The organism is Psychrobacter arcticus 273-4, assembly GCF_000012305.1.
Taxonomy (GTDB): Bacteria; Pseudomonadota; Gammaproteobacteria; order Pseudomonadales; family Moraxellaceae; genus Psychrobacter; species Psychrobacter arcticus.
In genome coordinates this window covers 1,730,143-1,845,485 of sequence record NC_007204.1, presented here as the reverse complement: position 1 = coordinate 1,845,485, position 115,343 = coordinate 1,730,143, and the positions used below count along the sequence as shown (strand labels likewise).

Here is a 115,343-nt window from a genome sequence, read left to right as displayed (position 1 = left end):
GCTCATTAAGTCCTGCTGACAATAACAATGACGCGGTATCACTACTTAGCTTGTTATCAGTGACGATATTACCTCGCTGCGCCGAAATCGTCTTGGCAGATGCCTGTCTATTGACAGAGACAGCGCTACAAGCAGGTAGTATTAATATTGCCATAGCTGATAGCAGTGCCAATATAGCTAAAGGTGTCTTATTTTTATGAGTAGCTGTCGGCGCATTATTGATAGGGTCAGCGAAAATCATAGGTAATTCCAGTGAATAATGGACAGGCACGTATTATTAAATAGCAATTATATTAGAATGAGTGTAGCGGAAGTTTGGTGCTGCGACTATCGCTTTTATAGTGCGCATTTATATTTGACGAAAAAAAGCGTCTTTGGTCTATATTGTTAAGTTCTCAATATAAAAAAAGACGCTAGATTGATGATTATTAAGTATTTTTTAAATACTCTTTTAGCTATTTTTGATGACATATTTTTTATACGCCACCTTGTTTATAAGGATTTTATTTACATATTTGGTTTAATATTTGATGCTGGTAAATCCCAAATGTAAAACTTACCGTCTTCGATTAGCTTGATTTGCTGACGGATAACCGTGTTGTCTGGGACTTTTTGCTCCAAACGACGCAAACGCTCTAGCGCTTTTTCACGGCGATCACTCAATACATCTGATTGTGCCAAACTTTGCTCAGCTTCGGTATAGCCTAAGCTGACCGCTTGATCAAGGTACTTTTGACCTTCCTTAAAACCGCCGCCTTCTGAGAGCATCATGCCATAGATAAAGTTGGCTTCGCCGCTATCCGGTTTGATTTTGATGGCACGGTCAATATACTGCCCACCGCGTACCGTATATTCTGAACCTAAATCTAAGTTACGTCCCATACCATTTAACTTAGCTGCACGTAATAGCACATCGTAAGAAGCATTAAGCGATTTGGCATAAGGTTCAATCCAGTCGGTTAATACTTTAATTTTTTCGCGAGCGTTGTGACGTTGGGTGCGGTTAGGGAAATTTGGTGGATAGTGGCGTGCATTTGGCGACACCTCTTTAATGAAATCATCCAGTAAGCTGACATCCAGTTTGTCGGTGCCAAGACCTTTTTGCTGTGCTATTAAGATGGTAGGTACAAAGCTGATGTCTGAAAGGTGCACTTGCGGCGTTGGAATGTTTGGTAGTTGACCACTACGTAAATCGATACCCGTTGCAACCATTGGTCCACGCTCATAAACTCGCGTTGTCCCTGTAAGCTCAGTATTTTGGTTGGCTTGTGCTACTTGATTTTGGGTAGTATTTTGAGGAGCACGATTGGGCTGTATATTGTTGGTTTGAGTATTAGTAACTTGGGTGCTGCTTTGTTCAGTAGCGTTGATATTTGCTTGAGCACTTGCTTGTGCAGCAGTACTTGTTGCTGCTTCTGCTTGAGCAGTAGTTGCCGCCTGAGTAGCAATGACTGCATTAGGTCTAGCAAGACGAATCACTCGTTTGCTTGAGTCAATCGCGCTTGGTACAGCAGTGTTTGCAGTGGCTGAAGCATCAACTTCGGCAGCATTGACAGGCGCAGATAACATCATGGCGCAAGCTGCAGCTACTGCGGTTAAAGTCGCAAACTTATGCTGCGAGTGGGTCGGTTGACTGATGACTTTCATAAAGATAGTTACCTTATTTAATCGTTGTTTTGTCTATTTAGTCGTTATTGAGAAATTCATTGCTGGATAGCTGCTAGATATCTAAGTCGTATTCATACAGTTAAGGCAAAATCGTACAATTTTTTTATACCCTAGCAAATTAATATCAATGCGAACCATGGTAGGATTGTTAAAAGTTATTACTGAGGCAGTTTTTACAGCAATGTGTTTTTCAAAGTAAATCAATTAAAGATGATAGGCCGTGGCTTTCATGCGGTTTGCCATCCAGCGCATGGTATGGCGTATGGGTGGCGACAATGCAGCGCCGCCATTGGCAAGTGCCAACTCACGATGATGCAATTCCTCGCTATCCATTTGTGCCAATATCTCTTTTGAGCGCTGATCTTGCGGTGGTAATTGTCCAATATGATCTTGTAGATGTTCGCTAACTTGTGCTTCCGTTTCAGCGACAAACCCCAAGCTAAAATCGTTAGAGATGGCACCTGCTACCGCGCCGAGACCAAACGACATACCATACCATAAGGGTGTAAACACACTCGGATGACTACCAAGCTCGCTCAAACGGGTCTCGCACCAGACCAGATGGTCAACTTCTTCTTCAGCCGATTGCTGCATGGCTTGTTTGACATTCTCATCTTTTGCCGTAAATGCTTGCCCATGGTACAACCCTTGCGCGCATACTTCTCCGGTATGATTGATACGCATCAGCCCTGCAACGTGCCGCGATTCTGTGATACTCAGCTCAGGAATCTCATCACTACTCACGGGCAGAGGACGGGTACTCGGATTGGAGTGCGGTACGACCGCTCGCAATGCCTTGTCTACCCCAAGCAGTAATTGATCGATTTTGGATAAGGGACGCAAAGCCATGGTTCACTCCTGATGGCATTATTTATTATGAACGACGTGTTGCTATGAGCTTTTTAAAGCGTTGCAACGGCCACTACTACTTAATCATAGACCTTACTATAGCAAACAATATCAATGGTCGGCATCATAATAATTACGCGCTCGACAATAGACTTATAATGAAAGTTGTTATCAATACTGTTGGTTCAAACCCTTTAATCATGTCTGTTTAGCTGGTCATCATGGGTTTGGATGCTGGTATGTTTGATATGTTTATTCAGCTTTGCATATAAAAATATCCCAAAGGCAATATTGAGCAAGCCTGTGACTAGGAATAATTGCGGTAGTGACATACCTAAGCTATTTAATACAACGATAGAGAAGATAGCGGAGCCAACCATAAAAATGGCGTTAAAGATATTATTGGCACCGACAATGCGAGCACGGTGGCTTTTGGGTGCATACGCCTGCATAGACGCATATAAAGGGACGATATATAAGCCGCCACTAAAGCCCAAAAAGAATAAATCGACAAAAACGCGCCAGCTACCAGGGATATCAAATAATCCGCCAACTCCGATTAATGCCTCGGTATTCATATCAATCGACAATCCTGACAGTGAAAAATACAAGTCGATAGCAAAAATACTTAAACCGGCGATACCATAAGGTAATAAATGTAAGCTGACCTGATTTTTGGTGAGTCTTTTACATAATAATGAGCCAATGGATACCCCAACTGAGAATAAGGTCAGTAAGAAAATTACCACTGATTCATCGCCGTGTAAAAGGACTTTGCTAAATTCAGGCGTTTGGGTTAAAAAGGTGGCGCCATAAAACCAAAACCAGCTATTGCCCAAGATGACAAAGAATAAAAACCGTAACGAATATAAATAGCGTACCGTTGACACACTGGTCGTAAAGATATTCCAATTAATCTTTAAATCAGGCTGCATCGCTGGCATGATAGGTATAGATCGGGCGGAAAAATAACCTAATATCGCGACTACTAGTACCGTCAGACTAATCCAATATAGCGGCTGCGGTATTTGGGTTAGGAGGCCAGCCATAATCATACCGAGTAATATCGCTAGTGATGTACCCATTTGAAACAGACCATTGGCACCGACCAACTCATCTTCTTGCATCGCTTGTGGCAAATAGGCATATTTGATAGGCCCAAAAAAGGTAGATTGTGTACCCATCAAAAACAACGCGACAAATAATAGTGCGTACCACTCAAAGATAAAGCCCACTGCCGCAATCCCCATAATTGACAGCTCAAGCAGCTTAGTAAAGCGAGTCAATTTAGACTTTTCAAACTTGTCAGCGATTTGTCCTGCCAGCGCCGAAAATAGAAAATACGGCAAAATAAATAACATTGCCGCCAAGTTATTTAAAATACTGACCTCAACGCCAAGCTGACTTGCCGCCGTGTAGGTCAGCAGCAATATCAGTGCTTGCTTAAAAATATTGTCGTTAAACGCCCCCAAAAATTGGGTAAAAAACATGGCTCTAAAACGGCGACGCTTAAATAACTGAAACTGATTGGCCATGAAAATTCCTACAAATGGGTCAAGAGAAGTAAAAGTGAAGCAAAACGGATAAGACAGCCATTAATATTGTGATAATTATCAACGCTATCAAAAACTTAACTAAATATGACATAGGTTTTACCAATGTTAAGCCGTATAATAGCAAGGCTTTGGTAAAAATACATACGTCCAATGCAAAAATACATACGTCCAATGCTATGATTTCATAATTAACTAAGTTATGATTTGTAGATTTTAGCCGATTGAATTCTAATAGAGTGAGTAATGGCAAAGGTTTGCCAACGCTGAAATGGTCTGATGCGAGTAATTTTTTATATACTAATTACGTGCTCATGCTTCAATCATACGCTAAACCGTCAGATAAAAAGTAGAGTTGCAAGTTAAAAAATTGCTTTAGTTCATTACAATCGTTGTCATCACTGTATATACCGCCAAGACTTAGTAGTCGTCAGCGTCAGCAACCTTGCACTGCGTGAGGGAATAGGAATGAATATGAAACACCAGCCTTCAACGCCAGCGCACAATTTAGCAATGATGTCGCCTGACACTTCAGACCACCAAAATGACTCAATAAAATCTAGCGCTGCTATTAATACTAATGATACTCCGCGTCTTTATTTTACCCGCACAGCGCTTTTTAGTGCATTGACCACAAGCTTAGTCGGCTTTGGCTGTAGTCTTGCCCCTGCCGCTTTTGCTGCTACTACTGATTTAAATAACAGCGCTACAAACAGCCAAATACTGGTAAAGATTGCTACAGCAGCGTTGCCAAAAACCTCCAAAGCGGCTATTTCTGATGATGCGCAAGCTTCTGATACAAACCAAAATTTAGAGCAGCAAGCCGCAGCGATACAGCAGCAGGGTTATCAGATGATGACGCCTGAAGAGATTGATCGTGAGCTTGCGGCGATGGACAGGCAAAACGCACAATATATGGATAGAATTGGCACTAGTAATAATAGTGGCTTTGCTGCGCCCGTAGCTACTTTAGACGATCGCACGCCGCCGCTTGGGCTGGATGTGGAGTTGGATGCGACCAATCTGCCGACACCAAGCAATTTAGACACATTAGGCATTAATGAAACCGCAGAGATTATGGCGCGTCCTATTACTGTTAGCGATGCTGTCAGTAGCGGTAATGCCAGTGAGATGATTGATAACGACATTTTAGTCAACGTCAATCAAGCAAAAAATACAGAAAATTCGATCAATCCTGATGACTATTTTCCAGGTTATGAAAATGATACTGAGGCGGTTAGCGCAAGTATCGAGCAAGCCAAAACGCCAAGCCCGATGGCGCGTAATAAAGGCAATATCGTCAAGCGTCTCTATAATCGGTTGTTTAATGCAGGCTCACTTGCGCTACCATATGTAGACACCACGATTTATTTGCAACAAGCAGCGGCTGACAGTACCAATAATAAGGCTGCCAAGCCCATACTAATCAAAGCAGATGATGATGTGCAGCCCATTAAGAACATCAAGGCGGCGCTTGATGACACCACCGTGCAATCCGTTGTTGACTTTACAGCAGCACTACCACGCTTACGCCAAACCGCATTAGATGCGGCAAAAGCGGTTGGTTACTATGACGTGACTTTGCGTTTACGCCAGCCTTATACAGACACGATTGATGTCATCATTGAAAAGCTGGGTGAGCCAGTACGCGTCGATAGTCGAATTGTCGATATTCGCGGTGCAGGCAGTGAGCAAAAAGAATTTGCTGCGTTAGAAAAAGATTTGCCACCAAAAGAGGGTGATATTTTTAACCACCGCGTCTATAAAGACAGTAAATCTGCCCTTGAGTCGCTCAGTAATACTTACGGTTACTTTGATCAAGATTGGTTAAATAAATCTGTCGATATTATCTTACCTGACAACACAGCGGATGTTTCGCTGGTTTACAATACCGGCAATCGTTACGAGTTTGATGAAGTGGTGTTTTTTACTTATGATGAAGACTCGGGAACACTGACACGTGACCCTGAAAAACTGCCAGTTGAATTGTCATTGTTAAGACAGTTATTCGACTTTAAGGAGGGCGACCCTTTTTATCGTCCTGCGGTGACCAAATTCAGTAATGATTTATCGGCGACCCGTTATTTTAATACCATCAACGTTGAGTCGATTTTGCCGCCAGATGAGCGCACGCAAAATGCTACCTTAGCCTTTGATAACTCACCAAATGCTGACAATACTATTGAAACGACAGATGACGAAGTGAACAATGCTACTGATGTTAATGCTCGCCAAATAGAGGGTGTTGGCAATGACGGCGAGCTTTATACCAATAGCGGGGAAAAAGTGAATGCTGCCGATATTACTGCTATTGAATTTGAAGCCGATGAAGAGACGCTTGAGAAGCTACAGGCGATTAAGCAAAAAGCAGAACGCTTAAGCCGTCTGCCAAATGATCGTGTATTGGATGAAAAAGGCCAAGATTCAAACAGTATTTTAGGCAAAATAAGTGATGCTATCAGTGACGTTGCACAAAAGATATTCCCTGATGAGAAAAGCATACTGGCGGATGAGAACTTCGTGCCACCGACATTGGTAGGGCGTAAAACACCGCAAGAAGTGTTAGAGAGCAAGAAAGTACCACTGTACGTGTTTGTGGCGGCGAATAAACCGCGCGATGCTCAGGTGGGTATTGGTTATGGTACGGATACGGGTGTCCGTGCAACCGCGAAAATAGATTATAATTTGCTCAATCGTAAAGGCTATCAGGCAGGGCTTGAGACAGAAGTTTCGAGAATTACTAAAAATGTCGGTGTCTATGCTAGCCGGCCATGGAAACACCCTTTGAATGACAAGCTTGAAGCAAGTTTGATTTATGAAGAAGAGGCGATTAATCAAGGTGAAGGCAATTTCGATTTGTCTACCAAAACCCTAAAAGGGTCGCTAGCGCGTAATATCCGCCGTGAAAGTGGTTGGAATCGCAGTTACTCTCTGCGTTACCGTTTAGATGAGTTAGAAACGGGTATTGATGATGAAGCGCAGTTAAACAACCTTCCTATTCGCTTTACGTCCTCAAAGCCTAGACAGCAAGCATTATTACTTGGTTATGGCGTTAGTAAAACAGATGTGGACAGTGCGACTAATCCTACTAGCGGTATCCGCCAATATTATTCGATTGAAGCGGGTGCTGACAAAGCGCTTAGTGATACCAATCTGGCAATCGCTCGCGCTGGCGTCAGCGGTATTTATAGCTTTGGTGCCGATGATAAGCATCAAGTGCTTGGCAGTATCAATACCGGTTATATTTGGGCAGATGACTTTGATGAGGTACCTTATAAACTGCGCTTCTTTGCTGGTGGTGACCAAAGTATCCGTGGTTATGACTACGAAAGCTTATCACCACTAGATAAAGGCTATCTGACTGGTGGGCAAATCCTCGCGGTCGGTAGTGCAGAGTATAACTATGAGTTTAAACCCGGCTTTCGCGGTGCCGTTTTCACTGACATTGGTAATGCTTATGACAAAGATTTTGACACAGATACTAAAGTCGGCGTCGGCGTTGGTATTCGCTGGGCATCGCCCGTTGGCGTGGTGCGCGTCGATGTCGCCGCTGGCGTGACAGAAGAGAGTATTCCAGTCAGGTTACATCTGTTTATTGGCTCTCCTTTATAAAAATAGTATATAAAAAGAGCTGTTGTATTTATTATTCTAGCGATTGCTGGTAATCATTCTTTAACGTAGTTGAGTGCCATGTCGACCAAAAACACCCTGCCTAATAAGCCATTGGATGAAGATCCAGCACAACGAGATGCCCGCGCTGTAAGGCGTTGGTATCCATTATCTTTTGTGCTCAAATTGCTGGTGCTGATTTTTATCGTGCTGGCGATTATGTTTGTCATCTTCCTATATGCGGCGGGTACTGAGTCAGGCACTAAGTTTATTTTAGAAAAAATCAGTGCAGAAACGGGTGTTGAGTTCAAATATGGTAGCGGCAATCTGCGCGATGGTCTGTGGCTCACTGATATCGATATCGTTGCCAATGAAGATCTTGAGATATTGGTAGATAAAGCCTATGTCAAAATAGGCTGGCGTGCAGTTTTTGCTAAAGAAGTGCATTTGCGTGATGCAGACATACAGACCATCGAGATTATCAATAAAAAACCGCCAACGGGCGAGGGATTCGATTATAGGACCTTAAGCTTACCAGTCAATCTGCGTTTTGATTACGCAAAAGTAAAAACCATTGTTTATAAGCAAGTGACCCGAGACCCGATTGTCGTGCATGATGTTGAGGCCCGTGATTTGACTTGGGTTGGCAGTATGGTAACGGTTGGTCGTGGTAGTTTGCAGTATGGCGATATTGTTAAAGTTAGTGCTTTAGAGGGTCATGCTGATTTACAAGGCGACTATCCTTTAGATTTGAGTGCTATTGTAGAGGTCAGTGCTTTAGAAAAAGCCTATATTGATCCCTTAAATATCACCGCAACAGGCACGTTAAAGCGCACCGTTGGTAAGGTCAGTAGCCGCTACAATGATGCTGCGGTTAGTGGTGACTTTGTGGTGCAAGGTTTGGATTATGATGCACCGTTTCAGGCAAAGCTTGAATGGGACGATATTCTGGTTCCTTATGCAGACAATCAAAACATCCTCTTAAAGAGTGGTATCGCGACCGCAGCAGGTGTGATCTCAGAGATACGCCTGCGTATCAATACGGAATTGACCGCAAAAGATATTCCCTCAGGACATTATCAAGGACGCGCCATTTTTGCTAATCGTCAGTTACGTGTCGATCGCTTAGATGCGGATGTTGCCGCTGGCAACTTGATATTGCAAGGTATTTTAGATTGGAAAGGCAGCTTTGATGCAAAGGTAAGAGCGAGCGGCAGTAATTTTGATGTGCGGCGCGTAATTCCTAAACAATATGCAGACTTTAAAGTATATGCGCCACAAAAATTAAACGGTCGATTGTCCGTTCATTATCAGCATAAAAACAATGCGGGTAATATGGAAATGGATGCCGCCTTACGTCAGCATGATGGCGAGCAAGTCAATGCCAATATTGTCCGTGGAAAAACCTCAGCCAAATCTAAACAAGTCGCGCCTTGGTATATCGATGCAAAGTGGCAAAACCTTGTGCGTAAAAATATCCCTAATATCGGTAACATCAATAGCCCTAGTGGGCAAGCAAATGTGATTGTCCACGGCTCACGTTTATCGGTCGATGGTAAAGCCATTATCAACGAGCTCAATGCTGCGCCTAAAGGCAACTATGATGTAAGACTCAGTAAGGCGGGCAATGTTATTGATATTAATCGTCTAAACTATAAAGGAGTAGTGGGCGATTTATCAGGGACAGGTCAGATTCAACTGGCAAATAAAAAACGTCCGCTTACTTGGCAGATTGATGCACGTACCAATGGCTTATTACCCAAAAAATACCGCAGTGGCATACCACTTGAGCGCCTAACAGGGCGTATCAGTGCGCGTGGACGACTGCTGAATATCACTAAAAACCGTGTCAAAGGTCAGCGTCATATTATTAATTTTAATAATACGGATTTGCAGGCGCAGTTGGATGCTACGCAGAAAGGTCGTACTATCGGTATTACCGGCAGTGGCGATGCCAGTGTCGATATTATCGGTGGTAAGCTATCGGTCTTTGATGCGCGTTTTGATGGTCAAGTTGATACCGCTGATGTGCCAAAAGGCCGCCTGTCAATCGATGCCGCTGGTACGCCAAATCTGACTCGTATTCGCAAGTTAAACTATAATGGCGAAGCAGGTGCGGTCAAAGCCAATGGTGTCATTGACCTACGTAACAATATTGGCTGGACGCTAGATGGGCGCTTTGATAAGTTTAATTTGGGTTATTTCTTGCCCAATAATGCTGCCATTATTACTGGTGATTTAAAAACCACTGGTGAGTGGCAAAGTCCGCCAAAGAATAATGCTAAGGCAAAAGGGGTATTGAAAAACTTTGTCGTAAACTTTGATGGGATCCTAGATGCTGAGCAATTGCCAGCAGGTAAACTGACTATTGATGCCAGTGCTAATGAACAGCTCATTCGTATCAAGCGCTTCCGACATGTAGGTGCAGCAGGCAGTATAGACGCTAAAGGCACCGTTGATGTGCGTCAAGGTCTTGCTTGGGATATTGATGCGGTCATGGATCGCTTTAATTTAGGTTACTTTGTTAAAGACATACCGAGTACGATTACCGGCACTATTGATACCAGTGGACGTTGGGGCGATACCCAACAGACGATTAATATCAAACAAGTGAATTTGAGTGGGATGTTAAAAGGTCAACCGCTTAGCGCCAAGGGCAGCTTGACAGCCAAACTACATCTACCAAAAGACTTGGCAAGCTATTTTCAACGTTTGCAGAAGCAAGATGCGCAGGCACAATATAAGCAAGTAAACGCCTTAATCGAAAGCTTAGATGCAAATAATTTGGTACTGCGTTGGGGTGATAATTACATCACCGCCAATGGTAACGCCAAACAGCTACAAGCTAAAATCAATATCACAAATCTTGATCAGCTCTCAGACACGCTTGGTGGTAAAGTCTCGGGCGGTGCTACTTTGTCACAGCCAGCAGGACAAGCATTGCCGACGATCTATGTTGATTTGGTTGGTGAGCGTATCTCGCTGCCAGGCTTTATATTACGTCAAGGTCGTATACGCGGCAAACTGGTTAACTTGGCAAACAGTCCAAGCCAGTTTATTGTCACTGCCGAAGGATTGGAAGCTGCGGGGCAGAGTTTTAAAAACCTTAACGCAGCCTTTAATGGCACTGAACAAGCTCATGTGGTTGATTTCGATCTGGTTAATGAGAAGCTCAATATCTCAGCAAGGCTCAAAGGTGGCTTTAATCGAGATAAGCTCAGCTGGTCAGGCGTCATCGGCAAGGGTCAAGTTAAGTCCAAATACGCAACCTTAAATCAATTGCAGCCGGCGCAACTGATTGTTAATTTGCCTAAGAAACAAGGTAAGAATAGCTCGGACTTAAAAATACAGCTAGCGGCACATTGTTGGCAGACGACTGACCAAATAGGTAAGTTGTGTTTACGTGAAAACCTCATCGCTTCCGCTGCTAGTGGTCAAGTTGATTTGGCGATACAGAAAATAGACACCTCGCTATTTTCGGCGTTTTTACCAAAAGATATCGATTGGCATGGCAAGATTAACGGTAAGGCGATTGTTGGCTGGCAACGTGGTCGTCCACCGACTATTAATACCACCCTATATTCTGACAACGGTAAAATTGGCTTAATTCAAGACGGTGATAGCTTGCCTATCACCTTACCTTATAAGCGTATCTCGCTCATTGCTGTGTCTGTACCGAAGGGTCTAAAAATACGCTCAGATATCAATACGGGTGATGGTGCTCGTGGTTATGCAGAAGTCATTGTTGATCCGTATAAGACGCCCAAACCTATATCAGGTGCGTTGGTGCTCAATGAGCTTAATTTGGCTATTTTCAAACCTTTCTTCCCTGGTATGCGCGTGCTCGAAGGTAATATCACCATGGCAGGCGGTTTGGGTGGCACACTGGATAAGCCACAGTTTTATGGTGATGTAAAATTAGCGGATGGTCGAATGGCGATGCTTAATTTGCCAGTGAATTTGACCAAAGTTAATGCCACTGCCAAAATCCGTGGTACTCAAGCGACTATCGATGGTAAGTACAATAGTGGCACGGGTAAAGGGACGATTGCCGGTACTGTCAATTGGCAACAAAAGCTACAGGCAAAGCTGAGTATCGATGGTAAGGGGTTGATATTAACCCAGCCGCCATTATTAGTAGCGAGTGTCAATCCTGATATCGATATTATCGTTCGTCCAGCCGATCGCTATGTCAATATCACTGGGGCAGTTAGTGTGCCCTCAGCGACTATTCATCCGCCAGAGGCAAGTGAAAATATCATTACTCAGACCGAAGACGCTGTCGTACTTGACCGTCGTCTTATCGGTAATATTGATGAGGTTTTGGCTATCTCGAAACCTTGGTCAATCAATGCTGATATCGGTATCGATTTGGGTAATGACATTAATTTCCGTGGTTTTGGGGCCGTGATTCCTCTAGCAGGTGCCATTCATGTCACTCAAAGTGGTACAGGCATCATGCGTGCAAAAGGGGTGGTACAGGTCTCACGTCGTACCAATATTAATGCTTTTGGTCAAAATCTAGAGCTTAATTATGGTCAAGTGCGCTTTAACGGCGATGTGATGAAACCGAGTTTAAGTATCGAAGCTGTCAAAAATATCAGCGGTAAAACAGTCGGTGTCCGCGTCAAAGGCAATACTGAAAGCCCTAATATTATCGTTTTCAATAATGCGGGGCTTACGCAGCAGCAGGCGATGAATGCCTTGGTCACGGGTCGTATTAATAATCAAAGTGCTACTCAAATCAGTGAGCAAGGCTTTAAATCTCAAGTCACCAATAACTTAGCGGCCGCTGGGCTGAGCTTTGGGCTGAGCGGTACACGTAATTTGACCAATCAAATCGGTCAAGCGTTTGGCTTCCAAAGCTTAACGGTTGATGCTTCAGGCAGCAGCGAAGACACCAATGTCAATGTCACCGGCTATGTGACGCCTGACTTATATATCCGCTATGGTGTGGGCGTCTTTAATGCACAAAATAGCCTGTCTATACGTTATCAGTTGACTCGCCGTATCTATGTAGAGGCAACATCAGCAGCAGAAAATGCCGTGGATGTGGTTTATAGTTGGCAATTCTAAAGATTGTATAGTTGAAATACTTTAAAATCGCTACAGTATTGCTGGTGTAAATTTTTTGCAGCCTCTGTCTGCGTAGGCACAGCAAGCAAGAAAAATTTGCACCAGCAGTACGTGTTGTATCGATATTACTTTTCACCGACTATAGTTAGAGAGCCATCCTCATACTTGCTGTGATTTTGGTTTATTGATTGTTTGGCTGATTAAAAGTAATCATTTGATCAAATAAAAAACGCCTTTATAAAAAGGCGTTTTTTTATGAGCATTAAGAGAATTTATTTGGTTAAAATCAACCGATTGTTACGTGTTAAGCGTAGGCGATATTCTTCGCCTTCATGTTCAATACGTACCTCTTTAGTCAAAGCAAACAGGTGCTGTGATTGCAAAGTAGGCAGACGGTTTTCACGGAAGTTCAAATGACGAGAGATAACAAGACTCATGGTAAATTCCTTTTGATAGCAAAGTGGCAAATATTCAAAGCAATAAATACTAATAGAACATAATTTATTAACGATAATAATTATCATTTAGATTGAGTGATTTTGCAAGCAAATTTATAAAATAAATGACAGCAATTATGTAAATTTATCTAACAGTTTTTATACAAGCAAGCAGATCAATCAATGACATCCGTTAATTTTAGTCGCAAAAAAGGAAAGTAGCATGGCAGTCGAAAAAAGCACCTCTATAAAAAACAATTCAATAAAGACAGTCAATGTAGCCGTTGCCGTTATTCATTATCAAAACCAATATTTGCTAGGATTTAGAGCGGCTTCTCAGCATCAGGGCAACCGCTATGAGTTTGTAGGTGGAAAGATAGATGCTCATGAAACAGCAAAACAAGCGCTGATACGAGAAGTTGCCGAAGAGACAGGCATCAATATTGCTAATAATACGGCGGTGAAACTGGGTCGATTGCATCATGATTATGGCGATAAACAGGTCTGCTTACAGGTTTACCGTATTGAAGTAACCGCACAACAATATGCGCAATATAAAAACCTAAGCTGTGGTCTAGAAGGTCAAAAGCTGACATGGGTAGATAAGGCGAAGCTGCTAGCAGGGCATTATGATTTACCAGCTGCAAACAAGACAATTCTTGTTTGGTTGCAACTACCAGTGCAGATAACCATTACTTATCCTTTGGCACACTTTAACGGTTTTCCCAATCCTAGGGCAGCATGGTCACAGTATCATCATGAGCATATAGCGGCTGATGCCTTGGTTTATATGAGAATAAAAGTAGCAGGGGCAGAAGACAGCATAGAACGGCTACTACAACTACGTTCTGATATTAAAGCGATTGCTCCTGATCACTTACATACTGACAAAGCAGACAACGCTGTCATAAACCGTCAAATTATAGCAGGGCATTTAACACAGACACAGCTTATGCAATGGTCAAGCAGCGTTGCAAAAGAGTCTATGTCGTACTCTGCCTTATCTACAAACTTGCCATTAATAGTCAGTTGTCATGATGCAGATAGTATTAATGCTGCTAATCAACTGGCGTTTTTTCGCTTGCAGCAACAGTTGCCACCCGTTATCGGTATTTTTTTAGCACCTGTCGAGTGCACCCAAACCCATCCTGATACACCGCCGTTAGGTTGGGAGGCGTGGTCAAAGTTAGCAGAATTAGCTGATATGCCAGTTATCGGTTTAGGTGGTCTATCGCCTGTGATGAGTGAGCAAGCCATGTTACATGGAGGAATTGCTGTTGCTGGAATTCGTCAGTTTTTAAAATAGTTTTTGGTACTATTATTACTATCATTACTATCATTTTTACGGTGGTTTTAGGCGCTAAACTGCTATCTGAACACCACTAAACCCAGAGCATAATAGGTCAAATAAACGAATTCTCACAGGCGCAATAGCACAAGATAAGTGATTGATTTGAATGTTCTTTAACGGTTAATAAAAATGTAGTCTTTCGTGGTATATATACAGAATTACTTACAAACCGTTGCGTTTTTCTACATTGCCACACTGTTTTGATCGGGGGTTTGCCATTACTATGAATCATTAATTATCGAAGGGCGCTAAATCAAGCTTTTATAGATTGACTAATTGTTAAGAAGGCTTTTAATGACGACAATTTTAAAAGTCATAACAACTTTAATTTTCATTCATTTTTTATCGTAGAGATGATCGGTGAAAATCATTTTGTAATGTTCTGATAAATAACAATGTTATGAGTAAATTCTTATGAGTAAATAAAGCGCTTCTAATAATCACTGTTAATAAATGGTATCCCTATGCAAACCAATAAGTTGCCGAAGTCAGCATGGTCTGATTCGGAAGCAGCTGGTTCTCAATCGCAGCATACTGACCAGCTACCTAAGTATCAGATGAAACAAGATCAGGCAATATCAGCAGGGAATATTGACCGTGCTAGTAATGATGCCAGTTATATCCATGTAGGTTGTAGTGAAGAATGTTTGGAGAGTCTGGCACAAGATATGTCTCAACAAAACAGCTTTTTTGGCTATAAAAGTGTCAAAAAAACTAATGTAAGCGCAATGCACCCTAATGTAATTGATAGCAATACCTTTAAAAGCAGTACGGTTGAAGTTAATTCTATTAAGACAAGTGTTTTTGAAGAATTTGAGCAATCCACAGTCGAATTAACTCACACTATATCTCCTAAAAACGCAGCAAGCGTTGCAGAGATACCAGAGCGTATATTTATGAATGGTCTTATTAGATATACCGGCATTGCCCTAGCGATTATCATACCGTTAGCTGTGTTCTCTGCTTATGCAGCGACACCGCCTGTTACTCAAGCGGTTGCTAGCAAATACATGACTAACGCAACGACAGAAATGCTCGCGGTTAAACCCAGTAGTATTATCCATAAATCTGCTAGTACACCGACTACGCTAGATAGTGTTGATTTAAAAAAATATGCTGGTACTTGGTATGAGATTGGTCGATTGCCAATGTACTTTCAGCGTAACTGTGCCAGTGATGTGGCCGCTAACTATAGTCGGTGAAAAGTAATATCGATACAACACCTACTGCTGGTGCAAATTTTTCTTGCTTGCTGTGCCTACGCAGACAGAGGCTGCAAAAAATTTACACCAGTAGTACTGTAGCGACTTTAAAGTATTTCAACTATATGTTGAAAAAACAGATGGTTCAGGTCTCAAGGTTGTCAATCAGTGTAAGGCTGAAGATGGCTCAGATATTATTGCTGAAGGTTTAGCAAAACCTGCTCAAGAATTTAAGTTGACGTTGCACAGTAATCAGATGGTGAATCTGATTCCATAAAAGTGCGATAATGGTTTATATAGCTTTTATTTATTATAGCTCTTGTGTTCATCATGGTTTAAGTGGATTTATAATAAGGCAGCATAATAGGCCGCCTTTATCATGCTAACCCGTTTTGTTAGGCAAAATAGATAGGTCTCAGATGCCTTCGGACTCATACAAATTTGTTATCACTAGCAAAATAAGGCGTTTTAAGCTAAAATCTCGCTTATCTACAGACTTTTCTGATAATAACCGATGACAGTAGTCGTCTGTTAGCGTATCCGAGTGAGTGCTTAGACTGTATAAAACCTATTCAATGATATTTCTTCATACTTTACTGATTCTCTAATACTGACCATAAGGATGTTTCTCGTGAGTAATGCTGATACCTTACGCCAATTACATCAAGACCACTTGAGCAACTATAACCATCAAGAGCAACAAGCAATTGAGCTGATGGGGCTATTGAACAAGCTCTACAATGAGCAAGATGTACAAGTGACTTTATTTGGTGATACGCTAGATACCAATTCAGTGGGTCAAATATTGGCGCTGCATCAAAAAGTTGCTTTGCGTGACCAAGGTGCTCGTGCTATTGATATCGCTGATACCTTAGCAATGGTTAAAGTGTTAGCAGATAATAAAGACATCCAAGCGACTCGTGTCGATGTTGGTCAACTGATTGCTAATGACAGTGATATCCAAACGGCATTACAGTCTATTGATAACACCAAAGGCGCTATCAATGGCGCGACGGATGTGGTGCTATACGGTTTTGGTCGTATTGGTCGTATCTTAACGCGTCTGTTATTATCGCAAGTGTCAAGTGCCAAAGGTATGCAGCTAAAAGCCATCGTAGTACGTCCTGCAGCAGCGGGCGACTTAGCGAAGCGTGCTTCATTGCTAGAGCGTGATTCGATTCATGGTAGCTTTGCAGGTGGCGTAATTATTGATAATGAAAACAATGGTTTGATTATCAATGGTCGTTTTGTCCAAGTTATCTATGCCAAAGATCCAAGCGAGATTGATTATACTGCTTATGGTATTAATGATGCGTTGGTCATCGACAATACAGGTATCTGGAAAGATGAAGCGGGTCTTGGCAAGCATCTACAATCGACAGGCGTGAAAAAAGTATTGCTAACTGCACCTGCTGGCGGTGAGATTAAAAACGTTGTATATGGCGTCAACAATGATACCGTTGGTGATGACACTATCGTCAGTGCAGCCAGCTGTACGACCAACGCGATTACCCCAACGTTAAAAGTATTAAATGACGAATACGGTATTGAAAATGGTCATGTTGAGACCATTCACTCATTTACCAACGACCAGAACTTAATTGATAACTATCATAAAGCCGATCGCCGTGGTCGTAGTGCAGTATTGAATATGGTGATTACCAGTACCGGTGCTGCTAAAGCGGTTGGTAAAGCATTGCCAGAGCTTAGCGGTAAATTAACGGGTAATGCCATCCGTGTACCGACGCCAAACGTCAGCTTAGCGATTTTGAACTTGAATCTTAAGACAGCGCCAGCTAGCGCTGATGCATTAAATGAATTCATGCGTAAAATCTCTAATAGCAGTCAGTGGCAAACACAGATTGCTTATACTGATTCTACAGAGGCGGTATCAACGGATTTTGTCGGTGATACGCATGTGGGTATCGTTGATGCGCAAGCGACTATTTTGACTGACAATCATGCCATTGTTTATATTTGGTATGACAATGAAGTAGGCTATAGTACGCAAGTATTACGTTTGGCAACGCAAATGGCAGGTATCAGCTATACGCAGATTCCAGCTTAATACGTCCGTATAGCTGCAATGACTCAGTTATAATGCTTTTATTAAAAAGCGGATCGATATGCATTTGTTATATGAACAAGCGGATATGATTTTAGAGGTAATATCTATAGCACCCGATAGTCCGACTGGTCATCGGGTGCTATTGTCATCGTTAAAGCAATGACATTTAAGTAAAAACCTGAAAGATATTTTAAAGACAAGTATAAGCTCAAGGTAAAACAACCTTGATTGAGCTTATAAACCAGATTGTAAATAAAGGAAGGTAAGATGCGATTTATTGATGAAGCCGTCGTAACGGTAAAAGCAGGTGACGGTGGTAACGGAATCGCCAGTTTTCGCCGAGAAAAATATGTCCCGCGCGGTGGTCCTGATGGTGGTGATGGTGGCAAGGGCGGAGATGTTTATGTCATTGCAGAGGATAACACTAACACCCTAGTTGACTATCGTTATACACGTCGTCACGACGCCATGCGAGCTGAGAATGGTCATAGTAGAAACTGTTCAGGTAAGGGCTCTGATGATCTTTTTTTACCAGTGCCTATTGGTACTACGATAGTTGATACCGAAACAGATGAAGTGTTGGGTGATTTGATTGAAATCGGTCAGACTTTACTGATTGCCAAAGGCGGTGATGGGGGTTTGGGTAATACCCATTTTAAAAGCTCTACCAACCAAGCGCCGCGTAAAGCGACTTCAGGTTTTGAAGGTGAGCTAAAAGTTCTTAAGTTTGAGCTAAAAGTAGTGGCTGATGTTGGCTTAATTGGTTTACCTAATGCAGGTAAATCGACCTTTATCCGCCAAGTCTCTGCTGCTAGACCAAAAGTTGCTGACTATCCATTTACCACATTGGTTCCTAATCTGGGTGTGGTCGATATTGGTCGTCATCGCTCATTTGTTATGGCTGATATTCCAGGTTTGATCGAAGGTGCCTCAGAAGGTGCTGGACTTGGTATTCGCTTTTTAAAGCATGTCGCTCGTACGCGTCGTCTGTTACACTTGGTTGATATCAAGCCTATCGATGGTAGCGACCCAGTAGAAAATGCCCGTATTATCTTAAATGAGCTTGATCGTTTTTCGCCTGAATTGGCCAATTTGCCGCAGATTTTGGTATTAAACAAAATCGATCAGGTGCCTGAAGAAGAGTTAAATGAGCTCTGTACCCATATTGTGGCAGAGCTTGGCTGGACAGGTATCGTTTTCCGTACAGCAACCCTAACAGGTGAAGGCGTTGATGCCATTAAGTACCACTTGATGAATGAGATCGAGCGTGAACGTGAGCGTGAAATAGAAGATCCTATCTTTGCTGAAGCACAAAAAGCACGATTTGAGCGTTTAGAGGCAGAAGTTCGTCTGAATACTGAAGCTCAGCGTGAAGCGTATCGTGCTGCTCGTAAAGCGGCGCGTGAAGGTACGGATTTATCGGATGACGATTTTGATGGCAGCGATGACGATGATGATGGCGTCGAAGTGATTTACGCTCCTTAGTCTGATTTGTCTTTGCACGTATTTTTTTAGATGTATCCCCATGATTAATTTACCATAGCAACAGGAGTTTATATGGCAGTTGGCATAGAGAACACGATAGAAGAAGCAAGGTTTGTTGAGCAAGCTCGTAACTTTGATATTCAGCGCGTTATTGTCAAGATTGGCTCATCGTTATTAACCAATAATGGTCGAGGGCTTGATCGAACTGCCATTTACGAATGGGCAAAGCAGATCGCTAAACTTCATAAGCAAGGCATAGAGGTACTGCTTGTATCTTCAGGTGCCGTTGCTGAAGGTGTAGTGCGTATGAATCTTGAGGAGCGTCCCAAAAAACTGGCGGCATTACAAGCCTGTGCATCTATTGGTCAGATGGGTTTGATTGAAACCTGGTGGTCAGCATTGATTCAACACGGTATTCAAAGCTCACAGCTATTGCTGACACATGATGATTTGTCTAATCGTAGTCGCTATCTTAATACCACTGGCGCGCTTACGCAGCTATTAGAATGGCGCGTGCTGCCAGTCATTAATGAAAACGATACCATTACCATTGATGAAATTAAGTTTGGTGATAACGATACACTAGGTGCAATGGCAGCGGCGATGGTCAATGCCGACTTATACATTATCTTAACTGATCAAGAAGGTGTTTTTACTGACAATCCACGCGACAATCCTAATGCCAAAATGATCCGTCAAGAGCGTGCAATGGCTGATTACTTATTTGATATTGCAGGTGATGGTGGCAAGCTTGGGCGCGGTGGTATGTTGACCAAGATTCGTGCGGGTCGCCTTGCTGCCATGGGTGGCTGTCCGACGGTGATCGTGAGCGGTGCTATCGATGATGTGATCACTCGTGTGGTATCAGGCGAAGCGGTCGGCACCTTGTTGACCACCAACGATCAAGATAAAATTATTGCTCGCAAACAGTGGCTTGCGGCACATTTGCGTATGTCAGGCTCTTTAATTGTCGATGCAGGTGCAGCAAAAGCGGTGGTTGAGCATCAAAAAAGCTTATTGCCAGTTGGTGTGTCTGAAGTGCGTGGAGATTTTGATGAAGGCGATGTGGTTGAAATCGTCCATCAGGATACCGGTGAGCGTATAGCAGTTGGTCAAGTCAATTTCTCCTCTCGAGATGCATGCCGTGTTGCTCGCGAGCGTACTGAGCAGTTCGATAGAATCCTTGGTAATAATGAAGAACGTGTCGTCATGGTACACCGTGATAATTTGGCATTGACGATGTAAAAAAACTTATTATTTATGAATGTTTTGATAATAAGCGCTTTACTATTCTTTCCTTTAACGTAATTTATCCAGTGTTGTATGCGTTGTTGTGACATACAGTGCTGTTTTGGAGATTTGTACATGAGTGCTTCAGACAATAATAATTCGCTTGAAAAAAACTTTGCGCCTTTGAAAAATGATAGATTGCTACGAGCACTTCGTTTTGAGCCGATAGATACCACGCCGGTATGGATGATGCGCCAAGCTGGTCGTTATTTACCAGAATATAAAGCCACCCGTGCTGAAGCAGGTGATTTTATGAGCCTGTGTAAAGATACCGCGCGTGCCACTGAAGTTACCTTGCAGCCATTACGTCGTTATGATTTAGACGCGGCTATTTTATTCAGTGATATTTTAACCATTCCTGATGCGATGGGATTGGGTTTATATTTTGAAGCTGGGGAAGGGCCAAAGTTTAAACATCCTATTCGCCAGCAAGCTGATTTAGATAGATTGCCTGTGCTTGATGTCAATGACTCTCTTGATTATGTCATGCGTGCGGTGACCAGTATTCGTACAGCACTTAATGGACAAGTACCTTTATTTGGTTTTTCTGGTAGTCCTTGGACACTAGCGACTTATATGATTGAAGGTGGTAGCTCAAAAGATTATCGCTATACCAAAGGATTTTTATATAGTAATCCTGAGTTCTTACATCAATTATTGGATAAATTAGCGACGTCTGTGATTGATTATCTCGATGCCCAAGTCGTGGCAGGCGCACAGATACTACAGATATTTGATAGTTGGGGCGGCGCGCTTGGTCATCGTCAGTTTGTTGATTTTTCACATGCGTATAATAAGCGTATTGTTGCTGAGCTAAAGGTACGCCATCCTGAAATACCAGTGGTATTATTTACTAAAGGTGGCGGATTATGGTTGGATATACAAGCCGATAGTGAAGCGGATGCGTTGGGTTTAGACTGGACGATGCCGATTGATCGTGCCCGTCAAGTATTGACTGAAAGTCAGCGTCAGTTAACTAAGCAACATAAAAAACTACACAGTAGTAAAGCTATTCAGGGTAATTTAGACCCAGCAACTTTATACGGTTCACCTGCGACTATCCGTGCCGAAGTCAATGCAATGCTTGATAGTGCTTATGCTAACGGCGAAAAAACCGGCTATGTGGCAAACTTAGGTCATGGTATTACCCAGTGGGTCAATCCTGATAATGCCAAAGTGTTTATCGATGCGGTCCATGATTATAAAATTTAAAAAATACGATTTGAGAGATAGTCTTGGTTATTTGACTGACTCTATATCTCGTATTCATTAAGTAATAACAAAGTAGTAGAAAAGGATGTTTTATGATTTCAGCAGCGATTGTCGGTGGCACAGGTTATACGGGTATTGAGCTAATACGTTTATTATCTGCCCATCCTGAAGTGTCTATTGATTTGCTAACCTCGCGTAGCGAAGCAGGCACTCGCGCTGATGAGATATTCCCAAGTTTACGCGGTATCTCAGATATTGTGTTTAGTGATTTAGGTGATGAGACGCTAGCGACATTGCAACAGTGCGATGTGGTGTTTTTTGCCACACCGCATGGCGTCGCAATGCAGCAAGCAGAAGCGCTTACTGAAGCTGGTGTGAAAGTGATTGATTTGGCAGCAGATTTTCGTTTGCAGTCATTAACGGATTTTGAACACTGGTATCAGCAATCACACGCTTGTCCTGAACTACTAAAAACGGCTGTTTATGGTTTACCTGAGATCAACCGCGACAAAATTGCTAATGCTTTGGTTGTGGGTAATCCCGGTTGCTATCCGACCACGGCTATCTTGGGTTTAAAGCCGATAATTGAAGCGCAAAATAAGCAATCTAAACAACTTATTGAGTCGCGTATTGTCATCGATGCCAAATCTGGCGTTTCTGGTGCTGGTCGCCAAGCAAGTCTCGCACTGAATTATGCTGAAAGCACAGACAATTTTAAGGCATATAGCGTTGAAGGTCATCGCCACTTGCCAGAGATTGAGCAAGGCGTTGCACAGCTATTGGACAGTCAATTTAGTCATCGTGTTCGTTTTCTGCCGCACCTTGTGCCTATGATACGCGGCATGCTGAGCTCTATTCATATGGAGCTCACCGATGCGGGTGCTTTGATGGATTGGCAACAAGTATTTGAACAAAGCTATGCGTCAGAGCAATTTATTGATGTAATGCCAAAAGGGCTGTATCCCGATACCCGTAGTGTACGTGCCAGTAATCGATTGCGTATTGCTGTTCACCAAGACAACGAGCGTGCCGAATTGACCGTGATTGTCGTACAAGACAATTTAGTCAAAGGAGCAGCTGGGCAAGCAGTGCAAAATATGAATGTGATGTTTGGATTTGATGAGTCTCTTGGTTTGAATTTTGCGCCCATCGTTCCTTAACAGATGTTTACTTGTGATTAAATTATCACTACTTATGATACTAGGTATTGATTATAAATTCCGCTATAATAATTTGCCTTTCCTGTTAAGAGATACTGTCTAAATGCGTTTTAAGAGTGTACTACGCTTTTGCTCACCGCCAGCACGCCCATCGTGCCAAGACTCTGTTGCGTATGAATTGGAGCGTAGTCTACATTGTGCACTGCTGCCTTTTGTTACTCAGCGTAGTACCATGAAGCATGACAGCATTGCTCGTTCGCAGCAAGGCACTTCTACACTGGTGTTAGCATTATTTGTGATTGCGATATTGGTGACGGCAGTTGTCGCACTATTATTTGGTCACAAACTTGGTTATCAACGTGGCTATTATTCAATGCAAAATGAAACCAAGCAAGCGATCATTACCAGCAAAGAGTCGCTCCAAGAGCTAAAAGATTTGCGTGTCAGTCATAAAATAGCGACCAATGAGGTTGCAACTGCCAAACAAGAGCTAGAAATAAGTTTGGTAAACTCAAAAGAGTTACGCGAAAATCAGCAAGCTATAATGGTTGAAAATAGACAAGTGGCGCAGCTTAATGACCTCTATGCTGAGATTGTTAGTGAGCAGGGCGGCATGCCTTTACAGATACTAGGTGCAAAGATTGAGCCTTTGCCTGAATATGCCTTTGAATATGGTTTTGATATTGGTATGCTCGCAAGCGATGGTAAAGCCAAACGTTTAAATCCAACGTTGACATTGCTTGATGACGACGATTTTGTAGAAGTGCCATTAGATCCCGTCAGCTATACCATTGAAGGCGTGACGCGTATACGTGGTCGCTTTACAATGCCAGCGGGCTTTAAGCCTTTGCAAATTAAGCTAAATTTAAAAGCTGCTGGTCAAGAAGTAGAGCAGCTGTATGATTGGAAGCTTGGTGCTAAAGTTGATAATATGCCATTATCACTGTTAGATTTGCCAGAGGTCGATGAAAGTCCTATTGAGCCTTAGTTGTCGTAAGTTGTCGTAGCTGATAGCCAGTCATCTAGTAGTATTTCACCTTTTATTTTTAACGATGTTTTTACTCTCTTAAAGATATTTACTCATTAAACCTACCGATTCATCTGTATGCCAATTATGATAAAACAAACGATAGCAGTAGCGGCACCAATCATATCAGATTGGCATTTTCCTCATATGCCCATGCGTCTTGCGCAAGTGGGTGAGCCCGACGGTGAAACGACCCCACAGGCTGATGTATTAGTGGCAGAGCCAGAAGTGGCCAAGCCGCCCATGTATGCGGTAGTGATGTATAATGATAATTACACACCGATGGAATTTGTCGTCTATATTTTACAGTCCGAATTCCGTCACAGTATGGATTCAGCAGTTGAGATTATGTTGACGATTCATAATAGTAGTAAAGGTATTGCTGGTATTTATCCTAAAGATATCGCTGAGACCAAAGCCAAAAAAGTTAACAGTCTTGCTCATCGTGAAGGCTATCCATTATTGACGCAAATCGAGCCGCATCAAGGCGAGTAAAGCCTTACTTTAATATTCGATAGCGCTTATCATCTTAAGTTCAGTATATTTTTATTGTATATCTTTGATTTTATTAATAATATTAAGTATTATGGTATTTTTATAGCAAGTTTACTCAAGTATAAACTTGCTCTGCACCTCTCTTTTTTAAATCGGCTTAAACTTTCTTATACAATTGCTTTTTTCATCATTGCCTGTCTTTATTCTCTCTTTGCATTATTCAAATCTTTTAATTGTCTGTAGCTTTACTACATGAGCGCTATAGTCGGTGAAAAGTAATATCGATACAACACGTATTGCTGGTGCAAATTTTTCTTGCTTGCTGTGCCTACGCAGACAGAGGCTGCAAAAAATTTACACCAGCAATACGGTAGCGACTTTAAAGTATTTCAACTATATTCTTTCTAAATGAACATTATCATTGAAAAATGGTCTAGGGATACTTCGATACATTTTAGTATGCGTTAATAGATTGACTATACTTGAGTATCATGTTGAGATAAAGAGAAGTGAGGATCATACCCAAGCTATGGAAGTCAGTATTTAATCATGCCACTTAATAATACTCATATTGCCCTTGAACAATCCATCTATCGCCCTGATTTACTTACTAACTCATTCATAAAGCTATCAATTATAAAGATAGGTATAACCGTAGGAAGTCGTTATGTTAAGTCGTCATCTTGAAGTTTCTTTGCGTTTAGCAATGACACTTGCGCGCCAAAAATCGCATGAGTATCTCACTGTTGAACATCTCTTACTGGCACTCTTAGAAAATACGCACGCTGCCAACACATTGACGGCCTGTAATGCAAATGTCTCAGCACTACGTACTGAGCTTGAGGCTTATATTAATAAGCACACTCCAACGGTCGATCCTGATACTGAGCAATCGCCGCAGCCGACTCAAAGCTTTGATCGTATCCTGCAACGTGCGATTTTTCATGTGCAATCTATCGGTGGTGGTCGTTTGGTTGAAGGATCGGATATTCTAGTATCGATGTTTTCAGAACATGACACTTATGCTGTTTATTTGCTCAAAAAACAGGGTATCAGTCGTCTTGAGCTGACCCAGTACTTATCACATGGTCATGATAAAGATGAGCCCTCTGAGCCGCGTGCTTCTATGACTGGAGAGCGCCGCAGTAGTGCCTCAGAAAAAACAAGTAAAGATCCATTGGTTGAGTTTGCGACCAATTTAAATCAACGTGCTGCTGAAGGCAAAACGGATCCATTGATTGGGCGTGGTCCTGAAATTGAACGAGCCGCGCAAGTATTGTGTCGCCGCCGCAAAAACAATCCATTATTAGTCGGTGAGCCGGGCGTTGGTAAAACCTCTATTGCTGAAGGGTTGGCGTGGTTAATTATCAATGATAAAGCACCAAAGCCCCTTAATGGTTGCGTGATTTATAGTCTTGATATTGGCTCATTAATTGCTGGTACTAAGTATCGCGGCGATTTTGAGAAACGCATGAAATCGCTCCTTGATGCGCTGAAGAAAAAGCCCAATGCTATCTTGTTTATTGATGAGATTCATATGATTATTGGTGCAGGTTCGTCAATGAGCAGCAATATGGATGTCTCAAACTTGATTAAGCCGGCACTTGCCAATGGCGAGCTGCGTTGTATCGGTTCAACTACTTTTACCGAGTATCGTCAGGTATTTGAAAAAGACCATGCCTTATCGCGTCGCTTCCAAAAAATCGATGTTAAAGAGCCAAGTGTCGATGATACGATCGATATTTTGCGCGGTCTTAAACCGCGTTACGAAGAATTTCATAACGTTGTATATACTGATGAAGCGTTGGTCACCGCTGTACAGTTATCAGCCAAACATATCCACGAGCGTTTTTTACCGGATAAGGCAATTGATGTTATTGATGAAGCGGGTGCTTATAAGCGTTTAGGGGTCGTGGCTGATGCAGATGATATAGAAGCAGAAGAAAACTTCATTGCTGATATAGAGCAAGATTTTGATGCACAAATCGATGCTGATATTGAAGGTCTCGATGGCGAAACCTATAGTGATAACGAAATGCAGGATGAAGCAAACACTGCAAAAGCCAATGATCGTGCAAAATCGTCTGATGATAAAAAAGCGAAAGGCAAACGTGCCCCGATAAAAATTGATGTGGCGGATATTGAAGCGATTGTTGCCAAGCTTGCGCGCATTCCGCCTAAGTCAGTATCAAGTGATGATAAGAGTATTCTCCAGCATCTAGATCGTGATCTTAAGCATTTAGTGTTTGGGCAAGATGAGGCTATTGGAACTTTAGCAGATGCGATTAAGCTGTCTCGTGCCGGTTTAAAAGCACCAGATAAGCCAATTGGTTCATTCATGTTTGCAGGTCCTACAGGGGTTGGTAAGACGGAAGTCTCTCGTCAATTGGCAAATCTATTGGGTGTTGAGCTGGTGCGCTTTGATATGTCAGAGTATATGGAAGCACATACTGCTTCACGTTTGATTGGTGCGCCGCCGGGTTATGTTGGTTATGATCAAGGTGGTCTGTTGACTGAAAAAATCAATCAGCATCCGCATTGCGTATTACTGTTTGATGAGATCGAAAAAGCGCATCCGGATGTCTTTAACTTGTTATTACAAGTGATGGATCACGGTACATTGACGGATAATAACGGTCGGGTTGCTATCTTTAAGCAGGTCATTGTTATTATGACGACCAACGTTGGTGCTGAGAGTATCAGTCGTTCCTCTATGGGCTTTACCCAGCAAGATCATAGCCGTGACAATACGGAATCACTCAAGCGTGTCTTTACTCCAGAATTCCGTAACCGTCTTGATGCCATCATTCAATTTAATCCACTAGATACCTCAGTAGTCGTCTCAGTGGTCGATAAATTCTTGGTTGAGCTACAAGTACAGCTAGATGATAAGCAAGTCACTTTAGAGATTGATGATGATGTGCGTGATTATCTGGCTGCTAAAGGCTATGATCGCTTAATGGGCGCACGTCCAATGCAGCGTCTGATTCAAGATGAAATCAAAAAGCCTTTGGCAAATATGATTTTATTTGGTGATTTGGTGAATGGTGGGGTTGTGCATTTAACCTTGGAGCCTGAAGCATCAGATGGTGATACTGTGAAGCTTGGTAAAGCTGGTGATAAGTCTTTAGATAAAGGATCAGCGGATAGCCTTATTATATTGACAGTCGTTGAGATTCATGAGCCCCGTCCGGATTCTGAGTCGTTGGCCAGTTAGTTTTTTGTCGCACTATTATAAAAGCGGTTACTACTTATAAAAACGGTTGCTACTTATCAAAACGGTTACTGCGGTAGCCGTTTTTTTATTGCTAATATATATAGTCGGTGAAAAGTAATATCGATACAACAGGTACTACTGGTGCAAATTTTTCTTGCTTGCTGTGCCTACGCAGACAGAGGCTGCAAAAAATTTACACCAGCAATACTGTAGCGACTTTAAAGTATTTCAACTATATGACCCCGCAAACTCAATATTTTGTTAATATCGACCTTAGCGCATCCTGATAACAAATAAAAAAGGATTCATCATGGAATTATTTGACGTACAACCCACAAAAACAGCCGTGCAAAAGCAAGCGATTCTCGACAATGTACGCTTGCCAGAAGATTGGAAGCAGGCGTTAGCAGAAGAATTAACCTCTGACAACATGGATAGCCTGCGTGCTTTTTTAAAAGAAGCATATCAGTCAGAGTCAGAGGATGGTATTTATCCCCCAGCACCGCTGATGTTTAATGCGTTTAATTTAACGCCTTTATCACAGGTGAAGGTGGTCATCTTAGGGCAAGACCCTTATCATCGCCCTGGACAGGCAATGGGGTTGTCTTTCTCTGTCCCTAAAGCTATCCCGAAGCCACCATCACTTAACAATTTATTGAAAGAGATGGCGGACGATATTGGTATCAAACCTTCAGCACATGGTGATTTAACGTATTGGGCGCAGCAAGGAGTTTTATTGTTAAATAGCTCTTTGACAGTAAGAGAAGGCGAACCAAACAGTCATCAAAATCAAGGCTGGGAGCAGTTCACTGATGCGGTTATTGATGTTATTAATGAACAAACTGCACATACTGTGTTTATTTTATGGGGCAGTAAAGCTCAGAAAAAAGGCAAGTATATCAATACAGATAAACATCTGATTTTGACGGCAGTACATCCATCACCCTTAGCTGCCAATCGTGGTGGTTTTTTTGGTTCTAAGCCGTTTTCTAAAACCAATGATTATCTGGTGCAATATGGTCAAACGCCTATCGATTGGCAGCTACCACAGTAAATGAGACATTTTCTAAATATTAATTCACAGCCTAACCAGCTAATAGATAGCCCATTTGTAAACCCGTTAATAGGTGAGCAGCTTAAAACAGCTATATTTTGGTCAGTTGAAGATATTAAGTGGATGACAGAGGCGCTAAAGCTTGCCAAACAAGGCGCTGAGCGTGAGGAGGTGCCAGTAGGAGCCGTATTGGTTCATAATCAGCAGATTATTGGTCAAGGTTTTAATGAGCCGATCGGGCGTTGTGATGCGACAGCTCATGCTGAAATAGTTGCCTTAAGAGAGGCTTGTGCGCATTTAAAGAATTATCGTTTGCCACTACAGACAACTTTATATGTCACCTTAGAGCCCTGTACCATGTGTATCGGGGCGCTGATTCATGCTCGAGTGGACAGACTTGTATATTCTACAAATGAACCAAGAGCAGGGATGGTTGGCAGTCAAATGAACTTAGCTGCACAGCCTTTTTATAATCATCATATGCAAGTCGATACAGGTTTATGCCGTGAGCACAGCAGTCAGATGTTAAAGGATTTTTTTCGTGAGCGTAGAAAAGCGGCAAAAGCGAATTGCAAGATGAGCGATTAACAAGATATGATTCTTGCTGCTAGTGATAGGTCGCTTTGTTTGCTATAATATCGCCCTATTTGCTTGTTAATGGAGTTTTTTGCTTGCAAGACTTTGATAAACAAGTAAAAAATGCTTTATTTATGCTTCTATAAGTGGTGCCGACTATTAAAGTGAGTGTTATGACTGTTTCCAACCCTAATACGAACAATAATAGTGAAATGACTTCATTGCGCTATCCGGTTATCTGTATTGATGGGCCAAGTGGTGCAGGTAAAGGTACGGTTACATGGCGCTTATCACAAGTTTTAGGGTATCAGCTGCTTGATTCGGGTGCATTATATCGTATCGTGGGACTTAAAGCGTTTGAAGCTGGACTGATGACTGCGGATGCAAGCCAAGCTATTGATGAGATGGCTGTATTAGCGTTAACGCAAAGCTTAGAGATTGCTTTTGTACCTAACAATGAATCAGGACGTGTTGATATTATTGTGAATAGTGAAGTGGTAGGTGAGCAAGTTCGTAACGAGACGGTTGGCGGTTATGCATCACAGATCGCAGTATTTTCAAAAGTTCGTCAAGCATTGCTGAAACTGCAACAAGATATGGCAACTCGTTCAGGATTGGTCGCTGACGGTCGTGATATGGGTACAGTCGTATTTTCAGACGCTGATGTAAAGGTGTTTTTGACTGCAAGTGCTGAAGCGCGTGCCGAGCGCCGTGTAACACAGCTACTGAATGCTGGTCAAACAGCAGATTTTGAAGCGATTCTAGCGACAATTAAAGCTCGTGATGATCGTGATGAGAATCGTTCGACGGCGCCATCAAAGCCGGCAAAAGATGCGCTACTATTAGACAGCTCTCACTTAGATGCTGATGCGGTTTATGAGCAAGTAAAGCAATATTGTCAGGCTCAAGGCATTTGCTTTAATAGCTAATACAAACAACATAGTAAGTATTAAAAGGTTTCCTATAGGTTTGATTTTAGTATAAAATTACAGTAGTAGACGCCAATAATCTTTAGAGGGTAACGAAAATATACTGTCTGAAGGACATAAATTAAAAAATATAACGCATTTTAATCTAAGACAGTTGTTGCTAGTGAGTTTGCTGAACCATTCGCTTATTAGCAACAAACGTTTTTTTATATGACTGCATAGGATATAAAACCAGTATTCTCGTTTTATACAGTCATAAATTTGATCCGTACTGTGCTGGACAGGATACGGCTATACAAAGGTAGACATAATGGAATCATTTGCTGAACTATTTGAAGCGAGCATCGAAGAAACAGGTCTGGATATTGAGCGTGGCTCGGTTATTACCGGTACTGTTGTCGCCATCGATAACGACTGGATCACTGTTGATACTGGTCTAAAATCTGAAGGTATCGTCGCTCGTGAAGAGTTTTTAAGCGAAGAAGGCGAACTTGAAGTTGAAGTTGGCGATAGTGTCGATGTTGTGGTTGAAGCGGTTGATAACGGTATGGGTCAAACCTTACTGTCACGTGAAAAAGCCAAACGTGTTGAGACTTGGAATTTCCTTGAGAAAATCTCTGACAATGATGAGATCGTAAAAGGTATTATCTCTAGCAAAGTAAAAGGTGGCTTTACCGTAGATATCGGTTCAGTACGCGCGTTCTTGCCAGGTTCTTTAGTAGATGTACGTCCTATCCGTGATACGACGCATCTAGAAGGTAAAGAGTTAGAATTTAAAGTTATCAAACTTGACCAAAAACGTAACAACGTTGTAGTTAGTCGCCGTGCCGTTATGGAAGCTGAAAACTCAGCTGAGCGCGAAGAGCTATTGAACAAGCTTGAAGAAGGTATCGAGATCGAAGGTATCGTTAAGAACCTAACTGATTACGGCGCATTCGTTGATCTTGGTGGTATTGATGGTCTATTGCACATCACTGACATGGCATGGCGCCGTATCAAGCACCCATCTGAGGTGGTTGAAGTTGGTCAAGACCTTAAAGTTAAAGTACTTAAGTTTGACCGTGAGCGCAATCGCGTAAGCTTAGGTCTAAAACAATTGGGTACTGATCCTTGGGATAACGTTGGCGGTACATACCCAGTGGGTAGCGTCGTTAAAGCTCGCGTAACTAACTTGACTGATTATGGTTGTTTTGCTGAAATCTCTGAAGGTATCGAAGGTCTAGTACACGTATCAGAGATGGATCATACCAACAAAAACATCCATCCATCAAAAGTTGTTCAAGTGGGTGATGAAGTTGAAGTAATGATTCTTGATATCGATGAAGAACGTCGTCGCATCAGCTTAGGTATCAAACAGACTCTAGCCAATCCGTGGGATGAGTTTGATAAGAAACATGAGCGCGGTGATAAAATCACTGGTACCATCAAATCAATCACTGACTTCGGTATCTTTATCGGTCTAGATGGCGGTATTGATGGTTTGGTTCACTTGTCAGACATTTCTTGGAATGAAACTGGCGAAGATGCTATCCGTAACTACAACAAAGGTGACACCGTTGAAGCAATGGTATTGTCTGTAGATTCTGAAGCCAACCGTATCAGCCTAGGCGTGAAACAATTAACTTCAGATCCATTTAACGAATACCTAGTCAACAATGACCGCGGTGCTATCGTTAATGGTAAAGTAAAAGAAGTAGACGCTAAAGGTGCTACTATCGAACTTGCTGACGAAGTTGAAGCGTATTTACGTGCCTCTGAGATTCAACGTGACCGCGTTGAAGATGCGACTAAGCATCTAACGGTTGGTGATGATGTTGAAGCTAAAATCATCAGTGTTGATCGTAAAACACGTAACATCAGCTTGTCAATCAAAGCGAAAGACGAAGCTGAAGAGCGTCAAGCGATTAAAGAGCTAAGCAGCACAACCACGACTACTACTGCTGCCGGTTCTGATGCACAACCAAAAACTATTGGTGACTTGATCAAAGAACAAATGCAGTAAGCTATTTACCGCTAATGTTATGATCTTATAAAAGAAAGCGACTCCGGTCGCTTTTTTTTACGGCTAAATTTTGCTATTGACGATCATTGCTGAAGTTTTTTCTTTAATAGAGGAACTCTTGTTTCCAATTTACCTCAATATCCGCTATCATTTGCAACATCGAGTAACGAGATGTAAGCTTAGACCCAAGTCATTATAAACAAACAGATATTTAACCAACAATCGCGTGGTTATTAGCCTGTATTTTGTAATTTCTGTGGTTATTGTTTTAGTTATTTCCATCATCTTATCTATCAATTAACAAGGCAAGCGTGATAATGCAGCAAACAATTAATAAGTCTGAATTCATTAGTAATCTGAGTACGAATTGTGACACGATGACAGATACTGTTGTCGATGACGCAGTACGCGAAATATTAAATTTGATGACCCATACGCTCGCCAATGATGGTCGAGTAGAAGTACGTGGGTTTGGCAGTTTTTGTCTGCATCATCGCCGCGCTCGTATGGGTCGTAACCCTAAAACAGGTGAAAGTGTGCCAGTACCTGCCAAGGCTATTCCGCATTTTAAGCCAGGCAAAGCATTACGTGAAGCCGTCAATGAAAAAGTAGCAGGCGGACAGTAAGCCAATTGAGGTAATATAAGATATTAAATCGTTCTACTACTAAAGTATGAGCCAATTTTTCTTATTTATACCCAATCTTTGAGAACGTAGTATTATTAATCAGCATGGCTTAGTTTTTATCAATTTGTCTGTTCTATTAAAAACCTAAGGAGACGTCTGATGCGTATTTTATTATTAGTATTGCTATTTTTGAGCTTCGCTTATTCACTTGCTTTGGTATTAGCAAACAATACTGAAGTTGGCGTGAATCTGCTGTTTTCACAAGCGCCTACGATGAATTTGGGTTTGCTATTGATACTGTGCCTGATACTCGGTATCGTCATAGGTATATTATTAGCATTGCTGATTTTCCGTGTTTTGCAAAACAAGTGGGAAATATCGCGTCTACAAAAGGCGAATGCCAATTTACAAGAGCAGATAACCCAAGCTAATGTGGTGATTGATCGTCAAGCGAATGCACCCACTGTAGAAGAAGCTGTTTATGGGGCGACAGCGGTCAACGTACAGGATACGACAATGAACAATGCTAATCCCAATGTCAATGTGCATGAAGGGGCAAGTTTGACCAAACAAAAACGCGATTACTGATAACTCATAGGATGCGTTTTTACTGCTCATTCTTAATACTATAATTTGATAAACCAGATATAAAGAGGCACAACAATGAACAACGCAATCAATTCTCCTGTCATCGTTGCATTAGACAATATGACAAAGAATGCCTCTCTTGCGTTAGCTGACCAATTAGATCCGGCGTTATGCCGATTAAAAGTAGGTAAAGAGCTGTATACCCGGTGTGGTCCTGAGATAGTCAAAGCACTACATCAACGCCAATTTGAAGTTTTTTTAGACTTAAAATTTCATGATATCCCGAATACCACCGCACAAGCAGTATTGGCTGCCGCTGAGCTTGGTATATGGATGGTCAACGTCCATGCCAGTGCAGGGCTAGAAGCGATGGCATTGGCAAAGCAGCGCTTACTAGATAGTGATTTTGACACGCTACTGATTGCAGTGACTGTCTTAACGTCTATGGACAATGAAGCACTCATGCAAACTGGTATCACCGACGGCTTAGATGCACAAGTTAGCCGCTTAGCACAATTGACCAAGCAAGCAGGTCTTGATGGCGTGGTATGCTCAGCGCAAGAAGCAAAGACACTAAAGGCATTATGTGGTCAAGACTTTAAGCTAATAACCCCTGGTATTCGCTTGCTAGACGACAACGCTGATGATCAAAAGCGTATTTGCACGCCGAAACAGGCATTAAACGATGGCTCTGATTATCTGGTCATTGGGCGCTCAATTACCCAAGCAGCAGATCCTGCGGCTAAGTTGCAGTTAATACTTCAAAGCCTTTAACGTTTAATGTAAACGCTAAAATGCAAGATTTAAGCTAAACACTCAGTTTAAAAACCCCACTCTCAACTTGAAATAAGCAATTCAAACTGAAGTGGCGGGTTACCAAGTTTTTTGTTGAGTACAAAGCATAGATTATGTGACAGAATTTTACGAATCAATCGATGAGACAAATGCCATAAATCTCTTGCTCGTACCCTTTGTATATTAAATCGTTCTGATAGCTGACCAATGACTGTTTCAACGATACGGCGGGCTTTCATTAGCCGTTTTACCACAGGTTTGGGTCTATCCTCTTTCATGTTAGCTCTGAGTGGCGTTTGTAAATCCACTCCTTGAGCGTCGTAGTACTGAGTGAGACTAGGGCTGATATACCCTTTATCAGCGCCGAGCAAACCATAGATATTGTCAGTAATATCAGGCGCAACCGCTCTTTCATCAACATTGGCAGGAGCAAAGGTAAAGCCTTTAATCATGCCCGATAAGTTAACAAGCAAATGTCCTTCAAAGCCATAGTACCTCTCTTGCTTAGCCGCACAGTAGCTAAAAGCCGCTAAGTCTTGATAGTTTTTATGCCGATAAGCGCGTCCATAATGACAGACGGGTATCGGAAAACCATCCATAAAATGGATGTTGTCACGGCCCTCAAGTTGACTGACGTTATCTTGTATCCGCTGTTTGACTTGCCACAGATTCGCGCAATGCTTTGCGAAGTTAGGATATGAGCCTATGGCTGGAAACCAGGCTTGCCAGTGCTGGGTAAAATATTGCCAAATCTGTTTGTCTTGATCAAGGTTTAAAAATTCACCGACCAGTTCCATGCAAATGATCTCAGGATCACTCAGCTTTGGCGCGTAACCTGCACCTCGCAAGGGTTCAGTAACGACTATTTTGTAATATTGCTCTACCATTAAATAGATATTGATGATAAATTCGTCTATGGGCATCTCATGACTCCGTTGTATTCTTGGTCGAAAACAATAGATTAGTGAGATGCTCTTCTTTTTTCAATCACTTTCGAAGTTGAGAGTGGGGTTTTAAAAGTAAAAAGACAGCCTAAGCCGCTGTCTTTTTACTTTTTGTTGATAGGTGAAAAGCTGCTAAACTATTGATGTTTATTTAATGACATTGGCCACTATGAAATTACAGATTTTGAGTGACTTACATATTGACAGTTATGTTCGTCAATCCCATCCGATAGGGCATATCCCTAAAACCGACGCAGACATCGTGCTAGTAGCGGGAGATACTGCCAATAGTGATATTGGTATGCCATGGCTACAAGAGCAAGCAGCGCGCTTACAAGTCCCTCTAATCACTATCGCCGGTAATCATGAGTACTTCAATGAAGACGTGCTGCATTTTGATAAAAAGCTGGCGACTTGGGATAATTATGATAGTGAATCAAAGCAGGGCGTACAATTTTTGCAGTGCCAGTATATTGATATTGGAGAGGTGCGAATCTTAGGCTGTACGCTTTGGACGGATTATCAATATCAAGCCAACGAAGATACTATGGTAGCGGCGCTACGCTTTATGCGTGACTATAAACAGATCTATGCGGGCAGCGAGCTGTTTTCACCTGAGGTATCAATGCAGATCCATGCCAAACAGCGCCAATGGCTCAAGCAAGCATTAATCACAGCCAAAGCATTGGGTAAAAAAACCGTGGTCATGAGTCATCATAGTATTAGCCCATTATCAGTGTCTGAAAAATATGCCAATTTGCCAAGCAATGCCGCGTTTGTAAGTGATTTGTCCCAATGGATGTATGAGGACTGGGCACCAGCGCTATGGGTGCATGGGCATACGCACGAGGCATTTGATTACCACATTCATAAGACACGCGTTATCGTCAATCCGCGCGCTTATCCAAATGAGGTCAGTAGTACGGCGTTAGCATTCGCATGGGATAGAGTGATTGATATCGGCTAGTTACGCGTAATGAAGGTGAGTCTCTATTTTGCAAGGTCTGAGTCTCTATTTTGCAAGGTCAAAGTGTCATAGCATTTTAGTAATATTGAAATGAATGAGTCTGCTATATATAGTTGAAATACTTTAAAGTACGCTACCGTATTGCTGGTGTAAATTTTTTGCAGCCTCTGTCTGCGTAGGCACAGCAAGCAAGAAAAATTTGCACCAGTAGTACGTGTTGTATCGATATTACTTTTCACCGATTATATATGTTTTAGATTATGTTGCAATTGGACTTATATTTGGTTCATTCCTGTCAGAAAATCTGATAGGCTTGTGTGATGAGTAAACTTCCTAATAACACCACATCGAGCCTATCCGCTGAGAAGCTTGCGAGTCATACTCCAAGTGCACCAGCACCCTCACACCTCCCTGATAGCATGATTTCTTCGGTCAGCTTGTTGCCTGAAGATAAGCGGTTGATTTTATTTACCAGACATTCCTTGCGCGAGCGCTCTGATGGTAATGGCTTTGCCAGTTATCAGCTGCCATTGACACCCAAAGGTCGCGTATTGGCAAAATCTTGGGGTCGTTGGTTGGCAGGACATCTGCCGTATTCGCTCGATGTCGATAGTATTTCAAGCCCGATCGGTCGCTGTATTGATACGGCGCAGCTGATGCAAGAAGGGGCAGGACTACGCCGTGATATTACACACCAGTCATTACTGGTTGAGCCTGGCAGCTTAGTCACCGATCCTGATATTGCCAACCCTATCTTTAAAGAGATTGGTGTTCTCAATTTTATCAATCGATTCCTGCAAGGCAATCTTGAAGGCACTAAAAACGCTTATCAAGGTGGTCTCGATATTTTATCGCTCTTTTATCAAAATCAACCCCAGCACGGGCATCTGATGCTCGCTGTCAGTCATGATACTTTGTTATCTGCATTCTTAGCGGTGATGTTTGATATGATTGAGATTGATTGGAATGATTGGCCAAAGATGATGGAAGGGGTATTTTTGTGGTTTGATGAGAAGCCATTCGAGCAGGCAAGTGCGTATTTTGTATGGCGCGGTGAAGTCTATGTACGTCCGATTCAGACTTTGCTTGAAGGCTACCGTGCTGCTGGCTTTCATCCTAAAAAACTGCTATTGCCACCAGAAGTAAAATGGACATAAGAGCTACTTATTAAGTGGTTAATTATTTTTGAGTAGGCATAAAAAAACCTTGCCCCAGTATTAGAACCAGTGACAAGGTTTTAGTTATGATGCTATCAAAGCATCATGCGGTCTAAACGCAACCAATCTTAAGCTTGTAAGCCTTTGATTGTTTTGTTTAGGCGGCTCTTACGACGAGCAGCTTTATTCTTATGAAGAATACCTTTGTCAGCCATGCGATCAAGAACCGGTACCGCTTTTTTGTAAGCTTCGGTAGCCGCGTCATAATCTTTAGCAGCGATAGCCGCGTCAACACGTTTCAAATAAGTACGAACCATAGAGCGTTGTGACGCAGAGTTCTGACGACGTTTGGTATTTTGACGGGCGCGTTTACGAGCTTGTGCAGTATTAGCCACGCGAATCTCCTTGATAAAGACAGATAAAAATATGAATGTGGATTACAATAAAGGGTTTAACCATCATCAGTAACGAGCAGCCGTCTCGCCAAACATGATGTCGATGTCTGATATTAGAGTATCTAATAGTAAGAAATCATCGCAAGCGCCAGAACTGTTTGGAATAATTAAACAGCGTTGACGTGTAAAGCCGGTTATCTTAGCAAATTATCACACTTAGAACAATAAGTTTGATGATTAATGCTCAAAGAAGTTACGCCATTACATGGATGAGCGGAATTTTATGCCTTTAATAGGAATTTATACAGGTATTTCTCATAATATTGAGGAAATCTCTTAGTCTGAACAAGGGTGGAAGCTGAATAAAACCGCTTGCTGATAAAATCTCTTACAATAAATTATGCATAATAGCCTCGGTGATTCATTAATTTAGGTATGATACTAAAGTGGTAAACGTCACCGATGGGCTTTGAAAAATCACATTTTTGACTATCATAAATTTTACAACACTCTATAAATGGATAGGATATGCAGCGAAAAGCAATAGTAATAGGTGCAACAGGATTGGTCGGACAACATCTTGTGAAGCAGCTTAGTGAGCTTTATGACACATTAATTGTGATTGCACGTCGTCCTCCTCGCTATATTAATGCCAGCATGCGTTTCTATCAGGTGAATGATTTTGACAACTTAGCCGAAATCTTTGCAAGCGTTGGCGCTGATCGAAAAACGGATGCCTTTAGTTGCCTTGGTACTACCAAAAAACAAGCGGGTAGTGATGAAGCTTTTCGTAAGATTGACCATGATTATAATGTCGGTTTTGCCAAATTGTGCCAAGATAAAGGTGTTGAAAACTTCTTTTTATTATCCTCAATGAATGCGGATATCAACAGTCGCTTTTTATACAATCGGGTAAAGGCTGAAACTGAAGAGTCGATAATGGCATTAGAATTTGCGCAATTGGTTATTTTCCGTCCATCGTTACTACTTGGCAAGCATAAAGGTCGCCCGCTTGAAAGTCTGGGACAAAAAGCCTTTCAGCTTATTTCGCCACTGGTGTCCGAGTCGCTATCCTTACATCCTATTTCTGCTAAGCGTGTCGCTAGTGCGATGGCGATGAGCGCCCATGATATCTATCATCGTAGTAAATATCGCAGCGAACCTATGATCAAAACCACTGATATTATCGAAAATAAACAGATGCTTGCGATGACTCGAGTAAAATATTAAGCTACAGATTAGCTGAGGTTTGATGATAAGCATCAGAAGATTAAATAGCCTAAGTATTTAATAATAAGCTAAAAAACATTTAACCATAACAGATAAGGAGTCTTACCATGCCAGAATCAGCAACGATGACTAAAGAAAATTTTGTAACCTGCGATTTATTGGATGCCAATCCTGAATCACAGGTATGTTTGCCAAATATTGAAGGTAAGTCTTTTTATAGTTTTGGCGGCAAAGACAAGTTTTGCGGTGAAGTTGTGACGGTCAAATGCTTTGAGGATAATAGCCGAGTCAAATCACTGCTAAACAGTGACGGCAAAGATAAAGACGGTAATGGCAAAGTGTTGGTCGTTGATGGTGGTGGCTCTATGCGCTGTGCGCTGTTAGGTGACATGATTGCCCAGTCGGCGATCGATAATCATTGGGCAGGGGTCATTATTTATGGCTGTGTTCGTGACGTTGATGATATGGCGCAGATGGAGCTTGGAGTAATGGCACTTGGCTGTATCCCGCGCAAGTCAAATCGTCGCGATGAAGGTCAAACTGATCTCGAAATCAGCTTTGGTGATTTGACACTGAATTCTGGTATGTTTGTTTATGCAGACAATAATGGGATTATCGCAAGCGACAAGCCATTAATTTAGAGTCACGCGCTGTTTTTGACAAATCCGCTATGAAGACCTTAGTTCACAAGCTGAGGTCTTTGCGTTTAGCAGCCTTATTTTTTAGCATTAAACCTTTATTTCATAGAGTATTTGGCTCTTTGTTTTTTTTATAAAAATGCTAAGTGACAAACCTTTACGGCATAAATTTTGGTAATTGCACAAATATTCGTATAATAGCTTTCTGACTCATAACTTTGATCCTATCCTCTATGCCTATCACTGCTTTGACTGACGCCTTTGCCCCGATTAACCAGCAGTTATTCCCTATCCAAAACGCTCAGCGGCGCTGGCTTGTGCCTGTGCACGGTGCGGTCAGTAGCTTGTGGCTGGCAAGTTTGGTGCAAGCTCCTATATGGAATGTGGCCGACCGTCTAAAAGTCGTGGTGACGCGTGACCAAAATCAGCTCAATCAAATAGAGACAGAGCTGGCGTTTTGCGGTGTCGATGCTCATGTGTTTCCTGATTGGGAGACACTAACTTATGATGAGCTGTCACCGCATCAAGATATTGTCAGCGAACGTATCAATCTATTGACCGATATGCCAACCTCAGGCGTGCTGCTGATATCTGTACAGGCATTGATGCATCGTGTGGCACCGCCAAGCTGGTTGATTGGGCAGCATTTTGATTTAAGTGTGGGAGACCGATTTGATATCAATACCCAGCGTGCTCTACTCGCAAAAGCAGGTTATCGAGCGGTAGACAATGTCTTTGAGCCGGGCGAATTTGCTGTACGTGGTAGTATCATTGATATTTTTGCCATGGGTCAGCCGTTTCCACTGCGTCTGGACTTATTTGATGATGAAATTGAAACGATTCGCTTTTTTAATCCGCAGACTCAGCGTACGCTGACCATTGATGATCTTAAAGCAATGATGAGTGGTAACGATAGCAGTATGGGCAAAGAGTCGTTGTCGCTACTGCATAAATTGCCAGATATCTCAAAGCCTATTAAACAGTTTCAAATCCTACCCGCAAAAGAGTTTCCACTTGATGAAGGGCGTGAAACCTTTCGCACCAATTTTGCTGCTATGTTCCCCAATAGCAATAGCCGTAAGTTTGAGTTGCATAAAGATGTGATGGCAGGCATTGCGAGTAGTGGACTTGAATATTATCAGCCACTGTTTTTTGATTTAAAAGATTGGATGGTAGAAAGCAGTTTATTTTCTTATCTGCCAAGCGATACGCTATTCATCACTGATGAGCTGATTAACGAAAAACAGGCCGATTATTGGTCACAAATCCAGCGCCGCTATGAAGAGCGTCGTCACGATATTGACAAGCCTATTGTCGCCCCTGAGTTGCTGTATTTATTATCAAATACCCTTAATGAGCACCTCAATCATTACCCACGGGTGATACTCAGTGCACGTGATAAGCTTACTAGGATGGATAATGTTGCTGCGATTGACAGTGGAGAGCCAACGTTAGCGGTTAAGCCACAGCTGGATATACAGCCGCAGGAATTATCTGATAAACAGCAAGGGTTAGTGACGTTAAGTGCGCAAGAGCCGCCGCAGTTGGCAGTGAACCATCAAAAAGCAGAGCCACTTACTGAGCTATTAGCGTTTTTAGAACTACAAGCGCAAACGGCGACGCCTGTATTGATTGTCGCTGAGACAGCAGGTCGTCGCGAGATTCTTATTGAGCTGTTTAAAGGTAAGATTGATATCAAGGCTTATGATAGCTTTGAGGCGTTTTTAGCCGCCGATAAAACCACTGGGCTTAATGGTAAAAATTTGCCGCAGGTTGGTCTTACCGTTGCGCCCATTGAACGCGGCGTCTATGTGCCTGAGCGCTTGGTACTGATTAGCGAGACCCAATTATTTGGTCGTCAAGTACTGCAAACACGCCGTCGGCGCCAAAGCGGCGTTTCAGAAGAGTTCTTGGTTAAAAGCGTGACTGAAATAACAGACGGCAGTCCTGTTGTTCATATCGAGCATGGCATTGGTCGTTATAATGGTTTGATAACATTAGATGTTGGTGACGGTGAGCAAGAGTTTATTCACTTAAAGTATGCCAATGACGCCAGTATTTATGTGCCGGTCGCTAATCTGCAAATGATTAATCGCTATAGTGGTGGCGACCCAGCGCTTGCACCATTGCACAAAATTGGTAGCGGAAAATGGGACAAAGCCAAGCAAAAAGCGCTGGAGCAAATCCATGATGTTGCGGCTGAGCTGCTTAATATGCAAGCACGGCGTGAGGCAAAGGTCGGTATCCACTTTAAAATAGACCCATCACAGTATGAGCTGTTTGCGAGCCAATTTGCCTTTGAAGAAACACCTGACCAAGCCAATGCCATTCATGCAGTGATGGAAGATATGAGGCAAAATCAGCCCATGGATCGTCTCATCTGCGGTGATGTAGGTTTTGGTAAAACAGAAGTGGCCATGCGAGCCGCCTTTATTGCGGTCAGTGCCGGTTACCAAGTCGCGGTGCTAGTGCCGACCACCTTGCTAGCAGGTCAGCATGAAGACAATTTCCGCAATCGTTTTGCTGATTGGCCGGTACGTATTGAAACGCTTTCGCGCTTTGGGGGTAAAAAACATCAAGACACTGTGCTAACAGACCTCGCAGCGGGCAAGGTTGATATCGTAATCGGTACGCATAAATTATTGCAGCCTGATGTGAAGTTCTCTAATCTAGGTTTAATGATTGTCGATGAAGAACATCGCTTTGGGGTGCGTCATAAAGAGCGCATTAAGGCGATTCAGACCGATGTTGATAGTATGTCGATGACAGCGACTCCGATTCCTAGGACGCTCAATATGGCGCTCTCTGGTATGCGTGATATGTCAATTATTGCCACGCCACCTGCTCGTCGCCTTGCGATTAAAACCTTTGTTATGCAAAAAACAGAAGCCCTGATGAAAGAGGCGATCTTGCGTGAGCTGTTGCGTGGTGGTCAGGTTTATTTATTGCATAATGATGTCGCCAGTATTGAGCGTATGGCTGAGACCATTCGTGAGCTAGTGCCAGAAGCGCGAGTAGGGGTTGCTCATGGTCAAATGCAAGAGCGCCAACTCGAACAAGTCATGCAGCAGTATTATCATAAAAAATTCAATGTGCTAATTTGTTCAACTATTATCGAAACCGGTATTGATGTACCCAATGCCAATACCATTATCATTGAACGCGCGGATAAGTTTGGTTTGGCACAGCTACATCAGCTGCGCGGTCGCGTGGGTCGTAGTCATCATCAGGCTTATTGCTATCTACTGGTACCCTCTATCAAAGGGCTCAAAGGCGATGCCAAGCGACGATTGCATGCTATTGAGCGTGCTAACACACTGGGTGCAGGCTTTATGCTGGCAAGTGAAGATTTAGAGATTCGTGGAGCTGGTGAGATACTTGGTAAGCAACAAAGTGGTAATATGCAGGCGATAGGCTTTAGCTTATATATGGATATGCTGGAGCGGGCGACAAAAGCCATTAAAGCTGGTAAAGAGCCTGATTTAAGTACACCATTATCGCTGACCAGTGAGATTAATCTACATAGCTCAGCATTGATACCGGAAGAATATTTGCACGATGTGCATCAGCGTTTGTTGTTTTACAAGCGTATTGGCAATGCCGATGATAAAGAGGCACTGACCGATATTCGAACTGAAATGATTGATCGTTTTGGTACCTTACCAGACCAGACCAAGCAGTTATTTGCTGTTCATGGACTGCGCATACAAGCTGAGCCATTGAAAATTAATAAAATTGATGCCAATAGTAATAGTATGACGCTTGAGTTTGCACCCGATACGCCGGTCGATGCCTTGGCTATTATCAAGCTGATCCAATCAAATGGGCAGTGCTATCGTATGAATGGTGCGTCTGGCATTCGTTATCAAGATGCTGATAAACTGGCAACGCCGCAACAACGCGTCACAGTGATTCAAGAGTTATTAAGTTATTTTAGCAAGCATATGGTGGCAGAGTCGGTTTAGGGTATTTAATCATGATTGTATACTATGGAAAATAGCTGCTTATCCTTTACCTTATGGGCTAATAGGTTTAAAAAGTAAGGCATTTAGACAATAAATCATGACGCTATTTTATCGATTGGATAACTGATAAAATAGTGACACTATATTTTTACCTTAAATGTTTGATTTAAACTTTTAGCCCAATTTTTATTCCTTTCTTATTCTTTTATTTGAGTTTCATAACAAGAGAACCGTCATTATGTTCCAACTTCATCATAAACTTGCTGCCGATAGTTTTTTAGTGGGCGATTTTCCACTGTCGACCTGTCGTTTAATCAATGATTGCCAATTTCCATGGTTGATACTAGTGCCACGTGTATCAGGTATCAAAGAGTTGTATGAACTGTCTGAGGCAGACCAAACGCAGTTTTTGCGTGAGTCGAGCTGGTTATCAAGCCAACTTGCTAAGACCTTTCAAGCCGACAAAATGAATGTGGCAGCGCTCGGCAATCAAGTACCGCAACTGCATTTTCATCATATTGTCCGTTATCAGAATGATATGCAGTGGCCCAATCCAGTATGGGGCATCCCTGCGGTGCCTTATAGCAAAGAAGTGTTGGCACAAATGCAGCAGACTTTGATGATGGCATTGCGCGGTCATCATCAAATGCCATTCGATTGGCAGATGTAACCAAATATAGTTGAAATACTTTAAAGTCGCTACCGTATTGCTGGTGTAAATTTTTTGCAGCCTCTGTCTGCGTAGGCACAGCAAGCAAGAAAAATTTGCACCAGTAGTACGTGTTGTATCGATATTACTTTTCACCGACTATACTTATTGATAAGCTTAACATCGCTTAGTAAATGTCAGTTTGGTTGGTCATTGCTTATTCTCCGGTTGGTGGGTTATAAGCAGTGACACAGAGTTTGGGAAAGGCTCTTGAGCATCAGATATTAGAATAGAAGAAAGCCAGCTATGAGACATAGCTGGCTTTCTTTATGAGTATGACGTATAGCATTAACAATGCACAGAGCTCAAACAGAATTGATAGGTAAAGTCACCAATCATTAGTGATTTTCTTTAGCATGGTTCAAGGTGTACTTAGGAATTTCAATAACTAAATCATCATCCTCAAGCATCACCTGACAAGACAAGCGTGAATCAGGTTCTAGCCCCCAAGCACGATCTAATAAGTCGGCTTCGATATCATCCATCTCATCCAAGCTATTAAAACCTTTACGCACTACGACATGGCAAGTGGTACAAGCTTTTGACATCTCGCAAGCATGTTCAATCTTGATACCTTTTTCGAGCAAGGCTTTACATAAGTTTTCGCCTGCTGCTAATTCAACTTCGATGCCTTCTGGGCAAATTTCATGATGGGGTAGTACGGTAATTTTTGGCATAAGGTAGTCTATCCGGTGCTAATCCATTTAAAATAAAATCTAAAAGTATAAAAATATGCTTAATGTGATATGTCCGCAATATGGTAAAGTATCTCTGCTACCAGTCTTGAGCACTGGTGCCTGCCATACTGGTTTTGACACTTTGATTCATAATAAGAGCAGCAAAGGCATTACTATGCGGTTTAAGCGCCAGTTTTTTTGCGTCAATAAGGGTTAAATCATCTGTACCAAGCGCAGATTGCAAGTCTTGCATGGTTTGCGCCAAAGACTGCTTAGCATCTTCTGAAAGTAAGGCGTCAAAATCTCTCAGTGCCGATTGCAACGCCAGTATTTCACGTTCTGATTCAACCTTGGTTTCAATCAATGAGCGTGCATTTTTGTCTTCTTCAGCGTATTTAAATCCTGCAATCAGTAACTGCTCTTTTTGTTCATCAGACAAGCCATAAGAGGGCACAATCTCAATTTCACTTTCAGTCTTGGTGGTGGTTTCTTGCGCACTGACCGTCAGCTGCCCATTAGCATCAATACTAAAAGTCACTTCAATACGGGCAAATCCTGCTTTCATAGGCGGAATGCCATATAGCTCAAAACGTCCAAGTGAGCGGCAGTTATCGACAGTCTCACGTTCACCTTGTACTACATGAATTACCATGCCGGTTTGACCGTCTTGATAAGTGGTAAATACTTGGCGTTTTTTGACTGGAATAGGCGTATTGCGCGGGATAAGCACTTCAACCAAACCGCCCATGGTTTCAAGACCAAGCGATAGTGGCGTTACATCTAATAGCAGTAGATTGTTGTCACTACCACCATTGACCAATTGATGCGCAGTTTGCGCAGCACCTAAAGCGACGACTTCATCTGGATTGAGGCGACAAAGCGGCTGCTTTGCAAAAAAATCAGCAACCACTTGCTGAACCGCAGGCATACGGGTCGAGCCACCAACTAAAATAACTTCATCTAAGTCAGATGTCGAAAGATTAGCATCACGTAAAACTTGCTCGCAGACGCTCAAGGTACGGCGGTTCACTGGGTCTGCAATCGCTAATAGGTCTTCACGGCGTAAGATACCCTTAAAAGATTGCTCATTCACAATGATATCAATATCAATTTGCTCAGCATCCGTCAGCGCTTGCTTATAAGCTTTGGCTTGCTGGGCAAGAATGGATTTATCGTATAGGCTGACGTCTTTAGGATCGATATGCAGTTGTTTGATCAGCCAGTTGGTTAATAAGCGATCGATATCATCGCCGCCAAGCGCACTGTTGCCACCTGTCGCCAGCACTTCAAAAACGCCGTCGTTTAGCTTTAAAATAGACACATCAAACGTACCACCGCCCAAATCATAGATAAGGTAATGTTTTTCAACGCCGGTATCAGTCGCTTGGTCAAGACCATAAGCGACCGCCGCAGCGGTAGGCTCGTTTAATAGACGAAGCACCTTGATACCTGCTGCTTGAGCAGCATCTTTAGTGGCTTGACGCTGTGCTTCATCAAAATAGGCAGGTACCGTAATGACAGCACCTTGAATACTCTCATCAGGCAATGCGTGAGCTGCACGCTGTTCAAGCGCTGCTAAGATACGCGCTGATACCTCAACGGGAGATACCGTTCCCTGCGCAGTCACAAAAGCGGGCATCTCATCTTTGCCACCACTCAATTCGTAAGGGTGTGAAAACTTGATATCAGCTTGGCTACGACCCATAAATCGCTTCGCAGAAATAATGGTGTTTTTTGGGTCATCTATGACATGGGCGAGGGCATCCGAGCCAACCAATGGGCTACCTTCACTTGGATAATACACCACAGAAGGCAACAAGGTATCTGTCGCTGTGCTTGCTTGCAAAACTTGCGCCTTGCCTGAGCGTACCACGGCGACCAATGAACGCGTCGTACCAAGGTCAATGCCTAGGCCAAAACGATGCTGGTGAGGTCGAGTGCTTTGATTGGGTTCAGCAATTTGCATTAAAGACATAAGATAACTCAAAGATAAAATGAATAAGTGAAATGATACAAAGACAGTAAGCAGGCTACCGTCAGTACAACATAAAGTTGATAGACAAAAATATTCGAATATAGCAATCAGCCGCTAAAGGCTTTTAGCGTTAGAGATTATAAGGGATGGTTGGTACTACTTTCACCGTCACTTTTTAAAATTTCTGAAACGCATTTTAAATATCAGTTAATATTATAATATTGGATAGAGATAAGCGATTGAAGTACGTCAATTAAACGTACAAATCATCGTCATCTAAATATGTAGCCGCTGAGATACCGTCAAGTGCTGTCACGACGTCAGCATTTAATTTCACCAAAAACTTCAGCTTTTGGGTCGCATCAATAGCGGTTTGCCAGTCTTGATTGTCATAAGCACTTTTAAAGCTTGCTGACTGTTTTGCTAGACGTTCTGTAATCTGTGGATGCAGCTGCTTTAGCGTTGATATGTCTTTATCACCAATAGCGTCGTCCAAATCCATACGCATTTCCATAGCATCTTCTAAGAAGTCCAAATCTGCGATGGAATGCTCTAAATTTTGCGCTTGATCTGCCATATCCAATAAGTAGCTGGCTCGACTATCAGGTGCACTCAGTATTTGATAGCCCTGATTAATAAGTGCGGACGCTTGCTCAGACTGCTGCTGTGCTTTTTCAGGATTCGCTACATTTTTTGCAATATTGTCAGGATGATAGCGTTTTTGCAAAAGACGTAAACGCTGATCCAAACTGTCTTGCACAATATCAAACTGTACAGGCTGCTCAAATAGAGCAAAAAAGTTATCAAACTGTGCTTCTAATGTGCTGTCTGTCATATCGTATGCCTTTATTTTATTTATTATTTTAAGGGCTTTTATCTTGCCTAATAAAAACGGTTATACCGTAAAGGACTCACCGCAGCCACATTCGCCTTTTTGATTAGGATTGCTGAATTTAAAGCCTTCATTCAAACCTTCTTTTTCATAATCCATTAACAAACCATCTAAATATACCAAGCTTTTAGGGTCAATAAAAATACTGACACCAAGGCTTTCATAACGGGTATCGTTTTCATCAGGGATATCGACGAACTCTAAAACATAAGCCAAGCCTGAACATCCTGCCGTACGAATGCCCACTCGTATGCCTTCGCCTTTACCGCGATTGTCCAAAAACTCACGCACATGCTGAGCGGCGCGTTCTGTCATTTCAATCATGCCAACTCCCATTGACTATCAATAATAGGGATAAAAATTCAAAATAAATCACGAAATAAATAAAAGGTGACAATTACATAAGCGTCATTGTCACCTCCTTGGCGTTAGCCGCTTTTCAGCCGCTTGCGCTTTCATACAGAGAACAAGTTGCTAAATAATATATATTACACTGCTTATACACTACTTAATATAGCTGGTCATTTTAATTAAGACTAGGCTCAAGCAGGAATATGCTTACCTTTATAGTCGCTAATAGCGGCTTTGATAGCATCTTCTGCAAGGACAGAGCAATGCACTTTTACTGGTGGTAATGCCAATTCTTCAGCAATGTCACTATTCTTAATTTCGCCAGCTTGATCCAAGCTTTTGCCTTTTAGCCACTCAGTAACGAGCGAGCTTGAAGCAATGGCTGAACCACAACCATAAGTTTTAAAACGTGCATCTTCGATAATACCGTTATCATCGACTTGGATTTGTAAACGCATGACATCACCACAGGCTGGTGCGCCGACCATGCCAGTGCCGACGTTTTTGGCATTTTTATCAAGATTGCCAACGTTGCGTGGATTTTCGTAATGATCAATAACTTGGTCACTATAGGCCATGGGGTTTTCTCCTGGTTAGATGATGAGCTGTCATTTAATGACTGTCGTTGTTAATGGGTTACTGGCTCATCGATAATTGGGGTCAAACACTTAATGTATAATTGTTTGATTCATTAGCTATGGCGATATCTTTATATTTAAAGAAAAGAAGTTGTTAATAAAAATATCGCTTGCGCCATTATTGTCTTACATTATAAATTTTAGGGTAAATATCAGTGCTCAGACCATTCTACTGAGTCTAAATCAACACCTTCTTGATACATATCCCAAAGTGGCGATAGCGCACGTAATTTATCAACGGCTTGATGCATTTGGGTGATGACAGTATCAATGTCTTCTTCAGTGGTATAACGACCGAAGCTAAAGCGGATTGAGCTATGCGCCAACTCGTCTGGGCGACCAATAGCACGTAGGACATAAGATGGCTCAAGGGTCGCTGAAGTACAAGCTGAGCCTGAAGATACGGCTAAGTCTTTTAGCGACATCATCAATGATTCGCCTTCAACAAAGTTAAAGCTGATATTTACAATATTAGGTACACTATTTTCTAAATCGCCATTTAGATAAATCTCTTCAATATCTTGTAGACCATCCCACAGTTTTTGGCGTAATTTTGCCGCATGTGCATTGTCTTCTTGATAGCGATTGTTGGCTAACTCAAATGCTGCGCCAAGACCAACGATTTGGTGAGTCGGCAAAGTACCTGAACGCATGCCGCGCTCATGACCACCGCCATGCTGCTCCGCTTTTAGGCGAATACGTGGCTTGCGACTGACGAATAGGGCACCAATACCTTTAGGACCATAGGCTTTATGACCTGAAAAGCTCATCAAGTCAATTTTCATCTCTGCAAGGTTGATAAGTATTTTACCAACAGACTGTGCACCATCAACGTGGAAAATAACACCCGCTTCGCGCGTGATTTCACCAATGGCTGCCACATCAGTAATCGTACCAAGCTCATTATTTACGATCATAAGTGATACCAAGATAGTATCTTCACGTAAAGCAGCTTTGACTTGCTCTGGTAAAATCATACCAGTGCTTGGCTGTGGCTCAAGATAAGTAATCTCAAAACCTTCTTGCTCAAGCTCACGGCAGGTATCTAATACCGCTTTGTGTTCAATCTTACTAGTAATAATATGCTTACCGCGAGACTGATAAAAATGAGCTGCACCTTTAATGGCTAAGTTATCAGATTCTGTCGCGCCAGAGGTAAAGACGATTTCGCGTGGGTCAGCATTGATGACTTCAGCAACTTGCTGACGAGCCGTTTCTACCGCTTCTTCCGCTTGCCAGCCGTAGCCGTGTGAGCGTGATGCTGGGTTACCAAAGATGCCATCTACTGTCAGATATTCGCTCATCTTGGCAGCGACTGACTTAGCAACTGGCGTGGTGGCGGCATAATCTAAATATATAAGGTTGTTATGTTGGCTCATGCTGGGTTTGCCTCGCTGGTCGATAAAGTAATAGTATTAATGTCTTTTATAGAGATATCTTTTGAAGAATTGCTGTGCTGACGGTCTGATACAGACTGCACATGCTCCATGTTTAATAATTGCGCTAATGTGATATTTTTCAAGTACTGCTCCACATGATTTGATAATGCACACCACAAATCATGGGTCAAGCACATTGTACCACCTTGGCAGTCGCCACGTCCTTCACACTGCATGGCATTAACCGATTCATCGACAGCAGAGATAATGCTCATCACATCAATCTGATCAAGCGGCTTTGCCAAATAATAACCGCCAGCTGCACCGCGAATACTGGTCACCAAACCACGCTTACGAAGTTTTGAGAATAACTGTTCAAGATAAGAGATAGAAATGGATTGTCGCTTGGCAATGTCGGATAAAGACACCGCACTGTCTTGTTGGCTAGTCTGCAATGCCAAATCTAGTAAAGCGGTAACGGCATATCTGCCTCGAGTAGTCAAACGCATGTGTTATCTCCAAACTTTTTAAGGATAAGTTTATTTAACAACGATCTTAGTTCTGTTAGATGCTTAAGAAGCAGACAGTCAAATGTAAAGTAGCTATGCTGCTAATGAAAATCTTCTATCGACTAAGTGTGTTTTATCGTTATTAAACAACAGATGGTTTACCCGATGTGTGCAACGATGATGTAATTATACTCAATCCCGAGTAATTTAGTCAAGATTAAAGTGTGGTTGAATGGTTAGTGATATTAATGACGATGATTGATAAAAACAATGGTTGGAAATAAAACGGAAAAAAGCGCTTGATAAACGATATGCCATATCAAACGCTATTAAGAGACATTATTTTTAAGAAATGTTTTTTTAAAAAGTTATTGATACATTAGATTTCTTATCAAGCTTTAGTTCATCACAAACAGGGCAATAATGGCGGCAAGAGCAATGATAGAAGCGATTGTCGTAGTAATGATAAAAGTCTTTTGCTTGCTTTGCAGTTCTTTAACGGCAGTTTCAAGCTCACGATTTTTGATGGTCAAAGTGGTAATTTCAATTTGCTGTTCTTTAATACGCTGCTTAGATCTCTCTTTTTTATCCGCCATTTCCGCTTCGGTGGGCTTAGGCTTACTTTTACCGCCCTTAATCTTTTTAATGAAGCCTTGAATCAAGCTACCCAAACCAAGTTGCATGATAAATTGCTTAACCAACTGAACCTGCACCGTTTCACCGCGCATTTGCAGCTTTTCAGTGGTTTCGCTATCGTGAGTGGTGATAGCATTAATGACCTGAATGCTATAAGCGTTGATGACGACGTCAGGCTCACTGCGCCCAATAGGTAGCCTGTCATCTAATAACACGCCTTTGGTGCTAAAGGTAGCGAACACCTCTACGTGTGGCAGATACAATCTAAGCGCAACGACAGTTTCTTGCTTAGCAAGCGGATAAGCGGCTTTACGGAGTTCTGGATCTAAACGTAACAATAAGGTCAGCGCCGATTCGATAAACACCAAAATGACATTAAGAAAAGAGTGAGACAACGTAGAACGCTTCATGTAAATAATCCGTTTTTATTGTTCAAATGAAATATAAGAGGATAAGTAAGGATCAAAACCGACCCAAAGTGTGCAATGACATTGCGCTTATAGTAACGCCTTTATGATAAAAAGTAACGCTGGTTTCTGTCAGTTGCAAAATTATTACCTGACAATAATGCCTTTATTTACTGCATTAACTATGGCAGTTCATAGTTATAGTTGAAATACTTTAAAATCGCTACAGTATTGCTGGTGTAAATTTTTTGCAGCCTCTGTCTGCGTAGGCACAGCAAGCAAGAAAAATTTGCACCAGTAGTACCTGTTGTATCGATATTACTTTTCATCGACTATAGCGTTTATAAAGACCAACATCTATGTGCCTGGTTTAATACATAAAAGCATAGAGATAAACTAAAAGATAAAATAGTGGCCTTGTCACCTTATTGCAGCAGGTTGAGGTAACATTGGGTGTCAAATACGTAGTAGGGTGCACAAAAATATGTAAAATTGCTTGCACTCCTTATGTTGCCTTGCTATAAAGGCGATAACAAAGCGAAACCTGTTTATGCGTGAGCCAAGTGCTTTTGATTGCTTAAGTACTCTGAGAGCGATACAATGCTTGGCGTGAGCGTTTTTTTACCCCCTAAAACTTGAAGGAAATTTTATGAATAAATCAGAATTAATTGATAGTATTGCTGAGAAAAGTGGTCTAAACAAAACCCAAGCTGGCGATGCATTGAATGCGGTTATGGAAAGCGTTGGCGAAGCTCTAGAAGCTGGCGATAGCATCTCATTGGTTGGTTTTGGTACTTTTAGCGTAAAAGACCGTAAAGCTCGTACTGGCCGTAACCCTAAGACTGGCGAAGAGCTAAGTATCCCAGCCAGTAAAGCACCAAGCTTTAAAGCTGGTAAAAACTTGAAAGAGCGTTTGAACTAAGCCGTATCTATTTTAAAACAGTCGCAGCTTATGACGTGATACACGAATAAAAACTGCGTTTGTTGAAGGTAAGGCAATAAAAGGTGATACCTCATAACAGCTATGAGCGACTCATCAAAAAAGCACCTAGATATTAGGTGCTTTTTTAGTGCTATAGCTTGCATTATATCGCCTGAATATTTTGAGTCTGCATCAAAAATCACGTATCATAGGGCGCGCGGTAGATATGTTGTTTAAACAAAGGCTGGGTCATCTGCCTTGAGCGACAATAATAAAATGCACCCCTTCTTAGTTTTACCATTTTCTTACCATTGCCAGCTTGTAGAGCGTTGATATTATTAATAGTATTACAATGGTTTTTCATCAATATAGGTTAATAAAGCAGAGATAACTATGGATAAATTGCGCGATTTCTTAAAAAGCTGGCCGGGTCGCATTTTATTGATTTTATGCCTATCGCCGCTCGCTCTATTGGGCGTCGAAAGCTACTTTGGGGGTAATGTTGATCCCAATCAAATCGCTCAGGTAGGGGAAGCGAGTATCGGCCTATCAGAGTATCAGACTGCAGTAAACAATCGCCGTACTGAGCTTTTAGACCAAGTTGATGATGCCAGTTTATTGAATGAAGATGTGCTACACGAGCAAGTATTAAAAGGTCTAATAGACCGTACCTTGCTAGAGCAGCAGGCTGGCAAGCTTGGCATGACAGTCTCTGATGACACTATTAATCGTCTTTTGCGCCAAGAAGAGATCTTTAAAGGTGAGGATGGCGAGTTTTCAAATGATCAGTTTGCAAGCTTTTTACGTCAGCGTAATATGACAAAAAATCAGCTGTTTGCAGAGTTCCGCAATCAGTTGAGCTTAGATCAGCTGAATGCGAGTATCGTTGGCACTGCCGCATATCCGATGAAAGCAGTGAGTCAGCTGATTGATTTACAGCTAGAGTCGCGCAATATTTGGCTACATCGTTTTAACTGGCAAGATTATGTATCGCAAGTAAAATTAAACAAAAGCGACATCCAAGCTTATTATGATGCCAATAAAGACACGCTAAAAAGCGCTGCTATGGTCGATTTGGCTTACTTGCAGCTTAGTCCTCAGACTATCCAAGTAAACGAGGTCACTAAAGAGGATTTACAGCAGCAGTACGAAGCCTATAAGCAAAGCCTTGCCGTCGTCGATGAGCGTAAGATCAGCCAAATCTTATTAACTGGTAGCGATGCCAAAGCACGTGCTGATAAAGTCAAAGCCCGTCTTGCAAAGGGTGAAGTATTTACAAAGCTTGCTAAAACAGAGTCAGATGACCCGTCAGGCGAAGCAGGCGGCGATATTGGGCGCTTTAACCCTTCGGTATTTGGCAATGACGCTGCTGCGGTAGAAAAAGCGCTAGAGGGCTTGAGTGTAGGGGATGTCAGCGTACCGGTGAAAACAAGCTTTGGTTATCAGATATTTACGGTGACTGAAGATAGTGGTAGCAAGATACCAAGCCTTGAGAGTATGCGTGATGACTTGACAGCCAAAGCAAAAGAATACAAACGTCAAGAAGTTTACGCTGACAAAGTAACGGCGATAAATGACTTAGCGGCAGATGGTTTCAGTATCGAAGATATCGCTCAGCAAGAAAACGTGGCATTAAAACGTCTTAAAGATTACCGTAAAGAGAACAATAAATCTGTTTTGGCGCAACCAGCGGTGATTAAGCAAGCATTTGATGAGTTTACGATACAAGACCAAGCCGTCACAGCCGGTATTGAGGTTGGTAACGGTACTGTGTGGGTGCAGCCAAGTAATTATCGTCCTACTAAAACACTGTCTTTATCTGCTGCCACACCAAGCGTTACTCAGCTACTGCGTCAGCAGAAAGCCTCTGCACTTGCGCTAAAAGATGCGAAAAAGCTAGCAGCTGGTATCAAAACAATAGCTGATATCAGCAAGCAGTCGGTGACATTCCAAGCGCTTGGTAAAATCAGTCGTCAGACCACGCAGTTGACAGAAAAAGAGCGTGGCTTAGCGTTTAGTAAGCAAGCACCTGAAAAAGGCGTTGTTGCCGTGGCAAGCGAAACAGAGATGGGTGCAACCGTATTGGTTGGTGACCGTATCAAGACAGAGCAGCAATCGCCATTATCTGCTGCACAAAGAGCGCAAACCGCGGCTATTATTCGTGATAATTTAGGTCAAGATCAGTTGCAAGACTACTTGGATTACTTGCGTATGGTATATAAGGTTGAGATTAATAAAGCCAATATGGAAAATGCACAAGGGCGTTAAAAGCGTGATCGTTATTTATTCTAAACCGTTAAGTTAACTTTCTGCTATTAAAAAAGCCCCTAATCTGAACAGACCCCCATAAGTTATGTTCAACTTATGGGGGTCTGTTCAGTGCTATGTGTCCGTTCAACGGGCGGTGGTTTTTTTGATTTAAGAGAGGAGTTTGTTAATAACGATATTGCTTGATAAAGACTTAATGACGGAAATGACGCATACCGGTGAAGACCATGGCGATACCGTGCTCATTTGCGGCAGCGATGGTCTCATCATCGCGCATAGAACCACCTGGTTGGATAATCGCAGCAATACCCACTTCTGCTGCATTGTCGATACCATCACGGAACGGGAAGAAGGCATCAGATGCCATAACCGCGCCTTCGGTTGCAAGTCCAGCGTGCTCCGCTTTAATAGCAGCGATACGAGCTGAGTTAACACGGCTCATCTGACCTGCACCTACACCGATGGTACGCTGACCTTTAGCGTAAACGATGGCATTAGATTTAACGTATTTTGCAACGTTCCAGCTAAATAGTAAATCAGCAATCTGCGCTTCGGTTGGCTGCACGTCTGTGACGATTTTTAAGTCGTGAGCCGTAATCAAGCCCAAATCTTGCTCTTGCACCAGCAAACCACCATTCACACGCTTATAATCAAGCTGACGGTCACGTAGCTCAGGTGCTGGCAAATCGCCGCAAACCAAGACGCGAACGTTTTTCTTCGAAGCAGTCGCCTCTAACACACCGTCTTCGACACTTGGGGCAATAATGACTTCAACAAACTGATTGTCGATAATGGCTGTAGCGGCTGCAAGGGTTAACGGGCGGTTAAAAGCGATGATACCGCCAAAAGAAGACTCAGGATCGGTACTGAAGGCAGTGCGATATGCTGCTACTTGATCGATATCTACAGCAACGCCACAAGGGTTGGCATGCTTTACAATCACACAAGCAGGCGTGCTAAAGGCTTTAACGCATTCAAGCGCGGCATCAGTATCGGCGATATTGTTATAAGACAAGGCTTTGCCTTGCAATTGCTTAGCAGTAGCAATAGATGCTTGCTTGCTTTTTGAAGAGTTATTTTCAACATAGAACGCCGCCTTTTGATGCGGGTTTTCACCGTAGCGAAGGTCTTGCACTTTTTCTAGCTGAACGTTAAAGGTACGTGAAAAACTCTCAGGCTCTTGGCTCTCATTAACACGGCTACCCAAAAAGTTTGCAATCATCCCGTCATATTGTGCAGTATGCTCAAATGCTTTAACCGCTAGGTCGTAACGTAGGGTAGCGGTCAATGCAGTACTGTCGCCTAATGCTTCAAGTACTCGCGTATAATCAGCTGGATCAGTCACAATACCAACGTGTGCATGATTCTTTGCCGCTGAACGCACCATAGTAGGTCCGCCAATATCGATATTTTCGATGGCATCATTCATGGTAACGTCACTACGTGCAATCGTTTCTGCAAATGGATAGAGGTTGACAACGACCAAATCAATGCGTTCAATCGCATGCTCACTCATCACCATATCATCTGTACCGCGGCGTCCCAAAATGCCACCGTGGATCTTGGGATGAAGTGTTTTAACCCGACCATCCATCATCTCAGGAAAACCCGTGTAATCTGATACTTCGGTGACAGCGACATTATGCTCTGTTAGCAAACGGAAAGTACCGCCAGTCGATAACAAACCAAACCCTGCCTGAATCAGACCTTGGGCGAATTCAACGATATTAGATTTATCGGAGACTGACAGTAGTGCAAGTGGGGCTTTACTCATAAAAAAACTTCCATAAAAAAAGCCTGACGTAAACGTCTGGCATGGTGATGATGACAATCAGTGTAGAGCATATCGTAAGTGATAAGATCATAAACTATAAACTGCCATAACAATGAAATCTTAGGGTAGGAGCGTGTCATAGATAAGGCTAAAGGTCATTATTAATTAACAGCCATGATGAAAAATACCAATCGATACTACATTAAACCATAAGTTTTGAGCTTTTTGCGTAGTGTACCGCGATTGAGACCTAAAATCTGTGCACATTTGGTTTGATTGCCGCGGGTTTTTTCAAGCACCACAGACAAGAGAGGTTGTTCTATCTCTTTTAGAATAAGCTCATATAAGTCAGTGGGTAGCTCATCACCTAACACTGCAAAATATTGTCGTACCACGCGTTCAACATGTATCCGTAAGGGCTCATGCGCGTGACCTGTATGATCTAAAGCAGATTCTACATCGCGGATTGAGCGATGGTAATCGTCTGTATAATAGTCAGCAGGGTTTTCAGTGCTTTGATTAACATGACTGGCATTATACTGTGCCTGTGGTGTCATAGGATAATGTCCTTGGGGTTAAAAAATGAAACCATGAGGCTATCGTTGCCTATTATATCAAAGTCGGCAGCTATCATTCTAAGAAGATGCGATGAATCAGTGAATATCACTCAGCTAACGTCAATAAATAGGGTTGATAGCGACTGTAGTGATTTGAGCATGAGCAGGGTTTTTGAGCAAGTTGTTCAAATTAAACATAACATATTGCGCAAAAAGCATTAGATCATAACCCACAGGCAACTTTAGAGTAGCGTCAAATACACAACATTTAACTACTACTCTATCGTAACAGATGTAATTTAATGTTGCTAGCCTGTAAATGTACCAGACAATCGCTGCCAATGCTGATCTTCTTGTGCAGTAAAGGCATGTTTAGGATCAAGCGCAAAATAAGGCTGGTAGGCTTCGGTCACTTGCTCAGTTTGTGACTCAATTAAACCGGCAAGCACGATGCGGCTCTTTGATGCCATGAGGGTCGCAAAATAAGGAGCTAGACCAATTAGAGGTTTGGCTAAAATATTGGCAACCATGACTTCTACTGCTGGTATGTCCTGCTGCTGACAAAAGATAGTGAAATCTTCTGGTAAAAATGCTTGTAAACGATTGTCGACCGAGTTGCGTGCCGCGTTTTGATTGGTTGCCAGTACCGCTTGAGGGTCAATGTCCACCGCATAAACATGGCGCGCCCCTAATAATAAGGCAGCAATACCCAATATTCCTGAGCCGCAGCCATAATCTATCACTACTTTATCTTTAAGGTCTTGTTCAGTCAGCCAATCAAGACATAGGCGAGTAGTAGCGTGGTAGCCGGTACCAAATGCTAAGCCTGGATCCATAATAATATTAGTCGCTTCAGGATTGGGTGGTGTCAACCAATTAGGCACAATCCATAAGTCATTGGCACACTCAATAGGCTTGTAATTAGACATCCATTCACGTTCCCAATCTTTGTCATCTACAGCACTTACCCAAGTACGACTTGCTTGTACTTGTGCTGCGATTTCATGACTGAATTGCTCAATAACATGACTGGTTCCAGCCTCTGTAGTGGCATCGAAGAGCCCTGTTAAAATTACCTCGTCCCATAGTGGTGATTCACCAGGAAGTGGCTCAAATAAAGGTTGGTCACCTGCGTCATCAAGTGCAATAGATAGAGCGCCTGCTTCTAATAATAGCGCCTCAGCGAGATCAACATTGTCTTTTTCGCACTGTAAGTGCAGTTGTTGCCATGCCATAAAAGTAACCTTATTTCAAAATAAAAAATGGATAATAAAAATTAACGACCGAATATAAAAGCCTATTTTAGCGCTTATATAGTCAGTCGTCATGGTTAATCAGAAAGATAGTGCTATTAGCGTAATGCTTGTTTGGCTTCTTTTATCACACGTGCATTACCTTGTGCTTGTCCAGACTGTAGGATAATTTGCCATAGTGCACGGCTGCGATTGCTGTCTTGAGAGACACTAAGACCACGCCGTCCCATTGCTTCAGCCTTACGCGGCTGGTTTTTTTTGAGGGCTACTTGCGCAAGATAAAAATATACTGCAGATGATTTGGGTGCTAGGCGCTGAGCTCGGGTAAAGCTGCTCTCAGCGCCATTTAGATTGCCTGCCTTTAATTGCTCAGTACCCACTTGTATCAGGTTGCGAAAAGCAGGCAAGTTGCCATTATTGGTAGGGGTTTTCTGACTGTGCTGCGAGTTTTGCCGCGCACGCTCTAGTAGTGCATTGTGCGACGGTGGTATGGATGGCGCATATATCACTTCATCTTTACGAGCAGGCGTGAGGATCACGGTATCAGGCTGAGTTACTATCGGAGTTTGACTCGTGCTTGGATTAGGCGCCACAATCACAGTGGGTTTTTCTTTTACCAATTCCGTTGGTGACTCTAGCGATACAGGTGGAAGATAAGGCTCAATAGGGTAATTATCATCAGTCTTAGCAACTTTAGTGCTCTCAATACTTTCATAACCACTGTGATCAGGGCTAGGGGTTTGCATCACTGTTATAGGCTGTGCAGGTTGTGTGGTTTTTTGACTACTGCTTGATGGCATGGTTTGAGCAGGAGGCGCTTTTATTGCAGTCGGTGCAGTCTGGCAAGCACTTAAGCTTAGCATGCCAAAACAAGCACTGATTAAAAGTGCTGTATGTAAATGCTTTGGCTGTTTTTTAGACTGAGTCTCAGTCATTTGCCGAGTCAAGAACGCTTGCAATATAGATAACGCCATATTAAAACCCTTTTTAAGTTTTAAAAATCTTAAAATCGTTCAGCTACTAACATGTAAAGTCAAACATTCAGCTATTACGACTGAAATAGAAGCATTTAACTAAAACCATTCAACGGCACGGTCGTACCAAGTATCTGCACGATTGGATGTATCCCCATCTTGCTCGGCATCATTGCTGTCATTATTAATGGCTTCACCATTTGGAATGTCTAATCCTTCATGGCGACGTTGCTTATTGATATTGCCTTGCTGATTTTGCCACTGCATTTGCTCACGCATACGTTCTTGTTGATATAAGCCGATAGCACAGCTGCTGGCTTCTTGTGGTAAATATGCTGACATTACAGGCAAGTAGCGTGCGCTGGCACAGCGCTCATTTGACAGCTTACCTGAGTTGTTCTCTAACCACAGCCATTCAATACCTTCTGGCTCAGGCAGCGCAACAGGTGTCAATTTTAGACGATTCATATAATCGACCCAAACTGGTAAAGCGCCGCTACCGCCACTAAGCCCAATAGGTTTATTGTCATCACGTCCAACCCAAACCACACTGACATAGTTGCCACTATAACCGGCAAACCACGCATCACGGTAATCATTGGTAGTACCTGTTTTGCCGGCAAGGTTTAGATTGCTACCAAGCGATTGTACGCGTCTAGCCGTACCGTTTTTAACGACGTCTTGTAAAGCATAGTTAATCAAAAAGTTGGTCTCAGGCGGAATGCTGCGCTGAGTATTTAATCCCGTACGCTGTAGGATACTACCGCGATCATCAATCACACTACGGATACTGTGGATAGGGGTACGGAAACCGCCCGTCGCAAAAACTTGATAGACCCCAAGCATATCCATTGGGCTTAGGTTGACTGAGCCCAATAATGCTGAAGGATAAGGTGGTACTTTTTCTTTAACACCCATGCGTTTTAATTGTTTAGCAAAGGTGTCGACCCCAAACTCCATCCCTAAGCGTACAGCGCTATGGTTATAAGACTGCGATAGCGCCGTGGTAAAGGGGATGTAGCCATGGTCACGATTGTCATAGTTTTTAGGATTCCACTCGGTACCGTCACTTAGACTGACCGTAATGGGAGAATCATCAACCGAACTTGCTAAATTATAGCGACCACTTTCGAGAGCGGTCATATAAATAATCGGCTTCAATAATGAACCTACTTGGCGTTTGGCATCGACCGCACGGTTAAAGCCAGTAAATTCGCTACCGCTACCCACGACAGAAACCAGCTCACCAGTTTCAGGGTTAGCACTGACTAGAGCCCCTTGTAAGTCCTTGGTTTTACTGCCACTACGGCGTAGCTCGCCAAGTTTTCTCTCAACTGCTTTGTCCGCTGCCAACTGGGCAATAGGGTCCATGGTACTGATGATAATCAGACCTTCGTTTTTGAGGTCATCAGAGTAATAAACTTTATTTAATTCGCGTTTGACGATGTCTAAAAAATCAGGGAATTGGCTTTTGCCTTCAACAGGCTTATCAACCACCCCAAGTGAGTTTTTTAATGCTGTATCATAGTCTTCTTGACTGAGCGTGCCAACAGCCAACATATTACTAAGCACCACATCACGGCGTGCTTTTGAATCGTTTGGATGACGACGCGGGTTATAAACGCTCGGTCCTTTTGCCATACCGACAAGCAGTGCTTGCTGATCTAGGCGCAGCTCATTGAGCGGCTTATCAAAATAAAACTGTGATGCCAACCCAAAACCATTAATAGAGCGTTTGCCGTTTTGACCCAAATAAATCTCGTTGAGATAGGCCTGCAAAATCTCATCTTTACTATAATGCAGCTCAAGTAGTACAGCCATCAAGGCTTCATTGGCTTTGCGCTTCATCGTACGGTCGGAATTGAGATAAAAGTTTTTGATCAGCTGCTGGGTGATGGTCGAGCCACCTTGGCGCGAACCGCCAGAGAAGTTATTGATGACCGCACGGGCGATACCGCGTATCGATACCCCTTTATGCTCATAAAAACCACGATCTTCTGTCGCTATCAGCGCATCAATAAGCGGCTGCGGTACTTGATCTAACGAGACAACCATGCGGTCTTCATTGCTATCAGGGTAAATACCGCCGATATTGACCGGCTCAAGACGAATAATGCCTGTTTTCGCCGGTATGGTGCTTTGTACCGACTCAATTTTATTACCAGCAATGGTCATTTTGATGACTTGTTCTTGGTCTATATCGTTGGCGCTATAAGTAAAACCACGTGTATGAATAAAATAGGTGTTACCCGATTTATGATAAGTGCCGGTGCGATCATAGGCTTTATCGCTTTGATAATTGAGCAACTCAAACCACGTCTTCATAGTGTCTTTATCGATATTGGCGCCTTTATACAATTCAAGCGGCTGCGAATAAACTTTGGCAGGAATATCCCAGCGTTTACCCTCAAACTTGTGGGTAATAGTACGATCAAGTTTGACCAAATACAGTGCCAATAGCACCATGCCAGCGATGACAATAATTAATAAAATACTACTAAACACCATGCCGCGCTGCTGGGAAGGTAGCGTATTGATAGCAGGCTTAGAGGACTGTGGTTGCTTAGAATGAGATTTTTGCACTGATGACACACCATTTTGGGATAAAAAACTGCCTCATAATGACGCAAATTGACAAATTTTTCAATCTATCATCATCAACACAGGCATTCATTCGCTCTCAGCGTTAAGGAGTTATACTACTGAGAGTCTCAGCTTATAGTATAATCTATATGAATACGTTGGTAATGATACTAATAGTATTAGCCGCTTTTTATCACTGTAGCGCTATATTTTTTAAATAAGAATAATGAACAGTGCCACATAGCATAATACAATAGCCATTTAAAATAGCGGTATTTATCGCTATCGAGTAGATCAGAAGAGAGCATTAACGTAAAGCAATTAGGTTAACGTTTTCTCTAAAGGAAATAAGTGCGATTATGTCCAGTATTCCATCTCCTATGCCGCCAACATCACCGACATTACCAAGGTCATCAAGTACCAATGCTTATTATCATGACAACTCTATAACTGAAGGTTTAGTACTGCCACTTGCCGGTCACTGTTTTCATTGTGGCGATCCAGTGCCGCAGCCGCCGTTTCATAGCGATATCTTGGGAAAATCGCGTGAGATGTGCTGTATGGGCTGTCAGTTGGCTTCACAAAGCATTGTTGAAGCGGGACTTGAGCAATATTACCTTGACCGTTCAGAGATTAACCGGACGGCAAGCTTACCAACGCAAATGACTCGCCTTGAGGCTTATGACCATGATGAAATAAAGTCACAGTTTGTCTATGCTCAAGACGGTATGTCGGTGGCAGAGTTATCGGTCAATAATTTGCGCTGCGCCGCTTGTACTTGGCTGATTGAATCGCGTCTCGATGAGTTGGATGGTATTGATAGATGTCAGGTCAATTTAACCAATCAGCGTATGCGCGTGATATGGGATGAGAGCAAGCTACCGATTAGCCGTATTCTTGCGGTGATCAATGAAATCGGTTATGAAGCCAAGCCTTATCGGCAAGATACCCACGAAGCGATGTTGGCTCGTCATAACAACCAGATGCTGATCCGGCTTGGTATTGCTGCACTCGGCTCGATGCAAGCGATGATGTATGCGGTGGCGATTTATTTTGGTGAATATAGCGATATGCTGATATTTCAGCGCGATTTTTTGCGTTGGGTGTCGTTATTTGTCAGCACGCCGGTATTCTTTTATGCCGGTGTTCCGTTTTTTACTTCAGCATGGTCAGCGATTCGTGCCCGCCAAGTCAATATGGATGTGCCCGTTAGTATTGCCTTGATTATCACATTTTTTGCCAGTCTTTATGCCACCATTACTGGGCAAGGGGAGACGTATTATGACTCGGTCAGTATGTTTATTTTCTTCTTGCTGGCAGGGCGTTATATTGAGCACAATGCGCGCCTAAAAGCGGCAACCATGGCAAATGACTTGGTGGTGGTCGAGCCGGTATTGGTACAGAAAATTGCTAAAGATAAAAAGGCAGCTGAAAGTATTTTGCAGCTATTAGAGCAAAATAGTAGCCCAAAAACAGCATTTGTTCATTCAGATTTGGATGAAGAAGATAAAGATGTTGCCAATCAGGAGAGTCAGCTAGCAACTAGTGAAATAAATAACCAAAGCGTCAAAAGTACTATGCCTAATTTTATGCAAAGCATGGATGCCGAGGTCTATCAGCTGACATCACGTATTGCTAAAGAATGGCAGCAGACTCGCAATCAGCTGTTAGCTGTCTCAAATACAAATGATGAGGCAAAAGAAAAGCAGATGGTGACTGCTCATAGCTTGCAAGTGGGTGATATCATCATGGTTGAGGCAGGTTCTGAGATTATCAGTGATGGTATCTTGCTAAGTCCAACCGCAACCGTGTCGCAAAGTTTACTAACGGGTGAAGGCGATTTAATCAGTAAGACTCAGGGCGATTATATCGTCGGCGGCGCGCAAAATGACAGCCAACCGTTTGAGATGCTGGTCACAGCGTTGCCAGAGGACAGCCAAATTGGTCTGATTGACAGGTTGATGAATCGGGCAATGAGTGAGAAACCAAAACTGGCACAGCAAGCAGATAAGCTGGCACGTTGGTTTGTTGCTCGCATTTTAGTACTGTCTGTTTTAGTGTTTATTAGCTGGTATATCGTTGACCCAAGCCAAGCGATTTGGGCAACAGTTGCAGTATTGGTCGCGACATGTCCTTGTGCGTTGTCTTTGGCAACACCAATTGCGCTCACTGTATCGACTAATCGATTGGCAAGTTATGGGTTTTTAACCACTCGTGGGCATACGCTGCAAACGCTTGCAGAGATAACCCATGTGGCCTTTGATAAAACAGGAACGTTGACCTATGGGAAACCCAATTTACTAAATATTGAGCTGCTTATAGATACGGCTGACATCACAGAGGCACACGAGCAAAGAGACGATGTATTAGCCATTGCGGCGGCATTAGAGGTGGGCAGTCGCCATCCGATTGCTCATGCCCTATTAACCGCTGCCTATCAGCTGCATCTGCCTGCTACACAAGCTTTACAACATTATCCAGCAGGTGGCGTTGAAGCAATGATTGATGGCGTGTTATATCGCATTGGTCATGTAGATTTTGCTTTAGATAAAACGAATAGTGATAATATAAGTAATGATTTGGTCATTGATTTGGTTGGTGCGCGCGCCAGCTCAGCGGTAGTTTTGTCTTGTCAAAAGGATGAATCAATAACGTGGCAAGCACTGGCATGTTTTTACTTTAATGACAAGGTACGTGATAGCGCTCAGTCTATGCTCGATAGCCTTAAAGCACTAAGTATCGAGCCTGTCATGCTCACAGGTGACCCAAGTCCGCAAGCCTTGGTGATGGCTGAGAATTTGGGAATGCAGTCGGCCTATAACGGTCTGTCGCCAATGGACAAGGTTAATCATATTCAGCAGTTGCAAGCTCAAGGTGCAGTGGTATTGATGGTTGGTGATGGTATCAATGATGCGCCGGTATTAGCAGCGGCAGACGTTTCAACCTCGATTGCTGGTGCAGCAGATTTAGCGCAAGTATCTAGCGATAGCATTATCTTAAACGGACAAATCGAAGCTATTATTGCTGCAAAACGTATTGCTGATAAAACGAAACGTATTATCAAGCAAAACTTGCGTTGGGCACTTATTTATAACGGTAGTATCTTGATACCAGCGGCTTTGGGTTATGTACCGCCTTGGCTGGCTGCGATTGGTATGTCATTAAGCTCACTGTTTGTGGTACTAAACGCCTTACGTCTAAAACGAGCTTAATTTAAATAAGCCTTTAATCTTTGCCCATAAAAAAACCGCCTTTATGAAAGACGGTTTCTTTATTTAAATGACTGCTAGATAGTGGTGAGATTAATCTTGTAAGTAGCTTAGTAGACGCATAAACTCGATGTACATCCACACGAGCGTTGCAAGAATACCAATACTAAATAACCATTCATAGTCTTCAGAAACGCCCATCGCAACACCGCGATCAATGTTATCAAAGTCCAATAGCAGAGTAAAAGAGGCGATAACAATCACAAATAAGCTAAAACCAATAGCGATAGCGCCACCTTCAAATAAGAAAGGTAAGCTTGAACCAAAGGCTAAAGACAGTACCCACTGCGCCACATAAACCAGCATGATAGCAATCAACGCTGAAGTAACAATTGAGCGGAATTTTTCAGTGACCTTTACCAGACCTGAACGATATAGACCTAACATAACCGCTGCTGTCACGAACGTTGCACACATTGCAGTCACTGGCACGCTAGGGTACATTCTCATGAAAAACAGCGAGATGCCACCCAAGAATATACCTTCTAAAAGTGCATAAGGGACGGCAAACGTCTTGGCTTTCTGTGGTTTAAAGGTAATAAAAATCGCCAAGCCAAAAGCAGCAAACATACTACCAAAGGCAGCCATCGTGATAAAACCTTGCGATAAACCTGCCATCAACGCATAAAAGAAAAATCCAATACCAGTAATAGCTGATAGCCCAAGCAATAAACTGGTCTTTTGAATCACGCCCTTCACCGTCATCGGCGCACCGCCGACGGCAAGCTCTGCGCGACTGACAATAGGATTGGCCATAAAGTTGTCCTCAATAAAATATCAATAATATAGATGTCAGCTACTTTAGCAAAACCGCTCTTATTGTCAACTGTGATTGCGTGACAGCCTTAACTAGAGGGTTATTGAGTAGTTAAACAGATACGCCTAAAACAGCGTATGTTGATTTTTATATGGGGTCAATTACGACAGTTAACAACGATAATTGATAAACATGCTAGTCTAATCGCCTATTTCTCGTTATCATTACTCTGTAATTTACCGTTATGCCGAGTCGTTTTATGGAAAACTCAGCGCAGTCCGCAAGATTGCCGCACCTACATGAGTCAGAGCTATTCCACGCTATCAAAAATCCAGCCTTTCGCCGTATTGGCTTGATGGGTCGTGCCAGAACGCGTAGCGTGACCCAAAGTATTGGGCAGATTGCCCAGATAATTAACGATATGAATCTCACGTTGATTATGGATGTACAAACTGCTAACTTGCCAACCTTAAATCTCACTGAGATTGAAAGAGTGAAAATCGTCAAGCGTAGCCTTATTGGCGAGATTTGTGATTTGGTTATCGTGGTTGGCGGTGATGGCTCTATACTTCATGCTGCCGAAGCACTGGCACGCTATCGTGTCCCTGTATTGGGCGTCAACCGTGGTCGCCTTGGGTTTTTAGCTGATGTTAAACCTGATGAAGCTGCCTTCAAGCTACGCCAAGTATTGATGGGCAATTATCAGTTAGACCACAGGTTTTTGTTGACGATGGAGATTCGTGAAGGTCGTAAGATTATTCATGAAGACATGGCGCTCAATGATGTGGTGTTGCACGCTGGTAAATCTGTCCATATGATTGATTTTCAGATGAAAATCGATGGACATGATGTCTATCGGCAGCACAGTGATGGTCTCATTGTGGCGACACCGACGGGCTCGACGGCTTATGCGCTCTCTGGCGGTGGTCCTATCATCCATCCAAGCATGGATGCGATATGTTTGGTGCCTATGCACCCGCATACGCTGTCTAGTCGCCCTATTGTAGTTAGTGGCACCAGCGAGATTTGTATCCGTATCCACGAGGATAACCGCACTCAGCCGATGGTCAGCGCTGACGGTAAACCAAGCACACCACTTGATCAAGAGCAGCGTCTGTATATTCGTAAACATCCTGACAAGTTAACTTTGCTACATCCACCAGGGTTTGATTTTTATGAAGCATGCCGGACGAAGTTGCACTGGAATGTACATGCTGAGGAATTCAGTCTCGATGTTGATGATGATATTATGGACGATGAATAAGCGTCTTTGTTAGACAAAAATGTGATATAAAAAATAGTAGTGGAGAGTAGGCACAATGGATAAACAAACGATATTAGCAAGCCTAACACCTGAAGTGGTCGATAAGTTTCGTATGGCGATTGAGCTTGGCAAATGGCAAGACGGTCGTAAGCTAACGGCGGAGCAACGCGAGACCTGTATGCAAGCAGTGATGGTATGGGAGCATGAGCATCTGGCGCCTGCTGAGCGGACAGGCTATATTCATAAGCCGATCAGAGAAGATGGTTCTGTCGTTGGCGCTGAATGTGATGTCGAACATGAACATCACTATCCCAATATGCCAAATCCAAAAGGCGCGGTACAGCCCGTGAAGTTTCGCGATAAATAGACTGATGCCTAAATTCATTGATAAAAAATTAAGCATAAAAATACCCCATAAGTTGTGTCCAACTTATGGGGGTCAGTTCACACCATAGCGTGGCTTTTTTATGTATCAATATTACATCGTTACAGTGTACTGGTATCGACACTAGGGCGCAGTGTTAATGGATTTTTTTCCATCAAAAACGCTTGCCAGCCCCAATGTAAAAAATTGCGAATATTAGGATGGTCAACCCCTTTAGGGGTTGCTTGGACCTTTTGGTAATGCTCACCAAACAATTTTAAGGTATCTAATTGATTTAAGCGATGGTGTTTCGCAAAACCAAAGATCTTTGCGCTGCCTTCGTTTTCACCAGCAGCATTATGTGCCATACCATTAACAAAAGGCGCTGGCGCATAACGATAAAAATCATCAATAAAGCTGATGACATCATTGAATTCAATGGCTTTTTTATTCAAACCATTAAGTAGAGCCGATACGTCTGATTGGCGGATACTCATAAGTAAATGACCTCAAAGCTGTTAAAAAGCCAAAACTGGCATGCTTGATATAAGCTTAATGATAGTTAGATATGAAGCTAAAAGTTTAGCGATTAAAATAGTCTTCGTCATCAAATGAAGGCGCAAAGCTACCTTGCTCAAGATGCTGCATTTGCGACTGTATCGTGCGCTCATGTTGGATGCGCTGATAAATCTCTTCGCGGTGTACGGCAATATCTTTTGGCGCATCAACGCCGATACGTACTTGATTGCCTTTTACACCTAGGACAGTCACACTGACCTCGTCGCCAATCATTAGCGTTTCGCCCACGCGGCGTGTCAAAATTAACATGCGTCACACTCCTTATGTCGCATCAACAGATTATTACTCATCAGATTGCGTCTCAATTACAGGACATTATCGCTGCACAAAATAGGCAGCTGTTATAAAGTAAATGTCATAAACATTATTTTATAAATCTTACTAAAAATAGGATGCTAATAGCGATAATGATAGATAAATTCATTTAGCCCAAATGAAACTCTCATTATAGGGGGCATAACAGATACTGTCACGGGTTTTCACAAAACTATTGGTTTTATAATAACCTCAGCAATAATAAAAAAAGAAAATAGGGTCTATTAAGACCCTATTTAAGGAAGCGCTATTAAAAATGATAAATCGCAGTTTACTTAACAAACATTAAAGTCTGCTATTTTTATAAGGCTCTAGCAAAGTTTTTATAAGCCCATTTTTATAAACCAGCGACTTTGCTTTCACCGTCTTCACGATCTAGTCCAAAGGCGGTATGGAGAGATCTCACGGCTTTTTCTAGATACTGCTCTTGGATAAGAACAGATACCTTGATTTCACTGGTTGATATCATTTGAATATTGATGTTGTTTTCGGCAAGGGTTTGAAACATGAGGCTAGCAACACCCGCGTGAGAGCGCATACCGACGCCGACTAATGAGACTTTAACGACTTCATCATTGGCCAATATCTCTTTGGCACCGATTTCATCTTTGACTTCGTTTTCTAGTACTTTCATGGTTTTTTCCATGTCAGTACGATTGACGGTAAAGGTAAAATCGGTCATGCCGTTGGTTGATAGGTTTTGCACTATCATGTCAATTTCGATATTCGCGCGGCCAATAGGGCTGAGGATAGCAGAGGCGATACCAGGGTGATCAGGTACACCACGTACGACGATTTTTGCTTCGTCTCGATTAAAAGCGATACCTGAAATGATTGCCTGTTCCATATTATCTCCTTCGTCTATCGTAATTAGGGTGCCGACATTGTCTTGAAAGTCTTGGTCAAAGCTACCATCGTTGTTTTCATCAAAGCTAGATAATACGCGCAGCGGTACGCCGTATTTGCCAGCGAATTCTACTGAGCGAATCTGTAAAATCTTAGAGCCAAGACTTGCCATCTCAAGCATTTCTTCAAAGGTAATCTTTTCAAGTTTTTTGGCTTTTGAGGTGACGCGAGGGTCAGTGGTATAGACGCCATCGACATCGGTATAGATTTGGCATTCGTCAGCGCCTAAAGCCGCGGCAATCGCTACACCTGTCGTATCGGAGCCGCCACGACCTAAGGTCGTCGCATTGCCTTCTTCATCGATACCTTGGAAACCTGCGACGATAACGATGTTGCCTGCATCTAGCTGCTGACGGATGTTTTTGTCATCGATACTTTCGATACGCGCTTTATTGTGGGCGTTATCGGTTTTAATGGCCACTTGACGACCGGTAAATGAACGTGCGCCGATACCTAACTCTTTAATCGCCATGGCAAGCAAAGATATAGAAACTTGCTCACCCGTTGAAACCATTTGGTCATATTCGCGAGGGTCAGGCTGGCTGCTGATTTGGCGTGCTAAATCAATCAAACGGTTGGTTTCACCGCTCATGGCAGACACAACAACGACCACTTGATGACCGTTGTCATGCCAGCGTTTGACTCGTTTGGCGACGTTTTTGATGCGGTCGATACTGCCCATCGAGGTGCCGCCGTATTTTTGTACTATTAACGCCATAAAAATCTACCTATTATTCACCAATGGTTATCTGTTATTTAGAGACATCAATCCGTCATGGCACTGTATAAATTCTGTGCTAGATTAATTTTAATAACGATAAAGCCGGATTATAAGAACTGCGCCCTTTGTTTTACTTTTTGATGGTTTACTGTCTTATTGTGCCAATAGACTTCGTATGCTGAAATAAGTCTAAGCGTGGTACTTTATATCATATTAGCGTCGTAACTTTAAGTATCAGTAGACATTAGATACATGGCGATTGGTTATAACCGTTATAACCAATCACGTATTTTATATACGATAAGGTATAGTCGGTGAAAAGTAATATCGATACAACAGGTACTACTGGTGCAAATTTTTCTTGCTTGCTGTGCCTACGCAGACAGAGGCTGCAAAAAATTTACACCAGCAATACGGTAGCGACTTTAAAGTATTTCAACTATAGTATTGTACTCAGCTTAATGTTTAGCTAAGCTGGGCTGCAACCCAAGCAGGTAAGGCCGCGATAACAGCAGCGCTATTATTAGACTTTGGTGCGCCGCCCTGTGCATAGTCAGGTTTACCGCCACCTTTACCGCCAAGCTCGCCTGCCAAATAACGAATGATGTCGCCGGCTTTTATGCGATCAGTCACTGATTTGGCGACGTTTGCGGCTAATGCCAACTGCTCATCTTTATCGCCAATCAATACAATCACACTATCCGGTAGTTTGGATTTTATATCGTCCATCAGTGTACGGATTGATTTACCATCAACGCCGCTTAGTGTACTGATAAGCAATGGTATACCTGCGATGGTTTGCACTTCATCAAGCAAGTTGGCTGCTTGGGCACTGGCGATTTTTTGCTCTAAACGCTCTAGCTGCTTCTCTAAATCACGCTGCTTATCCGCCATAGTACGCACGCGCTGTGCGACCTCTGGGCGTTTCACTTTTAGCTGACTCGCAAGCTCGCTGAGCTGTTGCTCGCTTTGCTGAATATTTTTAATCGCGTTCATAGCTGTGACGGCTTCAATACGGCGAATACCAGCAGCAATGCCTGATTCGCTAGTAATTTTTAACACCCCAATATCGCCGGTACGCTGTACATGTAGACCGCCACATAGCTCGATAGAGAACGGCATGCGCTGACCATCTACGATACTGTCTGTGCCCATGGTAAGCACGCGAACGTCATTACCATATTTTTCACCGAACAGCGCCATAGCACCTTGCTTTATAGCCTCATCGATAGGCATATTCTCAATACGGGTAGGGGTATTGGCTTGGATTTGCTCATTGACCAAACGTTCGATACGCATGATTTCAGCGGGACTAACAGGCTTGTCGTATGAGAAATCAAAACGTAAGACTTCGCTTGAGACCAGTGAGCCTTTTTGTGTGACCGCATCACCCAATACTTCTCTTAGTGCAGCATGTAATAGATGCGTGGCAGAGTGATTTTTGGCACTGGCAGCACGGATACTAGAGAGCACTTGCGCATCCGCTGTTTGTTTAGTTTTAATCTCACCCATAGTGACAACGCCATAATGGATAATGGCTTGCCCAGATTTTTTGGTATCTTGAACGTCAAAGACGCCGGTCGCGGTACGGATTTCACCCAGCTCACCAACTTGACCACCACCTTCAGCATAAAACGGCGTACGGTCGAGCACAACAACGCCTTCCATACCTTCAGTTAAGCTGTCTGCTGGATTGCCATCTTGATAAAGGGCATCGATCGCAACGCCTTCTTGTTCGAGCTGTTCATAACCGATAAAGGTCGTTGGGTTCTCTACTTGAATGACACTACTATAATCAACGTCAAATTTGCCCGCATCACGCGCACGTTCACGCTGTGCTTGCATATGTTCATCAAACTCAGCTTCATCAATCACAATACCGCGCTCACGGGTGATATCAGCGGTCAAGTCAACAGGAAAGCCGTAAGTATCATAAAGCTTAAAGGCAGCTTCACCAGAGAGAGTATCACCATCTTGCAAGCCTTCAAGCTCGCTGGCAAGTAAACGTAAACCTTGTGCTAAGGTTTTAGCGAACTGCGCTTCTTCTTTTTGAATGGTGTTTTCGATGACGCTTTGTTTGTCTTTTAGCTCAGGGTAGGCGATGCCCATCTCAGCGACCAAGGGCGCAACCATTTTATAAAAGAAATCACTGTCTGCGCCAAGCTTATTACCATGACGTACTGCACGGCGAATAACGCGGCGCAGTACATAACCACGACCTTCATTACTTGGCGTAACGCCGTCAGCAATCAAAAACGAAACCGCACGGATATGATCAGCAATGACCTTTAATGACGACTGTTGCTGATTCTCAATCTCTAAAATCTCAGCGGCAGCATCCATAAGATGGACAAACAAATCTATCTCGTAGTTACCATGAACGCCTTGCATGATGGCGCTGATACGCTCAAGTCCCATGCCGGTATCAACACTTGGTGCTGGTAGCGGCAGCATAGTACCGTCTTTTTGACGGTTGAACTGCATAAACACGCAGTTCCAAATCTCAATATAACGGTCGCCATCTTCTTCAGGCGTGCCCGGTAGACCGCCTTCGATATCTGCGCCATGGTCATAAAAGACTTCGGTACAAGGGCCGCAAGGACCCGTATCACCCATCGTCCAAAAGTTATCTGAGGCGTAAGGTGCGCCTTTATTATCACCAATACGGATGATACGCTCGCTTGGTATGCCGATATCTTTATGCCAAATATCAAAAGCTTCATCATCGGTTTCGTAAATGGTCACATATAAGCGATTTTTATCAATCGCAAGCCATTCGTCCGAGGTCAAAAACTCCCAAATATAGCCAATACCTGCTTGCTTAAAGTAATCGCCGAAAGAGAAGTTACCAAGCATTTCAAAAAAAGTATGATGGCGTGCGGTATAGCCGACATTATCCAAATCATTATGCTTGCCGCCAGCACGTACGCACTTTTGAGAGGTTACCGCACGAGTATAGTCACGCGGCTCCATACCCAAAAACGTTTCTTTAAATTGATTCATACCGGCATTGGTAAATAGCAATGTCGGGTCATTGTGCGGAATCAAACTCGATGAGGCGACGGGTGTATGCTGCTTGCTTATGAAAAAATCGATAAAAGCTTGACGAATATCGGCTGAGCGAAATGGCTGGCTCACAGCGGCTCCTTACTGACGGATGGCATTTAATAGAATAAGTAAAATAATTTTGCAAGCGATTTTAGCACAAACGTACCAAGGGTGTTGAAGATTCCTGAGTAAAGACATAGTAAATACTGCTCATTTTCTATTATAAACCAGACGCTTTTATTCAGCTTGTCAGTTGGATGTTTCGATAGTGATGATAAATAAGCAGGTAATCATAGTTTGTTTTCAATAAGCTCAAGGCAGTGCGAACGGTAGAAAGCTCTTAAATATAGGCAGTTTATTGTTAATAAAAATGCGTCATATAAATCAACACTAAAAATAAGGCTTCTATAATAGCAACCACTTACGATGAATAAGCTAAATCTAAATAATAAAAGACTTACTGTTAGTATGGATTTGGTGTATAAAGTAGTTATATCCACAAAAATAGTAAGGAGTAAATCATGAATTGGCCACTCTTCTCTGTGATCTATTCGATGGCATCAACGGTCATCATCGGTATCTTTATGATTGCAGCATTGCTCACAGGGTTTAATGAAATCCCACATATCCAAATAGCAGTTGCCATCGGTTTTTTTGTTTCTATTCCTGCGGCGTTATTTTTCACCAAAAAAATTGGTAGCATTACGGGTAATGAAGAGAGTTACAAAGCCTAACTTGCGATAAAAAAGCTCACGGTATTGTCTAAATGATTACTTTATGTTTTTTACGTTGAAAATTTTGGAATGCAATAAAAAAGACCTTGATGCGATGTGAACTGACCCCCAAATCTTGGACGGTTTACGTTTATTTCAAAGACTGAGTTCTGTACTGTACAGGACTCAGTCCTTTTAGTTTAAGCTGAATACGTTCATGATTGTAGTAATGAATATACTCATGAATCTGTCTCTCTAAAGCTTCAATCGTTTTAGGCTTCTCAATATAGATAGTCTCACACTTTAGCGTACCGAAGAACCCCTCCATTAACGCATTATCCAAGCAGTTGCCTTTCCTGCTCATACTCTGTTTTATCTGATGCTTTTTAAGCATCTCCCTAAACGGCTTCATTTGATAATGCCATCCCTGATCAGAATGTAGCATTAATGTCTTATGACGATGTTTTCCAGTCTTGTCCAACGCCTTATCAAGCATTTGGCTTACCAAATCATAGGTTGGCCTTCTTGAGAGCGTATAACTGACTATCTCATTGTTATAACAATCGAGTATTGGCGATAAATATAACTTATGGTCACCTACCTTAAACTCAGTAATATCAGTGAGCCACCGCTTATGTGGTTTGCTTGCTTTAAACCGACGCTTTAAATAATTCTTTGCTATTTTACCCTGCTGTCCTTTATAGGAGCGGTACTTTTGTCTTCTTATCTTTGCACTGAGTGTCAACTGTTTCATGAGCTTGGCAATAAGCTTATGATTATGATGGACACCTAAATGCTTTAATGCGACAGTCATTCTGCGATAGCCATATCTGCCTTTATGCTTGTGGTATAGCGCCGTGATACGCTGTTTTAAGTCAGCGTATTTATCTTTATCCCCTAGCATGGTTCTATGGTAGTAGAAACTGCTTTTCGGCATGTCTGCTACTTTTAGTAAGTTGGATAAAAGATGTTGCTGTCTTAATCCTTCGATGAGCCTTGCTTTGTCGCCGCTTGTTCCCTTTCCCTGAGCAAGGCATCGAGCTTTTTTAGGTAGGCGTTCTCTGCACGCAGGTATGCCAGTTCACGCTTTAATTCAGCAGGTGTTTTGTCGTCATCTGGTTTGTTTGTGATCACGGGCTTGGTCATGGCGCCTCTACCTTGTCGTTTGGGAGTGAGTCCAGACATACCATACTGTCGATACGCTTTATGCCAATGGCTGATAAGAGCGGGTGCGCTGATGTTGAACTTTAGTGCCGTCTCAGGTTGACTTAAACCTTGCTTTAACAGGGTCGTTAGTACTTGGTGTTTAAAGTCAGCACTGTAGACAGCTTTACTGGTTTTAGGTCTGATCGCTTCTATACCACCGCTTTGGTATTGCTTTACCCATTTGCGTACAAATTGGGGGTTTACTGCAAACTTTTCACCTGTAGCAAGTCCGGTATGTCCTTGCTTGTAGTATGCGATGATTTTGATCTTAAAGTCTAGATTGTAACGCATAAAAATACCCCATAAGTTGTGTCCAACTTATGGGGGTCAGTTCAGATGATCAAGGTCTTTTTTTATTGAGTACTATAGTCGGTGAAAAGTAATATCGATACACCAGCAATACGGTAGCGACTTTAAAATAGTTAAACATAAGTTGAACTATTTTAGCTCAACGGTTGCGCCATTTTCGATATTGGCATAAACCTCTAATACATCCCAGTTGGTCAAACGTACGCAGCCGGCTGATGCTTGGCGACTGATACCTTCAGGCTTAGGTGAGCCATGTAGTCCATAAGAAGGTTTAGATAAGCCCATCCATACGACACCTACTGGACTATTTGGTCCTGGTGGCAACATATGTACTTTTTTATCCGTGCCTTCACCGACGGTCGCTTTATACCATGGCATTTTTACTTTATTGACAATCTTAAAGGTGCCCTGTGGTGATGGCGTGCTGTCACTACCGACGGTTGTAGGATAGGTTGCAACTAGCTTGTCATCATTATAAGCATAAAGGGTTTTATCGGCTTTATTGGCAACCACACGGTTAATGCGCTGCTTAAGTGGAGCACGCGTATTTAACACAGTGATAGTTTCACCCACTTTATATTGCTTGTTTTTATTCAACTTGTCTAAATAACGCACATCCATATGGAAACGCTCACCAAACATCTCTTTGATGTCTTGATAATACAAGCCTTTCATTTTTGACTTGGCTTCTGAGCCTGTAGGCATGGTGGCAAAGTTGGTATTCACATCATCTTCAGTGATGGTATACGTCACTAAAACTGGCTTATTGGCTGTAATGTTTTTATTCAGCGCATTCCATGTTTTTTGATCCATCTTACCGTTTGCTGGCAAGCCTTGCATGGTTTGGAAGTTGATGAGCGCTTTTTTACTGTTCATGCCCCAGCCGCCATCGATCGCACCCGGAGACGCATGATTCCAATCGAGCAACGCCTGCATTTTGATGGTCATTGCTGAGTTAACTTTCATATTCGGTGTCCATGTGGCACCGTTTACTTGTTTGGCATAATTAGACAAATTTAGCGTGGTATGTTTTTTACCATCAACATTGGTGATACTTTTGATAGAAGTATCAGCTGCGCTATCAGCCGTGGCAGAGCTAGGTGCTGAGACCGCTTGACCTTCGCTAATATCGTCACTGTCTGATTGCTCATCCTTACGAGTCAATTCCTCTACGGTCATATTGTCAGCACTGACTGTGACCGATGCCTTCACTTCAGCGTCTTGCTTGGCATCAATCAGCTGGGTCATACGGTCAGCTGGTTTGGCTTTATTAGCATTTAGCTTCACGGTCGCACTAGAGTTGACTGAGCTACTGCGATTTTCTTGTACATTAAGGCTGACTTTCTTAGCAATACTAGGAAGTGAGTCAGCCGACCGTACGGGCAAGGTGCGAGTACTATCAGCAGGTGCAGCAATAGCACTTATACTAACAACAGCGATAGATATAGCGGTAATAAGAGGTTTTATTTTCATCATATTGGCATACTTGTGGTGGCTACTAATGAGGCTATTATGCGCATAATTTGGATGCTTCGCAAACTTTTGATACATATTTTTTCGTTTAAGACTTGCCAAACGTCAACGGTTGACGTACTTACTACAGTTAAGCAAGAGTTGAGTCAGTTTAGGGCAGTATTTTTCCATTCAATTGGCAGTTATCACAATAAGTTATTAGTTTTAAGATAGTGGTATATAGCTATGTTAAATCACTTTTTTAAACAGCTCTGTTAAAGCCATGCGCTACTTACTTCTGAATACTGATGTACATTTTGTTGAAGTAAAAAACACAGTCATTGGCGCATCATCTTGTTTCCGTCTATAATGTGGAACGAGATTTTTATTTAATAAGTCGGCTATTTATTGAAAGCGATTTAACCCATCCGCATGTAGTCAGTGAGCATGTAATCAGCAAGGTGTGATATGTCAGAAGACCAAGTAATGAGCGCAGAAGAATTTCAAAATCAATACTTTAATGATGATGAGTCACAAGGTATCAATGGTGATATGGAATACGATTTAGAGACAGGGCTTGTCGGTGAGCACGATGAATTTGCGACTTTACGTGCTGAGCTTGAAGAGGCACGTGAGCAACTGGTCACTATCCGCGACTTTATTCGTTTTTCGGTGACGCAATTACGCAATTATGATGTGGTTGTCGCTCAAGGCACCACCGATGAGTTTGCAGAAGCGTCTGCGATTGTATTGCATTCATTGTCTTTAGATTGGTCAGCCAACGATCAGATTCTTGATTGCCGCTTGACCACATCAGAGAAGCAACTGGTTCTAAGTTTATTAGAAGAGCGTATCGCTGAGCGTAAGCCGTTAAGCTATCTGATTAATTTGTCTTATTTCTGTGATTTGCCTTTTTATGTTGATGAGCGCGTATTGATTCCTCGCTCACCCATCGCTGAATTGATTCGTCAGCAGTTCCATCCGTATTTTGATGTGACTGAATTGGCAAAGCCGCTTGGCGTCTGTGTTAATAACCAAACGCCCACTTTTTTTGACCATGGCTTAGAGATCAAACAGCTGTCACAGCCTGAGCGTATTTTAGATTTATGTACAGGTTCGGGTTGTATCGCTATTGGGCTTGCGACCCGTTTCGTCGATGCTTTGGTTGATGCCGTTGATATTGATAAAGGCGCACTTGAAGTGGCGATGGTCAACGTCGATCATCATGACCTTGGTCATCAAGTCAATGTCATTGAATCTGACTTATTTGCTAAGATTCCTGCTGAACATCAATATGAGCTGATTGTTACCAATCCTCCGTATGTCGATGCTGCCATCATGGCAGACTTGCCGCCTGAGTTTTTATATGAGCCTGAGCATGCGCTAGCCGCTGGTCAAGATGGGCTGGATTTGGTACATCGCATTCTTTTTGAAGCGCCAGATTACCTTAGCCCTGAAGGTTTGCTGGTTTGTGAAGTAGGTGATAGCGAGTGGGCGTTAAAGCAAGCTTATCCTGAGATTCAGTTTGATTGGCTAAGGTTTGCTCACGGCGGTCATGGTATCTTCGCGATGACTTATGATGAGCTTATGAATTACCGTCAGCTGTTTGCCACTTATGTACAGCTGTTAGATAGCAATCAATAGACCCATCGAGATTTACACTATAGTCGGTGAAAAGTAATATCGATACAACACGTACTACTGGTGCAAATTTTTCTTGCTTGCTGTGCCTACGCAGACAGAGGCTGCAAAAAATTTACACCAGCAATACGGTAGCGACTTTAAAGTATTTCAACTATATAATCAAAAATCGACTTCATTTGTTTAAGGATAAATATGGCAGGCAATAGTATTGGACAGCTCTTTACCGTCACCACCTGTGGTGAATCGCATGGTGCAGGTCTTATGGCAATCGTCGATGGCGTGCCACCAGGTTTAGCCTTATCCGAAGCCGATTTACAAATAGATTTGGATCGCAGAAAGCCGGGTACCTCTAAATATTCAACCCAGCGCCGCGAATCTGATGAAGTCGAGATTATCTCTGGCGTTTTTGAAGGTAAAACGACGGGTACCTCTATCGGTCTTTTGATTCGTAATACCAATCAAAAATCTAAAGACTATAGTGAAATCAAAGATACCTTTCGCCCTGGTCATGCTGATTATACCTACAGTATGAAGTATGGCTTTCGCGATTATCGCGGCGGTGGTCGTTCATCGGCGCGTGAGACGGCTATGCGTGTCGCCGCTGGTGCTATTGCCAAAAAATACTTGCAAGATCGCTTAGGTGTGCAAATCCGTGGTCACGTGACCCAAATCGGTAATGAGTATAGTAATGTAGCAGAGCCGAGCAAAATTGATTGGGATTTTGTTAATAGCAATCCGTTCTTCTGTGCAGATAAAGAAGCTGTTAGTCGCTTTGAGAGCTTGATAGACAACTTGCGCCGTGAAGGCACCAGTTGTGGTGCACGGCTTGAAGTTATTGCCAGTGGTGTACCGGTTGGACTTGGTGAGCCAGTATTTGACCGTCTAGATGCGGATATTGCCCATGCCATGATGAGTATCAATGCCGTCAAAGGCGTTGAGATTGGTGATGGTATGGCAGTGGCTGGACAGTTTGGACATAGCTCACGTGATGAAATGACACCAGATGGTTTTACGGCCAATCACGCTGGCGGCATCTTAGGTGGTATTTCATCAGGGCAGGATATTCGTGTCAGTATTGCGCTCAAACCAACGTCTAGTATTACCACTGCTGGCAAAAGCATCAATACTCAAGGAGAGTCGGTCGATATGCTGACCAAAGGTCGCCATGACCCTTGCGTTGGCGTACGTGCCACACCTATAGCTGAAGCCATGCTAGCCATTGTATTACTGGACCATTATCTGCGCCATCGTGGTCAAAATGCCGATGTAGAGCAACCGCTAGCTTCCATTACTTAGATTATCTGTTGTAAAGTTATCTGCCCTTTATCGCATCTATTGTTAGTCTATTAGATACGTTAGAGGGTTTTTTATGCACGCTTAAGATGTTATTGAGTCCGTTTATCCAGCCTCATTTAAATATTGTATGGTTGGCTTGATTAAACAGACAAGTCTGGCTTAAGTATCAGTTTTATTTATTAGTTAAAGGAAGCTAAAAATTATGAGTCATTATTTAGATGCGGTCATCGTTGAGCATAACCCATCACAAAAACAGATAGATAAAGCCGTAATTTGGCTTCATGGATTGGGTGCGAGTGGGCATGACTTTGAGCCTGTGGTACCGCAGCTCGGCTTAGCTGATGACATGGCAGTACGTTTTATCTTTCCGCATGCACCCAATCGTCCAGTGACCATTAATGGTGGTATGGTGATGCCAGCATGGTATGACATCTTAGAGATGAGTCTTGAGCGTAAAGTTGATGTGACTCAGATCGAAGAGTCTGCGCAGCAAATACAGGATTTGATTACTCGTGAAGTAGAGCGTGGCGTATTACCTGAGCATATCGTTATTGCAGGATTTTCGCAGGGCGGGGCAGTGGCGTATCATGTGGCACTTGGTTATCCAGAGCGCTTGGCTGGCTTGATGGCGCTTTCTACCTACTTTGCAACCAATGACAGCGTTCGCTATAGCGCTGTCAACACAGACATGCCAATTTTGATTGAGCATGGTACGCATGACCCAGTCGTTCCGGTTATATTAGGCGAGCAAGCAAAACAGTTATTATCAGAGAAAGGCTATAATATCGCGTATCATACCTATCCGATGGCACATCAGGTATGTATGCCACAGATTCAAAATATTGGTAAATGGCTAAAGAACGTACTGATTTAGATGATTAAGCTGTAACTTAATGTAATACAGAGCTCTAATAGGTTGCAAGCAGCCGTATAAGTGCTATATAATCATCGACCTTATTGGGGATGTTCTGGCTTCGACGCTGGTGATGAAACTCAATGATGCATGTCGAGAGTATATGTCCTCTCGTTAATCAAACATATATTGTTATAGTCGCAAACGACGAAAATTACGCTCTAGCAGCTTAAACCCTGTTTACTTGGTTGCTGATCATCTACAGTTGGTCAACTAAGTTGAAGCGTCCGCATGTAGAAGCGCCACAAGTGATTGTCTCAATTGCTTGGGTTTAAAAGTAGAGAATCATCCTATCCATCCTGACTGTCGGATCGGTGCGGACTAAAACCAAAGACAGAAACTAAACATGTAGATTCATGAGCGTAATGCTGGCGGACGCGGGTTCAACTCCCGCCATCTCCACCAAACAACGATAAAGGGCTGACCGTCATAGACTGTTAGCCCTTTATTTTGGGCGTTTTTCAGGTATTGAGGTTTATATAGGTGATGTGGTCGAAGAATTCTATCCAGTTGAGACGGATGACGTCAGTAGTAGTCAGCAGGGAAACTATCAGAATGGGTTAGCGACTCATAACGTGACCAGTATTGAGCAAGGGTTACGGAAAAGCGTGACAGTTGTGAGCTAAAACCATCAAGCCAGATATGCGGCATAAGAAGGAGCTGAATATTCAGCTCTTTTTTTATTGCTTCATCTAAGGCTAATCGTAAGACTGAATGGGACTCCGTAACTGTATGAGAAGAAAGATTCTCATTAACTTATAAGGAGTGTAGTGGTCAACTAATTTAGGACAGCTGATAAGAGGTTTGGTTAAAATAACGTTTCTCTTTCTCTGCTGGTGATAAATAATCGTTAAACGCATGCGGTCTTATGGTTTGATAATAGCCCCAGATATAATCGACAATAGCAGTTTTAGCCTCAGTCATATTTTCATAGCCATTTTTTGGCATCCATTCGGTTTTAAAGCTTCTAAAGAAGCGCTCAGTCGGAGCGTTGTCCCAACAGTTGCCCTTTCGGCTCATACTATGCGTCATACCACTGCAATCGGCTACTGCTTTTGCAAACGCCTGGGAGCTATAATGGCTGCCCTGATCTGAATGAAACAACACGCCACTGGGTTTCATTCTGCTGTGATATGCCATTTGTAGCGCTTTGACGGTAAGCTTACTATCCGGTGAGCTTGATATGGCAAAGCCCACCAAACGACGGGCGTACAGGTCTAAAACGACGGCAAGATAACACCAACCGCCTTTGATGCGAATATACGTCACATCCCCCGTCCAGACCTGATTGGGTGCTTCTGGGCTAAAGTTTCGATCTAATATATTGTCATAAATGCTATGTTTTTCATCAGCTTGTCTGTAGTGATGTCGCTTTATCTGACAGCTTTTGAGTCCCAGTTTTGCCATAAGCTTTGCTACTTTATATCGGCTAAGGGTGATGCCATGCTCATTGTTTAAGATGGCACGAATCGTTCGAGCCCCTGCCGAGCCGTTTGATTGCTTAAATATTTGGCGAATTAAAGCTTTGATCCTAATTAAGACAAGGCTGATGGATTTGGGATTTTTGCCATAGTAATAGCTGCTCTTATTCATGCCAAACAGCTTGAATAGTTGGTTTTTGCTCACCCGTTTATCCTGCTCTGCCAGCTGGTTTATTAGCGATAGTCGTTTAGATTGTCCAACGCCAGCAGAGCGGAAGCCTTTTTTAAGATGTCGCGCTCCATCCTCAAGCGCTTATTCTCTTTACGCAGTTCTTGGAGCTCTCGCTGTTCATCCGTTAAAGCATTGCCGACTTTAGGTGCTTGGCCACTCATTTCTTGACGGTATTGACTCAGCCATTTCTGCAAGGTGGATTTGCCAATGCCAAGTGAGCTTGCCACGTCAGTTATGCTACGGTTGTGATCAATCACTAAGCTTATGGCTTCTAGCTTGAATTCTCGAGTATATTGGTTGCGTTTTTGGCTCATACGGTTTTCCTCTTTGGGTTAATATAAACCTCTTATGCGCTGTCCAGTTTTATTATGCCACTACAATAAGTGAACCGCCCCGGTATTGTCGTACTCTCTCAGAATGTTGAGTCTCCGACAATACCGGGGCGGTTCACAAATATCTATTTTAGAGTTATTTATCTATACCACCCCAATTACTACCTGTTTTATTGAAAATTATTACCCCTGTGTGTAGTTTATTACTTCATACATTTTGTTATGCTCAAGTTGTTCTTAATTTATCTGTAAATATTTTGCTATTTAAGGACTTGATTGGTGGATTAGAAGGACGTAATCGACCATATAACAAACATCAAGGGAGTGAAAATATAATGCTTGTAAATATCGATAACGGGGGCACACTCACAGATATCTGTGTAGTTGGCAAAGACGAGGTATATTATACCAAAACATTAACAACCCCTCTTGATCTCTCAGAATGCTTTTTTGAAGGCATCAAAAAAGCTTCTGAAGTTATATACGGAGAGGATAGTTTTGTTACTCTGCTGCAAAACAGTTCTTTAATTCGCTACTCATCAACTCAAGGAACTAACGCATTAGTAGAACATAAAGGCCCTAAGGTGGGTTTGATAACAGACGAAACCGATCTTGTAGAGAGGCTTAACAAAACAACTCCTGAAACGGATATGTTCCAAAGTATTGTTGGCGACCGTACTGCGCTTTTAAAGGATACAGATAACGAAGAAGAAATGGATACTGCACTGGTTAATGCGATTAATGATCTCACCAATGCTGGTGCTGAACGACTCGTTATTGCTATTGGTGATAAAGAAAAGGAAAAAAAATACAAACATTTCTTCTTGTTACGTTTCCCACGTCACTTACTAGGCTCAGTACCTGTCTTATTTTCTTGGGAGTTCACTAAAGACCTTTTACGTGAAAGAAGAATTTGGTCAGCCATTATCAACACCTTTCTCCATCCTACCCTAGAACATTTCTTATACTCCGCTGAAAATAGACTAAGAGCTCATAAAGTCAAAAACCCATTGTTAATTTATCGTAATGATGGGGCTTCTTCTCGCGTTGCTAAATCGGTTGCCCTAAAAACCTATTCTTCTGGTCCACGTGGTGGTTTAGAAGGTACTAGAGCACTTGCAGAAGCATATGGTTTCAATCGTGTTTTGATGATTGATGTTGGTGGTACGACCAGTGATATTGGAGTAGTTGATAATTTGAGTATTGTCTCTGATCGTAGAGGTCGGGTAGAGGGTGTTGAGATTTCTTTCGAGCTCAGTGATGTTCGCTCCTACGGTATTGGTGGCAGTTCTATTATACGGGCGAAAGATGGAGAAGTCATGGTTGGTCCCGAAAGTGTGGGTGCAGCGCCTGGTCCTGCGTGCTTTGGTTTTGGTGGTAAAGAAGCAACAATCACCGACGTAAATCTACTATTAGGTATCTTAAATCCTGAAACTTATTTAAATGGTGAGTTGAATCTTGATCCAGAACGCTCATGTCAGGTAATTAAAACCAATGTTGCTGATCCTCTAGGAATCAGTGTCGAAGAATCTTTGTTCCTGATGCAAGAAGCTTTTGCAACAAAGATGGCAGCAAGTCTTAAAGATCGCGTAGGTGACGGTGGCGACACCGTACTTGCAGCTTTTGGGGGTGGGGGCCCTATGAGTGCGTGTCAATCAGCGCGTAAAGCAGGCATCAAACGCGTTATCATTCCCAAACTCGCTGCTGTATTCTCGGCGTATGGTCTTAGTTTTTCAGATGTCTCTCAAGTGTTTGAAGAGCACATTACGGGTCTGAGTGCAGATAAAATTGAAAAAATTAAAGAAAAAATGCTTGAACAGGCCGAACGCCATATGTACCAAGAAGGGTATTCGCTGAAAGATGAGTGCGAAGTTACTTGGAATACTATTGTAGAGAATGCAGACGGTAGCGAACATGAGCGTCTAACGTTAGAAGATAATAGTGACCATACTGATGACCAAAGACTCATCCTAGTACTAGAAGCATGTCATAAATTAGAGCATCCAAATCTCAAAGCCACACCATCTGATAGTAACAGTACTGTAGCAGCAAAAGCCTCTGGTAATCGCAAAGTATTGAGAGAAGGTATTGGTGAAGACGACATTCCTGTGTATGTTCTTGATGAACAAGAGGCAAATTCATCTGCGCAAGGCCCTGCAATTGTAGAAGGTCCATTCTTCACGGCTAATGTCACTGATGGCTGGAGTTTTGTGGTTACAGATGCAGGTGACCTTATGCTTAGAGATGATGCTTAGCTTAATAGCAAATCAGGAAATAATTTTAATACAAGGAGAAGTTCAATGAGAGTTCCAATGACAGAGTATTTGCTAATCGATCTAGAATCTGAACGGTGGGTATGTCGTGTATGCGAACATGATTTCGGCGATGCTCGAGGTACCTATAAAGAAGGTACTTTAATATATGATCGTAATCCGGAAGAAATCCATCCCCCAGTTATTGACCCGAAACGCTACAAATTTACATTCTCACCTGATCCAAGTTATTGCCGTATCTACGAGTACTATTGCCCTGGTTGTGGCACACAAATCGAAACCGAGTATTTGCCACCAGGTCATCCACCAACTATTGATATGCTTTGGGATATAGATGATTTACGTCGTCGCTGGGAAGAGTTCGGTGAAAACCCTGAAGACGTTATCAATTATGGTCCAGGAGAGAACGCACAAGTAGATTTGAGTGAAGCACGTCAGCGTCATAGTCATGGTCATCACCGTGCACCAAAACAACTGCAGGAAAAATAAAGGGGAGAATGACATGAAAAGAATATCTGTTGATGTCGGCGGTACTTTCACCGATTGCTTTTTCGCATGGGATGGCTTATATATTGAGTCAAAGTCGCTCACCACTCATCACAACCTCGCTTTAGGATTCAACGCTGCACTTGATAATGCGTGTGAACGTGCTGGACTATCTCGAGAGGAAGTACTCAAGGAAGTTGAATCGGTGCGCTACGCCACCACACTTGGTACAAACGCACTTATCGAAGGTAAAGGTCCACGCGTTGCCGCTATTGTTACCCACGGTTTTGAAGATACTATCCATATTTCTCGTTCTAAAGGCTATGGTGAGGGATTAGATCCTGTGAAACAAGGCGATATGCCAGATGCAGAACGTCCTGAGCCTATCGTGCCACGTAAAATGGTGCGCTCAATAAAAGAGCGTATTGATACGATTGGTGAGGTTCTTGTTCCTCTACAAAAAGAAGATGTACGTAAACAGGTACGTGACCTAATTACCAACGGTGCTGAAGCTATCGTTGTCGCCTTAGTTAATGCGACAGAAAATCCAGAACATGAGCAGCTCGTGTTAGAGATTATTTTGGAAGAGTATCCTGCGCACGAATTGGGATCAGTACCTGTCATTCTTAGTAGCCAAGTATCAGGTCGTAAAGGTGAATTTGTACGTGGCAATACGACAATCATTGATGCCTTCTTGCACTCTATCATGTTCAATGCAATTAATCAGCTCACTACCAATTTACGCAACTCTGGTTATGAGAAACCAATGTTAGTTGTACATAACTCTGGTGGTATGGCGCAGTCTAACTCAACTGACGCACTACGTACTATTCACTCCGGCCCTATTGCAGGTGTCGGAGGTGCACAGCACTTATCAGAAAGTACGGGTATTGGTGATGTAGTTACCATGGATATGGGCGGTACATCTTTTGATATTGGGTTAGTTCCAGAAGGTGGTGTCAAACACTACGATTTCCATCCTGTCATTGGGCGTTGGTTGATTTGCTTGCCAATGATCCATTTAAATACATTAGGTGCGGGTGGTGGTTCTATTGCTAGTTATGATCGCATTCATAAGGCAATTAAAATTGGACCACAGTCTGCGGGCTCTGATCCAGGACCTGCCTGTTATGACCGCGGTGGATTACAAGCAACGGTAACTGATGCTGACCTTCTACTTGGTTATTTAGATCCAGATAACTACGCTAATGGTTTCATTAAGCTCAATCCAAAGCGTTCACGTTTCGTAATAGAAGATAACCTCTGTGACGAGCTGGATTTAGATGTAATTGAGGTTGCTAAGATTATTAAGCGTAGCGTTGATGAGCAAATGGCGATTGGTATTGAAGTGGAGCTAAGAAGTAGCGGTAGTGTTATCGATGATTTTACTATGGTTGCCTACGGTGGTAATGGCCCACTACATGCCTGTGGTATTGCAGAACAAGCTGGGATTTCTAAGATTTTATTCCCACCATTTGCTTCTGTTTTCTCGGCATTAGGTGCAAGTAATATGAAGCCATTGCACATTCATGAGCGTAGTGCTTATGTGGTGCTATATGAACCGATATCACGGACTCTCTTTGATGAGTATGACCGCTTTAATGACTATGTCGAAGAGCTAGAAATGAAAGGTCGTGAGGATTTGGTACGCCAAGGCTATGATGTTAATAAAGTAAAACATCGTTTAGAGTTGGATATGCGTTATGGTAACCAGCGTGTGACTACTTCAGTCGCTTTAGATATTAATCGTATTGAGAATGTAGGCGAGGTTTTGAGTATTATACGCACGTTCTCTGACATTTATGTAGATCGTTATGGTAAAGGTATTGAAGCCCCTGAAGCAGGGGTGCGCGTACAGACCATTCGTGTTGCCTCCTTTATTGATAGTGAAATAATAAATTTCGATGATTTGGAAACTGATTTAGTGCGAACCGAACCTAAGCCTGTTTCATTTCGTAAAGTATATTTTGTCAATGAAGATAAAGCGGTTGATACCCCCATTTACGATGCCAGCGCGCTTAACGAAAAGTATGTGGTGAAAGGACCAGCTGTTATTACCACTGAAAGCACCACCTACCTTATTGAAAAAGACTGGCGGGTTGAGCCTACATCACAAGGTGCTGTTTGGTTACTTAAGGACAAGGCTACACAATAAGGATAATGCTACACAAGGTAGCTCTAATACATAATAAAGGAATAATTATGACTACAGATACATACAAATCAGGTCGTGAATTAACCGACGAAGAAAAAGCTTGGGTCGAAGATTTTATGAACGAGACAACATTGTTTCTCGGTCCTGATCCTGAAATTATGCGTAATCACTCTATTTCGAAACGCTCTGAACTAGAGAAAGAAGTGCTCGCTAAGGGTGCCGATCCGTTACTCTATGATAGAATCCGTCGCAGATTAGTAGGTGCGCTTGATGACGCGTTTGAGATGTGCGAGAGTATGGGGGCAGCACCGGGAGCTAAATGGGCAGACTTGTCAGTTGCGGTTTATACTGCACAAGGTGATGTTTGTTATATGTCAAATCGTGGAGTGATTGCTTTCTCAGCAGTATTACATCACCCCATTCGCTATATCATGAAATACTGGAAAGACGAACCTACTGTAGGTATTAACCCTGGTGATGGTTTCTTCCATAACGATGCGCGTTTCGGCTGTGTACACAACACCGACCAATCACTACTTTCTCCTATCATGCGTGATGGTGAAGTTATAGCTTGGGTAGGCGCTACCATTCACGAAGGTGAAAATGGAGCTTGCGAGCCAGGTGGTATGCCTTCTGGTTCAGAAACACCGTTTGATGATGGCTTACGTGGCTCACCGATGAAAATCGTAGAGCGTGGAAAACTGCGTCGAGACCTGCTAACTTTCTTACAGCATTCAACACGTGATCCAAAATTGATGCTTGCTGATATTAAAGTAAAATTGGGAGCAGTACGTCGCGTCATGGATGTTGTTGATCACGCCATTGATGAGCACGGTCAAGATGCGTTTGTGGGTGCTATTCGTATGACAGTTGAGGACGTTGAAGAAGAAGTGCGTCGTCGTATTCAGGCAATGCCAGACGGGACAGTTACTGTACATCAGTTTGTGGATTCAACTTTAAAAGAAAATATCTTAATCAAGTTTGCCTGTAAAATTACCGTAAAAGGCGACAGATTGATCTGCGATTTGCGTGGTACAGGTCCCGAAATTCTTAATCGAGCGATCAACTCGCCATTTGCATCGACTAAAGCATTCTTTGCGCAAGCTATTTTATCTTTCTGGTGGCCAGATTTACCTCGTTCTACGGGTGCACTCTCACCGTTCGAGTTTATCAGTGATGAAGGCACATGGGGAGATTGTAGCTATGATGCACCGATTGGGCAGAATCTGCAAGCATCATTCCGTGGATTTACCGCCTTACAAGCGGCATATGCGAAACTGCAATTCTCTATGCCTAATAAGTACTCTAACATCATTGCTCCATGGTTCAATCAAATCAATGACTTTCTATGGGGTGGTGAAACGCAACATGGTGAACAGGTCGGTAACCTTTGTGCAGATTTAAACGGTATGGGCGGTGGTGCCAAAGCCTTTAAAGATGGCGAAGATGCGATTGCTCCGTTGTTTTGTGCGATGGCAGATACTGGTGAGCAAGAAGTCATGGAAGAAGAAGTACCATTTTTACAACTTGTTTCTAAGCGTATCGTCCGTGATAACCAAGGTTTTGGTAAGTATCGTGGCGGTATGGGTTATGAGATGATTGTTGCAGCACGAAACACGCCTGAATGGGGTTTCATGACAGTGACCTCAGGTGCAAAATTCTCTAGTGTAGGTGGTATGTTTGGTGGCTATGGTTGCCCAACTTATCCCCTCTCCATGGTTAAAGGTATTAATATTTATGATATTATTAAAAAAGATCCGACACAGTTTGATCTTTCAATCGAACGAATAATGAATGAACAGCCTTACGAAAATGGTAAATATATAACTTCTCACATGGGATTGCAGTTTGATCGATGCGAAGAAGGTGAGCTGTATATGATCTCGCAAGGTTCGGGCGGGGGTTATGGCGACGCCCTAGAACGCGATCCAGAGCACGTAATGCAAGATTTGGAGATAAATAGGATTTCTGCTCACACTGCAGAAAGCATTTATAAGGTTGTTTGGAACGAAGAAACATATGTGGTTGATAAAGAAGCGACTGAACGCTTGCGTGATGAAGAGAGAAAAGCTCGACTTGAGCGTGGTATTCCTTATGCAGAATTCATGAAAAAACACGTGAAAGAAGAACCACCAGAAGATATATTTTACTATGGGTCTTGGGGACAAGGAAATGATGAAGAATTGTTCGCTACCATATGGGAAAATAACCGTCCTAAGCGAGTTCATGGCAAACTTAAGGAGCTTCCACTCATCACCATTCCCAATCGGCATGTGATGAAGATTGAAAAACTTGAAGCACGGATTCAGGATTTGGAGGGAGAGCTTGGTATAGAAACTCAACATCTGACCTAAATCTGATGCTAGTTAACACTTTTAATTGTTGGGACTTGGCTTATATAGTCAAGTCCTAACAGTATATTTTATCTCTAACAACGGATTGTCTATTTCTAACAACGGATTGTCTATTAAAGACGACAACATATCAAAAATACTTGCTAAAAGGATATTACTATGCCAAATATACTAAGATTATTACTCGAAGGCTCATATTCTGAGGATAGTACCTCCAAGCTCATAATGAATGCGGAAGATTACGCCCAAAAGGTATTACTACAAGGAAAAACAATTCCTTGGCATGATGCTACCGCATATGCTAATCACTTGAGTCAAATAGCAACACTTTTAAGACCGCATGTTGCTGTTATTTCTTTAGATAAGATGATTGCGCAAGAACTCTCTGAAAATCAAAAATTGACCACTGCAATGAGCGAAAAAAGTCGTGCAGGTTATGCGCTTAGAACCTTCATGAGTGATGAGGAATTTAGAGCAGCAGCCAGTGCTCTTGTCGCCTCCAGTGTGCAAACTCAACGGATACCTGTGGTTATGCAATTACCTTCTCCTTTACAAATGTTATATTCGACCACACGTGCAGTCCAGCCTGATTTAGATTATGATTTTGACGATGACGATGCCGAAAATGCAGCAATTTACTGTGCAGACTGGTTACGTACTTTTAACGGTACTCAAATCGCAGGGCTGATCTTTGATGAGCGTGAAGGCGAGGTCGCTGAAGAAGCTTATCAGCCTATTAAAAACATCGCAGAGCATTATCAATGGGTCATTGGTGTGCGCCGAGATAATGAAGTATTGTTTAGTAGTCCCAAAATAACCATTCCTGTTTTACCATCGATGTATTGGACTTCAGGTGAAGTAACTATCAAAACTTCTGGTGCAATTTTTACTGAAATTGCTCGGGACGCTGTGCCAGAGCAGGTGCTAGACTTCCGAGAAAAACTAAGTTAAATTCAGGTGGGCTGGGTTGTATAAAATAACAGGAGCAACATCATTAGATGAGTGTTGTAAATCAAGCGCCTTTTTTTGTAATTGAGGGTCTTTTAAAGTTATAGTAAACCTAAGAACTAGGGCAGGAGGGATGAAGCGTTTTAATCAATCTAATATATTGAGATTTTTGGCTTCGATGACTGCTTGAACACGGCGAGATACCCCCAACGTATTGTATATGGCTTTTAAGTACCACTTTACCGTATTGACACCAATATTCAAATTTCTAGCGATTTCCTTATTCGACAAGCCCTTCTCTAGCATTTCGAGAATGAGGATTTCTTTCTTTTTTAAGGTTTTAACTGCTAATTCGCGTGCTTGTGAAGGGTTTTCTATGTAGGTCCGGGTAATATCCATATTTTCTGTTTGTATTTTATCCAGTGCCAACAAACTGAGTAACCAACGATTAAACTCTGCGGTGGCGTTTGTAGTATGCTGCTGCCGGCATCGCTTAGCTAATCTTTCGATAACCTTAATAACATTTTGATCCTCATCAATAAAAACTCGAATCATACCCTGCTCAAAACCCTTAAGTAGTGCAGGCAACAATATATCTTCAGCTTCTGTATGACGTCCTGCCTTGTTCAAAGATTTGGCTAGTAAAGTGCGTGTGCACACTTCGTAATAACACCTTTTTTTTAGAATATTATCTTGCAAAATAGTAGACAATATTTCTATGGCTTTTTTATCTTCTCCAGTTCTGCAAAGCAAACGTGCTTCAGCGCATGCACGAATTTCAAATAACTGCTCAATGATACTAGATGCTTGCTTAGGTATGATAAGCCTATTCCATTGCTGCATTGTATGTTGTGCAGACTGTATATTACCTTGCGATATATACAGTTTTATAAGCTCTGCTTTAAGTAAAAACTCTAAACGTGGAATACATAATGCCTGAGCGACAAGTTGACCTTTATCTAAAATAGCATGAGCCTCAGAAAAATTATTTTTTACGATTGCTAAACGACTACTGAAACAATAGGTTGCAATGTAAAAATTGGCGATACCACCCTCGGCACCTAATAACCAGCTATCCATAAGTAGGGCTTCTGCTTCATCGAGTTGGTTGCGTTCGTAGTATATCTGTCCTAGCAATGCCCCTGATAAATAAGCGGCATGTGAATGTTTTCCTGCTTTATCCCAAGCCTTTTTCTGAGCTTTTTTAAAATATTGTTCTGCAATATCTAGCTTGCACTGTTTTAAATAGGCTATGCCTGCAAAACAGTCACCATAAACACCACTGAATGGACCTCTTGTGTGTTGATGAAAGCGGCCTACTTGCTGTTGCAATTGTATGGCGTCATCAAAGTTGTAATTATGTATCAATACATAGGTCTGAATGTTGTTTGCAACGACCACAACCCAAGGATTGTGATTATCTTCTTTATCAAAATGTGTGGGTAATATTTGTTCTATTTTATCTAAACGATCTGCATACATATTAATACATGCCTGCAAAACTCGTGCTTCAATACGAATATTAGCTTCATTTGAATACTTTTTGTTTGCTAAAGCTATTTCAACAAAATTTAGTGCTTGCTGCGCTTTTTGTGGGTGATGTGTCAGGCAGTGTGCCCAAGCAATGGCCAGTTGTAACTCACAGCTCATTTCAATATCTTTTTCAGGGATTTTGTCGATCAGGCGTAGTAATGTTCCCATAAAGCTGTGTTCGACTAGCCACATTGAATCCTTTTCTATGAAAGAGATGGCACGATCCATCTCTTTAGCCGCAATAGCATGATCTACGGCCTCATTAGTTTGGTTGTTATTGGCAAACCATTGTGCTGCTGATAAATGTAGGGTCTTGATTTTTTCGGGCATTTGTAGCTTGAGACGCTGTTGTAAAAAATAGGCAAATAAATGATGATATTGAAACCAGCAACGCTCTTGATCTAAGGGTCGAATAAACATTCCCTGCTTATATAATGACTCTAATAAGGATTGGCTATTTGTTCTTTGAGTAACCGTATTACACAAATCATCATTGAGCCTTTCGAGGATAGAGGTCTGTAGTAAGAAATTTAACATATCAATGGGTAAGTTATTTAAAACGTTTTCTGCAAAATATTCATTAATTGAATGAATTTTTCCAATGTCATCGAAAAGATTAGTAAAATCATCTTTGCTTTTTTGTGTTCGCAACATTAGTAAAATTAATTGCAGTGAAGCAACCCAACCTTCAGTTTTTTTCCATAAGGTATGAATATCTTCAGGTCTTAAGTTTACCTTATTACTCTTATGTAAAAAGTGGGATGTTTCAGTCTCATCAAAACGTAGCTCTGTACTGTCTATCACACACAATTGATGTTTAACGTGTAGTGTATAAATAGGTAAAGGTGGCTGTGTACGGCTACAAATGATAAGGTGAAAGTGATCGGGAGCACATTCAATCAAAAAATTTAAAGCGTCATTGGTAGCTTGATTAGTAATGAAATGCCAATCGTCGAGAACGAGATACATCTGCTCATTCAATAATTCAAGCTGGTTAACCAGCTCAGACAGAATAAAATTAATGGCATAATTAGATTGGCTCTCAGATAAGGCTGTCGTATTGACTACGATGCTATCTTCTACACTATGAATGGCTGCCACAATATAATTGATGTAACGTGCAGGGTCATTGTCTTGTGCATCTAAACTTAGCCAAGCAACGCGATGTTCTTGAGTAATTAAAAATTCTCGCAACTGCATGGCAAGGCTGGTTTTTCCAAAACCAGCAGGACCATGAATCAACATGACGCGATGATTAATATTCTCAATTAACTTACTCATTAAACGAGGACGTAACACTAAGTGCACAGAATCTGTCGGTGCATTAAGTTTAGTGAGAATTAATGGTAGGCGTATATTATCTGCCTCTTTTTTATGCATCCTGCATTACATCCTCAAATTGTCAAATATACGATCCTTGTATACTCTCTTTCTCTTTATACACAGTAAAATTATAATACTTATTAGATTAACATGCCAATCAAGCTATAAACAGCACAAAACTATAGCAGACAGACCTTATCGAATATTATAAGGAGACTCTAAGCTAAGCCACTTAAGAGAATTCTTTGCCCAACTTAACGACCTATAGGTTGCACCTCACCTTGCCAAGCTCGTTCTGTGTTATGCACGGTATCATGTAGCTCTTTGTTTAGTTGTGTCGTAGGATGAGAATATTGCTTGCTTTTATAGTTTGGTATATTACGTTTTGCTTATGCATCCATAATATTATGATTATTTTTCAAACCTTTTAACTTATTGCTATATTTTTTAATATTAAAGCATTTGAATCTAAACGGGTCAATCGACCCTGTCGGATTTAGCGCATAATGAAAGATATTTCATCCACCAATCAAGTCCTTAAGTAGCAAAATATTTACAGATAAATTAAGAACAACTTGAGCATAACAAAATGTATGAGGTAGTAAACTACACATTGACCCCTGCTGTCAAATCCGTACAACTAAACTTGGGAGATTTTAGTTACGCAGCTTGACGATAAAAGTCAAACCACATCTGTCTTGGCGATCTATAGCCCAAACTCTTTTGAATTCTCGCCCCACTGCGAGCACAGCTCTTGTCTTGCGTCGCTGCAAAGCAGTGCTTTGCTAATCGCTCCTCATTGTACTCAAGCTCGATATATTGTGTGATATCACTGACCCAAGACTCATTAGGACGGTTGGCATCAAACTTCTGATCCAGCACGTTTGGATAGACCAGCTTGTTGTGCTTTGAGTCAGTGGTGACTTTAAAACGCTTATGACGACGGCATTTGATATCATGTTCTTCTTTGATACTTCTAACCATGTATAAGCTAATATCACAGCCTTGCTCTGTCAGCTTTGCATGCAATCGATCAACACCGTAACCACTGTGAGCGGCTTTAACTAGTAGCTCACAGTGGTTACGGTGTATCTGCTGGTCGCTGATGTCACGACTGTTCCAGTCGTAGTAGCTTGATGACTTAACACTTAATACACGGCACATAATGGTGATGCTAAAGAGGTGGTTATCTTTGATAAAGGCGTACTTCACGAGCTGTGTCTGGCAAAGTACGCGGTGGCCTCATTCGAGCATAGCTCACAAAACTAAGTATACTCAAAGTGCATGGATTGGGATAGATAGAGCAGGACAGTATAGAACGCCAGATACAACAAAGCCCCTGATATCAGAGGCTTTGTTGTTCTATAAGATAGTATAGGACTATATAATGGTACCCGGAGCCGGACTTGAACCGGCACGCTATTACTAGCGAGGGATTTTAAATCCCTTGTGTCTACCAATTTCACCACCCGGGCAAAACTTGTATTATCTAATGAGTAAGCTTTCTACTTGCTAGATAGTGGTCGCTATTATAAGCATTTATATTAATAAAGCAAGCTAAAATTAATAAGATACTAATAAAATTTTAACCTAAATAATTGGAGGCTGAGGTCGGAATCGAACCGGCGTTAACGGAGTTGCAGTCCGCTGCATGACCACTCTGCCACCCAGCCAATCAAGGATGCCTATATTAGCAAAATTAATTTAAATTACAAGTCATTTTTTCATCAAAGCTGCTTTAAAGCCACTTTATTTAGTATTGTCATCGTATTTGTGCCTTTATTAACATCTAATTGGCTTAAGACTCACTATTTTACACATCTACTAGCTCTATATGCTATGAACATGCTAGATGTGTTAACGGGTGCTATTGCCTAAAAAATGACCACCAAGCCTGTGCTTGGTGATGTTGTAATGCTAGTAATAATAGGTATCAAATAAATGTCGTAGGAATTAAAATGCTAAACGATATCTTTATTATCACGGCGAGATTTTTTAATATCGCGATAGGTTGCGGTGCAAATGAGTATCAACACCCCAAGCGTAATCGCTGGCCATACTAAAATATAAGGTGGTGTTCTAAAAAGCATGCTGGCATCAGACATAACCATAATTGATATAAAAGAACACCAAATCAAAGACTTTAAAGTGATTATCAAGCTTTTTAGAGAAACACCAGGTTCTTCTAACGGCTCGTTTTAGTCGGTGTCTGAGACGGCAATTATTGCCTTCTATGCCTACGGTATGTTGTTTGCCACCCCGTTTATTATCTGGTTTAAAGGCGGTTAAGAAACGGTTCCAGTTATCCATGCTAACAGAGCTATACGTCACTTTAAGGTACTTGAGACGGCACCGTAGCTTTCTTGCCGTGGCTAAGTCACGTTTACCCCAAACATAAGCCACAATCTCACTGGTGTCACGATCATAAGCATAGATGAGCCTAAGGTGCTCAGTACTTTACCAATACTAACAGAGGTAATGACAGCGATGTCTCTGATGCCGCAGCCTCGAGCAGTCATCAGCCGTATTCTATCTTCTATTCTAGAATGACAGCCTTGGTAGGTTAAGGCATGGTCGCCAATGAATTGACGTTGACAATCCTTACATTGGTAGTTCTGCTTGCCATAGCTTTTTATGCCATTTTTCTTTAAACTTATACTGTGACAGTCGGGGCAGCTGATATCTATTTGTGTCTTCATAACCTCAAATATATCATCTTGCTTCGGCTGTCACCCCTCTTTTAATTCCTCAGCATACTTTCTGATACAACACCGAATAATGGTTAAACCACGACTACATTTCGTTTGTCATTATTAAATAAAATGACACCTGTGTTAAATAGTTGTAACATTTACACGCTACAAGGGTAACTCATTAGGCCTCTAATCTCAAATTTATTAGCCCAAGTAGGTGAGCGATAGGGTTTCAAGAGGTAATAATAACTTTAAAAAGTAATAACGATTTTGAAGGTTGATATAGTTGGTTCACTTTAAAACCGATACAGTGCTACTGAGATGAATTTCCCGCAGTCACTGTTTAGCAGCACGCAAGGAACATTTATACACCAATAGCACGTGGCTATCAACGTATCGATTTTATTTAGAACTGACTATAAGGGTTTGGATAGGCAATAAAAAACCCCAAGGCGAATTAAGCGCACTTGAGGTTCCTAGTTCAATAGGTTTAAACAATCAATCTCTGAACACACTAAAGTTATGAATAAACTACAGTCTTGAATAATAAGTCACTCTATTATCACGTAAAAACCCTGCCAACCCTAGTCCGTAGCGCTGAGCGACACGCACCGCCGTACTGGTAGGCGCGGACATACCAACCAGCCACGGTATGTAAGCCCGAATAGACTTTTGTACCAGTTCTATCGACAATCGCGAAGACATAACCACGCACTCGACCTCTACCTTGTGCCGTAGCTGCCAACCGATGAGTTTATCAAGCGCATTATGGCGTCCCACATCTTCAAATAGATGCAAGTGCTGACCCTGCATCGTGGCAGCCGCATGGACCGCGCCTGTTAATTGATGCATGTGTTGCTTGGCATCGACTTGTGCTCGTATGTTCAGTAAACTATCAAGACTTGGTTTGGTTGTCGTGACTTGTTGCGCATTCTGTTGCTTATTCTGTGCATAACCACTCAAATCTGGCAGCGCTTGTGTCAGTCCGGTTATCCCGCACATGCCGCATCCTGTTCGTCCTGCAAGCTGCCGTTTTTGTGCTTGGATACGTTGATGGCAGCGCTGGTTTAATACCAATTCCACCACATAAACATCATAGTCTTGTAGCTGCTCAAACGGCATTGAGACATTAGTCTCGTCAATTGAGTTCTCAGTAAAATTTTCAAAGCTTGCGCTATCCGTAAGCTGAGTCACTTCCCAATCGAGTAACTCATGACTGTGTTCAATCAAGCCCTCACTGAACAAAAACCCAACGGCTAAGTACTCAAGCTGGCTGGGGCTGGCCATTAGTACCGCATAGTGAATACCATTGATAACAATAGAAATCGCGGCCTCCACAGCCAAGCTTGCCAGCTGACGATCAATATGAATCTCATCAAAGCCCTCAATATCAATACTATTGTGACTATACTCATTTAATGGATAAGCGTGTTTTTGCGCCATATGTTTGCGTGCAAGCGGCGTCGCAGGTAAGGCTAAGTCTTCAGACACGCTATCTGCCGATACTTGGTCGCTATATTGGGCATTATTTTCAACTATCATGAACGCTCTTTATATGGTGTTGTCATCGATATTGTTATGGCTGTTACCTTTTTAACGTCACTATTATTTCAAATGTCATTACCACTATTAATTAGCATTGTTATTTCCTGCTAGGCAGAGTCAGCTAGTCTAGTATCTGCACTAACACGTTGTAAAACGACGGTTAATGACTTATACGCCGGTATTTTAGAATCTGGGGCATGTGTGTCTAAGTCGATTAGGTCGTTGCATTCAGGATAGTAGGTTGCGACGGCATTAGCAGCAATATCCATCTCTGTCAGTATCAATGGCCCTAATGTGCGCTGCTGATCTTTACTGTCTTGACGCGAGACCATAACGGTATCACCTTTTTGCCAACCCAAGCGGCTCATCTCATCAGGATGCATAAACAATACATCACGGCGATCGGTTTGGCGGTAGCGGTCTTGAAAGCCAAATATCATCGTATTAAACTGATCATGACTACGGACGCTGGTTAATTGCCAAACCGCTTGTTCACTAGCTTGAGTATTGTTTTGTGAGTTAGATGTAGAATTATTTTGAGCATTATTGATATCACTATTAATATCGATTTTCTGCTTTGAATCTGCCGCAAATTTTGCGGTTCTCTCTGTCATTTGGCTTGCAACATAAGTAATCGGATATTTTGGCACTTCAAACTGTGCTTTACCACTTTCAGTATTCCATTGACGATGACGGGCAGGGTGATACAAATGGAAGCCACGATCAGCGGCACGAATACGCTGGTTAAAGTCCTCAAAGCCTTCAATGGCTTGAGCAATATAATCACGAGTAACGTTGAAATCCTCAGCCATAGCTTGCCAAGGTATCGACGACTCAGCCCCAAACAACTGCGTGGCAATATCTGCGATAATTTGCGCTTCAGATTTTAGGGTATTGCTAATTGGATCAAGGCGACCCTGAGTAGCGACGATTTGACACATGGAATCCTCAATTGTCGCAAACTGCTCACCTTTGGCCGTAATTAAGCGCTCCGTGCGACCCACACACGGTAAAATTAGATTGTCCACGCCTGGATAAAGCATCGTCTCATTGAGCTTAGTAGCGACAAAAATATTAAGCTGATTATTAGTTAATGCTTGTTGAATGGCACTTGAATCAGGCGCAGCAACCGCATAGTTACCACCCATGCTCACAAAGGCTTTGATCTTGCCGTCTATCATCGCTTTTGCCCCTGCAATCACATCGAGGCCGTCCTCTTGTGGCATTGGACGCTCAAATACACGCTCAAGGCTGTCAAGCAAGCTTTGCTTGGGACGCTCATGGATACCCATCGTCCGATCGCCTTGCACGTTGGAGTGCCCACGAACTGGCGACGCGCCTGCACCATCGATACCAATCATACCCATTAATAACAGCAGATTGGTAATCATAGCGACATTGTCATCGCCCTGAACGTGCTGGGTGATGCCCATACCCCAAGTACAAATCGTCGCTGGACTGTCTGCAACGAGGCGGGCGAGATTGATGATTTCTTCCTTACTAATACCACAGCCGCGTTCGACATCCGCCCAAGACTGCTGGCGTAACCAAGTATCTAGTGCCTCAAGTCCTGAGGTATGTTGCTCAATAAAATCTGTGTTCATTTTATTATTTTTGGTGAGCCATTTTGCCATACCAGTCAGTAGCGCGGCATCGCCACCAATTTGGATTTGAATCACGTCATCAACGACGGCGTCACTCTTTCCTGCCACCATATGTGACGGCTTTTGCGGATTTCTGAAAGCTTTTAAACCTTGCTCTCGCATAGGATTGACAGAAAGAATTCGACACCCTTGCTTGTGCGCATGGGCGAGCATCTCCAGCATACGAGGATGATTAGTAGCTGGGTTTTGTCCGAACATTATAATGAGTTTGGCCTGCTCAAAGTCTTCTAATACGACAGTCGCCTTGCCGATGCCCAACTGCTTACCGAGCATCACTGAGGTGGGCTCGTGGCACATATTTGAGCAATCAGGTAAGTTATTGGTGCCAAAGCAACGTACAAACAACTGAAACATAAAGGCGGGCTCATTAGTAATGCGCCCTGAGGTATAAAATAATGCCTCATCTGGTGAATCAAGCTTCTGTAATTGCTTAGCGATACGGGCGTAAGCGTCCTGCCAAGAGATAGGGATATAATGATCTTGCGCTGCATCGTAATATAGTGGCTCTGATAATCGGCCGATGTGCTCAAGCTCATACCCCGACCAGCCTTGCAGTTCTTTAACCGTATGCTTAGCAAAAAACTGAGCATCGGCACGCGTAGACATAGCTTCACTGGCGATGACTTTGATACCAGTCTCACAGACATCAAGTGCTTTATGTGATTTATGATCTGGCCATGCACAGCCCGGACAATCAAACCCGCCTTTGGGTTGATTGCTACTTAATACACTCAAACTGCCTCGCAAAAAGGCACTGTAATCCATCAGCTTACGAGTAGAAGCAATCAGTGCAGGCCAACCGGCTGCAGGGTGCGTATAAACAGGAATTTTGCGCATGACAGACCTTATAGATAAATGACGATAAGCAAAGAATAATAAATGATGTCTACAGAATAGGCAGTAGGCACTTAATAGTAGCATTACTTCTGCATAAATGAACACGTAGACAATAAAAAAACCTCAAGCTTATTAATCGCTTGAGGTTTTTTGGTAGAGGGAGGTTACTAGACTATAGGCAACGTTTAATAACGTGCATCTTTTGGTTTTGGAGCGGTTGGCCAATCACCATTTTTCTTAGCAAAATCAGGGCGTGGTTTGTGGGTGAAGAATTCTGCAACATCGACGGCGTCTTGGTCGCTCAATACATTACCATGACCCCATAAACCTTGAGTTTGGATACCTATCGGCATATTGTATTTAACAAAAGCAGCGGCTTTATAGGTACGTGCCAAACCTGCGCCAATATTAAAAGACTCATCACCCCATAGCGGTGGAAAGATGATATCGCCACGACTGTCTTTGATGCCTTCACCATTGTCTCCATGACAGGTCGCACACTGAGCATAATAAATCTTTTCACCCTGTACAGGGTCAGGTATCAGTGATTCGTCTACTTTACCGGTATTATCGATATTCACTTTTTGGGTCTTGGGTGTGTTTTGTGACAACCATTCCATATAAGCCAAGATAGCAAGCATCTCGTCTGACTCAGGTTTCAAGGGTTTGCCGTTCATCGAGCGCTGAAAACAGCCATTGATCCGCATGGTCAAATCCACCTCTTTACCGGATCGAGGCATCACGCGTGGGTAGAAATTATGACTGTTGATATACGGGTCACCAAGTGGGATTTTGCCTTGGGCGATATGACAGCTATTACAGTTCATCTGAGCGCCAACATTGTCTGGCAATAGACGTTTGGTTTCGTTTAACAAGCGTTTGCCGTAGATGATTTTCTCAGCATTTGGCTCATCTAAGATAGAGGTGTCTTGTGGTAACACATAAGAGCCAATATCTTTATTAGCATCATCGGTTGTGACCAGTTTGTACTCAACTGGGTTACGCTCAGCAGGCTCTGGCTGTGAGCAGCCACTGATAGCGACAGCGCATGCAACGGCAGTGAATACCGAGATAGAAAGTCTGCGCGGGGCAATACTATTAGTATCGGATAAATGGTTCATTATTTGGCTCCTTTTGCAGCAGCATCAAGGTCTTTAACACTCAGGTCTGGCGCGATATCTGTGCCAGTTTTTGGCTTTTTGGCAAGAAAGGCGCGCATTTTTACCACATCATTAACCGTAATTTCAGGCGCTTGGTTGGTCCAACTATTACGGACATAGTTGACCACTTCTGCAATATCGGCGTCAGCTAGGTTGGTAAATTCAGGCATGGTAAATGCCATACGGTCATGCGGTGTTTTTGGCATACGTCCACCACCCAAGGTGATTTGCAATACAGAGTCAGCATTACGGGCATAAACGGCGCTGTTGCCATCAAGTGCGGGGAAGATACGCGGTACCCCTTTACCATCAGCACGGTGACAGACGGTACAATATTCAACATAAAGGAGTGCACCACGTGAGTCGTAGTTGCCGGCTAATAATTTTTCAGTGGTAATGTCTTTTTTCTCAGGGAGCGTCACTTCCTTATTGGGAGCAGGGGTTAGGGTTTTTAGATAGGATGACATGGCGTTTAAGTCGGCGTCAGTCATATACTGAGTGCTGTGCTCGACAACTTCAGCCATCGCGCCAAAAGCGGCAGTGGTATCGGTACGACCTGTTTTAAAGAAGTCGTTTAGCTCAGCAATCGTCCATGTACCTAAGCCGCGATGCTCACCACGAATACTTTTGGCGCGCCAGCCATCAATGATGGCGCCGCTTAAATATTCGTTTGAGTCGGCATTACTTAAGGCTATTTCTTGAAAACCAATACCGCGCTCGGTATGACATGAGCCGCAGTGCCCAGGACCTTCGACGAGATACTGACCACGAGCGATAACCGCATCATCGGTTTCTGAGACAAAATCACGCTTACGGTCAAACAATACTTGCCAATAAGCCAGAGGCCAGCGCCAGTTGGCAATCGGTGGTAACTCGCTTTTAAGGTTGGGCTGATTGACGGCTTTGACTTCTGACATAAAAAAGGCATACATCGCTGCCATGTCATCGTCAGGCATAATTTGATAAGACGGATAGGGCATCGCAGGATATAGGGCGCTATTGTCACTACGGACGCCATGCTTGACAGCATTTTTGAATTCATTAAAGGTGTAGTTGCCAATTCCTGTGGCTTTATCAGGAGTAATATTGGTTGAATAAATCGCGCCAAGTGGTGTTAGCATCGGCAAACCACCAGCATATTCTTTACCACCAAGGGTCGTATGGCACGCAACGCAGTCGGCAGTCCGTGCTACATAAGCACCTTGCTTGATTAAAGCAGGATCGGTAATGTTGACCGCAAGGTCACTGTTGGTAGTACGCATATTAGGCAATAGCTGCCCAATGATAAATGCCATAGCCAGTCCGATGACCGCTGTAATAACAATGATTAATGGCCACTTTTTCACAAGCGCGCCCTCCATAGTAAAATGAGGTATGTTTTGATAATTTATGGTTGTATCTGTAATAAGTAGCTAATAGGTAGTCACAACGCGATTCGTAATCTATCCCGATCACTGAGCTCAATGATTATAAAAACATCGTTTGATTATGATACAGTCTTGTTACATAGTATAGAGTGAAGTGTAATGTGGTAATATTGTGGAAAACCACATTTATTATAAGGTTTTACGATCGATGCAGATATGGGCGGCTCATCAACCATTGGTGAAATGTTTTAGAGCGCAGCTAAAAACTACGGTTATGACAGTGACAGTGACAGTGACAGTGACAGTGATGTTGCTTATTTTTCTACTGTCGGCTTATCAAGCAAATGCGCAAATTTACTATTTGGGTGTGCTCGCACCACAAGGAGAGACTGCCGCACAACAACGTTGGCAGCCTTGGTTGGATGGGCTTAATAAACATCTAAAAGAAGATACCGTCGTGCTGGTACCACTGGCGTTGGAAAATTGGCAACAGCAAATAGAGGTGCCGCAGTTCGCCTTTGTGTTAGGTCCACAAATACAGTTTATTAAAATGGATACCGCAGGTTGGCGATGGCTTGCAACCTTGCAAGCGAATACACCAAACAAAAAGTCAGATGAATTTAAAATATCTACTGTTAAACAATCTGACTTTAAAACCGATGCTCAATATAAGCTATATAAGCAATTGGAAAACGAGCGTGTGCTGAGTAAACAAGATAAAGCTGACAAAGCGATAAATCAGCCTAATGCGATGGAGCAGATTGCCAGTGCCTTGTGGGTCAGGGTGGATAGTGATATTTACCAATTACAAGATTTATCACAGCGCAAAATAGCGGCGGTCAATCCGGATGCTTTTGCTGGTTATTTATTGGTCGCCCATTTATTACAAAAAAACGGGGTGCCGCCAAGTGATTATAGGACGCAGTTTGTTGACTATCCGATTGAGCTGACGCTGAGTACGCTGGCAAGCGGCGCAGTAGAGGCAGCAATCGCTCCCTTATGTCTGATGGAAGAGATGGCAGCTCAAGGTAAGATTGAGCAATCACAATATCGACTGATTAATCCAGTCACGACAGATTCTAACTGCCAGTCCTCGACCAAGATTTATCCCAATTGGACGCTTGCTGCTACCCGTGAAGCACCTGCCGCCTTAACTGAGCAGATTAATCAGTATTTATTTAGCACAGGCTCACAAGACACTGACCATAGTTCTGCTCTTGAGTTTGATGAAGCGGCAAACCTGCGCTGGCTGACACCTGAATCCAACAGCGATGCTGAACGTATCTTGTATGAGATGGGGCAACATCCTGCGCAAAAATCGCTGGGTACGCATCTATTTGATTGGATAAAATCGCACCGATGGTGGATGAGTATCATTGTTTTTGTGGTATTAATATCAACGATCAACTATGGCTGGATGAGCTGGCTAGCTTGGCGGCGCCGGCAACAAATAGACTCTCAAAACCGCCTTATTCGGGATTATGATCAGCAACTTCGGCAAACGGAGCGATTTGCTGTGATAGGTGAGATGAGCGGTGCCATCGCTCATGAAATAAACCAGCCGCTTGCGACCATTCAAAATTATGCTCAAGGGCTATTGATTCGCAGTCAAAATAACAAAGTAAATAAAGAGGCGATAGAGCAAAAAAGTGTTGAGACCGCTTTACAGCAAATCGTCAATGAGACAGAGCGTGCTGCTGCTGTTATCAAAAATATCAGGCATTGGGCGGGACGGGCACAACCCAATGAAGTGAGCGTTGATATTACGGCAACTCATGAGCAGTGCGTATTGTTACTCGGTGACAAAGGCGCAGACACTCGTTTTTGGTTTGCCAGCGACTATCAGTACTTACAATTACCAAATTTGTTATTGGATCAGTTATTGATAAACAGTCTATTGAATGCGCAGCAGCAAGGCGCAACCATCATTATGCTGCGCTGTGAGATAGAAGAGTACCAAGGAGACGAGTGGTTGGTACTGCGTGTCACTGACGATGCCGGTGGCTTTAATGAGGCGCAGCTCATTAAAAATAACATAAAAAATGAGTCGCAGCCTTATTTAAATCATCAACATGCTATTCGCTCCACAAAGCCAGATGGTCTGGGGTTGGGCTTGATGATATGTCAGTGCCTATGTAAATCACTGAATGGTAAAATGACTATTGGTAATGTCAATGCGGAGGATGAGCTTGCTAATGTACAAATGACTCATCGTCATTATCAGCAGTATTTAAAACCGTCGGTTGTGAGTAAAAGTCATATCACTCAAGCTAATAAAAGCTATTCACTGGCACATAAAATGGGTGCGCAAGTTTCTTTTTATTTACCAACCTCTTTCATCTTAAGGTAGGGTATGTCTTCTTCTAACCACTTAAATGAGCCGCCTGTCATTCATATCATTGATGATGAAGAAAGTGTGCGTCATTCGTGTGCATTTTTGATCAGCAGCTTAGGCTTATCGACCCAAACGTGGGACGGTGCGTTGAGGTTTTTGCAGCAAGTCGATATTTATGCGCCAGCAGTAGTGATCAGTGATTTGATGATGCCTGATATGAGCGGTCAGGCATTACAAATTCATCTGAATAAGCAGCAGAGTCCTATCGCATTGATTGCTCTGACCGGTAATGGTGAAATTGCTGATGCCGTCGCCATGTTAAAAAAGGGCGCGGTAGATTATTTAGAAAAACCTATCGGTAGTCAGCGCTTACAAGAGGCCATTCAGCACGCGCAAGCCTTAACGCTCAAACGTGCTAAGCTTTATTATATACGCACACTTTATGCGCAATTAACGGAGAAAGAAAAACAAGTCGCCAATGAGCTGATGCAAGGCAATCTGAATAAAAATATCGCTGATCATTTGGACGTATCTATGCGTACAATTGAAGTGCATCGCTCGCAGGTGATGAAAAAAATGCAAGCACAGCATGTCAGTGAGCTGATTCAAAAGCTGGTGTTGTTAGATTCTTAATTAGGATCGGTTAGCTTAATATCAAGCTGTCATCATCAACTTTCTCGCCGCGCGTTTGCTCAAACATATCGAGTAAATCATGCACAGTCATGCCTTGACGTTTATCACCAGCCACATCTAATACCACTTGACCCTGATGTAGCATCACGGTTCTGGTGCCATGAGCTAAAGCCTGTTGCATCGAGTGAGTAACCATCATTGTTGTCAGCTGATTGTCAGTAACGATTTTATCAGTCAATTCTAAAACAAAAGCCGCAGTCTTAGGGTCAAGGGCGGCAGTGTGCTCATCAAGCAGAAGAATCTTAGAAGGCTGTAATGATGCCATCAATAGGCTAACCGCTTGGCGCTGACCACCGGATAACAAGCCCATGCGGTCTGTCAAACGACTCTCTAAGCCAAGCTTTAGTACCGACAGCTTTTCTTTAAACAAATCACGGTTATTTGGGTTTAGAGCAAAGTTGAGTCCACGTTTACCACCGCGTTTATACGCTAGTGCCATGTTCTCTTCAATCGTTAACGCCTCACAAGTTCCCGCCATTGGGTCTTGGAATACACGAGCCACCCAATGGGCACGTTGATGCGCGGTCTTTTTAGTAACATCAATCCCATTTAACAAGATTGAGCCACTATCGACGCGTGTGGTACCACTGACCGCGTTTAAAAAGGTCGATTTACCAGCGCCATTGGTACCGATAACGGTCACAAACTCACCATCAGCGATATTTAGGTTTATACCACGTAGGGCAGGGTTTTCAATGGGCGTTCCAGGATTAAAGGTCAACCGCAAATCTGTAGCTTGCATCATAATTATTATTCCTTATGGGTGCATATTGACATTAAGCCCGAACTTTACGACTTAAGAATTTATTTTTAGCTTTTGGCAATATTAATGCCAATACCACGAGTAAAGCGGTAATCAAGTTCAAATCTTGCGGACCAAAGCCAATACTACGTAGTGTATCGCTCGATAGTGCCACTTGAATAAACAGCTTGTACAGTACCGCACCGACGACCACAGCAAAGGTAATGAGCCAAATGCGCTTAGCCGGAATAATAGTCTCACCGATGATGACCGCTGCCAAACCAATAACAATTGTACCGATACCAATCGAGATATCAGCGCCGCCTTGGGTCTGGACAAATAGCGCGCCAGCTAGGGCAATCAAACCGTTAGAGATCGCCATACCAATGATGGTCATCCATGAGGTATTGATACCTTGCGCTTGTGCCATGCGCAGGTTAGAGCCAGTCGCACGCATCGAAAGACCGGTTTCGGTACTATAAAACCAATTTAAAAATAACATGGCCAGTAGCACGACGATACCAATGATCAGACAGCGCATCCAATAGCCATTGCCATCTGTCACCAAGGTGCTAAATACCGTGGTTTCACCCAATAACGGTAAGTTTGGCGCACCCATAATACGTAGGTTGATAGAATATAGTGCTACCATCACCAAGATACTGGCAAGCAGCTGCAAAATGCCAAGTTTGACGTGCAACCAAGCAGTGACGATACCGGCGACTGATCCTGCTAGCATACCAAAAGCGCAGGCAAGCCATGGATTGATACCAGCGATGATAGAGATACCAGCGACAGCGCCACCTAACGGAAAACTACCGTCAGCCGTTAAATCTGGGAAATCAAGGGTACGAAATGAGATAAGAACGCCAAGCGCCACTAGCCCATAAATCAGACCACTTTCAAGTGCACCAAAAAAAGCAATTAAAGACATAAGAGATCAGTAAGTCATAACCAAGTGTTTAGCGAACCATAGGATGGAGACGAGTGGTATATGTCAGCGTCATCTACAAGCCAAACACTTAGGCGGTGAATTTAACAGATTGTATAATCTGCAGCTAGGGTAAAGCACAATCGATCACTGTCATAAATGATCATAATCTTTGCTTATTGAAAGCCTTTAAACAACAAGCCCAGCCTACTGACAAATAGCTGGGTTTTGTTTGTATCAATAAATAGCAAGGTAAAGCTAATGTAGATGATAACTACGGCTTGTGCAATCAACATTATCATCTACTGTTTATTTTATACTGATTATTTAAAAAGCAGTTATTCTACCACTTCTTTTGCTTTATCAATAACGGCTTGCGGTAAAGTTATGCCTTGCTCTTTAGCGTGTTTTGGACTGACATATAAGTCAAGAACTTTTGGCGTATATACTGGAATTGCGCCTGCTTTTTCACCATTTAAAATGCGTACAACGATTTTGCCAGTTTCACGACCAAGATCATAGTAGTTGACGCCTAATGCTGCGATGGCACCGCGTTCAACTGAGCTGGTATCAGAGGCGAGTAGTGGAATCTTACTTTCTTTAGCGGCTTGATATAGTGACTCGTAAGCTGAAACCACGTTATTGTCCGTTGAGGTATAGATCATATCGACCTTACCTTCTAGGCTGCGTGCTGCCATGGCAATATCAGTACTACGCTGGGCAGGGGCTTCATGTACTTTAATACCAAGTGGCGTCAGTTTCTCTTTTAGATTTTTTAGAATAATCGTTGAGTTGACTTCACCTGGGCTATAAACGTAGCCTACGTTTTTTAAGCTAGGAATAATTTGGCGCATCAATTCGATTTGTGGCTCATAAGGAAGCGCATCAGAACCACCAGTGACGTTGGTGCCAGAACCATCAAGCTTTGATACCAGTTTGGCTTCAACCGGATCGGTAACTGCTGAAAACACTAACGGAATACTACTGGTTGCAGCAGCTACTGACTGCGCAGATGGGGTGCCAATAGCAATGATAACGTCTGAGTTGTCTGCGACGAATTGCTTGGCAATCTGACCGGCGGTAGCAGTATTACCTTGGGCACTTTGAAAGTTGACTTTCAAGTTTTCGCCATCTTTAAAGCCGGCAGCGTTTAGCTCATCGATCACGCCTTTACGTACATCATCAAGTGCTGGATGTTCAACGATAGCAGTGATAGCAACCGTTTTCATTTCCGTTGTGGTATCGGCACCCGCAGTACTATCAGTCGAGGTACCTTCTTTAGCAGGCTGATTACAACCAGTCAAAATAGCGGTACAAACACCGCCCCATAAAAGAGCTTTGGCAAAACGATTCTGATACAACATGGGTCTTACTCCTGAAAATAATAATATGTCCGTACATTATATAAAAGATAAATAAAGGGCCTTGCATACTGCGGTTATAAACATTAATTGCTATAAGTTATCTACTGTGTATTCATTCTTATCTGCCAGTGATTATCTACCAGTGATTATCTACCAGTGATTATCTGCCAGTGATTATTTTCTGGCATTTTTTGCCTTATTATCGACATTAATAGCATTTTTTAGCAGCTCATCTGACAATACCACGCCTTGCGTTTTAGCATGTTTAGGGCTGACATAGAGCGTCAATTCATTCATGACTTCAGGCTTAACGGTCTTGACCGCCTCGCCATTTAAGATGCGATAAACCATTTTACCTGTCGTACGACCAAAGTCATAATCATTGACGCCAAGTGCTGCAGTTGCACCGCGTTGTACACTGAATTCATCAGAGGCAACGATAGGCAGCTTTAGCTCATTGGCCGCTTGCACCATGGCTTCAAATGCTGAGGCAACATTATTATCAAATGAGGTATAAATAATATCCGCGCGTCCCTGTAGGCTGCGTGTCGCCATACCGATATCGGTTGGACGGTTGGCTGGAATGTCCAACAATGATAAACCGCGTGCTGGCAGCGCTTTTTTTAGCTCATCACGTAAGGATACAGAGTTGGCTTCACCAGGACTGTATACATAACCAATCGTTTTGAGGTTGGGCTTGATTTTTTGAAGCAAATCTAGCTGCGGCTCTAGTGGTAATTGGCTTGACAGACCCGTCAAATTGCTTTGAAAAGGTTTGCCATCTGCGGTGATAAGTTTGGCACCCAGTGGGTCTGAGACGGCGGTATATATAATCGGTATGGTCGTGGTCGCAGAGACCATAGATTGTGCTGATGGGGTTGAGATTGCAACGATGGCATCAGGATTGTCGCCAACAAACTGCTTAGCGATTTGTCCGGCGGTTGCCGTATTGCCTTGCGCACTTTGAAAATTAACCTTTAAATTCTGACCTTCGACATAACCGTTATCTGCCAGCTCATCAATAATGCCGCGACGCATATCATCTAATGAGGGATGCTCAACGATTTGAGTAATTGCCAAGGTTTTGGCAGGTTTTTGAGCAGTGGTGACACTGTCATCGGCGCTCGTTGCCGTGTCTGCAGGTTTAGAGCAGGCTGATAATCCAAGCGCGGCGCTCATCGCAGCACCAAATAGGCTAAAGCGTAAAGTAGTAGCAAAGGTCATTTTATGGTGGCTCGTAGATTAGAAAGTGCAGGTTACCCGAGTCAATGTTATGTGAGTGCTGAGATAACGGGCTAACATCAAAGTAATCAATCCATTGATCATTATGTTTATATTATGACAGTAATGTAATTTATCGCAATAAAAAATTAAAGCGTATTCGTCACGGGTGTTATTAAGCCAAGTATTGACTGTTTTATTTGGTAAAACTATGATTAAAAAACGTACAAACCAGCAATGTCGCTATTACGAATGCACTTTATAATTAACGTAAGCTAATTTTTATACGAAAGTTATAGTGAGTCTAAAGTTCATATCATTATTATGCTGACGTGGTAAATGTTCAACAGACTCTAATATCTACTTAATCTTTTTCAAATGAATATTTTAAGGATAACATTATGAACACTACTAATCTTAAGTTATTAACCATCGCTGGTATTACTGCTACCTCATTGATTGGCTTACCTGCTATGGCAAAAGATGGTCACGGTAATGAGCATGCCAAGGGCAAAGCTGCTTATGTCAGTAAAGATAAGGATGTACAAGTACAGCTCAAGCCTCACCAGTCAGAAAAACACAAATTCAAAAATGGCTATAGCAGCAACGCCCAACCTAACATTAACGCTTATCACCATGCTAACCCTAACGCCTCATTTAAGCGTGGTCTTGATAAATATGATTACAGAGTGGTCGGCAAGATTGATAGAGACGTTTATGACCGTTCGGTAGTTTTAAACCGTAATGAGGACGGTTACGTTCGTATTCGTACGCCAGAAAATCAAGTTGTGACGGTGATTAATGATACATTGCAGATTATTGATATTTTGAGTAAATGAATATAAAGCTTACTTTTTATCCATTTTTATAAATCAATTTCCATAAAAAACCGGTCTGTTTCGACCGTTTTTTTATGGTTGTTCTTTTATTATTACTTAATTAATGTAACGTTTTTAGGCAAGCAAATCTCCAATCACGCAGTTGTCCGGTAAAGTAACCACCGTTAACTGGGTTTTTGGATCGCCTGAAGACAGAATCATGCCTTCCGATATACCAAATTTCATCTTACGCGGTGCCAGATTGGTCACGCAAATGACCTTTTTATCTAGCAATTGCTCAGGCTCATAAAACTTACGAATACCGCTAAAGACATTACGCGGCTGCGCTTCACCCACATCTAAGGTGAACTGAAGCAATTTGTCCGCGCCTTCAACATAACTGCAAGCGATAACATGAGCCACTTTCATCTCAACTTTGGCAAAGTCTTCAATACCGATATAGTCTGCTTGTTCAGTACTGCTCGGCGTTGCTGCGGGCGCGGTGTTTTTTGCTACCATTTTATCGTCTTGGCTAGCGGTAGGCGCATCTACTTGTGTCAATGAGGCTTTTGATGCATCAACCATTGCAGCAACATCTTTTTCATCAATACGCTGCATAAGCGGCTTAAACTTATTAATTTGATGACCAAGCAACCACTCATTTCTGCTAGCAAAGCTTAAATCATTAATATTTAAAAATTCTTTGGCATTGGCAGTCAGCTCAGGCAAGACAGGGGCAAGATATACCATCAATTGACGGAAGATATTGATTGCCACTGAGCAGACATCTTGTACTTCTTGCTCTGCGCCTTCAACCTTGGCAAGCGCCCATGGTTTTTTCTCATCAATATATTCATTGGCTTTATCAGCACATTGCATAATCAGACGCATAGCACGTGAAAACTCACGGTTCTCGTAAGCGGCAGCAATCTCATCACCAGTCTTGGTGATATCTTCTAATAAGCTTGGCTCAGCACAGACGTCTGTGAGCATGCCGTCATATTTTTTGAGCAAAAAACCAGCGCTGCGACTGGCGATATTGACCACTTTACCAACGAGGTCAGAATTGACCTTTTGCATAAAGTCTTCTAAATCTAGGTTGATGTCTTCGACTTTGTCAGACAATTTGCTGGCGAAATAATAGCGCAGATATTCAGGATGTAAATGCTCAGCGTAAGTGTCGGCTTTAATAAAGGTGCCGCGCGACTTACTCATTTTTTCGCCATTGACCATTAGGAAGCCATGAGCAAAGACAGCTGTTGGTGTACGGAGTTCGCTACCGGCAAGCATCGCAGGCCAAAATAGCGCATGGAAGTAAACAATATCTTTGCCAATGAAGTGATAAACTTCAGTTTTATGCTCGTTTTCTTGCGCCCAATAATGGTCAAAATCTAACGCATCATCGGTACCAGCACGCTTGTCGCACAAGTTCTTAAAGCTTGCCATGTAACCGACAGGCGCATCTAGCCACACATAAAAGTATTTATCGGGCTCATCGCTTGGCGTATCTGGAATTTGAAAACCAAAATAGGGCGCATCGCGTGAGATATCCCAACTGGTCAAACCGGCATCAAACCATTCTTGCAGTTTATTGGCAACTGAAACTTGCAAGCGATTATCACTGCGCGTCCAATCTTTTAAAAATTGCTCGAACTCTGGTAAGTCAAAGAAATAATGCTTTGAGGTTTTTAGAATAGGCGTCGCATTTGATAATGTAGAGTACGGATCTTTGAGCTCTGTCGCGTCATAAGTGGTGCCACAGACTTCACAGTTATCGCCATATTGGTCGGGCGCAGCACATTCAGGGCAAGTGCCTTTGACAAAACGGTCTGCTAAAAACAACTGTTTTTCAGGGTCAAATAACTGCTCAACATCACGAGTAGAGATATGCCCCGTGTCTCTTAGGCGACGATAAATCAGCTCGGAGAATTCCCGATTCTCTTCTGAATGCGTTGAATGATAGTTATCAAAATTAATCAAAAATTTAGCAAAATCGGCTTCATGAGCGGCTTGTACATTGGCAATTTGCTGTTCTGGCGTCACGCCATTGTCTTCGGCTTTGAGCATGATGGCAGTACCATGAGCATCATCCGCGCAGACATAAGTCACCTTATGACCTTGCGCCTTCATCGATCGCACCCAAATATCAGTTTGAATATACTCTACAAGATGCCCCAAATGGATGTCACCATTGGCGTAGGGCAGGGCACTGGTTACTAGAATCTCACGCACTTTCATCACCTATATTTTTATATAAACGGATTGATTATCAATAGAAATTGAAAAAGTGTGCCTATGATACCGTAATTCGGCTAAATTTGTGATATTCCTTCTGAATTAATACGGTAATCAGCGCTACAGTTGTTCCACTTTTAAAAGAGTACCGCGCTACTGGAATTAATGGTTCATAGCCTCTGTCGGCGTAGGCACAGCAAGCAAGAAAAATTAATTTCAGTAGCGCGTTATAATACTTGTATGTCTTTTATTAACGGTCATTTATAACAGCTGATTATCAGTATGTTTTAATGTTGATAAATATCAAGATTAAAATGAACCAAACATCGTGCCCAAGGTAATGACAACGACTACGGCAATCAGTGGAATAATTATGGTGACCATTGCTAAGTTCAAATAGGACTGTTTATGCGTCAGACCACAAATCGCCAGTAAGGTAATGACCGCACCACTGTGTGGCAAGGTATCCAAACCCCCTGCTGCCATGACAGCAACTCGGTGCATCAGCTCTGGATCAATACCTGCAGCCACTGCCATTCTTAGATAGTCTTCACCCAAGGTGGATAGGGCGATACTCAAACCACCAGATGATGAGCCAGTAATACCAGCCAGCGTGGTCATAGCGACTGCTTCTGAGATTAGTGGATTGTCTGGCGTTAGGTTTAAGATACCATCACGAATGATAAGAAAGCCTGCCAATGAGGCGATAACTGCGCCATAGCCTACTTCCGACGCGGTGTTAAAAATCGGTAACATCGAGTCATAAGTACCACGGTTAATGGTTTTTTGTAAATTCGTCCAATGACCGAGGCGCATGACAATTAGTACGATACAAGCCACAACCAATGAGATGATGATCGACCATAGCCCGAGCGAGCCTGCGATATTCAAATCTGGGAACTGAGTCTGTAGACCACTAAAGTCCATCGATGGAAAGATGAAATAAGTCAATAAAGCGTTTAAACTGATGACCATTATCAGTGGAATCATCGCAACAGTGAATGAGGTATGATGCGTACTAAGCAAGTCGGTCTCTGCCGTCGCTCCACCAACACCGCCCACATCACTCTCATCATGCTGACCATAACCTTCACCAGCAGCATTGGCTTTTCTGGCTCGTGATTGCAGCCATAACCAACCACAGACAAACATGATCGTACCACCAATAAGACCCAAAATAGGCGCGGCAAATACGTTGGTATTATAGTAAGGAATAGGAATAGCATTCTGAATGGCAGGCGTGCCAGGTAATGCCGTCATGGTAAAGGTAAACGAACCTAGTGCAATCGCTGCTGGAATCAAGTGCTTAGGAATATCAGCAGCTTTAAATAAGTCTTTGGCGATTGGATAGATAGCAAATGCCACAACAAACAGCGACACACCACCATAGGTCAAAATACCACAAACTAAGATGACCGCCAAAATCGCTTTACTGGCACCAAGCTTTTCGACCACGGTATTGGCAATCGCTGTTGCCGCTCCAGAGTCTGCCATCAAACGCCCAAAGAGTGCGCCTAATAAGAAGATAGGAAAGAATTTGAGTAGGAAGCCACTCAATGCGCCCATAAAGACATCGGTATAGGCAGGAATACTGCTTAAAAAATCACCTGAAAGTAGTACTGCTAAAGCTGCCATAATCGGCGCTAAAATCAGTACGGAATAACCGCGATAAGCAAAGAACATCAAGAGTAATAAAGTAATAATAATAGCAAGTGTACTAAACATGACCGCCCTCCTTGGCTAAGTTAAGCTTGAAAGTATGCAGGGTATAGGGAAATAGGTCAATAAAGTTAAACATAACAACTGATTATTCTCTAGTCGCTACTAGAATTATATGTTAAGTTATTACAGCTGTA

Annotated in this window: 84 protein-coding genes, 2 tRNA genes, 1 other RNA gene and 3 pseudogenes (1 of these 90 running past the window's edge); 44 read left to right on the top strand and 46 right to left on the bottom strand. The window is 42.6% G+C overall.

Going from position 1 to position 115,343, the window contains the following annotated elements:
- The 4 genes from PSYC_RS07840 to PSYC_RS07825 all read right to left on the bottom strand — a co-directional run.
- On the bottom strand, nt 1–241 hold the 5' portion of the coding sequence (locus PSYC_RS07840) for an esterase/lipase family protein (RefSeq protein WP_011280779.1). Its footprint begins 2,366 nt before the window's first position; 241 of the gene's 2,607 nt are visible here — the first part of the coding sequence; the start codon lies at nt 239–241; the stop codon falls past the left edge of the window.
- Nucleotides 242–507: 266 nt separating this feature from the next.
- Nucleotides 508–1,647: a tetratricopeptide repeat protein gene (locus tag PSYC_RS07835; RefSeq protein ID WP_011280778.1), complete on the bottom strand. Its 1,140-nt coding sequence runs from the start codon at nt 1,645–1,647 to the stop codon at nt 508–510.
- 225 nt (nt 1,648–1,872) lie between these two features.
- Nucleotides 1,873–2,511, bottom strand: coding sequence for a 2-polyprenyl-3-methyl-6-methoxy-1,4-benzoquinone monooxygenase (gene coq7, locus PSYC_RS07830; protein WP_041758039.1), 639 nt, complete (start codon nt 2,509–2,511; stop codon nt 1,873–1,875).
- 200 nt (nt 2,512–2,711) lie between these two features.
- Nucleotides 2,712–4,052: an MFS transporter gene (locus PSYC_RS07825; RefSeq protein WP_011280776.1), complete on the bottom strand. Its 1,341-nt coding sequence runs from the start codon at nt 4,050–4,052 to the stop codon at nt 2,712–2,714.
- A 492-nt stretch (nt 4,053–4,544) separates the two neighbouring features.
- Between PSYC_RS07825 and PSYC_RS07820 the strand changes: the two genes are divergently transcribed.
- Together PSYC_RS07820 and PSYC_RS07815 are read left to right on the top strand one after the other, a co-directional pair.
- On the top strand, nt 4,545–7,682 hold the full coding sequence (locus PSYC_RS07820) for an autotransporter assembly complex protein TamA (RefSeq protein WP_011280775.1): 3,138 nt from the start codon (nt 4,545–4,547) through the stop codon (nt 7,680–7,682).
- Nucleotides 7,683–7,760: 78 nt separating this feature from the next.
- Nucleotides 7,761–12,755, top strand: coding sequence for a translocation/assembly module TamB domain-containing protein (locus tag PSYC_RS07815; protein ID WP_011280774.1), 4,995 nt, complete (start codon nt 7,761–7,763; stop codon nt 12,753–12,755).
- Between the two features lie 272 nt (nt 12,756–13,027).
- On the opposite strand, the gene hemP is transcribed toward PSYC_RS07815, so the two are convergent.
- Nucleotides 13,028–13,192 carry a hemin uptake protein HemP gene (hemP, locus tag PSYC_RS11440; protein WP_020443783.1) on the bottom strand — a complete coding sequence of 55 codons (165 nt, stop codon included), beginning with the start codon at nt 13,190–13,192 and terminating at the stop codon, nt 13,028–13,030.
- A gap of 223 nt (nt 13,193–13,415) precedes the next feature.
- Here hemP and PSYC_RS07810 point away from each other — a divergent pair, with 223 nt between their 5' ends.
- The 17 genes from PSYC_RS07810 (at nt 13,416) to pyrF (ending at nt 34,248) form a co-directional block, all read left to right on the top strand.
- Complete coding sequence (locus PSYC_RS07810) at nt 13,416–14,498, top strand: NUDIX domain-containing protein (protein ID WP_011280772.1); 1,083 nt, start codon at nt 13,416–13,418, stop codon at nt 14,496–14,498.
- A 509-nt stretch (nt 14,499–15,007) separates the two neighbouring features.
- Nucleotides 15,008–15,745 (top strand): lipocalin family protein, encoded by a 738-nt coding sequence (locus PSYC_RS12035; protein ID WP_011280771.1) that lies wholly within the window; start codon nt 15,008–15,010, stop codon nt 15,743–15,745.
- 622 nt (nt 15,746–16,367) lie between these two features.
- Nucleotides 16,368–17,813, top strand: coding sequence for a glyceraldehyde-3-phosphate dehydrogenase (locus PSYC_RS07800; RefSeq protein ID WP_011280770.1), 1,446 nt, complete (start codon nt 16,368–16,370; stop codon nt 17,811–17,813).
- Nucleotides 17,814–18,080: 267 nt separating this feature from the next.
- The gene (gene cgtA / locus PSYC_RS07795) at nt 18,081–19,298 is read left to right on the top strand and encodes an Obg family GTPase CgtA (protein ID WP_011280769.1); all 1,218 of its coding nucleotides are present in this window, start codon (nt 18,081–18,083) and stop codon (nt 19,296–19,298) included.
- A gap of 72 nt (nt 19,299–19,370) precedes the next feature.
- Entirely contained in the window at nt 19,371–20,543 is a 1,173-nt protein-coding gene (proB, locus tag PSYC_RS07790) for a glutamate 5-kinase (RefSeq protein WP_011280768.1), read from the top strand.
- A gap of 120 nt (nt 20,544–20,663) precedes the next feature.
- Nucleotides 20,664–21,800 carry a uroporphyrinogen decarboxylase gene (gene hemE, locus PSYC_RS07785; protein WP_011280767.1) on the top strand — a complete coding sequence of 379 codons (1,137 nt, stop codon included), beginning with the start codon at nt 20,664–20,666 and terminating at the stop codon, nt 21,798–21,800.
- 92 nt (nt 21,801–21,892) lie between these two features.
- Nucleotides 21,893–22,960 carry an N-acetyl-gamma-glutamyl-phosphate reductase gene (gene argC / locus PSYC_RS07780; RefSeq protein ID WP_011280766.1) on the top strand — a complete coding sequence of 356 codons (1,068 nt, stop codon included), beginning with the start codon at nt 21,893–21,895 and terminating at the stop codon, nt 22,958–22,960.
- A 103-nt stretch (nt 22,961–23,063) separates the two neighbouring features.
- Entirely contained in the window at nt 23,064–23,948 is an 885-nt protein-coding gene (locus tag PSYC_RS07775; RefSeq protein ID WP_011280765.1) for a hypothetical protein, read from the top strand.
- Nucleotides 23,949–24,065: 117 nt separating this feature from the next.
- Nucleotides 24,066–24,482, top strand: a complete 417-nt coding sequence (locus PSYC_RS07770) for an ATP-dependent Clp protease adaptor ClpS (RefSeq protein WP_011280764.1) — start codon at nt 24,066–24,068, stop codon at nt 24,480–24,482.
- Between the two features lie 667 nt (nt 24,483–25,149).
- On the top strand, nt 25,150–27,699 hold the full coding sequence (clpA, locus tag PSYC_RS07765; protein ID WP_011280763.1) for an ATP-dependent Clp protease ATP-binding subunit ClpA: 2,550 nt from the start codon (nt 25,150–25,152) through the stop codon (nt 27,697–27,699).
- Between the two features lie 310 nt (nt 27,700–28,009).
- Entirely contained in the window at nt 28,010–28,753 is a 744-nt protein-coding gene (locus tag PSYC_RS07760) for a uracil-DNA glycosylase (protein WP_011280762.1), read from the top strand.
- Nucleotides 28,754–29,341, top strand: coding sequence for a tRNA adenosine(34) deaminase TadA (gene tadA / locus PSYC_RS07755; protein ID WP_011280761.1), 588 nt, complete (start codon nt 28,754–28,756; stop codon nt 29,339–29,341).
- Between the two features lie 161 nt (nt 29,342–29,502).
- Nucleotides 29,503–30,258 (top strand): (d)CMP kinase, encoded by a 756-nt coding sequence (gene cmk, locus PSYC_RS07750; RefSeq protein WP_011280760.1) that lies wholly within the window; start codon nt 29,503–29,505, stop codon nt 30,256–30,258.
- Nucleotides 30,259–30,568: 310 nt separating this feature from the next.
- Nucleotides 30,569–32,260: a 30S ribosomal protein S1 gene (rpsA, locus tag PSYC_RS07745; RefSeq protein WP_011280759.1), complete on the top strand. Its 1,692-nt coding sequence runs from the start codon at nt 30,569–30,571 to the stop codon at nt 32,258–32,260.
- 317 nt (nt 32,261–32,577) lie between these two features.
- Nucleotides 32,578–32,886 carry an integration host factor subunit beta gene (locus PSYC_RS07740; RefSeq protein WP_041757724.1) on the top strand — a complete coding sequence of 103 codons (309 nt, stop codon included), beginning with the start codon at nt 32,578–32,580 and terminating at the stop codon, nt 32,884–32,886.
- A 159-nt stretch (nt 32,887–33,045) separates the two neighbouring features.
- The gene (locus tag PSYC_RS07735) at nt 33,046–33,474 is read left to right on the top strand and encodes a lipopolysaccharide assembly protein LapA domain-containing protein (protein ID WP_011280757.1); all 429 of its coding nucleotides are present in this window, start codon (nt 33,046–33,048) and stop codon (nt 33,472–33,474) included.
- Nucleotides 33,475–33,549: 75 nt separating this feature from the next.
- Nucleotides 33,550–34,248 (top strand): orotidine-5'-phosphate decarboxylase, encoded by a 699-nt coding sequence (gene pyrF, locus PSYC_RS07730; protein WP_011280756.1) that lies wholly within the window; start codon nt 33,550–33,552, stop codon nt 34,246–34,248.
- A 62-nt stretch (nt 34,249–34,310) separates the two neighbouring features.
- On the opposite strand, the gene PSYC_RS07725 is transcribed toward pyrF, so the two are convergent.
- Nucleotides 34,311–35,192, bottom strand: a complete 882-nt coding sequence (locus tag PSYC_RS07725; protein WP_011279666.1) for an IS982 family transposase — start codon at nt 35,190–35,192, stop codon at nt 34,311–34,313.
- A 190-nt stretch (nt 35,193–35,382) separates the two neighbouring features.
- On the opposite strand from PSYC_RS07725, the gene PSYC_RS07720 reads away from it, so the two are divergent.
- Nucleotides 35,383–36,180, top strand: coding sequence for a metallophosphoesterase (locus PSYC_RS07720; RefSeq protein WP_148201659.1), 798 nt, complete (start codon nt 35,383–35,385; stop codon nt 36,178–36,180).
- Between the two features lie 320 nt (nt 36,181–36,500).
- Entirely contained in the window at nt 36,501–37,337 is an 837-nt protein-coding gene (locus PSYC_RS07715; RefSeq protein ID WP_011280754.1) for a histidine phosphatase family protein, read from the top strand.
- A gap of 128 nt (nt 37,338–37,465) precedes the next feature.
- Here PSYC_RS07715 and rpsT read toward each other — a convergent pair whose 3' ends face one another.
- Nucleotides 37,466–37,732: a 30S ribosomal protein S20 gene (rpsT, locus tag PSYC_RS07710; protein WP_011280753.1), complete on the bottom strand. Its 267-nt coding sequence runs from the start codon at nt 37,730–37,732 to the stop codon at nt 37,466–37,468.
- 528 nt (nt 37,733–38,260) lie between these two features.
- On the opposite strand from rpsT, the gene PSYC_RS07705 reads away from it, so the two are divergent.
- The 4 genes from PSYC_RS07705 (at nt 38,261) to PSYC_RS07690 (ending at nt 44,235) form a co-directional block, all read left to right on the top strand.
- Complete coding sequence (locus PSYC_RS07705; RefSeq protein ID WP_011280752.1) at nt 38,261–38,962, top strand: NAD-dependent epimerase/dehydratase family protein; 702 nt, start codon at nt 38,261–38,263, stop codon at nt 38,960–38,962.
- Between the two features lie 125 nt (nt 38,963–39,087).
- Nucleotides 39,088–39,603 (top strand): ribonuclease E activity regulator RraA, encoded by a 516-nt coding sequence (rraA, locus tag PSYC_RS07700; RefSeq protein WP_187147133.1) that lies wholly within the window; start codon nt 39,088–39,090, stop codon nt 39,601–39,603.
- A gap of 230 nt (nt 39,604–39,833) precedes the next feature.
- Nucleotides 39,834–43,565, top strand: a complete 3,732-nt coding sequence (gene mfd / locus PSYC_RS07695) for a transcription-repair coupling factor (protein ID WP_011280750.1) — start codon at nt 39,834–39,836, stop codon at nt 43,563–43,565.
- Nucleotides 43,566–43,803: 238 nt separating this feature from the next.
- Nucleotides 43,804–44,235, top strand: coding sequence for an HIT domain-containing protein (locus PSYC_RS07690; protein WP_011280749.1), 432 nt, complete (start codon nt 43,804–43,806; stop codon nt 44,233–44,235).
- A 377-nt stretch (nt 44,236–44,612) separates the two neighbouring features.
- Here PSYC_RS07690 and fdx read toward each other — a convergent pair whose 3' ends face one another.
- From fdx to PSYC_RS07650, 8 genes are all read right to left on the bottom strand, one after another.
- The gene (fdx, locus tag PSYC_RS07685; protein WP_011280748.1) at nt 44,613–44,951 is read right to left on the bottom strand and encodes an ISC system 2Fe-2S type ferredoxin; all 339 of its coding nucleotides are present in this window, start codon (nt 44,949–44,951) and stop codon (nt 44,613–44,615) included.
- Nucleotides 44,952–45,048: 97 nt separating this feature from the next.
- On the bottom strand, nt 45,049–46,926 hold the full coding sequence (hscA, locus tag PSYC_RS07680; protein ID WP_011280747.1) for a Fe-S protein assembly chaperone HscA: 1,878 nt from the start codon (nt 46,924–46,926) through the stop codon (nt 45,049–45,051).
- Between the two features lie 253 nt (nt 46,927–47,179).
- Complete coding sequence (gene hscB, locus PSYC_RS07675; RefSeq protein WP_011280746.1) at nt 47,180–47,761, bottom strand: Fe-S protein assembly co-chaperone HscB; 582 nt, start codon at nt 47,759–47,761, stop codon at nt 47,180–47,182.
- A gap of 60 nt (nt 47,762–47,821) precedes the next feature.
- Nucleotides 47,822–48,142, bottom strand: a complete 321-nt coding sequence (iscA, locus tag PSYC_RS07670) for an iron-sulfur cluster assembly protein IscA (protein WP_011280745.1) — start codon at nt 48,140–48,142, stop codon at nt 47,822–47,824.
- Between the two features lie 218 nt (nt 48,143–48,360).
- Nucleotides 48,361–48,747 carry a Fe-S cluster assembly scaffold IscU gene (gene iscU / locus PSYC_RS07665; RefSeq protein WP_011280744.1) on the bottom strand — a complete coding sequence of 129 codons (387 nt, stop codon included), beginning with the start codon at nt 48,745–48,747 and terminating at the stop codon, nt 48,361–48,363.
- 212 nt (nt 48,748–48,959) lie between these two features.
- Nucleotides 48,960–50,186 (bottom strand): IscS subfamily cysteine desulfurase, encoded by a 1,227-nt coding sequence (locus PSYC_RS07660; RefSeq protein WP_011280743.1) that lies wholly within the window; start codon nt 50,184–50,186, stop codon nt 48,960–48,962.
- Nucleotides 50,183–50,695, bottom strand: a complete 513-nt coding sequence (locus tag PSYC_RS07655; RefSeq protein WP_011280742.1) for an Rrf2 family transcriptional regulator — start codon at nt 50,693–50,695, stop codon at nt 50,183–50,185. The genes PSYC_RS07660 and PSYC_RS07655 overlap by 4 nt, the downstream gene beginning before the upstream one ends.
- A 398-nt stretch (nt 50,696–51,093) precedes the next feature.
- The gene (locus tag PSYC_RS07650) at nt 51,094–51,741 is read right to left on the bottom strand and encodes a hypothetical protein (RefSeq protein WP_011280741.1); all 648 of its coding nucleotides are present in this window, start codon (nt 51,739–51,741) and stop codon (nt 51,094–51,096) included.
- Nucleotides 51,742–52,387: 646 nt separating this feature from the next.
- Here PSYC_RS07650 and PSYC_RS07645 point away from each other — a divergent pair.
- On the top strand, nt 52,388–52,660 hold the full coding sequence (locus tag PSYC_RS07645; protein ID WP_011280740.1) for an HU family DNA-binding protein: 273 nt from the start codon (nt 52,388–52,390) through the stop codon (nt 52,658–52,660).
- A 393-nt stretch (nt 52,661–53,053) separates the two neighbouring features.
- Nucleotides 53,054–54,928, top strand: a complete 1,875-nt coding sequence (locus tag PSYC_RS07640; RefSeq protein ID WP_011280739.1) for a SurA N-terminal domain-containing protein — start codon at nt 53,054–53,056, stop codon at nt 54,926–54,928.
- A gap of 193 nt (nt 54,929–55,121) precedes the next feature.
- On the opposite strand, the gene purH is transcribed toward PSYC_RS07640, so the two are convergent.
- The 5 genes from purH to mrcB all read right to left on the bottom strand — a co-directional run bounded on the left by purH (nt 55,122) and on the right by mrcB (nt 62,069).
- On the bottom strand, nt 55,122–56,702 hold the full coding sequence (purH, locus tag PSYC_RS07635) for a bifunctional phosphoribosylaminoimidazolecarboxamide formyltransferase/IMP cyclohydrolase (protein ID WP_011280738.1): 1,581 nt from the start codon (nt 56,700–56,702) through the stop codon (nt 55,122–55,124).
- A 197-nt stretch (nt 56,703–56,899) separates the two neighbouring features.
- Nucleotides 56,900–57,169 carry a DNA-binding transcriptional regulator Fis gene (gene fis, locus PSYC_RS07630; protein ID WP_041758036.1) on the bottom strand — a complete coding sequence of 90 codons (270 nt, stop codon included), beginning with the start codon at nt 57,167–57,169 and terminating at the stop codon, nt 56,900–56,902.
- A gap of 398 nt (nt 57,170–57,567) precedes the next feature.
- Nucleotides 57,568–58,494: a 50S ribosomal protein L11 methyltransferase gene (prmA, locus tag PSYC_RS07625; RefSeq protein ID WP_011280736.1), complete on the bottom strand. Its 927-nt coding sequence runs from the start codon at nt 58,492–58,494 to the stop codon at nt 57,568–57,570.
- Nucleotides 58,495–58,610: 116 nt separating this feature from the next.
- Nucleotides 58,611–59,486 (bottom strand): tetratricopeptide repeat protein, encoded by an 876-nt coding sequence (locus PSYC_RS07620; protein ID WP_011280735.1) that lies wholly within the window; start codon nt 59,484–59,486, stop codon nt 58,611–58,613.
- Between the two features lie 99 nt (nt 59,487–59,585).
- Nucleotides 59,586–62,069: a penicillin-binding protein 1B gene (gene mrcB, locus PSYC_RS07615; RefSeq protein ID WP_011280734.1), complete on the bottom strand. Its 2,484-nt coding sequence runs from the start codon at nt 62,067–62,069 to the stop codon at nt 59,586–59,588.
- Nucleotides 62,070–62,428: 359 nt separating this feature from the next.
- Between mrcB and PSYC_RS07610 the strand changes: the two genes are divergently transcribed.
- Entirely contained in the window at nt 62,429–65,281 is a 2,853-nt protein-coding gene (locus tag PSYC_RS07610) for a heavy metal translocating P-type ATPase (protein WP_011280733.1), read from the top strand.
- A 90-nt stretch (nt 65,282–65,371) separates the two neighbouring features.
- Here the strand turns inward: PSYC_RS07610 and PSYC_RS07605 are convergent, their stop codons facing one another.
- Complete coding sequence (locus PSYC_RS07605) at nt 65,372–66,094, bottom strand: Bax inhibitor-1/YccA family protein (RefSeq protein WP_011280732.1); 723 nt, start codon at nt 66,092–66,094, stop codon at nt 65,372–65,374.
- A gap of 260 nt (nt 66,095–66,354) precedes the next feature.
- On the opposite strand from PSYC_RS07605, the gene PSYC_RS07600 reads away from it, so the two are divergent.
- Nucleotides 66,355–67,359, top strand: coding sequence for an NAD(+) kinase (locus PSYC_RS07600; protein ID WP_227500318.1), 1,005 nt, complete (start codon nt 66,355–66,357; stop codon nt 67,357–67,359).
- A gap of 55 nt (nt 67,360–67,414) precedes the next feature.
- The gene (locus PSYC_RS07595; protein ID WP_011280730.1) at nt 67,415–67,726 is read left to right on the top strand and encodes a YeaC family protein; all 312 of its coding nucleotides are present in this window, start codon (nt 67,415–67,417) and stop codon (nt 67,724–67,726) included.
- Between the two features lie 119 nt (nt 67,727–67,845).
- Here PSYC_RS07595 and PSYC_RS07590 read toward each other — a convergent pair whose 3' ends face one another.
- The 4 genes and pseudogenes from PSYC_RS07590 to alaS all read right to left on the bottom strand — a co-directional run bounded on the left by PSYC_RS07590 (nt 67,846) and on the right by alaS (nt 73,382).
- Entirely contained in the window at nt 67,846–68,220 is a 375-nt protein-coding gene (locus PSYC_RS07590) for a HopJ type III effector protein (protein ID WP_011280729.1), read from the bottom strand.
- A 163-nt stretch (nt 68,221–68,383) separates the two neighbouring features.
- Nucleotides 68,384–68,551, bottom strand: a pseudogene (gene csrA / locus PSYC_RS07585) (carbon storage regulator CsrA); the annotation flags it as partial.
- A gap of 403 nt (nt 68,552–68,954) precedes the next feature.
- Nucleotides 68,955–70,241, bottom strand: a complete 1,287-nt coding sequence (locus tag PSYC_RS07580; RefSeq protein WP_011280727.1) for an aspartate kinase — start codon at nt 70,239–70,241, stop codon at nt 68,955–68,957.
- A gap of 468 nt (nt 70,242–70,709) precedes the next feature.
- Complete coding sequence (gene alaS / locus PSYC_RS07575; RefSeq protein WP_011280726.1) at nt 70,710–73,382, bottom strand: alanine--tRNA ligase; 2,673 nt, start codon at nt 73,380–73,382, stop codon at nt 70,710–70,712.
- Between the two features lie 431 nt (nt 73,383–73,813).
- On the opposite strand from alaS, the gene PSYC_RS07570 reads away from it, so the two are divergent.
- The gene (locus PSYC_RS07570; protein WP_041757721.1) at nt 73,814–74,026 is read left to right on the top strand and encodes a hypothetical protein; all 213 of its coding nucleotides are present in this window, start codon (nt 73,814–73,816) and stop codon (nt 74,024–74,026) included.
- A 130-nt stretch (nt 74,027–74,156) separates the two neighbouring features.
- Here PSYC_RS07570 and PSYC_RS07565 read toward each other — a convergent pair whose 3' ends face one another.
- The 3 genes from PSYC_RS07565 to PSYC_RS07555 all read right to left on the bottom strand — a co-directional run bounded on the left by PSYC_RS07565 (nt 74,157) and on the right by PSYC_RS07555 (nt 77,071).
- On the bottom strand, nt 74,157–74,996 hold the full coding sequence (locus PSYC_RS07565; protein ID WP_264622177.1) for an IS3 family transposase: 840 nt from the start codon (nt 74,994–74,996) through the stop codon (nt 74,157–74,159).
- Entirely contained in the window at nt 74,984–75,502 is a 519-nt protein-coding gene (locus tag PSYC_RS07560; protein WP_011280724.1) for a helix-turn-helix domain-containing protein, read from the bottom strand. The genes PSYC_RS07565 and PSYC_RS07560 overlap by 13 nt, the downstream gene beginning before the upstream one ends.
- Nucleotides 75,503–75,649: 147 nt before the next feature.
- Nucleotides 75,650–77,071, bottom strand: a complete 1,422-nt coding sequence (locus tag PSYC_RS07555; protein WP_011280723.1) for a L,D-transpeptidase family protein — start codon at nt 77,069–77,071, stop codon at nt 75,650–75,652.
- A gap of 369 nt (nt 77,072–77,440) precedes the next feature.
- On the opposite strand from PSYC_RS07555, the gene prmB reads away from it, so the two are divergent.
- The 5 genes from prmB (at nt 77,441) to PSYC_RS11580 (ending at nt 81,451) form a co-directional block, all read left to right on the top strand.
- Nucleotides 77,441–78,616 carry a 50S ribosomal protein L3 N(5)-glutamine methyltransferase gene (prmB, locus tag PSYC_RS07550; RefSeq protein WP_011280722.1) on the top strand — a complete coding sequence of 392 codons (1,176 nt, stop codon included), beginning with the start codon at nt 77,441–77,443 and terminating at the stop codon, nt 78,614–78,616.
- 192 nt (nt 78,617–78,808) lie between these two features.
- Nucleotides 78,809–79,912 (top strand): chorismate synthase, encoded by a 1,104-nt coding sequence (gene aroC, locus PSYC_RS07545; protein WP_011280721.1) that lies wholly within the window; start codon nt 78,809–78,811, stop codon nt 79,910–79,912.
- 202 nt (nt 79,913–80,114) lie between these two features.
- Nucleotides 80,115–80,786, top strand: a complete 672-nt coding sequence (locus PSYC_RS07540) for an alpha/beta hydrolase (RefSeq protein WP_011280720.1) — start codon at nt 80,115–80,117, stop codon at nt 80,784–80,786.
- A gap of 85 nt (nt 80,787–80,871) precedes the next feature.
- Nucleotides 80,872–81,230: a transfer-messenger RNA gene (gene ssrA / locus PSYC_RS11435) on the top strand.
- Between the two features lie 83 nt (nt 81,231–81,313).
- Nucleotides 81,314–81,451, top strand: a complete 138-nt coding sequence (locus PSYC_RS11580; protein WP_187147093.1) for a hypothetical protein — start codon at nt 81,314–81,316, stop codon at nt 81,449–81,451.
- 157 nt (nt 81,452–81,608) lie between these two features.
- Here PSYC_RS11580 and PSYC_RS07535 read toward each other — a convergent pair whose 3' ends face one another.
- Together PSYC_RS07535 and PSYC_RS07530 are read right to left on the bottom strand one after the other, a co-directional pair.
- Nucleotides 81,609–82,481 (bottom strand): IS3 family transposase, encoded by an 873-nt coding sequence (locus PSYC_RS07535; protein ID WP_227500367.1) that lies wholly within the window; start codon nt 82,479–82,481, stop codon nt 81,609–81,611.
- Nucleotides 82,481–82,792: a transposase gene (locus PSYC_RS07530; protein ID WP_011279828.1), complete on the bottom strand. Its 312-nt coding sequence runs from the start codon at nt 82,790–82,792 to the stop codon at nt 82,481–82,483. Before PSYC_RS07530 ends, PSYC_RS07535 begins: the two co-directional genes overlap by 1 nt.
- A 191-nt stretch (nt 82,793–82,983) precedes the next feature.
- On the opposite strand from PSYC_RS07530, the gene PSYC_RS07525 reads away from it, so the two are divergent.
- The 5 genes from PSYC_RS07525 to PSYC_RS07505 all read left to right on the top strand — a co-directional run bounded on the left by PSYC_RS07525 (nt 82,984) and on the right by PSYC_RS07505 (nt 91,029).
- Nucleotides 82,984–85,065, top strand: coding sequence for a hydantoinase/oxoprolinase family protein (locus PSYC_RS07525; protein ID WP_201500630.1), 2,082 nt, complete (start codon nt 82,984–82,986; stop codon nt 85,063–85,065).
- A gap of 45 nt (nt 85,066–85,110) precedes the next feature.
- Nucleotides 85,111–85,572, top strand: a complete 462-nt coding sequence (locus tag PSYC_RS07520) for an acetone carboxylase subunit gamma (protein WP_011280718.1) — start codon at nt 85,111–85,113, stop codon at nt 85,570–85,572.
- A 13-nt stretch (nt 85,573–85,585) separates the two neighbouring features.
- Nucleotides 85,586–87,724 (top strand): hydantoinase/oxoprolinase family protein, encoded by a 2,139-nt coding sequence (locus PSYC_RS07515; RefSeq protein WP_011280717.1) that lies wholly within the window; start codon nt 85,586–85,588, stop codon nt 87,722–87,724.
- A 5-nt stretch (nt 87,725–87,729) separates the two neighbouring features.
- The gene (locus PSYC_RS07510) at nt 87,730–90,078 is read left to right on the top strand and encodes a hydantoinase B/oxoprolinase family protein (RefSeq protein ID WP_319795827.1); all 2,349 of its coding nucleotides are present in this window, start codon (nt 87,730–87,732) and stop codon (nt 90,076–90,078) included.
- Nucleotides 90,079–90,237: 159 nt separating this feature from the next.
- Entirely contained in the window at nt 90,238–91,029 is a 792-nt protein-coding gene (locus PSYC_RS07505; protein ID WP_011280715.1) for a hypothetical protein, read from the top strand.
- 144 nt (nt 91,030–91,173) lie between these two features.
- Here the strand turns inward: PSYC_RS07505 and PSYC_RS07500 are convergent, their stop codons facing one another.
- The 10 genes and pseudogenes from PSYC_RS07500 to PSYC_RS07460 all read right to left on the bottom strand — a co-directional run bounded on the left by PSYC_RS07500 (nt 91,174) and on the right by PSYC_RS07460 (nt 103,127).
- The gene (locus tag PSYC_RS07500) at nt 91,174–93,939 is read right to left on the bottom strand and encodes a LuxR C-terminal-related transcriptional regulator (RefSeq protein ID WP_011280714.1); all 2,766 of its coding nucleotides are present in this window, start codon (nt 93,937–93,939) and stop codon (nt 91,174–91,176) included.
- Between the two features lie 747 nt (nt 93,940–94,686).
- Nucleotides 94,687–95,124 (bottom strand): annotated as a pseudogene (locus tag PSYC_RS07495) (IS3 family transposase); the annotation flags it as partial.
- A 146-nt stretch (nt 95,125–95,270) separates the two neighbouring features.
- Nucleotides 95,271–95,357, bottom strand: a tRNA-Leu gene (locus PSYC_RS07490).
- Nucleotides 95,358–95,481: 124 nt separating this feature from the next.
- Nucleotides 95,482–95,555: transfer RNA gene (locus PSYC_RS07485), tRNA-Cys, on the bottom strand.
- A gap of 288 nt (nt 95,556–95,843) precedes the next feature.
- Nucleotides 95,844–95,987 (bottom strand): putative transporter small subunit, encoded by a 144-nt coding sequence (locus PSYC_RS11690; RefSeq protein WP_187147140.1) that lies wholly within the window; start codon nt 95,985–95,987, stop codon nt 95,844–95,846.
- A pseudogene (locus tag PSYC_RS11430) lies at nt 95,980–96,581 on the bottom strand (IS1 family transposase). Before PSYC_RS11430 ends, PSYC_RS11690 begins: the two are co-directional and overlap by 8 nt.
- Before the next feature lie 525 nt (nt 96,582–97,106).
- Complete coding sequence (gene fdhD, locus PSYC_RS07475; RefSeq protein WP_011280711.1) at nt 97,107–98,117, bottom strand: formate dehydrogenase accessory sulfurtransferase FdhD; 1,011 nt, start codon at nt 98,115–98,117, stop codon at nt 97,107–97,109.
- Between the two features lie 110 nt (nt 98,118–98,227).
- Entirely contained in the window at nt 98,228–100,621 is a 2,394-nt protein-coding gene (locus tag PSYC_RS07470) for an FdhF/YdeP family oxidoreductase (RefSeq protein ID WP_011280710.1), read from the bottom strand.
- A gap of 185 nt (nt 100,622–100,806) precedes the next feature.
- The gene (locus PSYC_RS07465; RefSeq protein ID WP_011280709.1) at nt 100,807–101,742 is read right to left on the bottom strand and encodes a c-type cytochrome; all 936 of its coding nucleotides are present in this window, start codon (nt 101,740–101,742) and stop codon (nt 100,807–100,809) included.
- Nucleotides 101,742–103,127: a cytochrome c gene (locus PSYC_RS07460; RefSeq protein WP_049750925.1), complete on the bottom strand. Its 1,386-nt coding sequence runs from the start codon at nt 103,125–103,127 to the stop codon at nt 101,742–101,744. Before PSYC_RS07460 ends, PSYC_RS07465 begins: the two co-directional genes overlap by 1 nt.
- A 295-nt stretch (nt 103,128–103,422) precedes the next feature.
- Here PSYC_RS07460 and PSYC_RS07455 point away from each other — a divergent pair, with 295 nt between their 5' ends.
- A complete protein-coding gene (locus PSYC_RS07455; protein ID WP_187147092.1) occupies nt 103,423–105,498 on the top strand; it encodes a sensor histidine kinase in 2,076 nt (691 codons plus the stop codon).
- 3 nt (nt 105,499–105,501) lie between these two features.
- Entirely contained in the window at nt 105,502–106,116 is a 615-nt protein-coding gene (locus tag PSYC_RS07450; RefSeq protein ID WP_011280706.1) for a response regulator transcription factor, read from the top strand.
- 10 nt (nt 106,117–106,126) lie between these two features.
- Here the strand turns inward: PSYC_RS07450 and PSYC_RS07445 are convergent, their stop codons facing one another.
- The 4 genes from PSYC_RS07445 to PSYC_RS07430 all read right to left on the bottom strand — a co-directional run bounded on the left by PSYC_RS07445 (nt 106,127) and on the right by PSYC_RS07430 (nt 110,437).
- Entirely contained in the window at nt 106,127–106,921 is a 795-nt protein-coding gene (locus tag PSYC_RS07445; protein ID WP_011280705.1) for an ABC transporter ATP-binding protein, read from the bottom strand.
- Between the two features lie 31 nt (nt 106,922–106,952).
- Nucleotides 106,953–107,852, bottom strand: coding sequence for an ABC transporter permease (locus PSYC_RS07440; protein WP_011280704.1), 900 nt, complete (start codon nt 107,850–107,852; stop codon nt 106,953–106,955).
- A 335-nt stretch (nt 107,853–108,187) separates the two neighbouring features.
- Nucleotides 108,188–109,213 carry an ABC transporter substrate-binding protein gene (locus tag PSYC_RS07435; RefSeq protein ID WP_011280703.1) on the bottom strand — a complete coding sequence of 342 codons (1,026 nt, stop codon included), beginning with the start codon at nt 109,211–109,213 and terminating at the stop codon, nt 108,188–108,190.
- A gap of 174 nt (nt 109,214–109,387) precedes the next feature.
- Nucleotides 109,388–110,437, bottom strand: a complete 1,050-nt coding sequence (locus tag PSYC_RS07430; protein ID WP_011280702.1) for an ABC transporter substrate-binding protein — start codon at nt 110,435–110,437, stop codon at nt 109,388–109,390.
- A gap of 398 nt (nt 110,438–110,835) precedes the next feature.
- Between PSYC_RS07430 and PSYC_RS07425 the strand changes: the two genes are divergently transcribed.
- Nucleotides 110,836–111,273 carry a hypothetical protein gene (locus PSYC_RS07425; protein WP_011280701.1) on the top strand — a complete coding sequence of 146 codons (438 nt, stop codon included), beginning with the start codon at nt 110,836–110,838 and terminating at the stop codon, nt 111,271–111,273.
- 114 nt (nt 111,274–111,387) lie between these two features.
- Here the strand turns inward: PSYC_RS07425 and metG are convergent, their stop codons facing one another.
- Both metG and PSYC_RS07415 read right to left on the bottom strand, forming a co-directional pair.
- Entirely contained in the window at nt 111,388–113,490 is a 2,103-nt protein-coding gene (metG, locus tag PSYC_RS07420) for a methionine--tRNA ligase (RefSeq protein ID WP_011280700.1), read from the bottom strand.
- Between the two features lie 306 nt (nt 113,491–113,796).
- Entirely contained in the window at nt 113,797–115,212 is a 1,416-nt protein-coding gene (locus PSYC_RS07415) for a GntP family permease (protein WP_011280699.1), read from the bottom strand.
- Nucleotides 115,213–115,343: the final 131 nt, after the last annotated feature.

Bases quoted from the DNA above. Each gene is read 5' to 3' on its own strand.
- cmk (WP_011280760.1), top strand. From the start codon at position 29,503: ATGACTGTTTCCAACCCTAATACGAACAATAATAGTGAAATGACTTCA.
- proB (WP_011280768.1), top strand. From the start codon at position 19,371: ATGGCAGTTGGCATAGAGAACACGATAGAAGAAGCAAGGTTTGTTGAG.
- purH (WP_011280738.1), bottom strand. From the start codon at position 56,702: ATGAGTAAAGCCCCACTTGCACTACTGTCAGTCTCCGATAAATCTAAT.
- PSYC_RS07735 (WP_011280757.1), top strand. From the start codon at position 33,046: ATGCGTATTTTATTATTAGTATTGCTATTTTTGAGCTTCGCTTATTCA.
- PSYC_RS07760 (WP_011280762.1), top strand. From the start codon at position 28,010: ATGGAATTATTTGACGTACAACCCACAAAAACAGCCGTGCAAAAGCAA.
- PSYC_RS07740 (WP_041757724.1), top strand. From the start codon at position 32,578: ATGCAGCAAACAATTAATAAGTCTGAATTCATTAGTAATCTGAGTACG.
- PSYC_RS07810 (WP_011280772.1), top strand. From the start codon at position 13,416: ATGGCAGTCGAAAAAAGCACCTCTATAAAAAACAATTCAATAAAGACA.
- argC (WP_011280766.1), top strand. From the start codon at position 21,893: ATGATTTCAGCAGCGATTGTCGGTGGCACAGGTTATACGGGTATTGAG.
- PSYC_RS07430 (WP_011280702.1), bottom strand. From the start codon at position 110,437: ATGACCTTTGCTACTACTTTACGCTTTAGCCTATTTGGTGCTGCGATG.
- PSYC_RS07620 (WP_011280735.1), bottom strand. From the start codon at position 59,486: ATGGCGTTATCTATATTGCAAGCGTTCTTGACTCGGCAAATGACTGAG.
- PSYC_RS07435 (WP_011280703.1), bottom strand. From the start codon at position 109,213: ATGTTGTATCAGAATCGTTTTGCCAAAGCTCTTTTATGGGGCGGTGTT.
- PSYC_RS07515 (WP_011280717.1), top strand. From the start codon at position 85,586: ATGAAAAGAATATCTGTTGATGTCGGCGGTACTTTCACCGATTGCTTT.
- PSYC_RS07505 (WP_011280715.1), top strand. From the start codon at position 90,238: ATGCCAAATATACTAAGATTATTACTCGAAGGCTCATATTCTGAGGAT.
- PSYC_RS07725 (WP_011279666.1), bottom strand. From the start codon at position 35,192: ATGCCCATAGACGAATTTATCATCAATATCTATTTAATGGTAGAGCAA.
- PSYC_RS07570 (WP_041757721.1), top strand. From the start codon at position 73,814: ATGAATTGGCCACTCTTCTCTGTGATCTATTCGATGGCATCAACGGTC.
- PSYC_RS12035 (WP_011280771.1), top strand. From the start codon at position 15,008: ATGCAAACCAATAAGTTGCCGAAGTCAGCATGGTCTGATTCGGAAGCA.
- PSYC_RS07600 (WP_227500318.1), top strand. From the start codon at position 66,355: ATGGAAAACTCAGCGCAGTCCGCAAGATTGCCGCACCTACATGAGTCA.
- PSYC_RS07440 (WP_011280704.1), bottom strand. From the start codon at position 107,852: ATGTCTTTAATTGCTTTTTTTGGTGCACTTGAAAGTGGTCTGATTTAT.
- metG (WP_011280700.1), bottom strand. From the start codon at position 113,490: ATGAAAGTGCGTGAGATTCTAGTAACCAGTGCCCTGCCCTACGCCAAT.
- hscB (WP_011280746.1), bottom strand. From the start codon at position 47,761: ATGACAGACAGCACATTAGAAGCACAGTTTGATAACTTTTTTGCTCTA.
- aroC (WP_011280721.1), top strand. From the start codon at position 78,809: ATGGCAGGCAATAGTATTGGACAGCTCTTTACCGTCACCACCTGTGGT.
- PSYC_RS07590 (WP_011280729.1), bottom strand. From the start codon at position 68,220: ATGAGTATCCGCCAATCAGACGTATCGGCTCTACTTAATGGTTTGAAT.
- PSYC_RS07835 (WP_011280778.1), bottom strand. From the start codon at position 1,647: ATGAAAGTCATCAGTCAACCGACCCACTCGCAGCATAAGTTTGCGACT.
- PSYC_RS07470 (WP_011280710.1), bottom strand. From the start codon at position 100,621: ATGCGCAAAATTCCTGTTTATACGCACCCTGCAGCCGGTTGGCCTGCA.
- PSYC_RS07800 (WP_011280770.1), top strand. From the start codon at position 16,368: ATGTTTCTCGTGAGTAATGCTGATACCTTACGCCAATTACATCAAGAC.
- PSYC_RS07465 (WP_011280709.1), bottom strand. From the start codon at position 101,742: ATGAACCATTTATCCGATACTAATAGTATTGCCCCGCGCAGACTTTCT.
- PSYC_RS07605 (WP_011280732.1), bottom strand. From the start codon at position 66,094: ATGGCCAATCCTATTGTCAGTCGCGCAGAGCTTGCCGTCGGCGGTGCG.
- hemP (WP_020443783.1), bottom strand. From the start codon at position 13,192: ATGAGTCTTGTTATCTCTCGTCATTTGAACTTCCGTGAAAACCGTCTG.
- PSYC_RS07510 (WP_319795827.1), top strand. From the start codon at position 87,730: ATGCTACACAAGGTAGCTCTAATACATAATAAAGGAATAATTATGACT.
- PSYC_RS07520 (WP_011280718.1), top strand. From the start codon at position 85,111: ATGAGAGTTCCAATGACAGAGTATTTGCTAATCGATCTAGAATCTGAA.
- PSYC_RS07455 (WP_187147092.1), top strand. From the start codon at position 103,423: ATGACAGTGACAGTGACAGTGACAGTGACAGTGATGTTGCTTATTTTT.
- PSYC_RS07555 (WP_011280723.1), bottom strand. From the start codon at position 77,071: ATGTATCAAAAGTTTGCGAAGCATCCAAATTATGCGCATAATAGCCTC.
- PSYC_RS07715 (WP_011280754.1), top strand. From the start codon at position 36,501: ATGAGTAAACTTCCTAATAACACCACATCGAGCCTATCCGCTGAGAAG.
- PSYC_RS07415 (WP_011280699.1), bottom strand. From the start codon at position 115,212: ATGTTTAGTACACTTGCTATTATTATTACTTTATTACTCTTGATGTTC.
- PSYC_RS07705 (WP_011280752.1), top strand. From the start codon at position 38,261: ATGCAGCGAAAAGCAATAGTAATAGGTGCAACAGGATTGGTCGGACAA.
- PSYC_RS11690 (WP_187147140.1), bottom strand. From the start codon at position 95,987: ATGTCTGATGCCAGCATGCTTTTTAGAACACCACCTTATATTTTAGTA.
- pyrF (WP_011280756.1), top strand. From the start codon at position 33,550: ATGAACAACGCAATCAATTCTCCTGTCATCGTTGCATTAGACAATATG.
- PSYC_RS07450 (WP_011280706.1), top strand. From the start codon at position 105,502: ATGTCTTCTTCTAACCACTTAAATGAGCCGCCTGTCATTCATATCATT.
- PSYC_RS07775 (WP_011280765.1), top strand. From the start codon at position 23,064: ATGCGTTTTAAGAGTGTACTACGCTTTTGCTCACCGCCAGCACGCCCA.
- PSYC_RS07825 (WP_011280776.1), bottom strand. From the start codon at position 4,052: ATGGCCAATCAGTTTCAGTTATTTAAGCGTCGCCGTTTTAGAGCCATG.
- PSYC_RS07595 (WP_011280730.1), top strand. From the start codon at position 67,415: ATGGATAAACAAACGATATTAGCAAGCCTAACACCTGAAGTGGTCGAT.
- PSYC_RS07770 (WP_011280764.1), top strand. From the start codon at position 24,066: ATGCCAATTATGATAAAACAAACGATAGCAGTAGCGGCACCAATCATA.
- PSYC_RS07690 (WP_011280749.1), top strand. From the start codon at position 43,804: ATGTTCCAACTTCATCATAAACTTGCTGCCGATAGTTTTTTAGTGGGC.
- PSYC_RS07540 (WP_011280720.1), top strand. From the start codon at position 80,115: ATGAGTCATTATTTAGATGCGGTCATCGTTGAGCATAACCCATCACAA.
- fdx (WP_011280748.1), bottom strand. From the start codon at position 44,951: ATGCCAAAAATTACCGTACTACCCCATCATGAAATTTGCCCAGAAGGC.
- clpA (WP_011280763.1), top strand. From the start codon at position 25,150: ATGTTAAGTCGTCATCTTGAAGTTTCTTTGCGTTTAGCAATGACACTT.
- PSYC_RS07640 (WP_011280739.1), top strand. From the start codon at position 53,054: ATGGATAAATTGCGCGATTTCTTAAAAAGCTGGCCGGGTCGCATTTTA.
- hemE (WP_011280767.1), top strand. From the start codon at position 20,664: ATGAGTGCTTCAGACAATAATAATTCGCTTGAAAAAAACTTTGCGCCT.
- iscA (WP_011280745.1), bottom strand. From the start codon at position 48,142: ATGATTGAAATGACAGAACGCGCCGCTCAGCATGTGCGTGAGTTTTTG.
- PSYC_RS07815 (WP_011280774.1), top strand. From the start codon at position 7,761: ATGTCGACCAAAAACACCCTGCCTAATAAGCCATTGGATGAAGATCCA.
- PSYC_RS07530 (WP_011279828.1), bottom strand. From the start codon at position 82,792: ATGAGCCAAAAACGCAACCAATATACTCGAGAATTCAAGCTAGAAGCC.
- PSYC_RS07610 (WP_011280733.1), top strand. From the start codon at position 62,429: ATGTCCAGTATTCCATCTCCTATGCCGCCAACATCACCGACATTACCA.
- PSYC_RS07445 (WP_011280705.1), bottom strand. From the start codon at position 106,921: ATGATGCAAGCTACAGATTTGCGGTTGACCTTTAATCCTGGAACGCCC.
- PSYC_RS07655 (WP_011280742.1), bottom strand. From the start codon at position 50,695: ATGCGTTTGACTACTCGAGGCAGATATGCCGTTACCGCTTTACTAGAT.
- PSYC_RS07660 (WP_011280743.1), bottom strand. From the start codon at position 50,186: ATGAGCCAACATAACAACCTTATATATTTAGATTATGCCGCCACCACG.
- tadA (WP_011280761.1), top strand. From the start codon at position 28,754: ATGAGACATTTTCTAAATATTAATTCACAGCCTAACCAGCTAATAGAT.
- PSYC_RS07650 (WP_011280741.1), bottom strand. From the start codon at position 51,741: ATGAAGCGTTCTACGTTGTCTCACTCTTTTCTTAATGTCATTTTGGTG.
- PSYC_RS07720 (WP_148201659.1), top strand. From the start codon at position 35,383: ATGAAATTACAGATTTTGAGTGACTTACATATTGACAGTTATGTTCGT.
- PSYC_RS07580 (WP_011280727.1), bottom strand. From the start codon at position 70,241: ATGGCGTTAATAGTACAAAAATACGGCGGCACCTCGATGGGCAGTATC.
- PSYC_RS07425 (WP_011280701.1), top strand. From the start codon at position 110,836: ATGAACACTACTAATCTTAAGTTATTAACCATCGCTGGTATTACTGCT.
- PSYC_RS07820 (WP_011280775.1), top strand. From the start codon at position 4,545: ATGAAACACCAGCCTTCAACGCCAGCGCACAATTTAGCAATGATGTCG.
- hscA (WP_011280747.1), bottom strand. From the start codon at position 46,926: ATGTCTTTAATGCAAATTGCTGAACCCAATCAAAGCACTCGACCTCAC.
- fdhD (WP_011280711.1), bottom strand. From the start codon at position 98,117: ATGATAGTTGAAAATAATGCCCAATATAGCGACCAAGTATCGGCAGAT.
- prmB (WP_011280722.1), top strand. From the start codon at position 77,441: ATGTCAGAAGACCAAGTAATGAGCGCAGAAGAATTTCAAAATCAATAC.
- cgtA (WP_011280769.1), top strand. From the start codon at position 18,081: ATGCGATTTATTGATGAAGCCGTCGTAACGGTAAAAGCAGGTGACGGT.
- PSYC_RS07645 (WP_011280740.1), top strand. From the start codon at position 52,388: ATGAATAAATCAGAATTAATTGATAGTATTGCTGAGAAAAGTGGTCTA.
- rpsA (WP_011280759.1), top strand. From the start codon at position 30,569: ATGGAATCATTTGCTGAACTATTTGAAGCGAGCATCGAAGAAACAGGT.
- iscU (WP_011280744.1), bottom strand. From the start codon at position 48,747: ATGGCCTATAGTGACCAAGTTATTGATCATTACGAAAATCCACGCAAC.
- prmA (WP_011280736.1), bottom strand. From the start codon at position 58,494: ATGGCATGGCAACAACTGCACTTACAGTGCGAAAAAGACAATGTTGAT.
- PSYC_RS07500 (WP_011280714.1), bottom strand. From the start codon at position 93,939: ATGCATAAAAAAGAGGCAGATAATATACGCCTACCATTAATTCTCACT.
- mfd (WP_011280750.1), top strand. From the start codon at position 39,834: ATGCCTATCACTGCTTTGACTGACGCCTTTGCCCCGATTAACCAGCAG.
- PSYC_RS07560 (WP_011280724.1), bottom strand. From the start codon at position 75,502: ATGCGTTACAATCTAGACTTTAAGATCAAAATCATCGCATACTACAAG.
- rraA (WP_187147133.1), top strand. From the start codon at position 39,088: ATGACTAAAGAAAATTTTGTAACCTGCGATTTATTGGATGCCAATCCT.